100 protein-coding genes (2 of these 100 only partly in view) are annotated in these 115,343 nt (G+C 43.8%); 22 read left to right on the top strand and 78 right to left on the bottom strand.

Going from position 1 to position 115,343, the window contains the following annotated elements; translation table 11 throughout:
• The 4 genes from ASD24_RS01550 to ASD24_RS01535 all read right to left on the bottom strand — a co-directional run.
• Positions 1-1,381: the 5' portion of an AAA family ATPase gene (locus ASD24_RS01550; RefSeq protein WP_200956117.1), read on the bottom strand. 17 nt of this gene lie to the left of the window's left edge; the window shows 1,381 of its 1,398 coding nt (coding positions 1-1,381); the start codon lies at positions 1,379-1,381; its stop codon lies off the left edge, out of view.
• Between the two features lie 143 nt (positions 1,382-1,524).
• Complete coding sequence (locus ASD24_RS01545; protein WP_056690465.1) at positions 1,525-3,222, bottom strand: hypothetical protein; 1,698 nt, start codon at positions 3,220-3,222, stop codon at positions 1,525-1,527.
• Between the two features lie 72 nt (positions 3,223-3,294).
• Complete coding sequence (locus ASD24_RS01540; RefSeq protein ID WP_056690462.1) at positions 3,295-4,260, bottom strand: helix-turn-helix transcriptional regulator; 966 nt, start codon at positions 4,258-4,260, stop codon at positions 3,295-3,297.
• A 613-nt stretch (positions 4,261-4,873) separates the two neighbouring features.
• A complete protein-coding gene (locus tag ASD24_RS01535) occupies positions 4,874-6,052 on the bottom strand; it encodes an adenosylhomocysteinase (protein WP_056690459.1) in 1,179 nt (392 codons plus the stop codon).
• Between the two features lie 138 nt (positions 6,053-6,190).
• Here ASD24_RS01535 and ASD24_RS01530 point away from each other — a divergent pair, with 138 nt between their 5' ends.
• Positions 6,191-6,862, top strand: a complete 672-nt coding sequence (locus ASD24_RS01530) for a Crp/Fnr family transcriptional regulator (RefSeq protein WP_056690456.1) — start codon at positions 6,191-6,193, stop codon at positions 6,860-6,862.
• A 24-nt stretch (positions 6,863-6,886) separates the two neighbouring features.
• Here ASD24_RS01530 and ASD24_RS01525 read toward each other — a convergent pair whose 3' ends face one another.
• The 17 genes from ASD24_RS01525 to ASD24_RS01445 all read right to left on the bottom strand — a co-directional run bounded on the left by ASD24_RS01525 (position 6,887) and on the right by ASD24_RS01445 (position 22,726).
• Positions 6,887-7,312, bottom strand: coding sequence for a DUF3237 family protein (locus ASD24_RS01525; RefSeq protein WP_056690453.1), 426 nt, complete (start codon positions 7,310-7,312; stop codon positions 6,887-6,889).
• Between the two features lie 101 nt (positions 7,313-7,413).
• Positions 7,414-8,172 carry an SDR family NAD(P)-dependent oxidoreductase gene (locus tag ASD24_RS01520; protein WP_056690449.1) on the bottom strand — a complete coding sequence of 253 codons (759 nt, stop codon included), beginning with the start codon at positions 8,170-8,172 and terminating at the stop codon, positions 7,414-7,416.
• 74 nt (positions 8,173-8,246) lie between these two features.
• Positions 8,247-9,197 carry a transketolase family protein gene (locus ASD24_RS01515; protein WP_056690446.1) on the bottom strand — a complete coding sequence of 317 codons (951 nt, stop codon included), beginning with the start codon at positions 9,195-9,197 and terminating at the stop codon, positions 8,247-8,249.
• On the bottom strand, positions 9,194-10,027 hold the full coding sequence (locus ASD24_RS01510) for a transketolase (protein ID WP_056690443.1): 834 nt from the start codon (positions 10,025-10,027) through the stop codon (positions 9,194-9,196). The genes ASD24_RS01515 and ASD24_RS01510 overlap by 4 nt, the downstream gene beginning before the upstream one ends.
• A gap of 126 nt (positions 10,028-10,153) precedes the next feature.
• Complete coding sequence (locus tag ASD24_RS01505) at positions 10,154-11,500, bottom strand: MFS transporter (protein WP_056690440.1); 1,347 nt, start codon at positions 11,498-11,500, stop codon at positions 10,154-10,156.
• Positions 11,501-11,813: 313 nt separating this feature from the next.
• Positions 11,814-12,524 (bottom strand): FadR/GntR family transcriptional regulator, encoded by a 711-nt coding sequence (locus ASD24_RS01500; RefSeq protein WP_056690437.1) that lies wholly within the window; start codon positions 12,522-12,524, stop codon positions 11,814-11,816.
• Positions 12,525-12,785: 261 nt separating this feature from the next.
• Positions 12,786-13,334: a carboxymuconolactone decarboxylase family protein gene (locus ASD24_RS01495; protein ID WP_056690434.1), complete on the bottom strand. Its 549-nt coding sequence runs from the start codon at positions 13,332-13,334 to the stop codon at positions 12,786-12,788.
• A 67-nt stretch (positions 13,335-13,401) separates the two neighbouring features.
• Positions 13,402-14,184: an ABC transporter ATP-binding protein gene (locus ASD24_RS01490; protein WP_056690431.1), complete on the bottom strand. Its 783-nt coding sequence runs from the start codon at positions 14,182-14,184 to the stop codon at positions 13,402-13,404.
• The gene (locus ASD24_RS01485; protein WP_056690426.1) at positions 14,181-15,002 is read right to left on the bottom strand and encodes an ABC transporter ATP-binding protein; all 822 of its coding nucleotides are present in this window, start codon (positions 15,000-15,002) and stop codon (positions 14,181-14,183) included. The genes ASD24_RS01490 and ASD24_RS01485 overlap by 4 nt, the downstream gene beginning before the upstream one ends.
• A complete protein-coding gene (locus ASD24_RS01480; protein WP_056690423.1) occupies positions 15,002-16,009 on the bottom strand; it encodes an ornithine cyclodeaminase family protein in 1,008 nt (335 codons plus the stop codon). The genes ASD24_RS01485 and ASD24_RS01480 overlap by 1 nt, the downstream gene beginning before the upstream one ends.
• Before the next feature lie 79 nt (positions 16,010-16,088).
• The gene (locus tag ASD24_RS01475; protein ID WP_056690421.1) at positions 16,089-16,928 is read right to left on the bottom strand and encodes an ABC transporter permease; all 840 of its coding nucleotides are present in this window, start codon (positions 16,926-16,928) and stop codon (positions 16,089-16,091) included.
• A gap of 18 nt (positions 16,929-16,946) precedes the next feature.
• Positions 16,947-17,852, bottom strand: a complete 906-nt coding sequence (locus ASD24_RS01470; RefSeq protein ID WP_235540259.1) for an ABC transporter permease — start codon at positions 17,850-17,852, stop codon at positions 16,947-16,949.
• 64 nt (positions 17,853-17,916) lie between these two features.
• On the bottom strand, positions 17,917-19,467 hold the full coding sequence (locus tag ASD24_RS01465) for an ABC transporter substrate-binding protein (protein WP_235540257.1): 1,551 nt from the start codon (positions 19,465-19,467) through the stop codon (positions 17,917-17,919).
• A gap of 24 nt (positions 19,468-19,491) precedes the next feature.
• Positions 19,492-20,517, bottom strand: coding sequence for a succinylglutamate desuccinylase/aspartoacylase domain-containing protein (locus tag ASD24_RS01460; protein ID WP_056690415.1), 1,026 nt, complete (start codon positions 20,515-20,517; stop codon positions 19,492-19,494).
• Between the two features lie 249 nt (positions 20,518-20,766).
• Entirely contained in the window at positions 20,767-21,450 is a 684-nt protein-coding gene (locus ASD24_RS01455; RefSeq protein WP_056690412.1) for a metal-dependent hydrolase, read from the bottom strand.
• A 197-nt stretch (positions 21,451-21,647) separates the two neighbouring features.
• Positions 21,648-22,283 (bottom strand): FMN-dependent NADH-azoreductase, encoded by a 636-nt coding sequence (locus ASD24_RS01450; protein WP_056690408.1) that lies wholly within the window; start codon positions 22,281-22,283, stop codon positions 21,648-21,650.
• Between the two features lie 59 nt (positions 22,284-22,342).
• The gene (locus ASD24_RS01445) at positions 22,343-22,726 is read right to left on the bottom strand and encodes a tautomerase family protein (protein WP_056690405.1); all 384 of its coding nucleotides are present in this window, start codon (positions 22,724-22,726) and stop codon (positions 22,343-22,345) included.
• 67 nt (positions 22,727-22,793) lie between these two features.
• Between ASD24_RS01445 and ASD24_RS01440 the strand changes: the two genes are divergently transcribed.
• A complete protein-coding gene (locus tag ASD24_RS01440; RefSeq protein WP_235540255.1) occupies positions 22,794-25,394 on the top strand; it encodes a helix-turn-helix domain-containing protein in 2,601 nt (866 codons plus the stop codon).
• 219 nt (positions 25,395-25,613) lie between these two features.
• Here ASD24_RS01440 and ASD24_RS01435 read toward each other — a convergent pair whose 3' ends face one another.
• The 5 genes from ASD24_RS01435 to ASD24_RS01415 all read right to left on the bottom strand — a co-directional run bounded on the left by ASD24_RS01435 (position 25,614) and on the right by ASD24_RS01415 (position 30,076).
• Positions 25,614-26,588, bottom strand: coding sequence for a sensor domain-containing diguanylate cyclase (locus ASD24_RS01435; RefSeq protein WP_056690400.1), 975 nt, complete (start codon positions 26,586-26,588; stop codon positions 25,614-25,616).
• Positions 26,581-27,216: a hypothetical protein gene (locus ASD24_RS01430; RefSeq protein WP_056690397.1), complete on the bottom strand. Its 636-nt coding sequence runs from the start codon at positions 27,214-27,216 to the stop codon at positions 26,581-26,583. The genes ASD24_RS01435 and ASD24_RS01430 overlap by 8 nt, the downstream gene beginning before the upstream one ends.
• The gene (locus ASD24_RS01425; RefSeq protein WP_056690393.1) at positions 27,206-27,580 is read right to left on the bottom strand and encodes a response regulator transcription factor; all 375 of its coding nucleotides are present in this window, start codon (positions 27,578-27,580) and stop codon (positions 27,206-27,208) included. The genes ASD24_RS01430 and ASD24_RS01425 overlap by 11 nt, the downstream gene beginning before the upstream one ends.
• A gap of 379 nt (positions 27,581-27,959) precedes the next feature.
• Positions 27,960-28,727 (bottom strand): alpha/beta hydrolase, encoded by a 768-nt coding sequence (locus ASD24_RS01420; RefSeq protein ID WP_056690391.1) that lies wholly within the window; start codon positions 28,725-28,727, stop codon positions 27,960-27,962.
• A 65-nt stretch (positions 28,728-28,792) separates the two neighbouring features.
• On the bottom strand, positions 28,793-30,076 hold the full coding sequence (locus ASD24_RS01415; protein ID WP_056690388.1) for an SGNH/GDSL hydrolase family protein: 1,284 nt from the start codon (positions 30,074-30,076) through the stop codon (positions 28,793-28,795).
• Between the two features lie 234 nt (positions 30,077-30,310).
• On the opposite strand from ASD24_RS01415, the gene ASD24_RS01410 reads away from it, so the two are divergent.
• Positions 30,311-31,453: a glycosyl hydrolase family 8 gene (locus ASD24_RS01410; RefSeq protein ID WP_056690385.1), complete on the top strand. Its 1,143-nt coding sequence runs from the start codon at positions 30,311-30,313 to the stop codon at positions 31,451-31,453.
• A gap of 116 nt (positions 31,454-31,569) precedes the next feature.
• On the opposite strand, the gene ASD24_RS01405 is transcribed toward ASD24_RS01410, so the two are convergent.
• The 10 genes from ASD24_RS01405 to ASD24_RS01360 all read right to left on the bottom strand — a co-directional run bounded on the left by ASD24_RS01405 (position 31,570) and on the right by ASD24_RS01360 (position 44,770).
• Positions 31,570-31,923 carry a hypothetical protein gene (locus ASD24_RS01405; RefSeq protein WP_056690377.1) on the bottom strand — a complete coding sequence of 118 codons (354 nt, stop codon included), beginning with the start codon at positions 31,921-31,923 and terminating at the stop codon, positions 31,570-31,572.
• An 81-nt stretch (positions 31,924-32,004) separates the two neighbouring features.
• Positions 32,005-32,949, bottom strand: a complete 945-nt coding sequence (locus ASD24_RS01400; RefSeq protein ID WP_056690374.1) for a carbohydrate ABC transporter permease — start codon at positions 32,947-32,949, stop codon at positions 32,005-32,007.
• 17 nt (positions 32,950-32,966) lie between these two features.
• On the bottom strand, positions 32,967-33,812 hold the full coding sequence (locus ASD24_RS01395; RefSeq protein WP_082560226.1) for a carbohydrate ABC transporter permease: 846 nt from the start codon (positions 33,810-33,812) through the stop codon (positions 32,967-32,969).
• Positions 33,813-33,865: 53 nt separating this feature from the next.
• Positions 33,866-36,436 (bottom strand): DUF5696 domain-containing protein, encoded by a 2,571-nt coding sequence (locus tag ASD24_RS01390; RefSeq protein ID WP_056690368.1) that lies wholly within the window; start codon positions 36,434-36,436, stop codon positions 33,866-33,868.
• Between the two features lie 17 nt (positions 36,437-36,453).
• Positions 36,454-37,089, bottom strand: coding sequence for a YIP1 family protein (locus ASD24_RS01385; RefSeq protein WP_056690366.1), 636 nt, complete (start codon positions 37,087-37,089; stop codon positions 36,454-36,456).
• The gene (locus ASD24_RS01380; protein WP_442952574.1) at positions 37,073-38,536 is read right to left on the bottom strand and encodes a hypothetical protein; all 1,464 of its coding nucleotides are present in this window, start codon (positions 38,534-38,536) and stop codon (positions 37,073-37,075) included. The genes ASD24_RS01385 and ASD24_RS01380 overlap by 17 nt, the downstream gene beginning before the upstream one ends.
• A gap of 15 nt (positions 38,537-38,551) precedes the next feature.
• Positions 38,552-39,433: a carbohydrate ABC transporter permease gene (locus ASD24_RS01375; RefSeq protein WP_442952573.1), complete on the bottom strand. Its 882-nt coding sequence runs from the start codon at positions 39,431-39,433 to the stop codon at positions 38,552-38,554.
• Positions 39,430-40,347 carry a carbohydrate ABC transporter permease gene (locus tag ASD24_RS01370; RefSeq protein ID WP_235540363.1) on the bottom strand — a complete coding sequence of 306 codons (918 nt, stop codon included), beginning with the start codon at positions 40,345-40,347 and terminating at the stop codon, positions 39,430-39,432. The genes ASD24_RS01375 and ASD24_RS01370 overlap by 4 nt, the downstream gene beginning before the upstream one ends.
• A gap of 58 nt (positions 40,348-40,405) precedes the next feature.
• Complete coding sequence (locus ASD24_RS01365) at positions 40,406-43,303, bottom strand: extracellular solute-binding protein (protein ID WP_056690357.1); 2,898 nt, start codon at positions 43,301-43,303, stop codon at positions 40,406-40,408.
• 108 nt (positions 43,304-43,411) lie between these two features.
• Positions 43,412-44,770: an extracellular solute-binding protein gene (locus ASD24_RS01360; protein ID WP_056690354.1), complete on the bottom strand. Its 1,359-nt coding sequence runs from the start codon at positions 44,768-44,770 to the stop codon at positions 43,412-43,414.
• A 273-nt stretch (positions 44,771-45,043) separates the two neighbouring features.
• Here ASD24_RS01360 and ASD24_RS01355 point away from each other — a divergent pair, with 273 nt between their 5' ends.
• Positions 45,044-45,811: a helix-turn-helix transcriptional regulator gene (locus tag ASD24_RS01355; RefSeq protein WP_056690351.1), complete on the top strand. Its 768-nt coding sequence runs from the start codon at positions 45,044-45,046 to the stop codon at positions 45,809-45,811.
• 160 nt (positions 45,812-45,971) lie between these two features.
• Here ASD24_RS01355 and ASD24_RS01350 read toward each other — a convergent pair whose 3' ends face one another.
• From ASD24_RS01350 to ASD24_RS01330, 5 genes are all read right to left on the bottom strand, one after another.
• Positions 45,972-47,606: a response regulator gene (locus ASD24_RS01350; protein WP_056690348.1), complete on the bottom strand. Its 1,635-nt coding sequence runs from the start codon at positions 47,604-47,606 to the stop codon at positions 45,972-45,974.
• Positions 47,581-49,356, bottom strand: coding sequence for a sensor histidine kinase (locus tag ASD24_RS01345; RefSeq protein ID WP_327205212.1), 1,776 nt, complete (start codon positions 49,354-49,356; stop codon positions 47,581-47,583). The genes ASD24_RS01350 and ASD24_RS01345 overlap by 26 nt, the downstream gene beginning before the upstream one ends.
• Before the next feature lie 24 nt (positions 49,357-49,380).
• A complete protein-coding gene (locus ASD24_RS01340) occupies positions 49,381-51,090 on the bottom strand; it encodes an extracellular solute-binding protein (RefSeq protein WP_235540253.1) in 1,710 nt (569 codons plus the stop codon).
• Between the two features lie 148 nt (positions 51,091-51,238).
• The gene (locus ASD24_RS01335; RefSeq protein ID WP_056690342.1) at positions 51,239-52,771 is read right to left on the bottom strand and encodes a glycoside hydrolase family 43 protein; all 1,533 of its coding nucleotides are present in this window, start codon (positions 52,769-52,771) and stop codon (positions 51,239-51,241) included.
• Between the two features lie 58 nt (positions 52,772-52,829).
• Complete coding sequence (locus tag ASD24_RS01330) at positions 52,830-54,350, bottom strand: glycoside hydrolase family 43 protein (protein ID WP_056690339.1); 1,521 nt, start codon at positions 54,348-54,350, stop codon at positions 52,830-52,832.
• A gap of 198 nt (positions 54,351-54,548) precedes the next feature.
• Between ASD24_RS01330 and ASD24_RS01325 the strand changes: the two genes are divergently transcribed.
• Positions 54,549-55,433, top strand: coding sequence for a helix-turn-helix domain-containing protein (locus ASD24_RS01325; RefSeq protein ID WP_056690336.1), 885 nt, complete (start codon positions 54,549-54,551; stop codon positions 55,431-55,433).
• A 179-nt stretch (positions 55,434-55,612) separates the two neighbouring features.
• Here ASD24_RS01325 and ASD24_RS01320 read toward each other — a convergent pair whose 3' ends face one another.
• From ASD24_RS01320 to ASD24_RS01305, 4 genes are all read right to left on the bottom strand, one after another.
• Positions 55,613-57,307, bottom strand: a complete 1,695-nt coding sequence (locus tag ASD24_RS01320) for an ABC transporter substrate-binding protein (RefSeq protein ID WP_056690333.1) — start codon at positions 57,305-57,307, stop codon at positions 55,613-55,615.
• Positions 57,308-57,577: 270 nt separating this feature from the next.
• On the bottom strand, positions 57,578-57,850 hold the full coding sequence (locus ASD24_RS01315) for a barstar family protein (RefSeq protein WP_056690330.1): 273 nt from the start codon (positions 57,848-57,850) through the stop codon (positions 57,578-57,580).
• An 11-nt stretch (positions 57,851-57,861) separates the two neighbouring features.
• On the bottom strand, positions 57,862-58,296 hold the full coding sequence (locus ASD24_RS01310; RefSeq protein WP_056690327.1) for a ribonuclease domain-containing protein: 435 nt from the start codon (positions 58,294-58,296) through the stop codon (positions 57,862-57,864).
• A 211-nt stretch (positions 58,297-58,507) separates the two neighbouring features.
• Positions 58,508-59,422 (bottom strand): DsbA family protein, encoded by a 915-nt coding sequence (locus tag ASD24_RS01305; RefSeq protein WP_056690323.1) that lies wholly within the window; start codon positions 59,420-59,422, stop codon positions 58,508-58,510.
• Between the two features lie 145 nt (positions 59,423-59,567).
• On the opposite strand from ASD24_RS01305, the gene ASD24_RS01300 reads away from it, so the two are divergent.
• Entirely contained in the window at positions 59,568-59,924 is a 357-nt protein-coding gene (locus tag ASD24_RS01300; protein WP_056690320.1) for a winged helix-turn-helix transcriptional regulator, read from the top strand.
• A 106-nt stretch (positions 59,925-60,030) separates the two neighbouring features.
• Here ASD24_RS01300 and ASD24_RS01295 read toward each other — a convergent pair whose 3' ends face one another.
• Positions 60,031-60,549, bottom strand: coding sequence for a DUF3231 family protein (locus ASD24_RS01295; protein ID WP_056690316.1), 519 nt, complete (start codon positions 60,547-60,549; stop codon positions 60,031-60,033).
• A gap of 171 nt (positions 60,550-60,720) precedes the next feature.
• Here ASD24_RS01295 and ASD24_RS01290 point away from each other — a divergent pair, with 171 nt between their 5' ends.
• Positions 60,721-61,575 (top strand): manganese catalase family protein, encoded by an 855-nt coding sequence (locus tag ASD24_RS01290; protein WP_056690312.1) that lies wholly within the window; start codon positions 60,721-60,723, stop codon positions 61,573-61,575.
• A gap of 105 nt (positions 61,576-61,680) precedes the next feature.
• On the opposite strand, the gene ASD24_RS01285 is transcribed toward ASD24_RS01290, so the two are convergent.
• The gene (locus tag ASD24_RS01285; RefSeq protein WP_056690309.1) at positions 61,681-62,031 is read right to left on the bottom strand and encodes a hypothetical protein; all 351 of its coding nucleotides are present in this window, start codon (positions 62,029-62,031) and stop codon (positions 61,681-61,683) included.
• Positions 62,032-62,204: 173 nt separating this feature from the next.
• On the opposite strand from ASD24_RS01285, the gene ASD24_RS01280 reads away from it, so the two are divergent.
• The 3 genes from ASD24_RS01280 (at position 62,205) to ASD24_RS01270 (ending at position 65,314) form a co-directional block, all read left to right on the top strand.
• Positions 62,205-63,086: an AraC family transcriptional regulator gene (locus ASD24_RS01280; RefSeq protein WP_056690306.1), complete on the top strand. Its 882-nt coding sequence runs from the start codon at positions 62,205-62,207 to the stop codon at positions 63,084-63,086.
• Between the two features lie 108 nt (positions 63,087-63,194).
• Positions 63,195-64,472 (top strand): glycoside hydrolase family 27 protein, encoded by a 1,278-nt coding sequence (locus ASD24_RS01275; protein ID WP_056690304.1) that lies wholly within the window; start codon positions 63,195-63,197, stop codon positions 64,470-64,472.
• A 239-nt stretch (positions 64,473-64,711) separates the two neighbouring features.
• Positions 64,712-65,314 carry a DUF5412 family protein gene (locus ASD24_RS01270; RefSeq protein WP_056690301.1) on the top strand — a complete coding sequence of 201 codons (603 nt, stop codon included), beginning with the start codon at positions 64,712-64,714 and terminating at the stop codon, positions 65,312-65,314.
• 25 nt (positions 65,315-65,339) lie between these two features.
• Here ASD24_RS01270 and ASD24_RS01265 read toward each other — a convergent pair whose 3' ends face one another.
• The 5 genes from ASD24_RS01265 to ASD24_RS01245 form a co-directional block, all read right to left on the bottom strand.
• The gene (locus tag ASD24_RS01265; RefSeq protein ID WP_056690297.1) at positions 65,340-66,731 is read right to left on the bottom strand and encodes an MFS transporter; all 1,392 of its coding nucleotides are present in this window, start codon (positions 66,729-66,731) and stop codon (positions 65,340-65,342) included.
• Positions 66,732-66,851: 120 nt separating this feature from the next.
• Complete coding sequence (locus ASD24_RS01260) at positions 66,852-67,442, bottom strand: TetR/AcrR family transcriptional regulator (RefSeq protein ID WP_056690294.1); 591 nt, start codon at positions 67,440-67,442, stop codon at positions 66,852-66,854.
• 212 nt (positions 67,443-67,654) lie between these two features.
• Complete coding sequence (locus ASD24_RS01255) at positions 67,655-70,237, bottom strand: X2-like carbohydrate binding domain-containing protein (RefSeq protein ID WP_056690291.1); 2,583 nt, start codon at positions 70,235-70,237, stop codon at positions 67,655-67,657.
• Between the two features lie 324 nt (positions 70,238-70,561).
• On the bottom strand, positions 70,562-71,602 hold the full coding sequence (locus tag ASD24_RS01250) for an NAD(P)-dependent alcohol dehydrogenase (RefSeq protein WP_235540250.1): 1,041 nt from the start codon (positions 71,600-71,602) through the stop codon (positions 70,562-70,564).
• Between the two features lie 135 nt (positions 71,603-71,737).
• A complete protein-coding gene (locus ASD24_RS01245; protein ID WP_056690288.1) occupies positions 71,738-72,658 on the bottom strand; it encodes an ArsR/SmtB family transcription factor in 921 nt (306 codons plus the stop codon).
• 229 nt (positions 72,659-72,887) lie between these two features.
• Here ASD24_RS01245 and ASD24_RS01240 point away from each other — a divergent pair, with 229 nt between their 5' ends.
• On the top strand, positions 72,888-74,378 hold the full coding sequence (locus ASD24_RS01240; protein ID WP_056690285.1) for a glycoside hydrolase family 43 protein: 1,491 nt from the start codon (positions 72,888-72,890) through the stop codon (positions 74,376-74,378).
• 93 nt (positions 74,379-74,471) lie between these two features.
• On the opposite strand, the gene ASD24_RS01235 is transcribed toward ASD24_RS01240, so the two are convergent.
• Positions 74,472-74,843 (bottom strand): hypothetical protein, encoded by a 372-nt coding sequence (locus ASD24_RS01235; protein ID WP_056692453.1) that lies wholly within the window; start codon positions 74,841-74,843, stop codon positions 74,472-74,474.
• 235 nt (positions 74,844-75,078) lie between these two features.
• Entirely contained in the window at positions 75,079-77,025 is a 1,947-nt protein-coding gene (locus ASD24_RS01230) for a glycoside hydrolase family 127 protein (RefSeq protein WP_056690282.1), read from the bottom strand.
• Positions 77,026-77,167: 142 nt separating this feature from the next.
• Here ASD24_RS01230 and ASD24_RS01225 point away from each other — a divergent pair, with 142 nt between their 5' ends.
• A complete protein-coding gene (locus ASD24_RS01225; RefSeq protein WP_056690279.1) occupies positions 77,168-78,013 on the top strand; it encodes a helix-turn-helix transcriptional regulator in 846 nt (281 codons plus the stop codon).
• Between the two features lie 135 nt (positions 78,014-78,148).
• On the opposite strand, the gene ASD24_RS01220 is transcribed toward ASD24_RS01225, so the two are convergent.
• From ASD24_RS01220 to ASD24_RS01185, 8 genes are all read right to left on the bottom strand, one after another.
• Positions 78,149-80,248, bottom strand: coding sequence for a serine hydrolase domain-containing protein (locus ASD24_RS01220; protein WP_056690276.1), 2,100 nt, complete (start codon positions 80,246-80,248; stop codon positions 78,149-78,151).
• A 328-nt stretch (positions 80,249-80,576) separates the two neighbouring features.
• Positions 80,577-81,509: a ribose ABC transporter substrate-binding protein RbsB gene (rbsB, locus tag ASD24_RS01215; protein ID WP_056690273.1), complete on the bottom strand. Its 933-nt coding sequence runs from the start codon at positions 81,507-81,509 to the stop codon at positions 80,577-80,579.
• Positions 81,510-81,523: 14 nt separating this feature from the next.
• Entirely contained in the window at positions 81,524-82,492 is a 969-nt protein-coding gene (gene rbsC, locus ASD24_RS01210; protein ID WP_056690270.1) for a ribose ABC transporter permease RbsC, read from the bottom strand.
• Between the two features lies 1 nt (position 82,493).
• Positions 82,494-83,975: a sugar ABC transporter ATP-binding protein gene (locus ASD24_RS01205; protein WP_056690267.1), complete on the bottom strand. Its 1,482-nt coding sequence runs from the start codon at positions 83,973-83,975 to the stop codon at positions 82,494-82,496.
• A gap of 15 nt (positions 83,976-83,990) precedes the next feature.
• Positions 83,991-84,392: a D-ribose pyranase gene (rbsD, locus tag ASD24_RS01200; protein ID WP_056690266.1), complete on the bottom strand. Its 402-nt coding sequence runs from the start codon at positions 84,390-84,392 to the stop codon at positions 83,991-83,993.
• The gene (gene rbsK / locus ASD24_RS01195) at positions 84,392-85,270 is read right to left on the bottom strand and encodes a ribokinase (RefSeq protein ID WP_056690263.1); all 879 of its coding nucleotides are present in this window, start codon (positions 85,268-85,270) and stop codon (positions 84,392-84,394) included. The genes rbsD and rbsK overlap by 1 nt, the downstream gene beginning before the upstream one ends.
• A complete protein-coding gene (locus ASD24_RS01190) occupies positions 85,263-86,252 on the bottom strand; it encodes a LacI family DNA-binding transcriptional regulator (protein ID WP_056690260.1) in 990 nt (329 codons plus the stop codon). The genes rbsK and ASD24_RS01190 overlap by 8 nt, the downstream gene beginning before the upstream one ends.
• A 248-nt stretch (positions 86,253-86,500) precedes the next feature.
• The gene (locus ASD24_RS01185) at positions 86,501-86,941 is read right to left on the bottom strand and encodes a nuclear transport factor 2 family protein (RefSeq protein ID WP_056690257.1); all 441 of its coding nucleotides are present in this window, start codon (positions 86,939-86,941) and stop codon (positions 86,501-86,503) included.
• Positions 86,942-87,224: 283 nt separating this feature from the next.
• On the opposite strand from ASD24_RS01185, the gene ASD24_RS01180 reads away from it, so the two are divergent.
• The gene (locus ASD24_RS01180; RefSeq protein WP_082560224.1) at positions 87,225-87,794 is read left to right on the top strand and encodes a TetR/AcrR family transcriptional regulator; all 570 of its coding nucleotides are present in this window, start codon (positions 87,225-87,227) and stop codon (positions 87,792-87,794) included.
• A 111-nt stretch (positions 87,795-87,905) separates the two neighbouring features.
• Here the strand turns inward: ASD24_RS01180 and ASD24_RS01175 are convergent, their stop codons facing one another.
• Complete coding sequence (locus ASD24_RS01175) at positions 87,906-91,085, bottom strand: glycoside hydrolase family 2 (RefSeq protein ID WP_056690255.1); 3,180 nt, start codon at positions 91,083-91,085, stop codon at positions 87,906-87,908.
• Between the two features lie 98 nt (positions 91,086-91,183).
• Here ASD24_RS01175 and ASD24_RS01170 point away from each other — a divergent pair, with 98 nt between their 5' ends.
• On the top strand, positions 91,184-92,038 hold the full coding sequence (locus ASD24_RS01170) for a helix-turn-helix domain-containing protein (protein ID WP_056690252.1): 855 nt from the start codon (positions 91,184-91,186) through the stop codon (positions 92,036-92,038).
• Here ASD24_RS01170 and ASD24_RS01165 read toward each other — a convergent pair.
• Positions 92,022-92,540 (bottom strand): GNAT family N-acetyltransferase, encoded by a 519-nt coding sequence (locus ASD24_RS01165; protein ID WP_056690249.1) that lies wholly within the window; start codon positions 92,538-92,540, stop codon positions 92,022-92,024. The genes ASD24_RS01170 and ASD24_RS01165 overlap by 17 nt on opposite strands.
• Before the next feature lie 201 nt (positions 92,541-92,741).
• Here ASD24_RS01165 and ASD24_RS01160 point away from each other — a divergent pair, with 201 nt between their 5' ends.
• Entirely contained in the window at positions 92,742-93,374 is a 633-nt protein-coding gene (locus tag ASD24_RS01160; RefSeq protein ID WP_056690246.1) for a class I SAM-dependent methyltransferase, read from the top strand.
• 125 nt (positions 93,375-93,499) lie between these two features.
• Here ASD24_RS01160 and ppsA read toward each other — a convergent pair whose 3' ends face one another.
• The gene (gene ppsA, locus ASD24_RS01155) at positions 93,500-96,097 is read right to left on the bottom strand and encodes a phosphoenolpyruvate synthase (RefSeq protein WP_056690242.1); all 2,598 of its coding nucleotides are present in this window, start codon (positions 96,095-96,097) and stop codon (positions 93,500-93,502) included.
• 351 nt (positions 96,098-96,448) lie between these two features.
• Complete coding sequence (locus ASD24_RS01150) at positions 96,449-96,922, bottom strand: ASCH domain-containing protein (RefSeq protein WP_056690239.1); 474 nt, start codon at positions 96,920-96,922, stop codon at positions 96,449-96,451.
• 220 nt (positions 96,923-97,142) lie between these two features.
• On the opposite strand from ASD24_RS01150, the gene ASD24_RS01145 reads away from it, so the two are divergent.
• Positions 97,143-98,117 carry a DMT family transporter gene (locus ASD24_RS01145; RefSeq protein WP_200956116.1) on the top strand — a complete coding sequence of 325 codons (975 nt, stop codon included), beginning with the start codon at positions 97,143-97,145 and terminating at the stop codon, positions 98,115-98,117.
• A gap of 192 nt (positions 98,118-98,309) precedes the next feature.
• Here ASD24_RS01145 and ASD24_RS01140 read toward each other — a convergent pair whose 3' ends face one another.
• Positions 98,310-98,999, bottom strand: coding sequence for an SDR family NAD(P)-dependent oxidoreductase (locus tag ASD24_RS01140; protein WP_056690236.1), 690 nt, complete (start codon positions 98,997-98,999; stop codon positions 98,310-98,312).
• A 163-nt stretch (positions 99,000-99,162) separates the two neighbouring features.
• Here ASD24_RS01140 and ASD24_RS01135 point away from each other — a divergent pair, with 163 nt between their 5' ends.
• On the top strand, positions 99,163-99,753 hold the full coding sequence (locus tag ASD24_RS01135; RefSeq protein WP_156395291.1) for a TetR/AcrR family transcriptional regulator: 591 nt from the start codon (positions 99,163-99,165) through the stop codon (positions 99,751-99,753).
• A gap of 124 nt (positions 99,754-99,877) precedes the next feature.
• Here ASD24_RS01135 and ASD24_RS01130 read toward each other — a convergent pair whose 3' ends face one another.
• The 3 genes from ASD24_RS01130 to ASD24_RS01120 all read right to left on the bottom strand — a co-directional run bounded on the left by ASD24_RS01130 (position 99,878) and on the right by ASD24_RS01120 (position 102,989).
• Entirely contained in the window at positions 99,878-101,014 is a 1,137-nt protein-coding gene (locus ASD24_RS01130) for a serine hydrolase domain-containing protein (RefSeq protein WP_056690230.1), read from the bottom strand.
• Positions 101,015-101,240: 226 nt separating this feature from the next.
• The gene (locus ASD24_RS01125; protein ID WP_056690227.1) at positions 101,241-101,429 is read right to left on the bottom strand and encodes a hypothetical protein; all 189 of its coding nucleotides are present in this window, start codon (positions 101,427-101,429) and stop codon (positions 101,241-101,243) included.
• Between the two features lie 138 nt (positions 101,430-101,567).
• Positions 101,568-102,989, bottom strand: coding sequence for a glycoside hydrolase family 1 protein (locus ASD24_RS01120; RefSeq protein ID WP_056690224.1), 1,422 nt, complete (start codon positions 102,987-102,989; stop codon positions 101,568-101,570).
• A 284-nt stretch (positions 102,990-103,273) separates the two neighbouring features.
• Here ASD24_RS01120 and ASD24_RS01115 point away from each other — a divergent pair, with 284 nt between their 5' ends.
• On the top strand, positions 103,274-104,005 hold the full coding sequence (locus ASD24_RS01115) for a MurR/RpiR family transcriptional regulator (RefSeq protein WP_056690221.1): 732 nt from the start codon (positions 103,274-103,276) through the stop codon (positions 104,003-104,005).
• A gap of 35 nt (positions 104,006-104,040) precedes the next feature.
• Here the strand turns inward: ASD24_RS01115 and ASD24_RS01110 are convergent, their stop codons facing one another.
• Genes ASD24_RS01110 through ASD24_RS01100 form a run of 3 tightly spaced genes read right to left on the bottom strand, consistent with a single transcriptional unit; the run spans position 104,041 to position 105,847 of the window.
• Entirely contained in the window at positions 104,041-104,709 is a 669-nt protein-coding gene (locus ASD24_RS01110) for a hypothetical protein (RefSeq protein ID WP_056690218.1), read from the bottom strand.
• A 33-nt stretch (positions 104,710-104,742) separates the two neighbouring features.
• On the bottom strand, positions 104,743-105,231 hold the full coding sequence (locus ASD24_RS01105; protein ID WP_056690216.1) for a hypothetical protein: 489 nt from the start codon (positions 105,229-105,231) through the stop codon (positions 104,743-104,745).
• 1 nt (position 105,232) lies between these two features.
• Complete coding sequence (locus ASD24_RS01100) at positions 105,233-105,847, bottom strand: DUF1963 domain-containing protein (RefSeq protein ID WP_056690213.1); 615 nt, start codon at positions 105,845-105,847, stop codon at positions 105,233-105,235.
• Between the two features lie 253 nt (positions 105,848-106,100).
• Here ASD24_RS01100 and ASD24_RS01095 point away from each other — a divergent pair, with 253 nt between their 5' ends.
• The gene (locus tag ASD24_RS01095; RefSeq protein WP_056690210.1) at positions 106,101-106,772 is read left to right on the top strand and encodes a cyclase family protein; all 672 of its coding nucleotides are present in this window, start codon (positions 106,101-106,103) and stop codon (positions 106,770-106,772) included.
• 56 nt (positions 106,773-106,828) lie between these two features.
• Here ASD24_RS01095 and ASD24_RS01090 read toward each other — a convergent pair whose 3' ends face one another.
• Positions 106,829-107,701, bottom strand: a complete 873-nt coding sequence (locus ASD24_RS01090) for a YitT family protein (RefSeq protein WP_056690207.1) — start codon at positions 107,699-107,701, stop codon at positions 106,829-106,831.
• A 143-nt stretch (positions 107,702-107,844) separates the two neighbouring features.
• Positions 107,845-108,201: a MerR family transcriptional regulator gene (locus ASD24_RS01085; RefSeq protein WP_056690205.1), complete on the bottom strand. Its 357-nt coding sequence runs from the start codon at positions 108,199-108,201 to the stop codon at positions 107,845-107,847.
• A gap of 113 nt (positions 108,202-108,314) precedes the next feature.
• On the opposite strand from ASD24_RS01085, the gene ASD24_RS01080 reads away from it, so the two are divergent.
• Positions 108,315-109,097: an SDR family NAD(P)-dependent oxidoreductase gene (locus tag ASD24_RS01080; RefSeq protein ID WP_056690202.1), complete on the top strand. Its 783-nt coding sequence runs from the start codon at positions 108,315-108,317 to the stop codon at positions 109,095-109,097.
• Positions 109,098-109,219: 122 nt separating this feature from the next.
• On the opposite strand, the gene nspC is transcribed toward ASD24_RS01080, so the two are convergent.
• The 3 genes from nspC to ASD24_RS01065 form a co-directional block, all read right to left on the bottom strand.
• Complete coding sequence (gene nspC / locus ASD24_RS01075; RefSeq protein ID WP_056690200.1) at positions 109,220-110,347, bottom strand: carboxynorspermidine decarboxylase; 1,128 nt, start codon at positions 110,345-110,347, stop codon at positions 109,220-109,222.
• A 1-nt stretch (position 110,348) separates the two neighbouring features.
• A complete protein-coding gene (locus ASD24_RS01070) occupies positions 110,349-111,587 on the bottom strand; it encodes a saccharopine dehydrogenase family protein (RefSeq protein ID WP_056690197.1) in 1,239 nt (412 codons plus the stop codon).
• A 585-nt stretch (positions 111,588-112,172) separates the two neighbouring features.
• On the bottom strand, positions 112,173-112,631 hold the full coding sequence (locus ASD24_RS01065; RefSeq protein ID WP_056690195.1) for a nucleoside deaminase: 459 nt from the start codon (positions 112,629-112,631) through the stop codon (positions 112,173-112,175).
• Positions 112,632-113,274: 643 nt separating this feature from the next.
• Between ASD24_RS01065 and ASD24_RS01060 the strand changes: the two genes are divergently transcribed.
• On the top strand, positions 113,275-113,895 hold the full coding sequence (locus ASD24_RS01060; protein WP_056690191.1) for a TetR/AcrR family transcriptional regulator: 621 nt from the start codon (positions 113,275-113,277) through the stop codon (positions 113,893-113,895).
• Positions 113,896-113,943: 48 nt separating this feature from the next.
• Positions 113,944-115,343 carry the 5' portion of an MMPL family transporter gene (locus ASD24_RS01055; protein ID WP_056690187.1) on the top strand. The gene runs 931 nt beyond the window's last position, so only the first 1,400 of its 2,331 coding nucleotides appear in the window; its start codon is at positions 113,944-113,946; its stop codon lies off the right edge, out of view.

The following is a 115,343-nucleotide window of genomic DNA, read 5'->3' as shown; positions in this document are numbered from 1 at the left end:
ATTTAAAATGATTATTCTTGTATACATCTGCAAGTACTTTAAGTTTATCTTTAAACAATACAGACAAAGAAGCCGTATTCTCAATAGACTTAATAATATCTTGTGTTTTCACCTGACTTTCACCCGAGATAAATGCTATTTCAATACTTTCTTTAACGACACCTTCAATATCCGCACCGCTAAAACCCTCAGTTCTTTTGCTAAGTTCATTACAATCAATTGCAGGAAGATCCGTTTGTCGTCTTTTCATCAAGTGGATCTCAAAAATTTTCTGTCTCTCCAAAGGATCAGGCAAATCAACATAAAAAATCTCGTCAAATCTACCTTTTCTCATTAATTCTGGTGGAAGGTTAGAGACATCATTTGCCGTAGCTACAACAAAAGTAGGACTAGTTTTCTCCTGCATCCAAGTCAGAAAATTTCCAAATAATCTAGTAGCTACTTCAGCGTTTCCCGAATTACCAATGCCAGCAAACGCCTTTTCAATTTCATCCACCCATAAAACACATGGCGAAATTGCTTCTGCTAATTTAATTGCTTTCCGCATGTTAGCTTCAGATTCACCTACATACTTGCCCAGTAACTTCCCCATATCCAATCTTAAAAGTGGAATTCCAAATAAATTTGCAGTGGCTTTAGCATTTAACGACTTCCCGCAACCAGGCATGCCGACAACTAAAACACCTTTCGGTATATCAACGCCAAAATCTTTTGCTTTATTGAGATCTTTGAAAACTTTCGCCTTATTAGAAACCCATTCCTTTAGATTCTCCAACCCACCAATTTCATTAAAACTTTCATTAAATGGTATCATTTCTAGAATGCCTGACTTCTTCACCATTTGATATTTTTGCTCATATATTAAAGTTAAATCTCTTCTTTTGAGATTTCCTTCTTTGGCATAAGCCAGTGATAAAGTTGTTACAATTTCATATTCAGTTAATCCCTTAAAAGCAATCGTCAGTTCATTAAGTAATTCATCTGAAATTTCATCGAAGTTATTTTCTTTTATGAAAGCTTTAATAAGATTACTAATAGCATCCTCAGCCATATAATCAATTTCTACGATGGTGATATACTGCTCTAATTCCGTCGGAATTTTTAATATTGGGGATACTAATAAGATGATCGTCTCTAACCCGTTGTATATGTTTATAGCAATTTCTTTCAAGATCGACATAACATGAGGATCGTCCATAAAATGATGGACGTCCTTTATCACCAAAATTTTTCCATCCAATTCATTATCCCTTGATAGTAGCGATAACGACTGACTTAATCTATTAAAATCGTTTAGTAGTTGATTTTTGGTTTGAAAATGTACTAAACCCTTAGAAGCATTCCACTCTAAGATTTCTCTTCCATATGCAATTTTCTTCACAACTTCATCTATTTTTGTTTCCTCGAATGTATTTAGATATAATATTGGAAACCGAGCATCTACGAAGTGCAGTAGTTTATGACTAACCGAATTTATCTGCATTGAATTATTTTCATTCCTTTGTAGTAAAATGTTTTAGAGTCTTAACTGTAGATATATACCTTGTCTTGCACTAATACTGCTAGCTGATCCCCATGCAGATCTACATCAAACTTAAACGGCTTGTTGGAATCTAATAAAGGAACTTCGATTTCGCTTAACAACTCTAAAGTTTCAATATCCCAGAATTTCACCTCAGCGGCAAAACTCGAATATGTCAGTACCACATCATCATAAATTTTCAAGACATCAATTTCATCTTCATGTGCTTTAACTTTTCTAATCTCATTTCCACTTACCATATCAATCACAGTAAACTCACCAAGCTTTACCAAACTATCACTACATGCCTTATACATGCCTTGTCCGTATTTTCCCATATACTCCTTAGTAGCTCCCCTTCCATCCCTCGGGTGGCTACGTAATGCAAATAGCTTGTCATGCCTAATTTCAAAATGACCAATAGTTCCGGGGATAGTGATAATTTCTTTTTCGTTGTTCAATTCCATTAACTTAGTTTGAAAGGGAACAAAATAATACAATTTTCCATTGTTAAAATGGTAGGTAATTGGACTTTGCTCATATGTAGGGTCTCGATATTCGATCCTTTTCCCCTTCTTTAAACTTCCGTCATTTAGATTAACTTGGCATGATTGTATTACACCAAGACCAACACTATATAAATACAGGATATCATCGTGAACTCCTATCAATTCAACTCGCATATCCCTAAAATGTAACATGGGTCTAAAATTAACCATGGGTCTTTTCATTGGTTGCTGGGAATCGAGCGTGAGAAGTTTATAATAGCTTATTGCTCCCATATCTTTGTGGTTTAAGATCTCAATATCTAGACAGTAAGCATTGTTTCCGTCTTTGATTGTTTTAACAGAGTTTTCAAACTCATACGTACTGTAATGGCTCAACAGATTATTAGTACTTATTTCGTAAATTGCAATTTCATTCTCAATTTCAACCATTAGTACATTGTTAAAGATATGAATCTTTTCTATTGTTTCAAAACTCCTTTTCTGATTGGACTTATTTCTTAATTTATTCCCGTCAATTTGTATACTTTTCTCCAATTTGCTTATGGTAAAGTTATTCCTGATTTTGGTATTGTCATAATCAAAGGTTGAATTAACTGATGAGTTAATTTTTGTTTCTTGAATAGCAGTTAACCTAACATTCTTAAATACAATATTTTTTCCTTTTGCATCAAAGGTTCGATTTCCCATTAAACTCACAGTAGGATTGTTTATACCAACATAATTGATATTGGAATATTGATCGCTAATATTAAATATCTCTGTAGCATCATTTAACAAATAAATGGTTCTGTTAGGCTCCGTGATCTTCTCAATCAGCATATCAAGTTCACTCTGAGATAGAGCTACATATTCAGAATTATTGATAATGTCTGGGTTTGAGGTATATTTATTGAGTACTTCAATTTTTGCTCGTTCTTCCTTATAATGTTGATAATTAAACTCTATTTCTTCAATGTCAATCCCAAAAATATTCGCTATATCTAGAGGTACAGTTAGACTATCCTTGTTAACATCCTGTAATGAATGTAATTCTTTTATATAGTATCTTTGCTCTAACCAAGTAAACAATCTTCCATCTGAAAAATATCTAATTATGGTCTCTATTTCAAAATTCTCTTTCAATTCTTCTATTGTACGAACTTGATTGCCACTTTGCAGTACAATAGGAAATTTAATATTCCGCTTCAACAAAGCATGTACACCCTCTTATCATAATGTTTACTATCCTAGTATTAACTTCGATTTTAATGTATTTTTTATTTTTTACTCTGCGTACCTTCTCATCATGGATTGAATTGCTGCTTTTATTTCTTCTCTCAAACTCTTAGGCTCTATAACTTCAACATTACTACCTTGACTTAATAACCACATCATGCATCCTTTACCATAAACTTTTGCCTCAATTAACCATCCACGATCTAAATTTTCTAGTACTTGAGCATTGGGTAATCTATCTAAAACTGCTGCAAGAGAGGAACCATAAAAAATGAATTTCAAATGAATTAATTCTCCTGCATACATAAATTGAGATCTATTTCTGATTTCTCCTGCTTCAACTCGTTCCCTTTCTCTAATCGAGAAACGTTCATTTATCATTTTAAAATACTTAATACGATCGATTCTAAAATATGCTGGATATTGGTACTTGCTATCCTTTATATAGGCAACTAAATAGAAATAAAATTCTGAGAAAATGAGCGCCATTGGCTTCACCCATCTGAGCGATTGTGTGCCGTCCATACGTTCATAAATCACTTCAATTTGTTGCTGCTCTTTTATACACGTACTAATGTCCCAGAGAATTTTTAACAACGGCTTGCTATGAAATAGAGGTTTATAGTGATGGAGTTCGTTATTAATTGCTCCTTGTATTGCTTTTCTTTCTGCTTCTTCCGCCTGATTAACAATAGCGTTAATTAACCCCTTCATTTCGTCTTTTTGAAAAGCTCTACTTTCCAAGATTATCTTAGTGATTGCTATTATTTCTACTGTAGTTAAATTGCTTTCAGTAGTATCTGATTTCAGATAACCACTCTTTGAATGATCATAGGTAATATGTTCTCCTGAATGCCACTCAGCCAAATATCCCCTAATATCATCAATATCGCGTTGAATAGACCTTGCATGGACACCAAAATCACTAGCAAGAATATACTTATCTACCACCTCCCCTTTCCTAAGTTTGTCATACAATATCAAGATTCTTGAGACTTTTTTCTCTTTGTCCATTTCATCACCACTACTATCTTTTCCTACATTCTATCACATAAGTTAGACACATTCTGTCACTTAGACTACCGTATGTTTCTTTAAATAGATTAAGTTTCTGCTGCTCCATATCTTATTGAACCTCTACCTCTACAACACCCTGAGGACAGACTATAATATGCACTCTCAGTATTGTGAAACTTATTTTTGGCCATTCAAATGTTTTCTAGCTTAATTTACGAAACATTTGTAAAAATTATAAAAAAACTGATATTTGACCTTAGGATCAATCATCAGTTTAAAAAAGTGATTTTATGCAGAATGTAATATGTTTTACTCTTTATATTGGATGCTTTATTAAATAAAAACTCAACTTGTTTGAAGCATTATTCTTCGATATATATTATTTCCATCTTATCTCAAGAGAATTTGTAGAAATGATGTTGAAATTATTTATCTAGTTGACCTCCCAGCTTTAAAAAGTCATTACATATCAGGATTGGGAGTTGTCGAGGTTGTTTCATGCGAATACTTACTATACGTTTTAACAATTAGTAACTTCTAGTTCCTTTTTTAGTTCTCATCCAGATTTGAAAAGTTACATATCAATTTATGACTTCTAATTTGCACACCTCTACTGAAGCAGGTTCACAAACCTCTTGCTGATCGTATGATTGATATCTTCGGGCACAGGTTGTAATCCAGGTTGAAGGGATTCAACATTCGTCAGGATACGATATGCTGCTTGCGAGATCAGCCCAAAGCCCATATCCATAATTTCAATAGGATTACCATCAGCTCCTGCCAAGTTAAGCGGGTTAGCCTGATGCAGCAGATAGATGCTTTTCTCAGCATACGTTATTCGTTCAATACCTTCTTTGACGATCTCAACAGACTTCGAAGCCTTCTTCAATTCTTCCACATTGATTTCAAACCCATAATGTCCTGAGTTAGCAAGAATAGCTTTTTCTTTGAACAACGGAATATGCTGCTCAGTAATCACATCAAAGGTTCCCGTTACCGTGAGGATTACATCAGCTTCAGGAATTAATTCTTGCAATTCGCCAACCAGATGTCCGTCTGTTTTGGCATTCAACAGTTGAATCGGATTAACGTCATACACGAGTGTAGTAGCTCCCAATCCACGGAACTTCTTGGCTACACCGCTTCCACAATAACCATATCCAATAACCAGTACTTTTTTGCCGCCAACGAGAAGACTCGTAGTTCGCATGAAGCCATCGACAACAGATTGTCCAACCCCTAGTGCATTTTCGAAAATTTGCTTCAAGGGCGAATCATCAATCACGATGACAGGATATTCGGGTTGGACACCTTTTTTCTCGATTAATAGCTTACCTGTGCGCGTCTCTTCATTGGCACCAATCGGGTTCCATCCCGGCTGTAATTCATGATGAACAAGAATCAGACTTGCACCATTATCCAAGAAGAGATCAATCTGGTTAGCCATCACCATTTCAAGATAGCGTTTGTGATCGTCATATTGGTCTGCTTCCTTGGCTAGAACCGTCACATTGGGTAGAGAAGCTAAGTATGCTGCTGTATCCTTTTTAGTTGTACCCAGACAACCGACCAAGTAGATATGTGCGGCTCCACCAGCGAGAAGTCCTTCAATCCAGAATCCCGTTTTGGGTTCAATATGCATACTAATTGCAACCGTGATACCTTGGAGCACCTGTTTCTCTTTAAACCAATGATTAAGTTCTGCCACAATTGGCATCCTCTCTCTAAACCAATGCATCCGAGATGCCCCAGCACTAGCCAAACTTGGATCATCAATAATACTATTCATAACGAACCTCCTAGTTAATTACATGTTGTGTTGTAATTCGAGGTAAGTATAATATGATAAAAGGTCAACCAATAAGGACAAAAGTCCGCTTTTTGGGGGCTCTTTTTCTAAATCGTTGTGCAAAGGAGACTTAACTGTATGCCAACTAAGGTTAACCCGGATATCTCGGCCGCCGTTATGAAAGCAAACCTACACCAGATCATTACAGGTGAAGCTATAGCCAATTTGCAAGTAAGAACATACGCAAAAAACGAGACGGTTGTCGTCTCGGGTGATGAGCTAGCATTTTTCTACATTATTATTGAAGGCAGAGTGGCGATTCATAACTATTCCGAGAAGGGGAATGTCGCGGTTGTGGATTATGTAGAGCAAAACGGAGTATTAGGTGATATGGAATTCTTCAATCATTGCAACTATCTTCACACGGCTGTGGCTGTTGTACCAACAACCATATTACTCATTCCACTAGAAGTGGTGCAATCTCATTTAACAACATCAGTCCCGTTTCTCATGCGTATGTGTTCGGTTCTTACAGAGAAATTGATGAAGTCTTCAGTGAAAAATGCAAGATCATTGCTGTATCCAGCCAAAAATAAACTATGCAAAACCATTGTACAAACCTCAGAAAAATTCGAATCTGCAACAATTCCCTTTGTTATGAAGGACATGTCCAGCATGATGGGAATCTCCGACCGCCATATTAGAAGATTGCTCAGTGATCTAGTAGAAGAGAAGATTATCCTGAGACAGAACAAAACGATTCAGATTTTGGACATGAAGCAATTACAGCGATATTCCACCGATTTTTAAAAGATTCCCCAACTACAAGTCTTCTTACGAGGTAGACACTCTGTAGATGATAATATCCAATCCAGTGTCTGTGGCTTTTCCCTCACCAACGAGAATATCGCTATTCAGAAAGGATAATGCTGTACTATTAGTAATGATTGTAGGCGAAGTGCGAAACAATGAAGATTTCAACTTTTTATTGATATTTCCGTTATTCTCGATGTAAATCTCACAGCTTTGTCCGGTAAAATCCTCACCTTGGAGCATATATCTAGCCGACAGAGTATGTCGATCTCCGCCCTTCCCAATGACCTGTGTATCCACGCCACCATTAAGCACGATGCCTTCAAAATATTTACCCGTTACATCTCCTGTGAACGTAATCATAACGACAGAATCATCCTCGCTATTGCGTAGTTCGAACGTTTCTAAGATCTTCACATGAACCGTAAACACTTCTTCTAATTCCATAGTTTCACCCCTTTACTGCATCCTATCATACCATTCGCGGCAAAATAAAGGAAAGAGCCGCTATCTTGTAGCGGCTTCTTACGCTCTAAAGTTGTCAGTTATTAATCCATATGAGATCCGCCGTTGATATCAATTTCCTCCCCAGTAATGTAGGAGGCCTCACTTGAAGCTAAGAAAGCAATGGCTGAAGCAATCTCTTCGGTTTCACCCGGACGTCCCATTGGAATGCCTGCAATTACGCCATCCGCAGTTGGCTGGTCTAGAGATTTCCAGATATCCGTATTCACAAGCCCTGGTGCGATACAGTTAACCGTAATACCATCTGTCGCAACTTCTCGTGCGAGGTTTTTTGAGAAACCTAGTACAGCTGCTTTTGATGCAGAATAGTGTGCTCCACCAAAGACGCCGCCGCCCCGTTTAGCAGATACAGAGGATAGGCTAATGATCCGACCATAATTTTGTTTCTTCATCGGTTCAAGCACGGCTTGAGTACAGAGAAAGAGTCCGAACATGTTTACATTAAATACACGGGTTACGTCCTCTAATGTCATTTCTGCTACGGTTGCCTTCTGGGATATGCCTGCATTATTCACCAAGATATCAATTTTTCCGTACGCTTGCAGTACCTTCTCCACCATGGCCTGATTCGATTCTAGGGTGGTAACGTTAAGCTCAACTCCGATGGCTTCCCCGCCTTCTGCACGAATAGCCTCAACGGTCTCTTGAATTCCTTCTTGGTTGATATCAGCAATAACCAGCTTTGCCCCCTGCTTGGCTAATGTTAGTGCAATCGTTCGTCCAATTCCTCGTTTAGATCCACTTCCTGTGACAATGGCTACCCTGTTATTTAATTCAAACATGTTATACACTCCTTCAGATGGGGTTGATTGCGATCGTTAAGCAAAATTCTTCCTCAATACTTTCGGAAAAAAAGTTATTTTAATAGGGAATGTGCAGTCGCTACGATGTTATCTATCGTGATTCCGTTCATTTCTAGCAATTTTTCGTATGGAGCAGATTCTCCGAATTTGTCCTGAACACCAATTCTGCGGACGACAGCTCCGCCTTCCTCGGCTACAACTTCACTCACTGCACTGCCAAGACCATTCAGGATGTTATGATCCTCCACTGTGATGATTCGCCCTGTACTTAAGCAGTCCACAACAGCCTCGCGGTCTAGGGGTTTAATCGTATGGAAATCTAGTAATTTAACGGATACACCCTCGTTCTCCAACAGTTCCGATGCTTTCAGGGCAAGGTGTAAAGTGTCTCCATTGGCGATGATGGCAATATCTTTGCCGTCCTTCAACTTTTTGGCTTTACCAATCTCGAACTCTTCATCTTCTCCGTAAATGACCGGAACCGTATCACGAGTAAACCGAAGATATACTGGGCCATAATGTTCAGCGGCCTTGGCAACGAGCTTGCGCGTGGAAGCATAGTCAGCAGCCATAATAACCGTCATATTCGGAATCGTACGAAGCACGCCCATATCCTCGATGGCTTGATGGCTTCCGCCGTCATTAGCTGGAGTAAGTCCACCATGGGAGCAAGCAATTTTCACATTCAAGTGAGGATAGCAGACTTCTTGGCGAATCTGTTCAAGCATGCGTAGCGAACCAAAAACCGCATAGGTGCTGATAAAAGGTATTTTCCCCGTTGTTGCGAGTCCTGCGGCAAGTCCTGCGGCGTTCTGTTCGGCAATACCCACGTTGATATGCTGGTTCGGAAGCTGATTCGCAAACTCAGTCGTTTTACATGATTTACCGATATCAATATCAACGACATAGATGTTTTTATTCTTTTTGCCAAGCTCTACAATTTCGTGTCCAAAACCTTCGCGCGTCGCAATTTTTTTCTCCGTTACGTTATATGTGCTCATCATTTCAGACCTCCCGCAATTTCTTCCAAAGCCTGTAGATATTCCGCTTCCTTCGGAGCAACCCCATGCCAGTTACATACATCCTCCATGAATGAAACCCCTCTGCCCTTAACGGTATTGCATACGATGCAGATTGGTTTCCCGTGTTGAATATCACGAATTTCGTCCAATGTATCTACGATCTGTTGCATGTCATGACCGTCTATTCTTCGGGTATCGAAGCCAAAAGCCTTAAATTTCAGCTCCAAATCCAAGTTTGGCATAATCTCATCACAAGTCCCGTCAATCTGTAGGTTGTTATCATCAACAAACACAATTAGATTATCGAGTTGATATTTGTTTGCCGTTTGAGCAGCTTCCCAAATCTGACCTTCCTGGCATTCACCATCTCCCAGCATAGCGAATACTCGATATGACTTGTCGTCCCTTTTACCTGCAATCGCCATGCCTACGGCACAAGAGAGCCCTTGACCGAGTGAGCCTGTTGAGATGTCGATTCCCGGACACTTTTTCATATCAGGATGTCCCTGAAATGGAGAGCCGTACTGTCTGAGCGTGTGTACATTCTCCATTGGAACAAATCCCCGGTGAAGCAATGCAGCGTACTGGATTGGGCATACATGTCCTTTGGATAATACAAAGCGATCGCGGTCTTCCCATTTTGGATTAGCTGGGTCAATGTTCATTTCCTTGAAATACAATGCCGTAACAATATCAGCTGCGGATAGTGAACCACCTGGATGACCAGATTGTGCTTCATAAATCATCGTGATCGCGGTTTGTCTCAACTCGATTGCCTTTTGCTTGAGTTCTTCAATGCTGGACTTGGTCATTATGCTCACCTCATATGAATTTGGTAGTTAATTTTTGTCTTCTTGTTAACTTGTTAACTTGTATCCTAAGTTATTGTAAAAAAAACGAGCACTTTGCTCAGATTCTAATACTCGTTTCACGTGCGGTTACCCTGTTTTAGTTGAATTAGTCTGATCTAATGGTCTACCTGGACTTACTTTATAACTTTTACCGGATTGTTTGACAAGTAACACGATGATAGTCGCACTTATTATCATGCTGATTCCAAGTACTGTCAACCCGAGATTATGGCTACCTGTCATATCATTGATAAATCCTACGAAGTATGGCCCGAAGAATCCGCCGAGATTACCAATACTATTAATCAATGCTATCGCACCACCTGCGGCTGCTCCTGTCAGGAATGATGGCGGAATCGCCCAGAATGGAGAGTAAGCTCCAAATGCTCCACACAAACTAATCGTTAGAAGTGCGAACGCTCCTATCAAACTGAAATCTGCAACATATACACTTGCCATCATGGCAATCGCACTAACCGTCAAGCAACCAGCTACATGGAATTTACGTTCGTTTTGTTTATCTGAACTTTTGCCGACAAGATACATGACAACCATCGCACACAGATACATGAATCCAAGCAACCAGCCAATACTCTGTAAAGACCAACCTGTCGATTCAGTTAAACCTCTAGAAATGGTTGGCAGGAACATGTTAATTCCGTAATAACCAAACATCCAGAAGAAGTATCCCAGTGCCAAAATAAGTACATCCTTATCTCGCAATACTTCAAGGAAAGTAGGCTTTTTAACTTTTTGTTTCTCCAGTGCCTCTTTACGGGTTACATCCAACAGCCAAGTCTTCTCTGCGCCTGTCAACCACTTGGCATCTTCGATACGATCCGTTAAGTAGAAGTAACAGATAATACCGAGAATCACTGCTGGAATCGCTTCCAAAATAAACAGCCATTGCCAACCTGACAAACCGAGCCAATCAATTTGTAGCAAGAACGTTGATAACGGTGAACCGATGGCGTTGGCTGCTGGAATCGCAATCATAAATCCAGCAATCGCTTTTGCGTGATGCTTGGATTGGTAGAATCCACTTAAATAATGCACCATGCAAGGGTAAAAACTCGCTTCAGCCACACCCAGTAAGAAACGAACGATGTAGAATTGGATGGGCGTTTGAATAAATGCCATAATGACGGCGATAATACCCCAGGAAACCATAATGCGGCTAATCCATCGTCTTGCACCAATCTTAGACATCATCGCACTGCCGGGTACCTCAAGCAGGAAGTAACCTAGAAAGAAGATGCCTGCACCAAATCCATACACAGCCTCGGAGAATCCGAGGTCTTCATTCATTCGTAATGCCGCAAATCCAATATTTACGCGATCCAGAATTGAAATGGCAAAACACAAAAACAAGAATGGGATCAAACGTAATGTTACTTTGCGGACAGTCGACTTCTCCAATTGCTGCAGATCCATATGAAATCCTCCCGTGAAATAATTCATTCCGTGGTTATATTAAACGCTTACAATTTCATTTTCAAAAAAATAATGTCCTACATTATCGACACAACTCACTGAAATGAAGCGTTTCCAAATACTTGTGATGATATGCACCTCCTGTTAATTTGTAATCTTGTTAATTTGTAATCTTGTTAACTTGTATCCTAAGTTTTTCTGTTTTGAATATAACAATTAACTTTTTAATTGTCAATAAGTTATTTTTTCAATTTTTTATGTATTAAAAACAACAAATAATCCCTATGCTAGATGCGATGCATAGGGATTATGATTAATCTTTCCAATAACGATTAAAAAGATTCTGCATGTGCTGTTTCATGAGTTTGGAAGCCGTATCTGCCTGCTTATTTTCAATAGCATCAATGATTTCCTTATGCTCGCTAAAGTTAGTATCACGGTAGTCAGGGCGGGTTACCGTTCGATCGCGGATAAATCTCCACATTTCCTGCTGTTTCATCGCTTGAGTGATGACCGTCATGAACTGAATGAACAGATCATTGTGTGAAGCTCTAGCAATCTCCATATGCAAGCGTTCATCCGTCTCCGGTACATAGTGTCCACCTGCTGTCTCTGATTCCATCTGTTTGATGGTTTCTCGGAGAAGCTGAATCTCGTCTGCCGTAGCCCGTTGTGCTGCCATACTGGCGATAAGTGGTTCTATATTCATTCGTGCTTCAACAATATCCTCGGGGGATACGGAGTTGATGAAAGACTCGTCCGTTACCGCCTCATCCTGAGCGATCGTGCTTTTGACATAAACGCCTTCGCCCTGTCTGGAATAGATGTATCCCTTCATTTCCAGAGCGCTCAGTGCCTGTCTAATTGGAGCACGGCTTACCCCGAATTGTGCGCATAGTTCTCGTTCTGTTGGCAACTTGTCCCCAATCTCGAACGTACCTGATTGTATTTCAGAGAGAATCTGATCGTAAATTTGAATATACAGTTTATTGCTTGATACGCGATTAAATTGTATTGAAATCACTTCCCTCTGTTAGTTTCATTACATCTAATTACCAAAATGCTATATCAATAAACATTATATAAATTAGAACCTTGTTAGACAACATGATAATTAGACAAATCGCTGGAATTCTACAAAAGTACATGGTTTGGACAAGCTTTTCCATTATTTTTCACACGAGGGCTATTCAAACAACAACTTGGTGTTAAAAACCAACAAAAAAACATGACCGCCACAGAGCGATCATGTTTTCTTCCAATCCCACATCTCAATGCATAACCATTAAGACTTAGTAGGCAATATATTTTTGTCAAATTCGACTTCGAACAGATATTCGTCCAAATCAACCTTCATCGCTTCATTGAAGATGTTCGATGCAATCATCTTGCATCCGACCGTGGTGATTAGCACAATCTCTTCTGAGGAGAATTCGCTTCTTAATTTATCGTAGATAGACTCATCAATGGAGTTTGGATTGTTAACCAATCCACGACCATAATCAATCAATACTTTTTCGATTTCAGTGAATTCGAACTCATTGAAACTGATGTTCAGATCGCGGAGAAGCTTCGCATGATAGGTGGAGCAGACCAGACACTCATTCTCGGTCGAGATAGCATAACAGTAAAAATAGATAGCGCGACTGCCTATAATTTTTTGTAGCTCATTACGCACCGGATAAAACTCCATCGCATCAAAAGACGGCATGGAATACAACAATGTTTTAACCATATTCGTTACTCGATTGCCATTTTTGATTCGCTCATCCACAAAGTTCTTGGCTTCTTGAGACATGTCTTCATATTGTAATGCGGGTACCACACTGCTCATGTAAAATTCCTCCTCTTAAGTAAAGTTAATATAACATCTGGATGTAACCATTTATCGTTTTGAGAGCTTATTGAAATTGCGGAATATTAATTCTTGGAATAGCCTCAATCAATGACCGGGTATACTCATGCTGCGGATCGTGGAAAATTTGCTTGGTCTCCCCCGCCTCCACAACTTCGCCAGCTTTCATGACCATCACGCGATGCGAAATGCTATAGATCACCTCAAGGCCATGAGCGATAAATAGATAGGATACACCCTTCTGCTGTTGAAGCTTCTTCAGCAATTCGAGAATCTGTGCCTGAATGGTCATATCGAGTGCAGAGGTCGGTTCATCACAGACGATAACGGCAGGTTCTGCTGCAAGTGCTCTGGCAATGCCCACACGCTGACATTGTCCACCAGACAGTTCTCCGGGATATCGCGATTTGAACTCACGGGGTAAACCAACATCATCCAACAATTCGTCCACCCTGTTATCGATTGCTTTGGCGTTCATCTGAAAGTACAGCTTCAGTGGTTCAGCCACGATTTCTCTGATCTTCCATCTTGGATTCAGGGAAGAGACCGGATCTTGGAATACATATTGGATGCTGCGCTTGTCAGAGCGAATACGCTTCGTGCCACTTAAGGCTTTGTCGCCCAAGATGATCGAGCCTGATGTAAGTGGAATCATGCCAGCGACCATTTTTGCAACCGTCGTTTTGCCACTGCCGGATTCACCAACGATGCCTAATGTCTCCCCTTGCCCTAGATAAAACGAAACATCTTGTACCGCGGCAAAATCGGTGCCGTTCCTCGTCCGATATACCTTATGAAGTCCCTCAGCCTCCAACAGATGTTTGCTCATATGTCCACCCCCTCAAAATAAATACGGGGCATGCTGTTTAGCAGCTGCTTGGTGTATGGATGTTCCGGTCGCCCGAATATCGCTTCCTTCGTACCTTCTTCAACCAGATTGCCATGTCTCATCACGATAACACGGTCAGCAATCTCGTGAACCACACCAAGATCATGCGTAATGAACAGCACCGTCATGCCATATTGCTCTTTCAGCTTCAGGATTAACCGCAAAATCTGAGCTTGAACCGTCACATCCAATGCTGTTGTCGGCTCATCTGCAAGCAGCAATTCAGGTCGGGAAGACAAGGCCATCGCAATCATGACACGCTGCCTCATTCCACCAGACAACTGAAATGGATACTGCTTCACAACCTCATCCACATTGCGAATCTCAACTTGAGTTAACCAGGATTTCGCTTCTTCAAGCGCGGCTTTTTTGCTCATTCGCTTCGGCGCATGCAAACGAATGACATCCACCATTTGGGTTCCAATCGTGTAGACAGGGTTTAACGCACTCAGTGCATCTTGGAAGACCATGGCAATCCGTTTGCCACGAATACGTTGCATCTGTTTCTCATTTAAGGTCAGCAAATCCTGACCGTCGAACCAGATCTGCCCATGGGTATATTGTGCAGCAGGTCGTGGTAACAATTGCATAATTGATTTGGCGGCAACGCTCTTGCCGCTTCCCGACTCACCAACTAGGCACAATATTTCACCCTCACGGATATCCAAGGATATATGATGAAGCACGTCCGTATGTTGGTCACGCTTGGTGAAGCGAATGCCCAATTCATTGATGCGCAGGAGTGATGTGTCTGTCATTAGCTTCTCTCCTTGCTAAGGTCGAATTGCCCCACATTTGATTCCGGTTGCTTCAGAAGCCGCTGTAAGGCTTCATGGGCAAGCACAAGATCAAATATGGACAGACCGAACGCATTAAACATTATTTTACGATCAGAGTGCCGCTGGATTGCCGGATCAGGCTCAGCCAGAAGTGTTTCTAACAGGGTTACCTTACCGCCAATTTCCGGTGTCTTGCGTGCAAGACCGAATAACGACTGACTGCTAGATGGAACGCCGGCTTCATAATCATCACATACAATATGGTCAAATGATTCAATGGCTTCTGCATCAATATCACGCATGCCGATATGAAGATACAAATGACCTTGAACAAAATGGTCTGCATGTAGGTAAGGAGTGGAAGCGGATGTCGCCCCGACCACAACCTCAGCACAATCAAGTCGTTCCGGAAGAGAAGCATGGACACGGCTCCGAATACCCCGTTTTCCAAGGATATCTGCGTGATTTTCAAGCAACTTCTCTGCATGCTGCATCGTACGACTCCACACATGAACTTCCTTCAGTTCAGGCATGAACGGCACAATACTGCGAAGCTGGTGACTCGCCTGAAATCCAGATCCACAAAGGAATAATGATGATGCCTTTGATCTTTCCAACGTTTTGATCGCAGTCGCGGATACTGCGCCTGTACGGAGCCCGCTAATCAACTCTCCTTCCAAGAGTGCAAGCGGTCTGCCCGTTGCTAATTCATTGAGCACAACGACAGGATGCGTATAAGGTATCGAAGGATCGGAGTGTGGAACATGCGAAGTCCATTTCAGTCCAGCCACGCCTTCCTCTGCGAGGTACGCAGGCAAGGAATAGAAAGATCCTGCTTCCCTTGCTCCAGCAGCCATCGCTACCTCTTGTGCACCCACTGCTGTTCCCTCGGCCTTCTGCCTGAAGGTTCGTTCAATCAGATGTTGTGCAACCAATGGATCGGCTATCCTACTTTGCTTAATGCTTTCTCTTGATACGAAGTACATTCGCTCCATTCTCCTTCCTGCTGTGACATCATTTGTTGCTTTGTTTCTTCGAATCGCTTTCCTCCGAATCTCTTCATGTTCATCGGAACTCAGCTCGGTCTCTAAGCCAATCGCCGAACAGATTAATCGTCATAATGACCAGAGCAATAGCCAGACCCGGTATCGTAGACAACCACCATGCAGAACTGATATAACTCTTGCCGTCATTCACCATCCCACCCCAAGATGGTGTAGACACATCAATGCCAAGCCCAAGGAAGCTTAATGCTGCCGCGAGCAAGATCATGTGTGACATCTGTAAGGCAGCTTGCGTAGCGATCGTATACAGGGTATTCGGTAAAATATGCTTCGCCATGATACTGATGCTCGGCACACCCATGGCTTTGGCTGCTTCGACGTACTCCAACTCTTTCAGCGAGAGTACCTGGCTACGAACAACACGTGCAAAGGTCACCCAACCTGTAACTGCCAGCACAATAACAATATTTGTTAGACCTGACCCAAGCACAGCAACCATAACGATGGCGAGCAGCATGCTTGGGATGGACATCTGGATATCAGCTAGACGCATTAATACCGCGTCCGTCTTACCACCGAAGTATCCGGCTACGATTCCAATAATACTGCCCAGCACACCTGAAATGACAACGGCGACAATGCTGATCCAGAGCGAGAGTCTGCCCCCATATAACAATCTGCTGAGCACATCCCTGCCCAATTGATCAGTGCCAAGCAAGCTCATTGCGCCGTCTCCACTATACGTGCTCCCTGGTGGGATAAGGATATCCTGCAATGACTGCCTATACGGATCGAATGGCGCGAATAGCGGGGCAAAGACCGTCAGCACGAAGATGACGGTCAACGAACCTATGCTGGCAATGCCCTTGGCATTGGCACGAAGCAAAGATCGTTTTTTCATGATTATCCCTCTCTTCGTTTAGTGCACTTTGATTCTTGGATCAAGGCGATGGTAGATCAGATCCGTCACAAGTGTAATGGCGATGTAGATGATGCTGATCACAAGAATACTTGCCTGCACCAACGGGAAATCGCGGTTGCTGACACCCTGTATGATCAACTGTCCCACACCTGGCCATGAGAAAATCGTTTCAGTCACCACTGCGCCAGCGATCATGACTCCGAATTCCAGGCTAATGACGGTAATAACCGGCAGAAACGCGTTTTTGAGTCCGCGTTTCAAAATCCGGCTAGGTTTGGAGAATCCTTGAGCTTGACTTGTAATCATATACCCCTTGTCCATGACCTCAATAAGAGAGGCTCGCATCGTGCGGGCAATCGGAGCAATCGGGTATGCTGCTAGAGTCAGTGCTGGTAGTATAATTGACTCCAATCCGCGATTGCCTGACGTTGGCAACCAGTGGAGATTTACTGCAAAAATCATGATTAACACGATACCAATCCAGAATACTGGCAGTGATTGAGTTAAGAAAATCCAACCGTTGACCACATAGTCGATCCAGCTGTTCTTTTTGTATGCCGACACGATCCCTGCCAGCAAACCAACAGTGACCGCAATAATGATTGCAAACATGGCCAGATCTATGGTTGCTGGCATTCGTTCAAGCACCAGCTTCAGCGCGGATTCTTTGTAATACAGCGAGTTTCCCAAATCGCCGGTAAATAGGTTTTTTAGATAATCGATGTACTGCATCCAGAGAGGTTGATTGAACCCTAAGCTCTCTCGAAGCGCGGTCACCTGTTCTTCGCTCGCTTCAGGTGGAAGCATTAGGCGCGCCGGATCACCTGACAAGCGAATAATGAAAAATACAAGCGTTGCCGCACCGAGGACTGCAAGTACCGATTGTCCCAAACGTTTAAGCACGTAATGCTTCAATGGTTAACACTCCCATCCGGGCTTGGCCAAGTCACAAAAGACGCCTGCCGATTTACTCGTTACCTGCTGAAATAGTCGATACCGGAATCGAGCCATCCACACGGCCGTCCCATTTCAATCGATCAGATACGCCATAGTACTGGTTCTCCTGATACAGGAAAATGCGTGGTGCGTCTTTCAACACTTCATCTTGGATCTCTTGATAAAGCTGTTTACGTTTAGCCTCATCTGTAACTGATCTTGCCTCATCCAGCTTAGCATCTACGTCCTTATTCGCATAAGTGGAGTAAGACTCTCCTGAACGAAGAATGGCATAGATCGCTGCATCGGCATCAAGCGTGTTCGTACTGCTCCAACCAAGTACATACATATCCGATTGTTTGCCCGCAGGTACGAGTGTGCGATATACCGAACTTTCTACGTTATTAACTTTGATATTTACGCCAACGGCTTTGAGTTGCTCTGCAATGACTTGCGCAACATCCGTGTTTTTGATGTACCAGCTTACCGTATCAAGTGTTGCGGAGAATCCGTTCGGGTAACCTGCTTCTGCTAACAATTGCTTCGCTTTTTCCGGATCATAGCTATACCCTTCTGGTTCGCCAGCATATCCGAAGTCTTTTGGACCAATCAAGCTATTCGTTTCAACAGCAGCGCCTTGAAGCACTTTATCTACAATGGATTTAACATCGATTGCATAGTTCAGCGCTTGTCTTACTTTTGGATCATCGAATGGTTTTACATCGGTTTTGAAGCCGACATAAACAGTGTTGCCCGCACGTTCAACTGTGGAGAGACGTGCAGTAGACGATGATTCGATTTTCTCACGATCTTCTGGAGATACCGCTGTGATCAGATCAACCTCACCGTTCAACAGCGCGCTTACACGTGTCGAAGCTTCAGGAATAGAACGGAAAGTAACCTTCTTCACATCAGGTTCGCCGCCCCAGTAATTCGGGTTAGCTTCTAATACTACATTGCTGCCTTTATCCCAGCTTACGAACTGGTATGGGCCTGTGCCGATCGGTTTTTGAGCAAATTGCTCTTGTCCTACTTCTTCAGCATATTTGGGAGGTACAATTTCAGTCGGATAACGATTAAACCGTGTTGGTACAAGTGGGTCAGGTTTCTTCGTTACAACGTTAACCGTGTACTCATCAACAACGTTAACTTCTTGGATCGTAGATACATAACTAGCTGTCGGTGCATTGTTCGCTGGATCAAGCACACGATCAAGCGAGTACTTCACTGCATCGGCATTGAACGCCTCACCATTGGTGAAGGTTACACCCTCACGCAGTTTGAATTGCCATGTTGTATCATCGATTTGGCTCCAGCTTGTCGCTAGACCAGGTACGAGTTTTTCTTCTGCATCCCGTTTAACCAAGGTATCGAAGATATTGTCCACGACCTGTGCATTTTCGGTCAGAAAGCCCGGATCCAATCCGTTTACGTCAAATGCTCGGGCAATCGTGATTTCTAGTTTTTGATCTTGCCCTTCACCTGTTGCCTCTTCACCTGCTCCTGATTTGCTCGTTGTAGAGCAGCCTGCAGCGAACACAGCCAGCAGTGTCAGGATTAGAAGAAACTTACTCTTTTTCATGATGTACAACCCCCGATAATTAAATTATGCTAATTTGCCCAACATGACCGCGTAACCGTTCTGATGAACCGTCGATGCTGCATGAATGGATAAAATGACACCATGTTCGATGGGACAGGTTATGGACTGTTCATCAAGTCCCGGGTATGACAGTATGCGCATCAGCTCTTCCCCCAGCCGAGCATTCTCTCCCGCGTGCCTACTAAACGTTAACAAACCGCTCGTTTCAAATCGCATTTCAACGATGTCTGAGATCCGTGCAGGCTTTCGGTTCATGCTAAGTGCTTCTTCCGCCTGAGAAGACTGTTCATATGAATATACGCCAAGTTGATCAAGGATCATCTTAACGGCTTGTAGATGCGTATCCACGGCTGTGGAAGTCCAGTAATTGCCCCCTCCACTCTCCAGTAAGACGGCCGGGATCCCCTGTTGACACACTTCATTAATCAACATCCCCTTGGTGCCCGACTGGCAGACATACGTCGCTGTAAGCGGAATTTTATTTAGTGCCGCCATACTACGCTCGAATGCAGCTTCATGGTCGCTTGCTACCATCGCAAACGGACAGACATCCAACCAGCGACCGCCTCCATGCAGATCAATCAGAAAATCGGCATATGCAATGATATTGTTAGCCAGCCAGCGACCATAGCGACCGGAGTATGAAGCATCTGTTGCATTTTGACCAAAAACCCGGTTCAGGTTTATGCCATCCAGTGGACTGCCATTCGTTCCCGCAAGCATCGCGGTTGGGTTCGTGACAGGACACAATATCAGATTTCCAGACAAACGCTCAGGCACAATATCATTCATAAGTTTAGCGCAAGCGATAATACCATCATGCTCGTCTCCATGCAGCGCAGCTTGTACCCATATCGTTGGTCCCTCTTGGATCCCCTTGATCAGAAACAAAACGATTGTCTGCTCCTCATGAATCTCTTGAATTCGGGATACACTTGCCGAGGGTTGTTGTCCGAAAGCTTGTTCCAGACTTGCATAAACGGGATATGGTTTTGCAAAAATGGAAGTTGCCGATAGGGACTGATGCATGATGAAATGAACCGCCTTTCTATAACCGAGTATTCTTGTATGAATTATAAAATTTAGTTGATACTATCAAACGATGTGTCAATCTGTCAATGTCATAAATTGTATACAAATAGCGTTATATGTCGAAAAAACAGTGATAATATGCGGTTGATATCGATTACAAAAAAAATGAATTTTGAATTATATAATGAAGAAATTGTTTAAATATACGAAAAAAAGCCGCTCTAAAGCGACTCCGTATAACATTATCTACAGTTCAATCCCTTCTCCAGGTTCGAGCACCTTGCCTACCCCATTCGGCAAGAGTGAGACAAAGGCATGTGGATCCTGCTGGATAAAAGGAAATGTATTGAAGTGAATTGGCACAACCTGTTTAGCTTGAAGCCATTCTGCCGCTACTGAAGCATCTTCTGCACCCATCGTATGATTATCACCGATCGGTAGAAAAGCTAGATCAATATCATTGCGTTCTCCGATTACCTTCATATCATAAAACAGTCCCGTATCTCCTGCATGAAACACGGTTTTTCCCTCAGCAGTGAACAGTATTCCGGTAGGCATGCCCGTGTAGATGATTGTTCTTGTCTCTGGATCTATATAACTTGAACTATGAAAAGCTTGTGTTATCTTTACTTTTCCAAAGTCAAATGTATAAGAGCCGCCAATGCTCATCGCATGTGTATTTAGACCTTCCCAGCTGAGTAAATCAGCCAGTTCAGCCGACGCAATAACCAAGGCATTATTCCGCTTGGCGATTTCAACGGTATCCCCCACATGATCCCCATGTCCATGCGTTAACAGAATTACATCTGCTTTCACGTTCGACGCATCTAGATCCGAAGTTGTGTTACCTGTAATAAACGGATCAATCCAAATGATTTTTCCGTTCGTTTCTATTCTGACAACAGAATGCCCATGATAAGTTACTTTCACCTTTATTTCCTCCTTGTTCAGACAACTGAATTTGAAATGGATAATGCCATACCGGGCTTCCATTGGTATAACCAATTGTGCAATCCTGCATGCGCCTGCCCGTTCATAAGTAAACCCATCAAAACGCTGGCTAATGATCCGGCGAACGTTTGATGGGCATAATGTAAACAGGGTGCACCGCTTATGGTATAAAAATGTTAGAAATTTTGCGCTGCTTTACGTGCTTTTTCAATAGCTTCTGCTTTGATCTGTGGAGCACGTTCACCTGCTGTAGATACACCTTCAATAAATAGGTGGTCAACATCTGTTATACCAACAAAATTCAATACCGTTTGCAAGTGACGGTTGCCATTCTCACGATCAGCGACAGGGCCTGCAGAGTATACGCCCCCACTTGCTTGAATGTGGAATGCTTTCTTGTTTTCGAGCAGACCAACTGGACCATTCTCAGTATATTTGAACGTTTTGGCTCTAACACAGAAGGAATCAATGTATGCTTTCATTACTGGAGGGTATGAGAAGTTCCACATCGGTGTCACGAATACATACTTGTCTGCTGCCACGAACTCTTCAAGCAATTCATTTAACTGTGCTACTTTTTGTTGTTGTGCTGCACTCAATTCTTCAAATGTACCACCTGTTTGCAGCTTGCCCCACGCGTCCAACACGTCAGCATCGATATGAGGAATGTTACGTTGATACAGATCAACATGCACAACCTCGTCTGCTGGGTGATTCTCTTTATACGCTTGTACGAATTGTTCGCCAACTGAAAGGCTGTACGATGCTTCTGGGTTACCTGGGTGAGCTGTGATGTATAGTAGTGTTGACATAGTTATAACTTCCTCTCTTTTGCACGAATATGAGAAATTGATGTTTAAATATATGGACGTCAAACGATGAATGGAGCTTCTCCATTGCCATAAGACCAGTTTTCCTTGGTGACTTCAATCAGGTTGATGAACACATCTTCTTTACGGACGTCACGCTGTTGATGCAATTGTTCAGCTAATTCTGCATAGAATTCTTTCTTCACATCAGCGGAACGACCAGCGTTCAACGTGATCTGTATCAGGAGGAATCCTTCGCTTCTCTCAATATCCAGGCACGTCGGATCGAAGCTGAAATGTTCACGTTCCAGTTCTTCAATAATCAGAAAACGATCATTCGCAGGTACATGCAGTTTATCTACAATCGTTTGCAGAACAATCTCACCGATTTGTGCTTTCTCTTCACTGGAGCGACCCTTCAAAGTTACAATGCGAGTTAAAGGCATTTGCGCTACCTCCTTGGTTTGTTTTTGTTGATATGCTTTATTTTATCTGCTAAAATCCAGAACACGAATGTACATAAGTTCGTGTTTGTTCGTGTCGAACTTGCTTAGTCTACGGAATTCAGGTGATGATATGGAAGAAGGCAAATTATCGAAAGATTGGCCTCATGAGTGGATCAAAAGAATACGTTCCAGACCGATTAGACGAGGTCCTGCCAAACGAATGCGTCAGATCGATCTGGCCAAAAGGGTCGGTGTTGACCCTAGAACGGTTCAACAATGGGAGAATGGAGATCGCCTTCCCAGCGTTGGCAATCTCAAGCTCATCATCCAAGCATTCTGGGAAGAAGGTCTTTTTCTAGAAATAAATCCGTCTCAAGAAGCCGAGCAGCTATGGCTAGCCGTCAAACGATTCTCTGAAGCACGTTCGGCGACGGGGCGTGAGTTTCCGGATTTTGACGCCGCGTGGTTTGCAACGTTAGCTGTCACAGAGGTCATGGGAACGGATTCGACCAGAGAGGTGAAGACAGCCTCCTCCGCCTCAGTGTCCGCTACAATTCATTTACCAAGGCTCGCCTTCCACTTCGTTGGACGGAATCAAGCCAAAGTCGATTTGGTGGAACGGTTACGTGTTCACTCCCTAGTCTCGATCGTAGGGTCAGGAGGGATCGGTAAAACCTCACTTGCTGCTGAGGTCGCTTCATCGCTGATAGACATGTACCCCGATGGGGTGTGGATGTTTGAATTCGGCGTTATTCATGAATCACATGATTTGGGACAATTGCTTCTAGCTACGCTGGGGATACAAAATCAGGCGAGCCAAACGGATCTTCAGGCTGTAATGGACAGCATTGCCGACCGTAAGATGCTATTCATTTTTGATAATTGTGAGCATCTGATTGATGCCATTGCAGCTACCGCCGAATCCTTGTTGTCTGTTGCGCCCGAATTAACCATTCTCGCTACCAGTCGTGAACCTTTTAATATTGCAGGAGAATGGGTCTACCGTATTCCTCCCTTGTCCTACCCGGGTGATGATCGTTCACTGCAAGAACTCCATGAACAAGAACTATTGGCGTTTGAAGCGGTACAATTATTTTTGGAACGGGCACGCATTGCAGTCCCGCAGTTCCAACCAACGTTAACTGCTCTCAAGCGTATTGGAGCCATTTGCAAAAAGGTCGAGGGTATACCGTTAGCTATCGAGCTAGCCGTTGCTCGGATGAATATGCTGACCCTTGAACAGATCGAGGAGCGGTTAGCTAGCCTATTGAGCTTGTTGACCGCTGGGAAACGAACGGCTGCCCCCCGCCATCAAACGCTACGTTCAACGATTGATTGGAGTTATAACTTGTTATCTGGTAAGGAACGCCTTTTGCTAAGACGACTTAGTGTATTTGCAGGTGGATTTACGCTGGAGGCAGCCGAAGATGTGTGTATCTGTGAACCTGGAATGCCTGATCATGAAGATCGAATTATACGGGAAGATATGCTGGATCTGCTGTCTGGACTTGTTAACAAATCTCTCGTATCCACTGAAATCGGTGAAGATTACGGTAGGATCCGTTATTTCATGCTCCAAACCATTAAGGAATATGCAGGTGAGAAATTGCGGGAAGATTCCAACGAACGCAAACAATATGTTTTGTCTGAACGCCATGCTCTATTTTACATTCAATGCTTAGTACGTGAAGAACCGAAGTTCAGGACTCGTGACCGCGAAGCATGTATAGAAGCAGTTCGAAGAGACTACACCAATTTGCGCTCTGCCCTTCAGTGGTCTTATGCCAACCCTCAAGCTCATTCGCACGGGCTACATATGGTATCCAAGCTCTATTGGTTCTGGTTGCACGAAGGCAGGTTAACGGAAGGGCTGTTCTGGCTGAAACGTTTTCTAGACAGTAGCAACGATGTAAATCTCGCTGTGTTGAATGGTGCCAAGGCTCTGCATGGACAAGGTGTCATTCAATTTATTCAGGGCAATATTGAAGGTGCCATGAATGCGGCAACTCGAAGCGTAGAGCTCGCACGTCATCTGCAGGATAAGTCTCTACTGGCTTCTTGTCTCCGGCTGTCTGCTTTTCTTCATATCAAGATGCAACATATAGAAGAAGCCGAAATGCTGGTGCAGCAAAGTGTCGACATCGCTAGGTCGGCAGAGGATTCATGGAATCTAGCCTCTTCTTTACATGCATATGGAAGACTACGTATGGAGCAACAGAATTACGACGAGGCGACTATATTCCTGAAGGAAAGCGTTCAGCTCTTCGAATCCGTCCATGATCAGTGGGAAGTTTCTGGGCCATACGAGTGCCTAGGTTATGCTGCATTGAAGCTAGGGGATGTAGAGCTGTCAATTGCGTATTTCAAAAAAAGCATCGTCGCCAGCCAGATTTACAGTGGCTCTTGGGTTCTTTCGCGTGGGTTGGAAGGAATAGGCCTTGCGCTATATGCTAAGAATGCCCTCTTCGAAGCTACAGTTCTACTTGGAGCTGCGGCGAGAGGACGACAGAACTTTGACGCGGAGAACAAACCGAATTTCCCCGCAGAATATGAAGATGCTATATTCGCTCTTCAGCACACAGTGTCTGATCAGGAGTTCCGAGAATGGTGGACTAAAGGGAAAGACATGCCTCAGACACAAGCTCTTGCTTATGCTTTGGAGATATAATTCAAATTCGATATTCACCATCATGATTTTACATATATTTCCACGATAATGATCTTCAGCATATGGAATAAGCGGTGGATTTCTTCACAATTGAAGAGATCCACCGCTTACTTTAAGGAGCTATAGAGACGCAAGTTTTTCAACGCCAAAAAAAGTCGCTATATAAGCAACTTTCGTGATGGGTACCCGTATCAGTATAAATAGCTTCGTGCTGCAACCTTACCCGTATTGATCTCTTTGCGAATCATACATAGCGTAACCGCTCTTTCCATTTTTCTTAATTCGGTACATCGCCTGATCTGCATACCTTAGAAGCTCAGCCGGTTCCTCTCCATGCCGCGGATAGACGCTAATCCCAATACTGAGTGATAGATGAATGAAATTACCCGAGACTTCGATAGGAGCTACAAAGGCTGTTCCCAGCTTCTCGCACACCACCTCTGCGTCGTGGTCATCGTTCAATTGGTTTAAGATGATACTGAATTCATCTCCACTTAGCCGAGCCACACTATCTGTACTTCGGATGTTTTCCTTCAGCCGTTTCGCAGTCTCAACGAGTACCTGGTCACCCACTTCATGTCCGTACGTGTCATTGATCTGCTTGAATCCATCGGTATCTACGAATAGAACAGCCAATTTCCCCTCACTTCGCTCAGCATGGTTAATAGCCCAGATTAGACGTTCGTTGAAAGCACGGCGATTAGGCAATCCCGTAAGGGAGTCATGCATCGACAGATGTTTACTGATTTTTTCGGAAATTTTAACTTTGTTATATTCAACATCCAATTCCTTGATTAGGTTTTTCAGTTTATATACACGTGTGCTAGTGTTGGTCATATCACTGATCTGAATCATCGCGTAATTACGACCATTTTCGTATAAGGGTTCAACATGCATGTTTTGTTTAAAAAAGTGTTCATCTTCATTTTCTTTAGGCAGAATAAATGCCTTATGTAGAGCGCTTGAACAGAACCTGCTTTGCCCTTGATACAGCGCATTTTGCAGTATATTCTGGTACATGTTCAATTTAAATCTTGGGCATACCTCAAGCAAATTCCGCCCAATCACCTCTTCTTTACTTTTACCAGTGAATCGTTCCAACCAGCCATTCCAGAGGATCACTTTTAATTGCCTGTCAATGATGAAGATGCCCATATTGATTTTGCCTAGAGCTTGTATTACGAGATTATCCATGGTCATCCTCCAATAATGCATTCATTTTATCCAATAGGCTTGAGATAGAGTTCATGCTGAGCGCAATGAGTATGATCCCTTTCACATTGGTATCGGCAAGTAAGAATGACGTATGGAGAACCAGCACATATACTTCGTTCTGGAGCAGGATCTGTGGATCAGAGTGTGTCACATGCAGTAGCTCAATATCCGGCAATACGTATTCTAATTTCATTTCTAGAAAATTACCGAATTCTCCAATGATGGCATTAAGCAGAATATTACTAACTTCTTTGAGCACATCCAGATCCGTATCTAATAAGCGACATTCTTCCGGCTCAATTGTTTCGGTGAGTTCTCCAAGACACATATTCGCTAACACTTTAGCCTGCTCAGCAGGGAACATAAGGAATGCTTTTCCCTGAAAATCATATCCGAACTGCAAAGATGATCTGAACAGATGACCTTCGCTGAAAAAGAGTTTGTATCGTCGATCTCCTGGATCAACGTCAGATATGGAGATAAGCTCCACTTCAGGTATGCTCAGTACAATGTGCTTGTCGACAATCTCGGATAGCATATTGGCCGCTTGTCCAACGTAAACGTTCACAAGTTCAGTCAACATATCCTTCTGCAATTCAGTCAGCATGATGTGCCACCTGAATCATTTGAATCAATGTATTCGCTTTTTCTACAGTTAACGGCTTATTCAAAAATCCAGAGATCCCAAGGTTCTCTACTTCTTCACGAGTCACCTTCTGAATATCTGCAGATAAAATAATAATTCTGACTTCACGGTCGATCTCACGAATCATACGAAGCATCTCTTGACCACTAAGGTTAGGCATGAGCAGATCCGTCGTTATAAAATCAGGCTTGAATTCCAGGTACTGTTGATATCCTTCTTCTCCATTGTTCGCTGTCTGAATCTCAGATTCTGGAAAATGATCAGCAATCAGCTTGCGCATCATTTTCTGTACAAAAATAGAGTCTTCCACAATTAATACTTTCATTCGTTCCTCAGTCTCCTCGATAAAATTTTAAGGGCGCAGGATGAGCAAGCGCTGTGGACAGTTCTGAGAAGGAGATTTGCGCATAGTGGCACCCCTTACAAGTGACTGACTGGTTATTCAAGCAAAACAAATTATATTATAGTAACTTTAATTAAATTGTCAACGATATTATAGAATAAAATATATCTAGTTCCGCATTAATTCGCCCAAAATGAGTTGTATCGTTCTGAAACACAATGGTATTTTGCTTGTAGTTTATTGAATTTTACATGTTATTTATCGAATACGCACGTCAATACAGTGCATTAATAAAAAGTGCCACCTTAGCCTCTCTACACAAGGTTCAGCTTGTGCATTCAAGACTCCGGTGGCACTTAGATTATTTGAATAGACGTTGAGAAAATAAATAAAGGTCATTCCTCCATACCGGCCAGTCATGTCCTCCGCTCTCTTCATACCAGATATGAGCTACTCCCTGCTGCTGCAAATACTGATGAACCCCTACGTTAATATGGAGCAGATTGTCCTGATCGCCGCAGGAAAGCCATAACAGCAAGAGAAGTGACGACACCTCGGCTGGATCAGGCACAAGCTGTTCTGGCGTTTTGGTGTTAGGTGCTGCAGAAAAGGCTCCGACCCAGGCGAAGGAATCCAGGTTGCTAAGTCCGATGTTTAACGACTGACCTCCGCCCATGGATAAGCCTGCAATAGCTCGATTATCTCTGTTGCTGTTCGTGGGATAGTTGGAGTCAATGTAAGGGATGAGATCATCAATGAGATCCAATTCGAAGCGTTCAAAAGCTTTTATCTTCTCCGAATCAAACAGGTCTCCCTCCGCTCGATCATTTGGCATAGCACGACCATTGGGTAATACAACAATCATCGGTTCAAGCAGATTGTCTGCATAGAGATTGTCGAGAATAATCTGCGGAGCGCCATGGTTATACCACTCCTTTTCGTCTCCACCAATGCCATGCAACAGATAAAGAACAGGATACGCCTCTTCTGTTGAGAACTCGGGTGGTGTATACACCATTGCTTTACGCGTATTGCCTACTGTTGTAGAGTTATACTCTACAGTCTTGATTACGCCGCGAGGTATGTTCTCTCGATAATGGTCAAATCCTGCTGGTGCTACAAAGTTCATCTCCATGACTCCCTTCAACTCAACGTATACTTTCACCCTTAGAGCTACATCTAGGCCACCTTTTGTTAATCGACATATCCGAAACCTAGAATGGTAAACCTCTTGTCTTCATAACCTTCCGCCATTTCAATCTCAATCTTGTGCTCATCGACCTCATTTTCGTTAATTAGAAGCATCGCATGACAATGTGTCCAATTCACTTGGTGTGGATCGGCTTGTTTGATGTGTTCATCATCTACCCTAATATTGGCTGTACCGAATTCATCACTACCTGAATCCTTAAAGATCAAAATAAGATGTTTACAATTTAAATGTAATGTAAAACGATTCCGTTCTTGCGTGTCCTCCCTGATATACATCCAATTATGAGGGAACAAAGGCGTACCATAATCATGATCATGCATCTCAGCCATCTGTAGCTCTGTATCCGTATGCTGGAAAGCTCCTACTTCAATTTTCGCAATATGCTCAATGTTCTTTCGATCCAGCAATTTAACATTTACGAAATCGTTTCCAATTAAAGGTGTTCGATCAAAGCACTGTTCCACCTGATCGAGCGTTGAGTGTTCCGTAACGTCAAACAGATGAGAGAGTGCGTCAGCCATGATCCGGTGTCCCAAGTTTGTCGGATGATATATATCATGGAAATACTGTTCTTTGGTAATCACGTTTCCTTCGGCTGGCGTCTTCTGGAATTGCTCTACAAGAGCATCTTTCATACTCACCATAGGCAGATCATAATGCCATCCGATTGGAGCTAGACGATCTTGTAGATTCCAGTCGTTCTCGAACACGCTGAAAAGTAAGATCACCGCTGGCTTGTTGTCAGCAGCAAGTGCTTTAATCACCAAGCTTTCATAACAATTGCCCTTCGTCTCGTCATCCGCGTCATTAACGGCAAATTCAATGATCAGAATGTCCGGCTGAACCTGACCGTCCCGAAGCACATCACGGTCATAACGTATGATTCCAAGCTCAGAGGGTGTCCCACCTACACCGGCTTTGATCAGGTTAATCGAACTTCCGTCTGAGGGAGCATACCTATTCTTAAATTGCTCATAAGAACGATAAGCATAGCTTTGCAGATGAATAGGTATAGCACCTGCACCTTGCGTAATTGAACCTCCAATATAAGCAATATTAGTCGGTTCACCTTTTCTAGCCTTCCCAATAGCTCGCTTCAACCTAACATTGTTACCCTTGTTCAGAAGAGATCGTTCGATCAACTCGCGATATGCCTGAGATTCAAAGTCCACCTGCGTCTCATTCGCTGATTGTACAACGCCTTCAGGATCACGTGGTGCTGAATATTCTCGTTTATCATCTACACTTCTTTCATCGTCCAACATGCTGAGTCATCACGATCCTTTCTGTTCCCACCTAGCTCTATCCCTCCGAGTTTAGCGCTCATATCCTGTAACAACAACCTGACAAAGTATAGGACTTGACTCAATATATCACTTGGATTCGCTGTCTAATAGACGAGATACGGAAAACCTATAATTTCTGATGCAAACGCTTTAATTTATAAAGTCGAACCGGTGATACAATAGGATAAACGGATTCATTAAGGGAGGTAAATCATGCAAATTACAGGTCAGAATGCATATGATTCAGGTACGTATACCAATATGTTTCACAAGTTAGGGTATAGCGAACAAGAAATTAACACACGACTGGAGTTGACATGGAACGAATTGTTTTATGGAGATGAACAAACACGAATCTATTACCCTATGGGTGAAGACAAAGGCTATTTGCTGGACACAGGCAACCACGATGTACGCTCTGAGGGTATGTCTTACGGGATGATGATGGCTGTACAGATGAACAAAAAAGAAGAGTTTGATCGTCTTTGGAATTATGCCTACACATTCATGCAGCACACTGAAGGACGATATAAAGATTATTTTGCATGGCATTGTAAGCCTAACGGAACCCGAATCTCACAAGGACCTGCACCGGATGGTGAGGAGTTCTTTGCCATGGCTTTGTTGTTCGCCTCTAACCGCTGGGGAGATGGCGATACGCCATACAATTACCAAGAACAAGCTCGAAAAATTCTCCGTGCGTGCATTCATCAAGGTGAAAACGGTGAGGGCGATCCCATGTGGGACCCAGAGACTCGGCTCATTAAATTCGTGCCCGAATCGCCATTCAGTGATCCATCTTATCATATTCCCCACTTCTATGAACTGTTCGCTATCTACGCAGATGAGAGTGATCAGGTATTCTGGAAAGAGGCCGCGGCCGCAAGTCGGGCATATCTGCATACCGCTTGCCACCCTGTGACAGGACTTTCGCCAGAATATGCAAATTATGATGGCTCACCTGCTCCCATTCAGCCTCACGGTGACTATAGACACTTTTACAGTGATGCCTATCGAGTTGCAGCGAATGTTGCGCTGGACTGGGAGTGGTTCCGCAAGGATCACTGGCAAGTCGAACAATCCAATCGGATTCAGTCTTTCTTCAGCGACATTGACGTATCCGATTATCGTCGTTATACCATTGAAGGCGAAGCCTTTGACGAACCTTCCTTGCACCCCATAGGTTTGCTTGCTACCAATGCTATGGCTTCACTGGCAGCAGACGGCCCGCATGCAGAGTCATTTGTCCATCAATTTTGGAACACACCTCTGCGCCAGGGAGAACGCCGCTACTACGACAATTGTTTGTACTTCTTCAGTCTGCTTGCCTTAAGCGGCAGATATCGGATTTATTAATTTACAGCTGTAAACAGAAGACGCATAAAACCCTCTGGTTTCTTCGGAAGCCAAAGGGTTTTACGCGTCTTCTGAATTTTTACTCTTTCTAATTCTTGAATGTCAACTAAACTGTGTCATTCGAATATAAGAATCTCCTCTTCTCCACCCCAAGTTACAATTACACTTTCGATATCTCTCCAGTCTTCCACACTACTTCTTGTTGGCAGCTGAATGACTTCATTCGGCTTAATAGAAACATGAAGTGTGTTACTAGTAGAACTGTTATTAGGGTGTAGAATATTAATCTCTACCTTTTCATCAACCAGATCTTCTCCAATGTATTGTATGGAAGGAACCTCTTCGTACTCACCCTTCTTATAAACAAGGTCGATTGTCAAAATCCAATGATCTGATTTGGCTACGACACGCTCATCATTGACTGATGTAGTGCAGCCGCATAAACCCAGTAATGAAGCAAAAAGAATCAAAATCGCTAGTCGGCTAGAGATAAGGACATCTCCTCTTTTTTGCCCATATTATAGCATAATCCCCGCAACCATACAGTTGGTTTAGCCGACAATTCCAGTACGTTCCACACTCTCTACGAAGTATCTTTGTACAAACAAGTAAATTACGATTAACGGTAAGATCGCCAGCAAAACGCCTGTATCTTGAATCATGCTTAGGTAGAAAGGGTCTGCCTTCGAAGCACCATCGCTGACTTGCTGAGCCAGATTGTATGGAAGAGACGACAACTGGGTAGACATAACCTTGCTGGATGTCAGATATGTGGTCGTGTAGAAGCTGTCGTTCCACTGCCAAACAAAGGAGAACAGCATCACGGTCACCATCGAAGGGATGGCATTAGGTAGCATAATTCTTGTGAACGTCCGGCCAATCCCTGCTCCGTCCACGTACGCTGCCTCTTCCACCTCTTTAGGGATTCCCCTGAAGAACTGGCGAAAGATGAAAATATACAGCCCCGCTTTGAGTGAATTCGCCGTAATGGCAGTAAGAATGAACGGCCAGTACGTATTCAGCAGATTAATGGGTTTGCCTGTTATCAGCGTTATAATACCCATCAGATCAAAGCTTTTTAAATTAAGATAGACCGGAATCAGAATCGTTGTTGGTGGAACAAGAATCGTCAGAATTACGCCAGCAAACAACCAGTTACTGCCTTTGAATTTCAATCGGGCGAACCCATAGCCTGCAAGCGCGCAAGAAGCCGTCGTTAGTAGAGTCGTTGTAGCAGATAACGCAAATGTATTAAACAGCGTTACCCAGTAATCCATGACACGAATAGCTTCCTTGAAATTGTCCACAGAGAAGTTCTGGGGAATCCATACAACGACTGCTGAATACAGATCTCCCTTGTCCTTAATGGACGTTGACACTTTCTGAAATATAGGAAAGAGGATAACAAAAGAAAGTCCGGTAATTAGAACAAAACGGATGATGGACCACAGCCAGCCTTTCCAATGTTCTAATGATAATAATCGTGAAGTTGTCACACTAAACCTCCTCCTTTCTAATCTTGATAGAAGACCCGTTTCGAGAAAATAATAGATACAATGACCAGAATGATGGCGATCGCTAAGAAGTAGACCCACGCCATAGCAGAGCTTAGACCAAAATCAAATTTGACGAAGCCAGTATCCCGGATCAATTTTGTCATGGCGTTATTAGCAAACGAATCAATGATCGTATAGATTGCATTGACGAAAATAAGCGGACTCACCATCGGAAACGTGATCTTCCAAAACGCCTCGTAACCGGTTGCACCTTCCATCTTAGACGCCTCATATAGTTGAGGAGAGATCGTCTGAATACCGGCTAGAAAGATCAAAATCTGCACACCAGATTGACTAACAATCTGATAGATTCGATCTACGGCGCTGCTTAAATAGGTGACAACCCATTCACTTACTCCTGCATCAAGCATCAGGTTCTCCAATTCGAAAGTCCCCAGCGAGCTTCCACCTGTACTGCTTTGATTAACTGCATCAATTAGGCTTGTGCTCTCCAGTGTCATGATCACGCCTGATGCAAGAATAACCGGCAAGAAAAAGATCGAACGTGCTACCGCTCTACCTCTGAATTTCTGGTTCAGAATAACCGCAAGGAACAAACTAAAGATGACAATAAGCGGCACGTTCACAAGTACATCTGTCACCGATTCGATGAGTGCCCGGTTGAAGCTGGTATTCACGGTCAATGCCTGAATATAATTGGTGACCCCAGTGAATTGAATTGCGATCCCTTCTGCATTCGCCTGTATTGTGCTCAGGCTGTACCTTAGGGAAGCCAGCAACGGAACGAAGAAAAACAATACAAATCCAACAAGCCAGGGAAGCACGTAAATCATGCCCCACATGGCTTTCTGCTGAGCATACGTACGACTTCCCCATTTCCACTTCAGGAGCGTCTTCAGAGCTGCTCACCACCAGTCACATAACTTTGAGCTTCCACAGTATGGTTCTCAACTTCCACAGGAAAGTCGTTATAATTCACGATGACGAATCCGCCGCCCTCATACGTTGTCTGAAATACACCTTCGGATACGGATTGATGCGCGATCATCGAACGACCTATAAACGGCAGGTTTGCTTGATTAACCTCTCTATACATCTCAGCCGCCAGATCGATCCATTGCTCATAATTCGCCGCATAGAGATGATCAAAATCAGTCTCTTTCACGACGTGATTGGGTGCATTAAACCAAGCAAAATATGGACTTGCCCCATATTCAATCAACTTCAGCACATACTGTCTTGCGTTCGTATATGTCGATAGATTATAAGGGGAACCGGTATAGCTGATACTTCCGTGCATGACAAGCTGAAAGAATGGAATCTCTTCATCCTCCAACTTGAATCGGCTGCTGGTCATGGGAGCATCTGTCAGACTTGTAACATAAGGGAGTGCATAAGCGTTTCCTCCCTCAGCAACCACGGAGCCGACCTGCTGCTTGATTTGTTCGAGTGTAGTCGTCACCGTGCTTAATACCTCAGTTCGATCCAGCAGTTTCTTCGGATTCATATCGCTATTCAATTGTTCTGCCAGATCCGACAGGGAAAGCCCCTCCGTTTCAAGTGGCTTAAGCGCGCCAAGCATTTTATCCGCTACATTGCCCAGTAGATTCGGAGAGAGAATGTAGGAAGGCGATCGATCCCGGTCGGGACGTTGGATTGCACGATTCATCGGATAGCGCACCGCCGGTTGCTGGGTCAGCGTGCGGGATGCCTCTCTGGATGGTTTGAATCCACCTTTGGAATGCACATTCAATACCGCAACATCTGGATAAAATCCAATGCCGGCATCACGAGCAAACGTACTGAATTCACGCATTGCTTTTTGCCCGCCGATGGCTCCATCGACTTTAATTGAATCCGGTATTCGGTGATGAATTCCCCCGTTAAGCCATCCTGCATAACGAACCTGAATATTAGCAACATCCTTCTCCATTAACGTAGAGAGTATCTTCTCTGCTTCGTCGAAAGTGGTTAACGCCTGCGTGGAATCGTAAGGAATGCCCAGCATATGCTGCCTTGTTGTTATACCTCCAAATAGTTTGAGATAAAAAGGTATACTGTCCTGTTCCTTGCTGGCTTGTTCCTCAGGCACTCCGCCCGTTCGTTGCAGGTAACTACGATACACGGAGGCAAGACCCGAATAACTAGCCTCTTCTGCACCAACAAAAGCATAACGAACGACAAAGTCAGATACGGTCGGCTGATTCTGAAATTTGGGAAGTGTTCGTACCATATCGCTGGCCTGCAGTGTAATATCGCTCTTATTCACCACATAGAAGCTTGGGTATACGTTGTTGTAGCTATTAAGCTTGCCGCTGATATCTGCGTTGACAACTGCAACAGCATCCCCTTCCTCAATAATGCCTAGAAAAGCACCATCGGTTCGAATTAATCCAAAAACCGGCAATCTTGCTTTAGCTTCATTAGAACTTGCTTCCCGCATTTTCATCGTGAGGTCAGACCCATATATATCCTGCTGATAGGCAGGGTAGAGCGTCTTCCCATTGTTAAAATGAATCAATGCTCCTGAGCCGTCGGGAACCAGCATAGAGCCCTCTTCACTTGTACTACCTGCTCCGAAATATTCCAGCACAGATATGCTGTTAATTGGATATTCCTCTGGAAAATGAATGCCCGAGGCAGGTACCCGTACCAGCAGATCCTGTCCGTCCAGCTCATATTCCATCGTGAGCATAAAGAGTCGTGGCCCACTTCGTTCCTGCTCGATTCCATGTTCCGCGTGGTCTTGCACCAGATCCTCTTCCGTGTATCCGGCTTCATCAAAAGCTTTCAAGGCTCGGGATAGCTGCAACCCTTGCAGCGCCTTATCATTTCGAACATAGACGCCCTCGTCCTTGTCTTCTGCATAACCAATCTTCAGGGCTCGTTCCCCAACCTTGTCGAGCTGAGCGAGTATGTCTTGCTCGAAACGTTCTTTGCTAATCTTGACTGGCAAGTCTTCGATCGAACGCTCGGTACTTCCAAACTGATAGTGAACCCGTACACCATTTGGCAATGCTTCATAGCTTATCTGCTTATGTCTGACACTATCGGTGTAGGAGTTCACTGTACTGCTCTGGCCGAGACTATTAAAGAAGCTGAGCCTGGTTTGCGACGATAAAAGATCTTTGTTAATCCCTGCTACAATCGCATCCTGCTCTCGAGCTGTGGGATTGCTGCGCCAGATTTGCCCACTTTCCCTATGAATAACTGCAATTTCAGCAGTCTCCTCATGAATGAACAATTGCAACGCATTATTTTGGGCAATCCCGAGCATGCCTGGTAGGCGATCATCACGGAAGGAAGATTTTAGTTTTTCTCCGGGAGGCAGGGAAGGTATATCAGCCTGGTCAACGGCATTCGCACTCACTTGGGTTAATGGTGAGGGCGAGAACTGACAACCGCTGAGAAGCAGGCTGCTTATGAGCAGCATTCCAGTTATTTTTTTGACTACAGCGTGTTTCATTGCTTGTTCCCCCTCCCTTAGCCCCGAAGCACTAATTCCTGATAGATAGTCACTGCAAAAGACACAATCTGTTGTACGAGACTGAAGAATAACAGGCACAAAAATGCCATGAATGCCATAGCTACAAGTGTTAGGAACATGGTGAGTATCGTTTTGGCTGGGGTATACTGGTGAACCGTCATATTGCCGACGAATAATAGGTACACCGTCCAGCCAATAGCAATCGTATTAGAGAAATAATAGAAGGCGGTTTCCTGTACAGAGATTACAAGACTCAGCCAGATCCAAGGAAACTGAATCAACAACAATGGTACCAAGGCGAAGCATGTAGACATAAAAATTTCGGAAAACTTGCCTTCCCCATCCATCAGTGTTGTTAAGGACCAGTTCGCAACACACCAGAACAACACTGGAACGATGACATATACCATTTCAAGCAGACTATTTAGCCGTTTCGGATTGTTGAAATTGATTAGAAAACCACTGTACTGTGCATGCAAGATCTTAGTCATAATCAAAAGCAGCATGATCATACCTGCAATTAGCAAAGTCATTTTCTGATTTCGTTCATATTTCAGTTCCCAATATCCGTCAAACGGATGAAAAATGAGATGCATTGGATATTGGTATAATTGCTTACTTGACGCCAGCATTCGTTGTCCTCCTTTTCTGCCTACGAACGATCATGACGGTGACAAGCGAACCTACAGCTAGGAATAGTCCGGACATCATCCATGAGAAATGCTCACGCATCAGCTCTTTGCGGAACAACAGAAACGCTTTGGAATAACCAAGACGCTCCATGCTACGCTTGAAGTATTGCGCAGAATCTGCATATTCCTTCTGGCGAAGCAGAGCTTTACCGATCCCGGCATAGGCATATTCCAGATTGGCGTTCATCTCAGCAGCTTTGGCAAACAGCAACGACGAATGATCTTCGTCACCGTTATAATAACTGCGCACCGCATCGTGTAATGTACGCCCATACTCGGTCGTTTGAAAGACGGTAATTTCACCAAGTGCTTTGTCCAGTACAAGGATCCTCTCCCCAGCACGCTCAAGTGCAACAGGTGTATTAAATTGCCCCTGACGATTACCAATGCCACCAAAAATATGGAGCAGATAACCGTCACCATTGTAGGTGAAGACTCGCCCTGTATTCGCATCTAACACGGAGTACATGTCACTGTCCCCCACGTCAACATCAATCAGGCGCGATGGCCCTGTCTCAGTGGTGTACATCATATCTCCTTGAGGTGGCTGGTAGCCTTCTCTGCGCAAGATGTCCGTTCCTTGGGCGTTCAGCTTCTTAATTGGATCCTTACCACGATCTCCACTTGTGGCATAGATGAATCCCTCTTCATCCATATCCAGATTCGTGAACTCCGTTGGCGTGAACATGACCATCTGACTCCGCTGCTCACGAGTTGCAAATCGTTTCCACAGATACTCTACCGGGTCAACCTGAACTCGATTAGCTCCGATAAATGAGGAGAACGTGCCATCCGCGTTAAACTCCATGAATCCGTCAAAGACACCTTCAGCCATGACGTAAATGCGTTCTCCTTTGTCCATGACGACCCGTATAGGCTTAAATTGAAAGTCTGCTCGCAACAGATCTGATTGCGGCTCAGCTACAATTTTGACCAATTGCCCAAGTTCATCTAGGTGCACTACACGTTGATTATCTGAATCTGCCACTAGCAAATGTCCTTTATCCGTAACGTAAAGCCCTTGAGGGTTATTAAAATGGTCTGGCTGCCCTTCACGTTCAAATGAATCGATTACCCGAACGAGCTTGAAGTTACGATCCATCTCGATGATACGTCCATTGCCCGAATCCAGCAGGAAGACACGCTGATCGGCTGTAACATGCAGGTCGCTCGGTTCCTTGAACGCATCCGTGTTCAGCTTCCTGCCCGTAATGATTGCCGTTGCTTCATATGCGGCTGGAGCAGGAACCGCTTCGCCCCAATAGGAATAATGATATGCGTCTGACGTTCCGTCCGCGTTGACTAGGGGTGCCTCATGCCCGAACAACAGGAGGCAGACCATGCCTAAGATGATCCATTTTCGTTTGTTCCTTGTGCTTGCTCGCACCTAGCTGCCTCCTTTCTAGTCTTTCATTCCAGAAGTGGCCATCGTCTGCATAACACTGCTCTGGGAGATGATGAACAAGGTGATCGGTACAATCATGAGCAGCAAGGCGACAGCAGCACCAACCCCTGCCCTTGCGATCCCCCCCTGAACAATCTGACTGAGTGCATAATGCAGCGTCTTGAGATTCTCACTATAAATGAAGCTACCGCCATCTGTTCCCCAAAGTGCAGGAAACTGCAAAATCATGAGTGTAAGCCAAGCGGGCTTCACATTGGGCATCACGATGCTCCAGAAAATTCGGTATTCATTGGCTCCGTCGATTTTGGCTGCCTCTAGCAACGCATCGGGAATCTGCTCCATGAACTGTTTCATCAGGAACAATCCCAGCGAAAATGCAAGTGAAGGCACAATAATGGACGTGTGTGTGTTAATCCAGCCGAGCCATGACATCACCATGTAGTTGGGAATTGCAGTAACATGTGGTGAGAACATCAGTGACAAAATGACGATCGTGAACAACACTTTGGAGCCAGGAAAACGGTACTTGGCTAGCGGATAAGCTGCTGCAGAAGCAAGAAGGATATGCCCTGCGGTTCCGATCAGCGTAATGAGCAGTGTATTAGCAATGTACCGGGATAGCGGTACCCATGAGTTGCCCATGAGATTAATCAGATCTGCAAAGTTCTCCGTCGTCGGATTATTCACCCAGAAGCGAGGTGGGAAAATAAAAAGCTCATCCAATGGCTTGAAGGCATTGTTTACGGCATAGATAAGTGGAAGTACCATAAATGACCCGAACAGAGCAAGCAGTGCGAATAACATCAAGCTGACGGTAAATGACCGATTGAGTTTCTTCGGCATGCCAAAGATGGCCCGTACCTTGCTGGTCATTGTCATTCACCTATCTTTCTCAGCATTTTTTGCGTTAGAACGTTTGTTCCAAGCATCAGTGCAAATAAAACGGTGGCGATTGCCGAAGCGTATCCCATCTCGAAGCGAATCGTACCAAAGTCCATCAAATGAGTGACCACGGTATGCGCAGCATAGTTCACACTCGGGAAACCTGCTAACGCAATTGAGATCTCGGCTACAGCGAATGAAGCTGTGATCTGCATGACTGCCCCAAACATCAACTGCGGTCTCATCGAAGGCAGTGTAATGAACCAAAGTTCCTGCCATCGGTTCTTAATGCCGTCCACTGTACCAGCTTCCACCAAAGACCGATCGATGGTTTGAAGCCCTGCAATAAAGGCTAGAAAGCTGGTACCTAGGCTAAGCCATAGCTGTACAATGATGACGATGGCTAACACGTACTTCTCATTGGACAGCCATTGAACCGGCTCCAGTATGATGCCAAGACGCATCAAAAAGCCATTCATGTAACCGTAGCTGTCACCAGAGAAAATAATTAGCCAGATGAAAAAGACGTTGCCGGATATGGATGGTGCATAGAATACCAGCGTCATCACTGCCCGAACTTTGGGGGACAGCTCATTAATGATCCAGGCAAATAAGAAACAAGCAATATAACTGACTGGACCCGTGATAACAGCAAAAAGCAGCGTGTTTTTGAGTGCGATCAGAAATACATCGTCATTTAGGAAAAGCCGTGAGTAATTCTGCCAACCGATAAATCGCGGCAACTCCAACATATTGAAGTGAAAAAAGCTTAAGCCGAGCGAAATACCGACCGGAATGACCGTAAACATAAAAAAGATCAACATGAACGGTGCCATCAAAATATAATAGTGCCTGCTGAGATATAGATCCCGTTTAAGCAGGGTCCACCAGCCGACGTGGCGCGCTTGGATGGCAGGAGCGGCGGCTGTCTTGGTTGTTTTGGCTTGCAACCGTTACCCTCCCTTTCCTCTATTTCAGATTAAATTCCTTACGTTTCAACTCAATTTCATCATCGATATACAATACATAATCGGACAAGGCCTCACGTGGGTTCTCATTTGCGTTGACGACCTTACGGAAAGCATTATCTAGATGTCGACCTGTAAAATACCCTCCGGGAACTTGCGGAATGCCCTGCACCCACTCCCATTGCTTCTCCAGGTTTTGATAATCCTTCACAGGCCAAGGCAGTTGCTTCAGAGCCTCAATATTGGCTGTTGGATAACGAGCAGCTGCGCCCATTAGACCTTCCATTTCTCTTCCGTATTCAATCTGTGTCTGCTCATCCGTCCACCACTTCATAAACTTCCATGCTGCTTCTTTGTTGTTGGCATTTTCAAGCATCATCACGGCACTGGTCGAGCTAGCAACTTCATGTCGAATCGAACCATCCGGAAGCTCCGTGCCCGGAACAATTGTGAAATCCCAGAGGTTACGTATTTCCGGAGCCATGACCGTCAGCATGTTATACGTGGTGTAATCCGCAATACCAATTGGCATCTCTCCAGTACGGAAGCGGTTCGGAAAATCAGCCTTTAGCGGAAATTTGTAATTGGTATAAAATTGCGTCCATCGCTTGAACGCATCCATCGAAATCTCCGAATCCAGTGCACTCTTCTTCTGATCCTCGGCATAGAAGGTGCCATCGTTCTGGTATAGGAGCATAGCAAAGGTTGCATTTGGAACTAGATTGGCGTTATTCAGCGTGTCCTCAATAGGCAGGTAAAACTCCATGTTATGCTTCTGCAACACAGCAATAGCGTTGTATACGTCCTGCCACGTTTTTGGCGGCTCCAGCTCCAGCTCACTGAGGACATCTTTCCGGTAGAATAACATTGGAAATTGCTGTTGCTCCGGAAGTGCATAGACACCATCGTTGTAACGGTACGGCGTTAATCCACTTGCGCGGAATCGATCTGCAATTTCTTCAAAGTCTGGGAACGTACTCAGATCAGCTGCCGCATTCCTCATCGCATAGTTTACGGGAATATCTTCACCCATCTGCATAGCCACGTCAGGTCCTTCGCCAGCAAGTGTCGCGGGTAGCAAGATATTAGGAGGAACAAGGCGCAATTGTACGGAGACATCCGTTTCTGGTGTAAATGAATCGTCAATCAATCCTTTTAACACTTGAGCCTGATCTCGTCCGGTCGTAATCCATACGGTAATCGAATCCTGCTTCTGTTCCACGTTACCAATACTGTCGTAATCCTCCGTGTAGGAAGCAACGTAAGCGCCCATTTCGTGCTTCACTTGCTGGAATACGCTCGCTTCTGCTCTTGGCAATGCCTCATCTGGCGAAGACACAACCAAGTAATCCAATGTAATCGGTTGTTCACGAACCGAAAGAATCCACGTACCGAGTCCGCCTACATTAATCTTGAACGTATCCAGACGTTTGGGTACTGTCTCCGGCCTAGCTGCCATATCCTCTAGCTGAACGACCATCGCATGCAAGATAGCAACCTTATCACTCTGTTCTCCTGTTGCCTGTTCCAGATAATCAGCTACAGAACGAAGTGTGCTTGCCTGCCGCTCAAAGACCTCTGTCATTTCTGGAATACGGCGTTCCAATTGATAATCCCGAAGCGGATCAGGTGTTTTGGAGGTAATCATCAATATTTTGCGGTACATCTCATTCAGTTCCAGCACACTGGATTCCACGGTACGAAGGAGCGGCGCAATATCACCAAGTGTTACTGTCATTCGCAGTCGATGCGTGCCCTTTTCGAGATGGAATAAATAGGGCTTCTCTTCACTACTTCCCAATACCTGAGTTTGCCAAGCTGGGCTGTAATTAAATCGAAGGCGTTTCATCTCCTTGAATGGAACTTGGCCGTTGATTGTCAGACTACGGGTGGCATAGACGCCGCGCAGCTGATCCTGCTTCACTTTTAACGCGATCTGGTATAGTCCGTCTTCAGGTACCTCGACCTCCCACTCGATCCATTCGCCAGGCAACTTCCAATTGATGCCGCCAATGGCGTTGACTCGAATTTTGGATACGTCGTATGGCTCCAGCGAAGGGCTCGAACGATCTGATATTGGCGCAAGCGTAGGCGATGACTTACTCACTGCCTGTTCTCCTTGAACTTTCAGCATCAACGAGCTTGCTTCTGTTAGCCCGCGCGAGGCATAGACCTTCTCCACGTCTGCATAGGAAGGAATATCCTCTTCCTGGTACAACTCAATGTAATCAATCGCCATACTCTCTCTCAGCGAGATGAGCGATAACTGTTGATTTCCTTTTTCAAAATAAAACTGAAATGGTTCCTCGAAGTAGCCTGCGCTATCTTTGAACGAAGCGATCTGCCATTCAGGCTGTTCCACTTGCCTTGGTCTGAGGTCATTGCCGCGATCGTCCCTGCGAATGCTATCTTCACGATTGCCCCATACTCTGTCGAATAAGAGGACGTCTGCTCCCCTGAAAGGAACCTCCCCGTTCAGCTCAAGTCTCCGTTCGATGCCTGAACTTTTGCCTGTAACGGGATAATAGTGGATACGAAGATGGTACAGCCCACTCACCTGCACAGGAACATCCCACCGGATGCTTCCCGTTTCCGGCGTAATTACAGCACTCCCATCTAATCCGGCATAACCCTGTACGACCTCAAAACCGTCACCATCGGTCTGGGCATAAGCTTCGCCTTCAATTCGCACGGTTTGCTCGGGTTTGGCTGTATTCGAATGGGTAGTCAGGTAATATTCATAGCTGCGTGAATCCTCGGTACCCGATATCGCCTCAAAATCCTCAAGCGCATGCACTATTCCCGGACTCCGATCCCGCGATGGATATAAGGTCCATATGGAGAACACCAGAGCCACAACGAGCACAAGGATCAATCCCTTTTTCTTTCGTGACCGCATGTTCGAATGTATCCCCTTTCCTGTATTCGTAAGCGACAATGACATGATGAGCTAATCCAGGCAGACCGCGTCCTAGAGGCGATCTACCTGGGACTTTAATAGCATAGTTTATTGGTATACCTCATCAATTGCGGCTTGAAATGGTGCTTTGTATTTCTCGATCAGGGTCGATACCGATACGCCTTCCTTCAGCTCAGCGTCGAAATCCCAGAAAGGCAGGGAAGGGAACGTATTATGATCCAAAACTAACATGCCCTCTGCCACCGTTCTGGCATTGTTGATGTCGGCTTCATCCGCCAAATTTGTTTCTAACGAAGATTGTTCTGGATATTCGTAGACAGAATCAATTTCATTGATTTTTTCCCAGATATACATTAGTTGCTCGGGATTCTCTGCCGCTTTAGGAATCGTTAGTGCTTGGTAACGTGATTCACCGGAATGATAAGCTGACGCACTCGGTCCTTTCGGAAATGGCACAAAGCCGATGTCGTAATCCTGCATGTCTGTCATAATGCCGCTAACCTCGTACATTGCACCTGAATACATCAACGTATTACCTTGACGGAAAAACGTTGCTGGCTCCGTCCAATCGCCGCCTTCCGTCGCTCTGCCAACCTTCTCTGTGGCAAGTTTAGAGAGGAAGTTCAGTGCCTCTTTTGTTTTCGGATCTTCTAGGTTCTGTTTATCCTCTTTCGTCAAGGATGCTTCGTTCGAGTAGAGGATCGGTTCAAGCAGACCCGTCTGTGCTAATCCCCATGTATCCAGCTTACCGTCGTTATTGCGGTCCTGATTCGCCTGCTTAGCAACGCTAATGAACGTATCCCAGTTCCACTCATCGGCATCAACATAGTCCTGTAACGGCTTTAAGCCGAGCTCCTGCATTAATGTGCGGTTATAGAATATTCCATTGATGAACGAAGACTTATCTTCAGTAAATCCATAACCCTTACCTTCGTATTGCATATATTCCTTGGTCGTTTTCTGATTAAATACCTTGTCGTTTTTGATATAATCATCCACCGGCCATAACAGATCTTGTTTGGTCAACGCTGGAATCGCATAGTTTTTTCCTAACCTCACTAGATCACCAAGCGGTTCGCCCGCCATCAGAGAAGCGACCACTTTTTCTTGATATTCTCCAAAATCAATCGAGACGTATTCAATCTCGAAGTTATGCTTTTTCTTCAATGCTTCTAGATTTTCAATGCGCTGAATGTTATCCGGATTGCTATCTGTAATTTCCATGTCCCACCAGGCAACAACTTTGATCGTTCTGCCGCCCATGTCAAAATCCATCTCTGGTGTGGATAATTCATTCTTCGGCTCTGCTTCGCTTGTTTGTTCCTCTTGCTCTTGTGGTGCGGGTGTTTCCGGCTCAGGCTGAGCCGTAGGTGCGGAACTACATGCAGCAATCAGTAACATCAGTGCACATACCAAACTCAATAGCATAAACTTGTTTTTTCTCATCGTCTTCCCCCCTAATGTCGTTTGCTCTCAAAGTGTATCGCTCATATGAAAGCGTAAACAACCTGCCAAAATACAGGTATTTACCCCGATGGACTATAGAACACCTGACTTTTTAACGAATATCGAAGTGTTACACCTTCAATTGGTAAAGAAATGCACCATCTGCAAAAATATGGACATTGTATGCGCTTTCTTTTGTTCCCATAATGAAGGTAAGCCTTATTTCAGTGGAACTATCGGTTGAAAATTCAGGAGAAGGTGAGGTTTTGCTTCATGTACAACATATTACTTGTGGATTATAGTCGTCGTTTGTGCAGAGAGCTTCAACACCTGTTACAACACAACAAATCAGACTATACGATTGGGGATTGCGTCTTTGATTCAGCAGCTGCTCTGACCGCTATGTCCAAACAGGACTTTACTGTCGTTGTCATACATACAGAGCGGTATGATACCGCTGGGTTGTGGCTATGTCATCACATTCGAAAAATAAGCGAAATCCCTATCCTTCTTATTGGTGGGAGGGATCATTTCAAGCTTGTACGCAAGGCGTTAATATATCAGGTGAATGATTACTTGCCTTCTCCTATCAGTACCTGCGCTCTTCTCTGCAGTCTACATGAACTACGAATGAAGCTGGAACCAGAGCCGCCTATGAAGAAAACAGCTTCTCTCACGCCGCCCATTCAAATTAATGGCAAAGCGATGGATTCCAGTCATGTAATTCGAATTATCAAATCGTATGTAAGGGATCATCTGAGTGATGAGATCACGCTAAAAAAAATATCGGATATGCTGCATTTTAACTGTGCGTATCTTGGACAGAAGTTTAAGCTTGAAGAGAAGATGTCCTTCAATGATTACATGCTGCAGCAGCGGATGGAAAAAGCAAAACAGCTTCTCTTGTCCACGAATCTACGAATTTACGAGATTGCTGTTGGTGTAGGCTATAAGGATATCGACTGGTTCTACAAAAAGTTCAAGGCTTGTACGGGATCAAGCCCCAATGCGTATCGAAGGCAAAAAATCCACACCGCTTAGGCATGGATTGTCAGGATCTATATGCACATAATTGAAGTAAATAAATTGGCATCCCCCTACCCACGAGACGGTAGCTCTCTTCTCAGCCAGCGTCTCGTGGGTATTCTGTATCCCGCTGATTATAGATTAAAATTTGTATAGCAGTCATTCATTATCATATCTAGCGTACTAGCATTGACTCACGGTATTCTTGGGGCGTCATACCTGTCAGCTTCTTGAAGAGACGGGTAAAGGAATGAGCAGCTTCATAACCAACCTGTAGCGCCACCTCACGCACCATTAGATCCGTCTTATGCAATAACTCCTTTGCTTTACGGATACGGCAGTCATCGATATACTCTGACAAATTGACCCCCATCTCTTGCTTGAAAAGTCTGGACAGATAGGATGGGTTAAAATGATTCAGTTCTGCCAATCTCACCAGCGAGAGATCCTTCTCTAAATTGTCCTTGATATAACGACCCAACGATTGGATTACCAGGTTCGTTCGTTCCTCTTCTGATGATCGCTTGAAATGAACCAATTCATCCGCAGTGCGGTACAGAGACTGCACAGCATCTTTCATGCAGGCATAATCGCCGAGTTGCAGCAAGCTTCGCTGGTCAGCAGTACCCTGTTGAAGCCCCCACCGATTGCACGTCGAGTATAGCAGCAGCGCCAGATGATAGTAGGTCTCCATCGCTCGTTCCATCGTCATATCCTGAAGCATTAGCTCACCTACAAGCTCTTCAAATATGTCATAAAAGGATTGAAATCGTCCGGTTTCCAAATATCCTGACATGATGTCTATACGGCTTGATATTCGAACCGGGTCTTTCACAGCCCCAGCAGTAAAACCTTCGTAATTATCGGTCAACACCATGGATACCCCATCGCCAATCTTCATCCACTGCAGCAATCTTAGCCGTTCATATTGCCTAGAAATCTGTGACCAAGCACATGCGCGCCCACTTAATGTAAACGCGATGGACATTTCAAGAGAAGCGAGGCAAGCTTCCTGTACAAGCTCCAACGTACCCTCGATATAGCTAGTAAACGGAATGGGTTCGTACCCCTTCTCTCTTTTGGGCTGGAGCAGCCAGATGACATCACCGTAATGATCCGATACGCTAACATACGTTGCTTGTTCACTTAATAACGAAGAACCAATAATACGGACGGAATCCTGAACCTGTCTGAGATCCGATCCAGCATCTAGCGGTGTGTTAAATCGACCAAGCACCAGATATACCGGAGCATCCGCCTGCAAATCGATGTTTCTCTTAGTCAGTTCAGTCTGCATTTCAGACATCTCAGACAGAGAGAATGGAGCAAAGTTACAGTCCTGGAGTAATTGACGTACATACTCCTCCTGCTGGAACATAGTCAGCTGAATATGCAGTTCACGTGACCGTTCCAGCCCTTCAAGCATGTGGTGACTCTGCCTGATTTCTTCCATCACATGTTCCACGATTGTTAGCACTTTGTCGTAGCCTTCCGTTTTGAGCAAATAACGTACATTGGGCATTTGCAGCGCTTTGTACGCATAATCAAAATCGCTGTGTCCTGTCAGAAAAATAATGCGACATTGCGGCCATTGAGTCTGAATCTCTTGAGTGAGTTCCAGCCCGCTCATGCCTGGCATACGAATGTCTGTCAGCACAATATCGATTCTACTCCGCCGCATCCAGTTCAATGCTTCTAAGGCCGAATAGGCTTTGCATACGTCAAGTTGATCTGGTATATGCCTGGCAAATGTTTCATACAGACTGTCTGTAATGATCTCCTCATCATCCACAATCAGAAGTCGATACATTCCTTTTCCCCTCTTTCCATTGGATTCGAATCGTAACTTTCAAGCCCTGTAACTCGCTACGGGATAGAAACAGACCGCTTTCTTCCCCATAAGTCAGAACTAGACGTCTGTGAATATTCATTAATCCGGTCATTTCGTCCGTACCGGCCTCGTTGCGAATTCGTGCTTGAAGCAGCATGATATCTTTATGTTGCAACTCCCTGCCATTGTCCTCCACGATGATCTCGGCATACGTAGCTTCCATATGAAATCGAACGCGTAAGAGCCCCATACTTGTATTTCTCTCAAGACTATGTTCGTAAGCATTCTCAATAATCGGTTGTATGATCAGTCTGGGTACCTGTATATGTTCCATGCCAGATGGCACTTGCCCGAACTCCATCTTAATTCGTCTAGAGAATCGTAATTGCTGAATATCGGTATATATTCGTGAATGCTCGACCTCCTCTTTTAATGGTACATAATCAGTTCCGTTGCGGGTGATGAAGCGAAAGTATTCACCAAGCATATTCGTAAACTGCTCGATCCGCTCCGTTTCTCCTGTTCTGGCAAGTGAGTTTAGAATGAAGAAGCTATTGTACAGAAAATGAGGATTAATCTGAGATTGGAGTTGCTTCAATTCAGCACGCTGCATCATCATTGTTTTTTTGAAGTCACGGTCAATCAGTTGCTGTAGATTCTCAATCATGTGGTTGAAGCGGGCATACAAAAATCCAAATTCATCTGTGCGATGATGGATGATCGGAATATCGAGCACGCCTCCCTCCATTTTCTTGAACCTCTTGACCAATAACAGTAACGGGATGTGTATCAACCTATAGCTGGAGTAGAGAAAAGCTGCGACCGCAATAAAGGATGTTATTGCAAATATCCAGGCCCACTGATTGAACCTACTGAGTGGTTTGGTTACGATTTTCTCAGGCAGATACGTAGCCACGGATAACCCTAACTTATCGATGTGAAGCTGATTCACATGATACATAATGCCGTCCACCTTCTTGCGATAGTTACCCTGCAGGTTCTTCTGACTGTACTCACGGTAACTGGCAAGAATGACGTCTCGCTGGTGCTGATCTGAGATGGCGTGTCCTGTTCTATCCTCGATCAGCAGTGTGGCACTCTCTGGGTAGAGATTAAGCTCTGTTAATTCATGTTGAAATTGAGATGTATCTAGCTCCACCTGGATCACGAATAGAGGAGGCTCACCTCTTTTTCCCGTTAGCCTTACAGCACTTAGGTTCAAGGTATCGTCTTTTACAGTAAATCGAGAGTCCTCTTCAGGTAATGCTAAGCTAAAGTAATCAAAGGAATCCTTATCCAATTCATCAATGCCTTGTGTAGCCGAAATGCTCTTGTTGACTAATGGGATATGTACATAAACATTCTTAATATACGAACTGCTGTTTTTGAAGGCAGCCAGTCGTTCGGTTAAATAACCTAATGTTTCACGTCGATCGACCTGCTCCATCATGTCCCAGAGGATCGCAAGACGATTCAATTTACGATCCTCTGCGATATCAAACTGCTGCAATTCCAACCATTCAATCTCCCTGCTCAGCTCTGTTGCATATTGACTCAATCGCCTATCCGTGGACAGGGAGATTTCCTGGCTTGCTGTATCGTAGCTCCAGTGGTACAAATACACACCCAGAAGAATTAGTGGCAATACAAAGATCAGATACGTCATAATTAATCTTACAAAGATACTGTTGAGCCACGACTTGGCAGGTATCTTCAACAATACGTTCACCTCCTGATATGAAGGTTGAAGAAATCACCTGTTGGCGTGTGATAAGGTAGACGGCTGGTGATTCATTGCGGTATTCATTTTGAACCACGCATTCACCTCCGATGTAATTTCATCCCCACCCAGCTTGCGCCAATTCTGAACGAATTGATCGAACTCTTCTATGGGGGAGCCGAGAATAATATTCATATACGCCTCAAGTTGTAGATCACGAAGAATGGTTTGCCGATCAATCATCGTGTCGGTGATTCCGCCGGTGAATTCGTCATTTAACAGCTGTCCATTCTGATCATAGGTATCCGCAATGCTAAAGGCACCTGTCGGACCATACGTTTGTTTCCATCCCCATCCGCTCTTCAAGCCTTCTGATTCATATGAAACAATTCGTTTATGGATTGCGAGCGCTTCGTTCTCCAAGCTCGAGAAATCTCCGGTCTCTCTGGCGTCGCGAATCTGACGATAAGCATCCATATTTTTGGTGCCGGGAAAAGGTGTTACTGGGGATAGCATCCATACAGCCCGTGAATCGTCATTGTAGTACGTTTCATATTCGGCTTCCTCACCCCAATTTTTGTCCAGATGCATGTTCATAAGCTTTACGACAATCTCTGGATAAGCAAAGCCTTTCTTTACTGCAAAGTACTGTCCTGTATTGGAACGAAGTGGCACCAAAAGGGTACGGTTAGACTCAGCAACAATAGGATATGCCTGCCACTGTGCATCTGTATCTGTATCACGAGTAGTCTGTAGCATAAATGGAGCCCACTGTTCACCATAGAGCATGCCAATCTGCCCGTTCTGAACTAAGCGGTACGCCTTACTTCCGTTTTTGTAAGAAAAATCTGGATCAATCTGACCTTCGAGATACAACTTCTGCAATACCTCCAGCGCTGTTCTCACTTCAGGTTGTATGCCGCCATACGTAAGATCGCCATTCTCATCTTTGATCCATATACTAGGGTAAGCTCCGTAACCCGCCATGAATCCTGTAGCGCCCATTACGGGATCCCATAAATAGCTAGTTAATGCTAATCCATACGTATCCTGTACGCCATTTCCGTTAGGATCTTGCTCTGTAAACGCTTTCGATATTTGAAGCAGATCTTCCATCGTTTCAGGTGGCTGCAGACCTAGCTTTTCCAACCAATCCGTTCTGATCCATAGATATTGCGCTGTTTCAATGGAAGAAGAAGATTCCGGAATAGCCATTAGGTTACCGTCAATCGTGGCAGCATCGAACGCTCCCCTTCCCTCCGCTTCTAATATTTTTTTCGTTAAAGGAGAAGCGTGTGTCCGGTATACTTCGGTCAGATCTTCAATCAATCCAGCGTTGCTTAATTGCCTGAGCTGATATGGATTCACTTTGACTACATCTGGGAAACGACCTGCCGCAAGGGATACCCCCATTTTTTGATGATATACATCACCAGTAGCAATCCAATCATAGTGAATTTGAATGCCAAGTTCTTGTTCATATAAGCGAGTCCAACGATTGTTCGTAAGGGTTTCATCAGGCAACTGATCAATCATCCGCTGCAGGTCTTCTCCGGTTTCCCTTACAAAAGAGACTTTAATGGGTGGGTCATACTTCCCTAACACCGTTGAAGATCGTTGCTGTTGTCCGTCAGACGAGGAATGTAATTGCCCAGAATTCCCTTGTGTATGGCCAGCAGGAATACAGACAGCAAGAACGATGATAAAGGTCCACCTAGATCTGTACAGCCATCTTTTATTCACGACGACATGCCCCCAGTTCGATTGGAATGAACACATTTATTTTTCTATTATCTGGAATCTTCATCATTGTACAACATCTTGCATGGCAGGAGTAACGAAAAAGCCGCCATTTGGCGACTTTTATGCGTGTGCATCGTACATTGTTTGATTACTTGATATGATAATTGAAATTTGAAAAGTCGGCTGTGCCTCCAATCATTTCAGTGGAGTACAGAAACAGACCGATGCGGCAACCCATGAAATGATCTAGCTTATAGAACATTCGGTGAGTGATGCCTAGACTCTTCCAAGCTGTACCGTCCCAATAGCCAAAAGAACACTCATCCTGGTTATCTACAAAATTCCCTGTCGCTTGTAGTGTAATCAACGGGCCATCTATGGGAATCCGCGCATGCTCTGTCGCTGGCTCCTCATCAATCAGATTACCAAATATGCTCGAATCTTCGCTCTCTCTCGCCTGCATAACAAGGTAATACCGGCCTTCCTTTTTCGTGATTGCAATCAGACCATACGTGCCGATCAGGAAGCATAGACCTGCATAATCTCCATCATTCAAACCACTGCCATCTAGTGTAACCGTTGCTTCACAAGCCGGTCCCATCGAACGCTGAGTTAGTGTATTTACGGCGAAGGTCAGATTCGGACTAAGCTGACCCGTTCGGATTCGATAAACTCCCGGCACTTCTGTGACTGACCAGAGTTCGTCGTGCGGTGTGTGATTCCACTGCCAAAAGTCCTGAAGACGCACCTTGCCGTCTTCCTGTACGGTGTACTCAAAGCAGTCACTTCCAACAAGTGGTCTATACGCATACCCCGGCCTTGTGCTCGCAATATCGATGGATTTGGGGGCTTCATTCGCAAATACCGGAATACCTTGCTTGAATTGCAGAGGCACCAGCACAGGAATTCGCCCTACTGCTCCATGATCCTGAAATAACATGGCATACCAATCTCCGTTCGGCGTATCAACAATACCTCCTTGAGCTACACCTAAATTGAAATATCCCATGTCATCGTTAAACACTTCCCCGCCTACAAACTCACTATCCAAGGCGTCGGCCATATAAAATGCCTGTGTCCTCCGTCCTGCTGCCTTGGTCATATGAATGAGGAAAACGTAATACTTCCCCTGGATTTTGTAGAAATGGGCACCTTCATAACCGAGGTAGTGCGGTTGATTGTCTTTTACAATAATCCGCTGTATACCGCCGGGCTTTGGCCCAGAGAGGTCTGCGCTTAACTCGGTCAAATGAATCTCGGCATTACCATGCACTAGATAGACTCGTTCATCCTCATCAAAGAATAGGGAGCAATCATGATAAAATCCTTGCACAATTTGCTTCTTCCAAGGACCTGCTATCGTTCGTGATGTGTACAAATACGTCTTACGCGTATCATTAGCGACAAAGATAACATAAAACATGCCTTGATGATGCCGTAGAGACGCTGCCCACATGCCTTTACCATAAATCTGTTGACCATTCTCTAATCGCTGGGCAGGAGTGTTATCCAGCGCGTCGTACACATGCGTGGCTACTTCCCAATGAATCAGATCATACGACCGCAGGATAACGCAACCTGGCATCATATGCATGGTTGTGCTGACCATATAGTACGTATCCTCTACCCGGATGACATCAATATCTGGGTAATCAGCCCATATAATTGGATTAGAATACATGCTTTGTGTTCACCTCATTCTGATTCCTGCGTATATAAACACAGGTTACGTTCTATTCTTATTGAACTCTCTCGAACTTCCATTCTTGCAAGAGGATAGCACTCGAATGATCCGAAGATGCTTGAAGGACGATATACAGATCATGAGTACCTTGCGAACCAGTAATTGCAGTTGACTGCTCATTCCATCGATAGGCTTCACTCGTTGAAGGAATAGCAATCTTACCCACGATTGGCCCGTCTTCACGATCAAGTCGCAGTTCGAGCGTAGCTGCTTCTCCTTGGTTAGAGAGCAACGCTGTAAAACCACACGCACCATCTTCCCCAAAATTCACATTCGAGATCGCAATCCAGCTCCCCCCATACAGTTTACTTACAACCACATCAGATGCTGAAGCTAGCCCATGTTCGGCGCTAGTTAATTGCAACGTGTTCACCCCTGCGCTCCAGCCAATTGTCGCCCCACTAATGGCTTGATATGGATCGAAGGAGTGAAGCTGACTTACACCTTGATAATTCGCCTGGATTGCCTTCAATCTACCCGTCGTTTCTTCGTATTCGATATGATTGATATGCGTAGAGCGATAACCTTCTGGAATATCCATCGCTTGGCAGAGCGTCTGAGCATGGTAGGCGATGTACCATTGATCTGCTAATTGAAAAATGGCATGATGATTATTGCCGCCAATCCCGAAGAAATGACCTGGATTTTGAAGAATTGTGCCTTGATACGTCCAAGGCCCCATTGGCTGAGCACTCGTCATATAGGCAATCTCACCCGGCGGTGGATCACCCTCTGCACGATCAACTTCATGAAAATTAGAGCAATACGTATAGTAGTAGATATGTTCATGCTTATGTATCCCTGAATCCTCGAACATAAAAGGAGCTGGAATGACCTTAGCTTTACCAGTCACACTGATCATGTCATCTCCCAATCGCATTACACGGGCTGTATCAGGTCTTTCGGATTTCCCTTCAGGCACTCCGCCTCCAAAATATAGATACGCCTGATGATCTTCATCAACTAGCACAGCCGGATCGAAGAGCCAGGTGACGTCTTCTACCCCTGGGGTTTCTCTTGTCACGAGTGCTTTCCCTATAGGGTCTATCCAAGGCCCAACTGGTGTTGGTGCAGACAATACACCTATACCGCTGGCGTTATTAGCAAAATAAAGAAAGAAGCAATCTTGCCCGTCTAGTTTCCGATGGGCGGCCGCCGGAGCCCAAGACTGCGAAGCCCATGTTGCTGCGCCTTGAGGGCCTGCAACTCTGATCTCACCATGATCAGTCCAGTTGATCAGATCCTCTGACGAGATCACTGTAATCCGGTTAATCGAACTATAACTGTTTTTCTGAGGTATCCCGTCCGAATCATACTCGAGTTTATCACTAGTCATATATATATACACTCGATTATTGAACACCAGCGCATAAGGATCAGCTCCAAATTTATGCGCCATCAACGGATTAGCATTCGGACGAAGCTTGCCGATTTCCTTTGGTTGTAATTCAGGTTGGACAGGTTCAACCGTGCCTTGCTTCTGCTTGCCAGCATGTGGAGTAACATGATGATTCATTTCATTCATTCCCCCTCGGATGGTTTGATCATGGCAGCTCTAAGTCATTCGATATACATCAGGTTTGAATCAGTATATTAGTAAGCGTTTGCAATAAAAACATCTTCGTGATAGGATGATTACATTTTAAGGTAAGCTGAGTACAATTTCATTGCTTAATCTGCTCTATTTATTGCGTGAAATGACGGGAGGTGCGCTATGAACGGATCCTCTGAATATTTTTACGATCCCATTCAACCTGAGCTTCTGTATCAGCATCGAGTGACGACCTATAAACTGGAAACGATCTATCATCGACATAATGCCTATGAAATTTATCTTTTCCTTCGTGGCAATGTTCATTTTTATGTAGAAAATCGCTGTTACCATATGGAGCGGGGTGATCTACTCGTTATGTCACCTCAGGAGATGCACCGTGCTTTTATTTTGGATGAAACGGAGTATGAACGGATTACGATTAATCTTAAGAAAACGTATCTTCATCAGCTATCTACACCTTCAACTAATTTATCATCCTGCTTCGATTATCGACCCAAAGGAAAAGGCAACATGATTCATCTGGATGAAGATCGTCTGCAGCAGTTGTTACAATGGACAGAACAAATTGAAGAATTACGTGCTTCCGATGCCTATGGTACAGATATCAAACTGAATGCAGCAATCGCCCAATTGCTGATTATGCTGAATGTATGGTTTCACAACAATTCGTTTGTGCCTCACGACATCATGCCAGAACTGGTACGTAACACCATGGAGTACATTGAAGAGCATATCACGCAAGATATTACGCTTGGCAAACTTGCCGAAGAGTTCTATATGAACAGCACTTCCATCAGTCGCCAGTTTAAAAAGCACACCGGACTAACTCTCCGCTCCTACATTCTAGGTCGGCGTATTGAGCTTGCCAAATTCCACCTTTCTGAAGGGATGAGCATTACAGATACGTGCTTTCAATCGGGCTTTAGTGATTACGCCAATTTTATTCGGAGTTTTACCAAATTAGTTGGCATCTCTCCAGGTAAATATATCAAGAAACGACAAGATACGTTCAGGTCTGCTGTGAGTTCTTCATCCAATTCGTAAATGGCTGCAATCTTGTACGAAACGAGCTGTCGCCTGCGAGGTTTGCGAAGTGGTATGTAGAATAGCCCAAAAACATCGAGTCAAGGATATGAACTCGATGTTTTTGGGGGATTTAATCCATTAATACTATTCAACAATCATCAATCATCATTAGATGGATACATGCGATTTTATTTTTACTATTGAATTTCTTTTCCCGTCCACAATCGAACGCGGTCTTTAATCCACTCCGTATACTGCTGCTCCATCGCTACTGCTCCCGCATTGTCAATCTCAGTCAGCATATCATCATATATGCGGCTAAAGGCATCCGGTGAAGCGGTGATGGCTTCTGCAATTCGCTTCTGGACAATATCCTGCGTTTTTTGGTACGCAACCGTATAATCCGCACTGTCCGTAGGAATCGGCATATTGTAAGCCGCCCCCCATTCTTTTACCGGGAACTCTTCTTCGGAAGGAAATAGATCCTTCCACGTTGTGATCCCGTATCCTTTCAAAGCTTCTTTCTCCACTTCCGAATAGCCTTGTTGAATCTGTTCAGGATAATTGGTTGTGTAGTAGTTATCCGTTGAATCTTTCACACCATCGCCGTAATGTGCACCGAAAATATAATATAATCCAACGCCCGATTCTTTGGAGAACGTATTGTTATCTTTGTTCTTCTGTTCCTGTACGTCTGCTGGAATGTTACGAACACCATCTTCTACGACATAATGCTCGCCTTCAACGCCCCAGTTTCTGAGAATTTGCCCTTCTTCAGAAGACATCCAGTCCAAAAATTTGATGGCTCGAACCGGATCTTCACAATCCACTGTAATACCGATCCCATAGCCGTCAAAACCGATATCTTGAAAATCGTTGCGCTGGAAACTCTCGTCAAGCGTAACCGGATAATATCCATATGTCATATCGTCTTTGCCAGCACTTTTCAATGCATTCTCAGCATCGCTGAAACCCCAGTTCGGATCAAGCAATGACAAGACACGTCCACTGGCGATTTTGGATTTATATTGATCATCCTTTTGGACAAAACTGTCTTTATCCAACAAACCTTCATTATACATTTTGTTCAGCCATTCAAAATATTTTTTCTCCTCCGGTCGTTTATAGTGCAGAATCGCCTCATACGTATCCGGATTAATATAATACTCCCCATCGCCAGGGATACCCGTAGACATCGCCGCAGGATCAGTTACTGTAATCATCCTTCTCCAGCCATCTGCGCTAAGTGTCAACGGAATCGTTGGCTGACCGTCTTCTGTGGTAGGATGCTTTTCATAATATTGTCTTAGCACGTTCTCATAGTCTTCTAACGTTTTGATCTCAGGATATCCAAGTTCCTTCACCACGCGGTGCTGAATAGCCGCCCCGTTCGTTGCATCAAAATAGATCTGGTCAACCGCTCCATTGGTTGGAAGCCAATAGATTGAAGGGTCATCATTGCTGTATTTCAGTCGATTGAAATGCTCACCATATACTTTTTTCAAGTTAGGTGCGTGTTCTTCGATCAGATCCGTCAAATCAATCATTGCCCCAGCATCAACCAATCTGGACAAGTTGCCTTTGGGGAAGATAAGGTCTGGGTAATCGCCACTAGCAGCCATCAAGGAAATACGATCATTCCCGCCTCCGCTTGAAATATCGAAGTCAGCATCGATGGTTACTCCGGTCTCTTCAGTAATCTTTTTTCCTACCGCATCCTGCATATGGTTCCAGTTGGGACTTGCATCTGCTCCAAAGAAGCTAAACGTTATTGGGCTATCCAGATCGCTGCTGCTTGAATCGGATTGATCTGTAGAATCCCCACACCCCGTGGTAATCAGGATACAACTAGCGACAAGACATGCTCCCAATGTTTTTGAAACGGCTCTCATTTTTTTATGCCCCCTCCATAGAATATTGAAAACAACGGTCAGTCCATCATTGAGAATGCGCTTTCAAATTACGCACTTAAATTTATACTAAACGTCTACATTGTTCCAAACCTTGATTTTCAAGCCACAAGTCTAGCATGATCTAGACATTTCGCTCGAACTCACTCAACAGAACAAGCTACTGCTCACTCACTAAACATATAAAAAAGACGATGGTCGCCCATCGCCTTGTAACAATACATCTATATTGCTTAGCTGTGGAATGATACGCTACTTCAATTCCAATGTGAATCCTTCGATCTCCTCTTCTACCTCGCGCATCAGATCAATGACTTGGTCAGCGTATCCTCCTAGCACCTGTTTACTCTTCTCGAAATGAAACCACTGGATGGTGAGCGGCATGCTCACTTCCCCTGTTAAGCAGTCCCACAGCGCGTCTAAATTACGTCCGTAGTGTTCACCCAATTCAAGCTTCGCCTGAAGCATGGCATGCAGTTCATCTCTCGCAAGTAATTGCTCTCCATCAATCTGAATGATATTCATAATACCCTCCGCTATTTTAACTGCTCAAATGATTCATAATGGTCTGTTGTCTTATAGATTAGTCCGTCGTTTGAATATAAGATTCGATCACTTCCACGTCTTCCACCTGAATAATGGATGTCAGCTTCATACCACGTTCGGCCTTTCTTATTCGGTAACAAGCCTTCTCGATTTCTAAACACATCCCCGCCGATGCTTTTGCCTGGAGCAACTTCTTGCAAATTCCCTTCGCTTGGTTCCCAGCCCAATGCTCTGGCCTCTTTCTTCGTAATGTAGTTCGGCGGAAGCGCAGTGTGCTCCGATATATACTTGGCGACCTCATCAAATCCCATATCCTGTGAAGCCGTAGTCGTAGTCTGATCCAGAATCGACTGCGGGGTACAACCTGAGAACACCAGTGCAGCCAAGATAATTAACAACGTATAACCTATTTTTCTAAAAAACATGTTCATTTCTCCTTTGGGTAATCTTGCATTCTGTCGGCAATGACAATGAGTCTAATCTTACCCAGTTGTGTACGATAAATCAAATCCTTCAATTCATAGAATCAAAGGTATTGTGACGATGCATTTCATTCGCAGACAAAAAAATAAACCGACAACTAGACGTCGATTTATTTATAGTCGTTTTCATATGCAGAAGTGGATTCCTTCTATATTATCGTTGCACCACGTAGAGCTCATCCAGAATCAGTTGCGTTTCATAGGTATTCGGAGCCAGTTCAGATGTGATAAATGCCTCTACCGCATGTTGCTCCAGATCGTACATCACTTCAATCTCTTTGGAGAAGAGCATGTGTGTCTCTTTCAACTTGTTAGATAAGCTTGGAATGGCTCTAGGCGTAACTTCACGCGCTGTGATCTGCTGAAGCGCTTGTACATACGTGTCCAGAGAGCGTGCACCGACTACTTTGATGCCTTTGTTCTCTTCATTCACCATCACAATGGATGGAAAACCTCTAACACCCAGGCGCGCTACCATCTCAAAATCTTCTTCCAACAGATCCTGTGCGGACTGCTGACTGGCCTCTTCCACAATTTGTTTGCCATCTAAGCCGAGCTGGTTCACTATATCCATAAGCACTTGCTCATCACCAATATTCCGATTGAATACAAACACCTCTTCACGCGCTCGTCTTAAGAATTTCTCTTCCTTACCCTTATGTGTATGTTGAATGATCTTGAACACACGTGATGGAGGATAGGATGAAAGGATCGGATCGGTGTGCCACACTGAGCCATCAATCGGCATCCGAGAATGTTCACCCACTTCTCTCCAATGACCAGCAACATCAGAAGGCTTCTGAATTCCGTTCGCTCCATCTGAGAAACCTTGCCAGCTCGCCAGCAACCCTCCCATCATGATTCGTACATCAACGAACTGACCATACTGCTCTACAAAACGATTCAGTACAGGCTCAAGTGCCCAACAGTGCGAACAGATTGGATCTGTCGCGTAATATAAAGTAATCTTCTTCTCCGATGGATTAAGATCCACCTCTTGCATCATATCTTCATCACCAGGGCCACATACGCCTGTCGCTAAGTCACACATCATAGGTCTAACTGCCATTCGTAATCACACCTTTCGAATTCTCGGAGCTTGAAACATGATTTGATTGCTCTTTCTAGTATGATTATAATAGTTGCAGTCCTGACAACAAGTACTATTATTTTTCTTACTAAGTATAAAAAAGTATACTAATGGAGGTTATCAAGTGAAATATGACTTCAATCTGGATCAACTATGTCCAGCAACCTATGCATTTCAGGTAATTGGAGGCAAGTGGAATTTGCCAATACTAGCGATTCTTAGTGAGAATGAAACCATCCGTTACAATGAATTAAAAAGAAGACTGCACGGCATAACGGGTACAATGCTTACGAATTGTTTGAAAGACCTCATTGATTATGGCATTGTTCACAGAGAACAATATAATGAAGTTCCGCCTAGAGTTGAGTATTCACTAACATCCTCTGGGCAGCATTTGGTGCCATTAATTGAATCGATTGTGAAATGGGGCGAGCATCATATTCCTTCCAGTATCAAAAGTGCAGATTCTTCAACAGAGTAGTATATTGGACAAAATAAAATCAAGCTTCCGTAAATGATGAGCAGATGCAAATGCATACTATAAAAAAACAAAAAGCCGCTTCACAGCGACTTTTCGAAGGATTTACTTAAGCCTCGTCCGAATCGGGTCTTTTCACCTGAAGTGGTGGCGGAATGAGCCAGCCCTTCTCTTTGTTCATTTGCAGAATCCGCACACCTAGTGCTGTTTTTGTTACATGATATTTGGCAAACAAAGCTCCGATATCTTCCCGAATGGATTGACCTATCACTTGACTCGCCGCAACTAACCCCAAAGACGTATCTGCTGCCACTTTAGCGGCAATTTCAGGGTCTGTAAATCTAGCTCCAGCCGGAATATCTTCCAACTTAACGGGAGGTCTTTCCGGCAATGTTGGCGCAGGTGCAATACCATTCTCCGTAAGTAATGTATCGCATTCTTTAATTTCAAGTTTGGCTTGATCCAATAGATCATCCAGTATTTTTTTCAGATCCTTGTCACCCGCATGATTCAAATAAGCCTGATAACAGGACACTGCACCTTTTGCCATCATCGAACATTCCCACACACTGAAAATTTCTCCGTAGTGCATCGGCTCGTTTTTCGGATTACCACTCAAAATACCCATTTTTTATTTCCCCTCCAGATCATGTGATCGTTTTTTACCCGAGATATCGTCTGCCTTAGAGCAAAATAATATTCATAATCAAGTAACCAAACTTTGTTAGTGGATCCTTTCACATAAATTGAGAAGGAAGGAAGAGACTAACCCTGTCACTTACTTGATTGGAGGACAACCATGTTTTTCTATAGAGAAGACCTAATTAATATGATAGTTCCGGACAAACCCGACCCGGCTGCAGCAAAAGTGCTGCAAGAAACACTTGGCGGTCAATTCGGCGAAATGCGGACGATGATGCAGTTTTTTTTCCAGAGCAGTAATTTCCGTGGCCAAGCGACACAGTATAGAGATCTCCTTCGGGGTGTATTTCTGGAGGAATTAAGTCATATTGAATTGGTGCAACAAACGATTAATCAGTTGTTGACTGGTGCAGGTGCCGAAGGTGCCGGTCAAGCTGGCATCGACGGTGCTCCGCTGGACGAAGCAATCAAACATGCCAATCCTCATCATTACATTATGGGCGCACAGAGCTCACTGCCCGTAGATGCTGGAGGGAATCCGTGGCTTGGCAATTATGTATATGATCACGGCAACCTCGTTAGTAATTTGCTGGATAACGTTGTATTGGAGTTAACAGGTGTACTGCAAAAAACAAGAATCTACGAAATGAGCACTAACAAAGCGTTCCGTGAAACGTTAGGTTTCCTGATCGTTCGTGATAACGCTCATCAAAATGCATTTGCGAAGGCTCTTGAAACACTTGGCGTCAATTGGGGAAAATTGTTCCCTGTTCCCAACTACGATATTAACAAGTATCCGGAATGCCAGAAGTACGTTGATCTCGGTTACCATAATGCACAATTTAACTTCCGCTTAGACCAGACACGGATTGCTGAAATATACAGCGGACAATCCCCAAGTCGGAATGGCGGTGAGCTGCAAGTCACGGAGCCACCACAAGGTTTTCCATTGCCTTATATGCCAGAGCTTCCTAACGAGCATAGTCCTGGCTTGCATGATTTAAATGCTTAAGATGCTCGAGTAATTACTGACTTATCGAGCATGTAACACACTAAAAAGGAACCCACATTATGGGTTCCTTTTTTTGCTTCATTCCTTTTTGCTAATGCCAATATCCTACTGACGATTCTGGTTGCTGAAGTTTCCATAGGTTGAAGCAGGAGAACCAATCAGTGGATTGTTATAAGGTTGTTCTATGTGAGATACATTCTGAGTTGCTGTATGTGCAATTTGTTGTGCAATGTTTGCAATTTGTTGTAATTGTTGGATCGCCGTTTGATGTCCTTGAAGAGCTGTTTGAATGATATGAGCTGCTTGCTGCTCCCGCTGTGCGATTTGGTTCAATTGTTCAGCATTGCTCTGCTCTTGTCTCAAAAGCTGTTGATATTGCATGGATGCTTGTTGCGTTTGTTGAGTGAGCTGTTGAGCTAGCTGCGTGATTTGTTGAGTTTGTGAAAATTGATTCAAGGTAAAACCTCCTAAATGTCGTTTTTATTACCTGTGTAGTATGTAAAGTGGTCATTAAAAATATTCATTCGTTCGTTTGGTTGTTCCTTAAACTTGATACGATATAATAGAACGATCAATGAACCACTGTTCCGTAAACTCAATCATGACAGCTAAACGAGGAGGAAGTATTTATGAACATACCCAGGGGTACCTATGGCTTTCGGTTCGCTGAGGATACCGATCTACAACTTTGCGTTCTATTTGCAGTAGGGTCTGATTCAATAACCGATGCTTCTTACCACTGGGACGGATTGGAGCGTACAGATGGACCTTTGCTTCTATTCCAGTATACAATCTCCGGCGAAGGTATATTTGAGTCACAAGGTCGCGTTCATCGTGTCACCGCAGGACAAGCATTTTTAGCCGAAATCCCGAGTTCACATCGCTATTATTATCCTCCGGAATCGCAAGAACCGTGGGAATTCATATTTTTGTTGTTCAGACCTAATCTTGTACTGCCCCACTGGCGAAAATTCCTTCGTGAATCAGGAGAGATCCCCGATCTTCCTTATGAATGTGTTCCGATTCGCTTGTTGCGAATGATGGTAACCGATGCAGCAGCAGGCAGAATTACAGATCCGCTAATGGCGTCCTCGTGTGTCTATCAATTCATGACTGAATTGGTTAGGTTACAGAAAACAACTCTGCAGAACAGGGAAATCTGGTCAGAACCTATCCAACAAGCCGTTGATTTTATTGAAAACAACTATTCTAGGATGATCAGTATGGATCAACTGTCCGAGTTTGTTTCTCTCTCTAAATATCACTTCATTCGCCGCTTTTCCTCCACCACAGGTTTAACTCCTGGAGCTTATTTGACTCGCATCCGTACCGAGAAGGCGATGGAGTTGCTTCGTGGCACAAACTTAAGTGTTGAAACGATCGCAGAGCGTGTTGGATATTCCAGTGGAAGCTACTTTATCAAAGCATTTCGGAGTTTAACTGGCATTACACCCGGCGATTTTCGCAGTGGAGGAGAAAGTCTGGTTTATCGTAAATTGTTCTTCGACTGACCGCAATATATTGCTATTCGTTCATCTAGATTACTGTAGATTATTGATATTCTCCTATACTATGATAATTGTAAGAGAGCAATAAAGAATCAGTAAAGGAGCATGATGATGAATCATAAACTTGTAGCCCCAACTCCACCTCTCGGGTGGAATAGCTGGGATTGTTATGGCGCAGCCGTTACAGAAGACGAAATTCGCGGCAACGCCGAATACATGGCAGAGCATCTCAAAGACTTTGGCTGGAGCTATATTACGGTCGATATTCAGTGGTACGAACCTTTCGCTAACTCGTCTCAATACCGCGCTTTCGTTCCATTAGTTATGGACGAATACTCCCGTCTGATGCCTGCTGAGAATCGGTTTCCCTCTGCTGCGAATGGGCAAGGATTCAAACCATTAGCCGATTATGTACATAGCCTAGGGCTTCAATTTGGCATCCATATCATGCGCGGCATTCCAAGACAAGCTGCACACGCAGCTACACCGATCCTTGGCACAACTGCGACTGCGCGTGATATTGCACATCCGAACTCCATTTGTCCGTGGAATACAGATATGTACGGAGTAGATTCCACTAAGGAAGGTGCACAGGCGTATTACGACTCGCTCTTTGAATTGTATGCGCAATGGGGTGTTGATCTGGTAAAAGTAGATGATATTGCCGCTTCGAGACTTTATGATACACATCAGCCAGAGATTGAGATGATCGCCAAAGCGATTGAACGCTCTGGGCGCCCCATGGTTCTGAGCCTCTCTCCTGGGCCTGCTCCAGTAGAGTACGCTGAACATTTCGCTGAACATGCTAATATGTGGCGAGTCACGGATGACTTCTGGGATCTATGGCCGCTGCTGCTAGATATGTTTGACCGTTGCAGAACCTGGCAGGGTATTCCTAAGGAAGGTTGCTGGCCAGACTGTGATATGCTGCCACTGGGTCACATCGGCATCCGTTCTGTTGACGGTGGCGGAGCCGACCGTTGGACTCGATTCACGCAGGATGAACAGTTGACGATGATGTCGTTATGGAGTATTTTCCGCTCCCCACTCATCTTCGGCGGTGAACTACGAGACAACGATGAATGGACGCTCTCGCTACTAACCAACCGTGAAGTTCTGCGTATGCATCGCGACAGCTATGGTGCGAGAGAAGCGCTGCGCCGTGATGATCTGATCGTCTGGACTGCACAGAATGCTGAAGGCTCCTCCTATGCTGCAATTTTCAATGTTGGTGAGAAGCCTCTTTCATTAGATTTGAACCTTGAAGAGATCGACCTTTCTGGCATTACAGAAGGTACTGAGCTATGGAGTGGAACTTCAGCTGAGTTAAACGGGAACACTTTACGCACAACCATTCCAGTGCATGGTGTACGCCTCTATCGGTTTTAATTAATATTAATCTCTTCACTTCTAGAGAACGATCAAATGAATTACCTAAGATGATCTCTGTACGCAATGTACTACACAGGGATCATCTTTTTGTTATTGACAGATTGGAGCATGAGGAGTTCCTGCTGGAATATGCTCTAACTAGGAATGATGAAACTTAATAAAAGGTGATATCGTGGACATTTTTCCCAAACAACCCTTATAATACAAGGTGTATTAGAAAGAGATAGATACATAAAGTGAGTAAGCTGGCTCTGAAAAACTGTAATCTGAATCTAGCATGTGCGAAAGGAGACTTCATCATCGTTAAAAAAATAAGCTGGATTGCACTAGTTCTTATCCTTTTGTTGTACTCTATTTCGTTGTATACCTTGTATTCAAGTATCCATCATATGTGGATGATTGCTCCACCTGGTTATGTCATGGTGATTCTCTCTATTCTGACGTTCATCCTTTCCATCATAAGTTTTATGGACACATCAACTTTGTTCGCCAAGATCAGAAGCTGGATCTCGACGATCCTCTCATTCATATTAGTCTCCATCCTGCTTTTTGTCGTGACACTTACATCCATCTTCTCAGGAGCCAAAGTACTACTTACTACGACACAATCTCCTGACCAGCACTATACAATTAACTTTTATAAAACGGATGCGGGAGCCATGGGAAGCTTCGGTATTGTAGGGGAGTTACAAGGAGCACTGTGGTTCAGAAAAGCGGTGTATTGGGAGAGTAAGATGGATCAAGTAGAGCTACAATGGCACAACGACCATACGGTTATCGTGAATGGACATACCCTTGATATTGGAAGCGGTGAAACATGGGGGTTTCAGTCCGAATAATTCGAGACTGTCCCCCCCCATTCTGTTAACTGTTCTGTCTGACCTGGAGGTCTACGACGGGTTTACGTCCATATTGCAGCACATAAAACAGCAGCATCGCAGCGACACACAAGGCGAGCACGACAAAAATGTTACTATACACGAAAGCACTCTTCACTTCTATCCAAGGATTCAAATGAACAGAAGTTGCACCCCGATCAAGCACCTTGCCAAGAGCTGCGGTAGATACAGATGCCGCGATGAAATTGAACATAGATAACAATCCCATTCCGATGCCGATGTGCTCCTTGGGAAGTGTCTGTGCAATCGTATTGGACATCGCGATCTGCATGTACGATTGACCTAACACTGCTAAGATCAGAAATACAGCAATCCAAATCGGTGACGCACTGATAACAAAGGATAAGCAAATGAAACCGATGATGAGTAGTACAGAAGCCGTATATAACAGAAAAGGATTGCCTTTCTCATCGGCGAGCTTCCCGCCTTTACGTCCTAGAAGAGCAGCAACGAGCGCGGATGGAAGCATGATCATTCCAGTTAGAGCTGGTGAGAAGCCATGTACTTGTGCTAGTAATTGTGGCGTTATAAATGGAATGCCAAAACCAATGGCGACCAGCACGAATGCAATGCCCATTCCTATGGCATAAGGTTTGTTGTGGAATACGGCTGGCTTGACGAATGGTGCTTCAGCGTAACGAATTCGTAAGATGAACAAGATCAAGAACATGATGCCTGTCAATAAGAACCATAGGTTGGATTGAGTCAACGAGAGTAACCATGCAGCAACTGTCCCCGCTAATGTTAATCCCCCGATATAATCCATTTTTTCACTGACTCCTCTGTCGTCATCCAGGTACTTTCGATAAAAGGGTAGTGTTGCAAGCGAAAGCAACGGAATAGCAAATAGAAACTGCCAGCTTAAGACACTTGATATCAATCCGGCTACAATAGGCCCTAGCGCAGATCCAAGAGCAATACCAATGGCAGAGGTTCCCAGGGCTTGACCCCGCTTCTTAGGTGAGAAGTAACGAACCGGAATGATCATAGCAAGTGCAGGAATGACAGCAGCTCCAGCCGCTTGCACAATCCGTGCAACAATAATCATCCAATATTGAGTAGCTACAATGCCGATCACAGAACCTGCCGCGAGCAATAATAGACCAAACGTAATTAAGTGCTTCATGCTGTACCTATCGGTGAGCTTGCCATAAGTAACTGTTCCAATTGCATATACAATCAAATAACCTGTCACAATCCAGCTCGATTGAGAAGCCGTAAGCTGAAATTGTTTGCTAATTACCGGCAATACCACATTAAACATCATGCCATTCATGACAGAAATAATCAGGGTGAAGACAAGCACTCGGAGTAATAACGTCTCCTTGCTCTGTGAAGCAGAATGATTGGTAGTCATATATGTTCCTCATTTCTATAATCTAGATGTGTCACTCAGCTCGGAGTTGATGCTAAATAATTCATTAAACTTAAGTAAAAATGACTGTCAGTGCTTACTGACATATAAGAGCTAAAAAAACTAGGGGGTTAAAGCCCTAGTAAACGTCCATACACTTTCTGTAATAATGCTATCCAAAGAGAGCGATGGAAAACGAGCATCTTCATCCAAATTGTTAATAAACACACCGTAATTCAAAGCCATAAATGAAAAAGCTTGATGCTCAAAATTCGTTTGAACCAGCTTCCCTTTGTCATACATGATCCTAAAATACTCGGTTATAATCTCTAAGAGCTGTCTTGGATGTTTAATCGTGCGATCCCGAAGACCTGGTAGATGCTCCTCTTCCTTAAACCCAATCAGAAACAGCTTCCGATTGCGGTTCATGATCTCGTGATACGTTCTGCTAATCAAAAGCAAATCGGTGTGCAGATCCCAGACTAGCTTTTCATTGAAGATCCTCGTCATCTCTTCGGAGTAATAATATTGATCGAATGCCGATTCCAAAAGGTTCTGCTTGGTTCCAAATTGGCGAAACAGCGTTTTCTCACTTAAGCCAGCAGTAGTCGCGATTTCCATCGTTGTTACGCTTTTATAACCTTTTTTTGAGATCAAATCAATCGCAGTCATCATTAATCGTTCTTTGCTGCTATAGTCTGTACGACTAGACATTTCTCTGTCCTCTCTTCTATAGAATGTCAGTACTTACTGTCATACAAGAAATAGTAACGAATCATCACATAGATGTCAAGAAGCTCTCTGATCTGCGATTATCATTGCCGACTGCTGAGTGAACTGCCACTATTCCCTCTCGCCTCTTCACTTCAATTCAAAAAAAGAGCAGAGAAGGACGTGCTCCTTCCCCACCCTTTCGTTCTACCTAATTACGGTTCAATTCCCCATACAAGCTCATCGCCTACATAACCAGTAATCTGTTCATGGTTGGCAAACTGCGTGCCAGATGCCTTGAACGAGTAGTCATTAGACTGATTGTAATTCGACCAGTTATTTTTGGAGAAGCGCGCTTGAATCTCTGCACTCTGACCTGCGTTCAACGTTCCGGCTGCACTTGCGAAGCCAACTTCCAGATAATGATCGGCTCCGGCAACCGGAGTTGCCAATTTGACGAATTTGCTTGTTACATTCGCACTGCCAACACTTGCCCAATCGGACCAGAAGGTCTGCGCCTCTTCGCCATCAATCGTATAGTAATACCGAAGTTTCACATCACTTAACTCTATTGCCGAATTACCTGAGTTGATTAATTTGAACTTGGGCGAAATTCCGTTGGTCGAAGAACTGGTATTGCCGTTAAATGCTTGAATGGTCAAGTCTCCGGTAGGTGGTACAGTAACCGTACTGTCTACAACGTTAACGGTTAACACAGCGCTATTTCCGCTATTAAAGTGGAAAGTCAAAGTATTTTGACCTAATGGCAGGGTTGTGAGATAGGATTGTTTCAACACCACCGTCGAACCGGAAGCTGTATAATGTTGACCCGATTCGAGGGTAGCATTTCCATTGGTTATGCTTGTAAGCTGACGACCATTTAAGTTAAGGGTAACGGAAACATCCTGTGCTGTGTTCGTTGCTTTATCAAAGGAGGCATTTACTGGTGTAATAGTAGCATTGGAACTTGGCGTTGAATCCACAATTTTAACCTTTAACACCGGATCTTGCCCTTGATTAAAATCCAGTACAATGGAGTGCTCACCTACCGGTAGCGTGGCAAGGTATGCTTTATTTAGTAACAAGGTGTTTCCATTAAAGGTATAATCCGTTGTTGCGTTAAGCACAGTATTGCCTGCACGGACAGCAGTAAGCGTATTCCCATTGGCAGTCACCGTTACGGATTTGTCGTTTTGATTAGGCGTGTATTTGTCAAACTCGACGGTTCCCGGAGAGATCGATGCGCTCGGGTTAGGATTGGTGACCTTTAGATCCGGCAATTCATCCAAAGTGATAACATAATCACTCTGATAAAGTGTAGTTAAGGTCGCAGGGTAATTAAATGCCGTGCTCATGAGGTGCTCGCCATACCAAGGGCAGAAGTACAGCCATCCTGCTCTCTCCTCTTTCAGATTTTGCACACTTGGAATCGTGTCGTTCTCTGTCATGGCAACCATCTTGCTACCATTCGTCAGATCCACAAGCTGATAGAAAATCGAAGTAATAGCGTCCTCATTCGGGACTCCAGACAAGCCGTCATACCGGTTATAGATCGTATTATATTTATCGTATCCAACCAGATCCACTTGATGATCACCAGGATACCAAGCTGGAGATGTGCTATACACATAGCTGTTATAGGTCCAAATCAAGTTATGAAGATCGTACGTCTCCGTAAGCTCTGTGTAAATTAGATCCCACAGGTCTTTGTACACCTCTGCTCCTGCGGAAGCCCACCAGAACCATGCACCTTCCCCATTCAGACCACCGTTACCCTCAGCCTCATGATAAGGACGGAATATAACAGGCACATTGTTATCTTGGAGAATCAACAGTTGTTCTGCCAGATCTTCGATTGTCATCATTACATATTGATATTCTTTCGTCCCTGGAATAACAGCATTGGCTGTATTAAAATTGGTTTCTGTCGGCTTGTACGTGGCTTCCTTCCAATCCACAAAATCTCCAAGCTGATACGTATTGAAATTACGTGGTACATTGATATGCCATGAAGCTGTTGCAATTCCGCCTCGGTTATTAACCCAATCAATCATCCGATCCGTTGTGCCATCCTCCCAACCATAGAGCGGATTATAATTCATCAGATCGAAGCCGCGAATCGCTGGATATTTGCCAGTAAGATCATAAATCCATTCGAACTCTAGCTCTGTGTCTCCATCATTCCCTCCTCCATAAATCTCTTGTTGACCTGAAATAATCTGGTTTCCATATACCTCCGTTAAATAATTCATTAAAATTTGTGTTTCTGGTGTTGCCTCAGGATCGGTAAGAATTGGCTGTACATTCAATGGATCGAGATCCGCATGATCCACAGTAAAGGTGTCAAAATATGCAAATCCCCATCCAGACTTGATCTGGATTGTGTTGCTGCCTTTATTCAGTTTATGAAAACCAAAGTCAAAGTCCGACCATGTTGTCGTGTACGGCAGCATATACGAACCCTTAGTCACACCGTTCACGTTTAAGTATTGAACTCTGCCATCCGCACTAAGCTCCTGCATGTATCGAGTAGAGATCGCGTACATGCCGGTTTCGGGAGCATTCACTGTAAAAGTTAACGTCCCTGAATTCTGCATCCAGACGAATCCGCTACCTGAATATCCAGGCTTGGGTTGTCCGTAAATCTCGGTGACTACTTGAAGATCCGAAGTGAGCTGAGCGTCTTCTGCTTCGATGGTGAAAAGTGCATTGTTTGCATGAACGGGCGCTGTCATCAATCCTAGTAGTAGAGCAAATGCCAGCATCATTGCGGTTGCCTTTCTAAGCCAATTTTCCATTTTCATCTTCCCTTCCGTTTGAGATATGATAATGAAATTTGTCAATGAACCCATTCATGATGGCGCTTTCAAAGTAAACATAGCATGTGCATCAATTTTTGTAAATATATGGTCATTGTAAATTTTCTTTCCCATTCATTGAGAAACAAAAAAGCCGCTAACATAGCGACTACGAGTATATCTATTATTTTACTTATCACCGAAACACCTCCAAAAAAATATCACGCAGGAGAAGATCGGCACTTCTGTGATGACGAGCTATGCGCAGACCAATGGATGTATGTAAACTCAATAAAGCTTCGCTTCCATCGAAGTGTGAGCAGACTATTCTTTCATGATAATGATCGTTTTTCCTTTCACACGACCTGCTCCCATATCACGAAATGCCTGAGGTGCTTCACGTAATGGATACTGTTGATCGATGATCGGTATGACATGCCCGGATTCAACCAGCTCGATCCATTCACTCTGATCTTCGGCATTGGGTCTGTGCACAAGCACTGATATTTTCTTGTTTTCAAGCTTCGAAACGATTGGTGCCCACAATAGATTCAGCACAATTCGCCCCATCGGGCCTCCAATCATTACATACCGACCGCCGCTACGCAGTGCTCGTTTCAGAGCTGTCACCTTACGATTCCCTATCACATCAAGAATTACGTCATACGTTATTCCCTGCGCAGTATAGTCTTCATTCCGGTAATCTATGACGTGATCCGAACCCAAAGCCTGTAACATCTCCAGCTTCTCACCGTAATCAACACAGGTCACTTCTGCACCGTGTAACTTGGCATATTGGAGAGCAAATGTTCCAACTCCACCCCCAGCCCCATTAATGAGAATTCGTTGCCCCTGTTGCAAAGTCCCGCGATTACGCAAACCCTGTAATGCAAGAACTGCCGCTTGAGGGATAGCTGCGGCCTGTACATAAGTGATTCCGGCAGGTATAGGCGTCAATGCCGTTTCACTGGCACACACATACTCCGCAAATCCACCCCAGTTACAGGCTGAGAGATCGCCAAACACTCGATCACCAACTTGGAATTGTCCCGCTGCACCGCCAACCGCGACGAATGTCCCTGCTACGTCTGCACCAAGAATTGGATAACGGGGTTTGCGGACTGCGCCGATGCGTGTAACGAATGGTTGACCCAAAAGGAGATCCCAGTCCCAAGAATTGATCGACGTTGCATGAACCTCAATTAACACTTCATGTTCCTTCGGAGTCGGAACGGTTACATCTTCCAAGCGCAAGACTTCCGGTGTACCGTACGTGTCATAGACTAATGCTTTCATTAGGTCTGGTACTCGCTTGCTGGATACTCCAATACGGCTCATATCTTCGCCCATGGTATCATTCTCCATTCGACAGATGTATGTGTTTGGATCACACAAAGCCAACACTAGGATTAGAATGCCTCAACTCATCTAACCGAGTTAACCATGCTTCTCCTGAATAACGGATACGTTGAATATATAGCGTGGTTTCAGAAGGGTATATCAACCCTTATCTGCTCTAGGCTGTATCGTACGAATGATGATGTCTTGATTGTGGTTACCGAAGCCCGCTCCATACAGCGTCAAACCGCCCACATTTGTGGCATGCTCCTCCACGGAAAAACGAAGCGTCCAGAATAACTCCTCCAGCTTGATATCATTGATACCTACATCCGACAGCCATTCTCCATCTATTGTTGTGCCCTGATCATCCACTCGAATCGTCTTCAGTAGGCCATATTGGTTAACGTTTCTATGCCACCATGACGGCGTGTATTTTCCACGAGCAGCTCTCCCAAAGTCAGCAGGACTAGTCCATGTGCCAAGCTGCACGCCGTTAAATGAAAATGTGATATCCGAGGGCCAATCATCCCTTAAACCAGGCGCCTCCGAAGCAATTTCCATTGAGATCTCAATCGCACTGGGTGTATCCTCAGGCAGAAGATAATTAGGTGTTTTATATTCCACATACCCCCGACCAAACCACAGAATTGCTGCGTGAACACGCTCGGGATCAAGGAAATAGCGTGGATCATCCCATACGCCAATTTCTTTCTCATGCGTTCCCAGCCCACAGGTCGGATGTACTTCGAACGCTGTATAGTGACCCACTGAAATGCTTTGCTCTTTGATGTTTGCAAATGAACCCACCGAAGGCAATTCAATTTCAATTGCATCTTGTTTGAGAAAACACATTTTGTGTGTGCCTCCGTTCAGTCGTACTCTACGACTGCCGATCAACTCCGCTTGCTCCAATTTACGAACATGCATCGTAACAATGGAAGGACTAAGCTCCAGCACATCAGCTAGATCTTTCACATTCATCTCTCCTTCAGAGAGAAGGGTCATTATTCTCCAGCGTACTTCGCTAGCCAGTGCTTCATACAGTGGCATGTATTTGGAATCTCCATTAGCTCTAATCATTCAGAATTTCTCCCAGCTCCAATTATTGAAATGCTATTTATGTTAATTTAACGGATTTTCATTGTTCCATCAAGACCATAATCATTGTAAATATAATTGTTATGGTGTTTAATTTTTGATGTGGTGATTACTCAAATATTCTTTTTACACTGCAAATTATGCCGGTGAGCATTACCTATTGTAAGTTGAATTCTTATAAATATGAATTTATAACGAGGTGTACTAAAAAATGAAATATACTAATCCAGTCATCAAAGGTTTCTATCCTGATCCTAGCGTTTGCAAAGTTGCTGACACGTATTATCTCGTATGTAGCTCTTTTCAATATTTTCCTGGCGTTCCGCTTTTCGAAAGTAAAGATTTGATCAATTGGACACAGATCGGACATTGCTTAACACGGCCAAGCCAGATTCAATTAGAGACGGTTAACAGCTCCGGTGGCGTATTTGCGCCAACCATCCGTCATAACAATGGCCGATTCTATATGACCACAACGAATGACACTACGCATCAGAATTTCTACGTATGGACGGACGATATCTATGGTGAATGGTCTGATCCGATCTATGTTGATCAAGGTGGCATCGATCCAGATCTATACTTTGAGGATGGTAAAGCAATATTTATGAGTAATGGTACCGACGATAACGGCGTTGGAGGCATCATCCAATGTGAGATTGATATCGAAACTGGACGTAAACTAACTCCTGGGCTTATGATCTGGAATGGTACAGGCGGGCGCTATTTGGAGAGTCCCCATCTGTATAAAATAAACGGAACATACTATCTCATGGCTTCAGAAGGTGGAACCGAGTATGGACATATGGTTACCTATGCGAGAGGCGATTTTCCATCAGGTCCGTTTGATGCTTACCCATATAATCCTGTTCTGACCAATCGTAATTTGGGTGGTTATGAGCTTCAAGGCGCTGGGCATGGAGACCTTGTTGAGGATGAGAACGGCAATTGGTGGATGCTTCATCTTGGTTTCCGTCAAATCGGAAGATGGCAGACGTACCATCATCTTGGACGTGAAGTGTTTCTAACGCCGGTAACATTTAATGAAGATGGTTGGTTTACCGCGGGGTATAAAGGCACCGTGCTTACGAGTTTTGAAACCGATCGAATCTCTGAGGCAACCGTTCAACAGGAGCGCAACGTCTATACGTTTGAAAATACCGATTGGAATCTAGACTGGTGTTATTTACGTCACCCTGCTAAGCAGCAGTATGAATTAGCTCCGAACAAGGTGATTCTAAGAGGTACAGATGTCACATTGGACACTCCATTGTCCCCTACTTTTATCGGCATACGTCAGAGAGATTTCAATGCCATTATCTCTTGTGATGTCACATTAACTGAAGGGGAAGCGGGTATTACGCTCTATATGGATGAAAATCATCATTATGATCTGGCTCTTCGCCAACTCGATAACGGATATAGCGTTGTTAAACGTCTGAATGTTGGTGATATCAAGTCGATTGAACAGGAAGAGTATGTGGGGGTAAGCAATCAAGCTACGCTCACTATTCAATCCACTCCTGATCGTTATACTTTCATTTTGAACTATGATGGTAAGGATATTTCGCTTGGAACGGCACAGACCAGATATCTATCATCCGAGGTGGCTGGCGGGTTCACAGGTGTACTTATTGGTCTCTACGCTTCTAAGGTAGGATCTGTTGCTGAATTCACTAACTTTACATGCACGTATAATTAAGTAGGAATGGAATGAAGTAATCTACTGGGAAATAGAAATGTAGTAAGCCTTGATTACAACACATATCGCTTGAGGATTCGAGGGTGGCAGATGTTAGACGTCTGCTGCCTTTTTCGTTGACATGATTTGAATAGCTAGCTCAAAGGCTCTTATTCTTCTCTCTAACAATGTTTTTTGGGCACCGCCCACTTTGGCTTTAGCGTACTGGGTCTCCAGAGAAGGGAATAAACCAGTTATTACATGTTGAGCTTCTCGTATTTCCTCATCAGTGTATGAATGTGATTCGCCGTGCCACGTATGTTCAAGCATAGCTAATCCGATACGTAGCGCTGTGAGCCGTTTCTGTACTAAGGTTGTGTTTGTGCCCTTCTCCGTCATATTTATTAATGCATTTTCTGATTTATGAATGGTTGATTCAAATGCTCTGATCGCTCCAGTCCGCTCTTCACTAGATACGTTCTCCATACTCATACTGTACATACCTCCCTTGTCTAGTGGTATGTTAATCATGATTATCTAACATGGCAGTCATGCATTACCGCCAATAAGATTCCACTAGTTATTCTATGCATCTAATTATCTTATCATATGAACAACAACAAACAGAGACCCTTAGTCACCAAGACTAAGGATCTCTATGTGTTATTTATTCATGAGGTCATTTGTTCTATGCATAATCGCTAACTCCTATAACATCCTTCTATGAATTACGTAACCAGACACTCATTTCCCCAGCCTCGCGGTTACCCCACAAATAATAAGGAATCGCAGTAAATCGAACCTGCTTTGGCTCATCTGCCAGTGGCTTGTACAATTCATTGGCCAACCATCCAGAGGTGTTCTCCCTTCTTGCATCACCTTCAACGACGATACAGCCACCGAGTAAATCAGAAGCTTCGCGCTCAGTTAATGGAGTCCCATTTGCAATCGAAAGTGAGGATAACAATACACCGTTATCTGCCTCCTCCACGCAATAGACAAGTGGTCCACGCTGAATAGCTACTTTGCCTGCGTTGGCTCTAATCTGTGGGTTAGCGGCAATTAACTTCGTCTCCACAGGTATCGACCACTCTACCACATCACTATCGTTCCAGATTCGACTGATTTGAGCATAGCCGTTCTTCACATCGTATACCTGCACCTCGCCGTTAATGCGAAGGACAGGCTGACCGCTCTGATGCCAGTTAGGAATTCTTAGCAACAGTGCAAAAGCAGTTCCACCCGCATGATTCTCATTCAGTGATACATTAAACTCCACCTTGCCCTGCCAAGGCAGCTCCGATCTCTGGCGAAGGGAAACATCACACCCGTCTGCTGATGTGAATTGCAGATGACTACCAATGTATAAATGGACGTGAATCTCATTCTCTTCTGTAGATACATCGTAAATGTAATCATTCAGCGAGCTGAGCAAGCGTGCTACGTTGGGTGGACAGCAAGAGCAGCCAAACCATGCCTGACGAACGGGCTTAACATGCTGTTTATCCGGATTGCGCTTATTCGCCTCAGGCCATACTTCAAGTGGATTAACATAGAAAAAGTGCTTGCCATCCCGGGACATGCTGCCAAGTACATTGTTATACAACGCCCGTTCCATAATATCCGCATACTCACCTTTTGCTTCAAGCTGAAGCATCCGCCGTGCCCAGAATATAAGCCCGATGGAAGCACAGGTCTCTGCATACACCGTATCATTCGGCAAGTCATAGTCAAAGGTAAAGGCTTCTCCCCGATGGGTTGAACCGACTCCACCCGTAATGTACATCTGCTTGCGTGTTGTATTCTCCCATAGCCGCTCACAAGCTGCTTTCAAGCTAGCGTCTTGAGTCAATCGAGCAAGATCAGCCATTGCTGTGTACATATAAACTGCACGCACGGAATGTCCAACTGCGGTTGACTGCTCGCGCACAGGCAGATGGGATTGGTACATTTCGAGATTAGGTTTACCATCTGACCAGTGACCTGTTCTGCCGCGCCGCTCCCATTCCTCCTCAAAATAACTTGGAAGACTGCCACGTTGATCAATGAAATAACGACTGAGGTTCAAATACCGTTGCTCTCCCGTTGCATGATACAACTTGACCAGCGCAAGTTCAATTTCCTGATGTCCGCAATATCCCTGCTTCTGACCAGCATCCAGCCCAAACAAACGATCAATTAGATCAGCGAAGCGGCATGCAATATCCAGCAATCTACGTTTGCCCGTTGCCTCAGCATAGGCTACAGCAGCTTCGATTAGGTGTCCTGCACAATACAGTTCGTGGGCTTCATATAGATTCGTCCATTCTCTGCCCGGTTCCTTAATCGTGAAATACGTATTCACATATCCATCTTCTCGTTGGGCTTGGCCGATTAGTTCAATTGCTTCATCCGCAATCTTCTCCAGCTTCGGATCAGGCTGAGAGCGAAGTGTGTAAGCAACCGCTTCCAGCCATTTATATAGATCACTATCTTGGAACACCCATCCTCCGAATTCTCCCTCTTCAAGTCCAGCGGCGATGCGGAAATTGCGAATAGAATAACTGGGTTCCGCTCCTTCTACACGGTCGTTTAATGCTTGCCACTGATACGGGATGACCGTATCGCGTACTAATGCAGAATAATTTTCCCAGAAGTTGTCCTCAATGCGTACATTTGTTGTATTCACTTCGTCATGCCTCCTATAGTAATTGACTCTCTATGTTCTCCATTATATGCTTGATAGAACCAGCTTAATAGGAAAGGAATGAACCTTTTTCTATAAAAAATAACACAACATAAGGAGCGTGTTTCATCTGAGCGATAACACCATGATCGAGCTTGAATTGCCACCATTACCTTATTTTCTCGGCGCAGGTCGTACGGCATATAGTACCGGAGATCATCATCCCCATCGAAGCAAGCTTGGCATCTACGATCTACTCATCGTTGCTGAAGGTGGCTTATTCATGGGCGAGGATGGTTCAGAGTGGCGCTTGTTGAGTGGGGATATGCTGCTGCTCTTGCCAGATGGCGAACATTATTCGTTTCAACCCTGCGCAGAAGATACGTTATTTTACTGGATTCATTTTGAGCACGAAACAAGGCAGCGCACCCTGGCAACGGATGACACAAGACTTAGTCCTGCGCTCAATGCGTCACGCCCTTTCGAAAATCCCTACATGCTTCAACTGCCTAAGTACCTACGCCTCCCAGATCCTCAGGCTGTGTACGACATTGTCGAGCAACTGCTGACTTTGCCGACGAACGCTACATTTTGGAGAGAGCAGCAACTGCTAGGCAACCTACTGAGCATACTTGAAGAGAGTGGCTCAAGAGAAACCGAATCGGTTGCAACCCGTTTAGCAGAACGCGCAGCTACCTACATTCAGGCTCATTACCGGAACAAAGTTACCAATGAAATGCTCGCAGAAGCCTTACATTTTCACCCCAATTATATTGTACGATGCATGAAATCCAGATACGGTTGCACCCCCTCGGACTATTTGCAGGAGATACGGCTCGATCGTGCTAGACGTTTGCTAGTGACCACCGATTGGTCCATTGACCGTGTTGCCGAAGAGGTAGGTTTTCGCTACTCCCCTTACTTCTCCGCGTGTTTCAAACGTAAGATGGGAATCTCTCCACTGCAATTCCGTAAGCAATATCTGAGATGACGGCAACCCTTACTTGAGATCATGAAATACGGATGTGACAAAGTTCCAGATTGGGCAGCCATGCAGCAAAAAAAGCCGCGTTTCCGCGACTTTCTGTAGGTTCAGATTGATTGATCACATACCTGAAACCAGGCGCTATTTTTTTAATGAGATTTCAAACGTCGAACCCGGCTCACCGGCAAACACAATGCTACCGTTGTCAGGCAACACAATTTCATTCTGACCGCTAACCACCGTGTGATTCACAGCTATACCTGCCTGGTTGTATACAGCAAATGCACCATTTGAAGGCATTTGGACCTTCATCATTTTACCAGCAGCTGAGGCTGGAACCGTAAACCAACTGGAATATCCATTGGCTTGAATGGTTGTCTTCGATTGATTTCCCGAATAGATCGGTCTCACAACCTCTTGACTGGCATAGACGTTTCCTCCTGCCGTAACATATTCAACCCCATCTTCGATATAGAATTCAAAATTCATCGTGTCACGACCAGCTAAGCCAGGAATTTGGAGTTGATTCACAGCTTGGTTCGCTCCAATGATTTTGTTCGTATAGATATATCCTGGCCATTCGTTAAAGGTGTGAATGGGGATAACCGGAAGAGCAATGTTATACAGTGTTGATGTATGCTTCTCATTTACCAAGTAATATGTGTTGCCTTCTCGCTTCTGCCAAGCAGCTGCCACATCGTTAGGTAATTCATTTGTCTCTAACTTTTCAGCCTTGTATTCGGAAGAAGCAATCTGACCAAGACCAGGTACGGACTTATATGAGCGTGACCATAGATAAACTTTTCCATTGTCCTCATTAACGAATTGCAGCTTCTCCGTTCCCTCGTCATTAACAAAAGAACCATCCGCAGTGTACGTATATCTCTGATCTGAATTGGTTGGAGCAGATGGAGTGGACACTGTTAATTGTCCGTTATCCTTCACATCCAACTTCATTACCAAATTGGCTCCGCCGCCATATATACCTGTATGACTCAACAACTCCTTCGGCATCGCTGCTGTTACAGGTGTGGAGAACGATTTCTCGGGCTTTCGCTCTGGAATGATATTTTTCTCTTCCAGCGCGCCCAGTAACAGTTCAGTTGCAAGTAGTTGATCTGTTGTGCTCGTGCCCCCCGAGGACGTTACAGCTGCTGCCATATTGAATTCGGGAAGCACAATTAACGATGAATGGTACGTTATGGTATTACCGCCTTTGGTAACTGCCTTGATCCCATAATCGTTGAACGGAAACAGATTAACACTGTCCCAACCTAGTCCATAGGCAATGGACGAATCGCTTTCTTCTGGCCATATACCCTTCTTGTATTCTTCTTGTTCCATCGCATCTACAGATTCACGTGAGAGAATACCTTCGACTTGTCCTGTGAAAATTCTCGAAAATTTCACTAGATCCTCCGCAGTCGAGTAGATACCTCCTGAAGCGATCATATTCGTGGTCTCTAATGGAAGTTGTTGTTTCGCATTCGTGGCAGAATAGGTTGCTGCCATTTGACTCAGATCCACCTGATCTTGAGGCGTCCGAGTATTATTCATATCCAGTGGCTCGGTGATGTAACGATGCATGAAAGTAGTAAAACTCATACCGCTAACCCTCTCCACCAGAATTTCAGCTAGTGTAAAACCATCGTTACTATACACGGAATAGGCGCCAGGATCTGCCTTCAGGTTTTGGTTAGCTAGTTGTTCCAGTAAAGTGTCATGTGCATACGTATCGTTGTCTCCAAATAAGATGGCACTATTGCTCGACGTCCCAAGAAGCCCGGAAGAATGATTCAATAACATACGTGGTGTAATTTGCTGATAACGCTTGTCCTTCATTTTGAAATCCGGGATATAGTTCACGATAGGTGTATCCAGATTCACCTTACCTTCATCGACGAGCTTCATTACAGCAGTCGTAAGCATCATTTTACTCGTCGACCCAATACCATACATCGTATCTGCCGTAAGAGGAATCTCTCCCTTGGGGTCGTTTACCCCAACTTGTCCAGAGAGTACGATCTTTCCCTCATCCATAAGCGCATACTGCACACTTGTTGTGCCATATGACTGGGTTAAAAGGTTAGCTTTCTCAATGACGGCTCTCTCCGTCGATCTGAAAGTAAGATTAGCGCTATTCCCCGTGTCCGAACTAGCTAAGGCATACGTGGGAGACAACATGGCAAGTACTAAGGTAATTGCCGTTATCGAAGTTCGTTTCTTACGTGACAATCTCATCATCTCCTGTTTTTCTGTGTCTAAGGATCATTGTGTTGGTACTGAATAAAGTGTAATGGGAGAAGATGTACTGATCGTGACGGCGATATGAACTGAACATGAATAAATCTGCACATTGGCTCTGTTGCAACGACTTCATGGTGTTCACTAAGGGTATTTTAGAATATTGCTTGTTGGAGAGTCTGTTGGGTTGGTTCAACTTGAAGTACCACTAAGTAATAAAATAAAGAAAAAAAGTCGCAATTATGCGACTTTTAATCGATGGGTGAATCTATCTACATCTCAATACTAATTATGATTTCAATTTCAATATAGAGAATAGAACTGTTTATTCATTTACATTTTCTTTCGTTACCAGCTTCAGTTCAGCTGGGATGGATTGCTTTACCTGTTTGCCGTCCAGCACATCCAGCGCTGCTTGCACCGCCAGACCACCAATCAACACAGGCTGCTGAGCAACCGTAGCTGTCAACTTACCGTCTTGAATGGATTTGATCGCATCATCATTACCGTCGAATCCAATAACCGGGATGTCTTTACCTGAACTTTGAATTGCTTCAATCGCTCCAAGTGCCATCTCATCGTTATGGGCAAATACCGCTTGTACATCTGGATTACCTTGCAGCAGATTCTCCATAACATTCAACCCTTTGGAACGGTCAAAGTCCGCTGATTGCTTCGCCACCACGTCGAGTTTCTCGTCAGCCACTTCATGGAAACCTTTGCCCCGCTCTCGTGTTGCGGAAGCACCTGGTACACCCTCAAGCTCAATTACTTTCGCGCCCTCACCAAGCTGTTCAACAAAGTATTCCGCTGCCATGCGTCCACCTTTGACATTATCCGAAGCCACCAAGGCTGCCACTTCACCTTTATCTGCGGAACGGTCGAGTGTAATCACTGGAACACCTACACTGTTCGCCGACTGAACCGCTGTAGAGATTGCCGCAGAATCGGCAGGGTTAATGAGCAATGCATCTACGCCTTGTTGAAGCAGATCGTCCACATCATTCGTTTGTTTCGCCGAATCGTTTTGTGCATCAACGACGATCACTTGGATCCCCTGTTTTTGAGCTTCAGCCACGACCCCATCCTTCAGGGATACAAAGAATGGATTATTTAATGTGGAAATGGATAACCCAATTTTCTTTTGTCCTTTATTTCCGGCTGCGTCAGGCTTTGCCCAACCCGGAGGCTCCAAGGAGCAACCTGCCAGAACAATAATCATTAGCATGCTTATGAGTGTCAAAGTTATTTTTTTCATAGTCGCATCTCTCCTTATGCTGTTTTCTTGCGGTCTAGCAGGACTGCAATGGCAATGACAACGCCCTTCACGACCATTTGGTAGAAGGAGTTAACTCCGAGCAAGTTCAATCCATTATTCAGCACACCGATAATCAGAACACCAATCAACGTACCAACAATGCGCCCTCTACCTCCAGATAGGCTCGTACCACCGAGCACAACGGCTGCAATCGCATCCAACTCGTAGGATGTACCTGCTGTTGGTTGTGCTGAATTCAAGCGTGATGTCAAAATTGCCCCTGCCAGTGCTGCAAGCATACCGGCCAAGGAATAAATCATCACTTTAACACGTGTAACTTTGATACCTGAGATAATGGAGGCTTTCTCATTACCACCAATCGCATACGTTTTGCGACCAAAAGCTGTTTTATGCAGAACAATCCATAGAATCATAAACGTAATCAACATGGTGATGGCTGGTACCGGAATTCCCAACAAGTAACCACGTCCAAACAATTGGAACAGCAGGCTGTCACCAAGACCGGTAATTGGATTACCGTTCGTGTAGACCAGCGTTAATCCTCTGAATATCGTCATCGTTGCCAATGTCGCGATAAACGGTGCCATCTTGCCTTTGGTTATCATGAGACCATTGACCATCCCCATGACACCGCCAAGTGCTACCCCGATAATGATGGACAAGATCGGATCCAAACCAGATAACATCATATTGGCAACAAAAGCACTGGATAAAGCGAGGATCGAGCCAACCGATAGATCAATTCCGCCGGTGAGAATAACAAATGTCATCCCAAAAGCAATCAGCGCATTAATCGAAACTTGACGCAGTAGATTCAAGATATTAAGCGGTTCCAAGAAGCTAGGATTTAAGATTGAAACGATAAGAATGAGAATGATTAAGCCGAGTAACGGTCCTAATTTTTGTGTTACGTTCGAGAAACGGAAGCCGCTTTTGGCAGTTTTGTTGTCCATTGTTGTCATATCACTGTCCCCCTGTAGCCAATGTCATAATATTTTCCTGAGTGGCTTCTTCCTTAGACAGCACGCCACTAATGTGCCCTTCATGCACAACTGCAATTCGATCACTCATCCCGAGCACTTCGGGTAGCTCTGACGATACCATGATAATGGCGACGCCCCGGTCTGTCAGTTCATTCATGAGCTGATAGATCTCGCGCTTCGCTCCAACATCGACGCCTCGTGTAGGTTCATCCAGGATAAGTACACTTGGACCGATGCCGACCCATTTAGCGATAACCACTTTTTGCTGATTACCACCAGATAGGTTGCGAGCGGCAGTTTCTGAAGATTGTGTTTTGATCTGCAATCGTTTGATCAGTGTATCCACGAATTCCTGTTCTTTTGCAGTCGAGATGAAGCCTTTGCTGGAGAAGCTGAACAGGTTCGGCAGTGCCATGTTTTCACGAATAGAGAAGTCGAGCACGAGACCCTCGTCCTTGCGATCTTCCGTAATAAAACCAATACCATGTCTGACCGCATCTACAGGTTTACGAATGTTCACTTTTTTGCCGCGTATGATCACTTCACCATGATCCATCGTGTCGAGACCAAAGATCGTTCTCATAATTTCCGTTCGCCCAGAGCCCATAAGTCCTGAAAAGCCTAGAATTTCACCTGCTCTAACATGAAAGCTCACATCGTGAAATAATCCTTTGCTGCTCGCGTTTCTGACCTCCAGAACAACCTCACCATACGAGGGATTCCGAGATGGGTAACGTTCCGTTAATTCTCGGCCGACCATTTTTCGAACGACTTCGTCAAAACTGGTCTGCGGAATCGATTGGGTATCTACGGTTCTACCATCACGCATAATCGTAATTCGGTCGCAGATTGTGAATATTTCCTCCATGCGGTGAGAGATATAGACGATGGATACCCCATTTTTCTTCAGTGACGTTATGACTCCGAACAACTTCTGAATCTCCCGCTCTGTGAGTGCCGCTGTTGGTTCGTCCATAATGATGACCTTCGCATCTGTCATAAGCGCCTTCGCAATTTCGATCATCTGTTGTTGTCCAACAGAGCATTCGCCCGCCGGACGTTCGAGTGGAATGTCCACAGATAACTTGCTAAACTGCTCTTTGGCAAGCGCTTTCATTTGTCTTGTATTTAGCAACCCGAACGAGGAAGTGACCTCCTTACCGATAAAAAGGTTATCGAGCACCGTCATTTCAGGCCAGACGTTTAGCTCCTGGTGAATAAATGTGATGCCTAGTTTCTCTGCTTCCTTCGGAGTAGCGAAATACGTTTCCTTATCGTCTATCGTAATCGTGCCTTGATCCCGCTGATGAAGACCAATCAGAATATTCATGAGTGTAGATTTACCTGCTCCGTTCTCCCCCATTAGGGCGTGAACCTCACCTTCTTGCAGTTCAAAATCCACTCCGCTTAGCACCTGATTGGTGCCAAACGCTTTGTGAATGTTGTGCATCTGAATATGCATAACGCAACCTCCTTTTTAACCAAAATGGACTCCTGCTTGTAAAATGCAATTAGCATAAGGCGTAGCTTCACCAGTGCGAATGACTGCTTTTACCTGCCCGGTTAACACCTTAAATTGTTCATGACTGACGGAAACAGCCACGTTGTCCTCTCCGAATCTGTCTATCATAAATTGCAGCGCCGTGGGGTTTCCCTCCCGAATCTCTTCAGCCACAATAACCTTTTCAATGACCATATCATCCGCAATCGTCTCTACGACTTCACGAAAACTGGGTGTTCCCAGCTTCAGAGCTAGATCAATCTTGCGGACTCCTTCCGGTACGGGAAGCCCGGCATCCGCAATCGCAATCAGATCCGTGTGACCGAGATCCGAGAGTATTTTGGAAATGTGACTATTGAGTATGCCATGTCTTTTCATTACAGACTCTCCTCCACTTCCGCTCGCGTTGGCATTCCGCCTTGCGCTCCGAACTTGGTCACAGACAATGAGGCCGCTCGATTAGCGAAGCGAATGCTATCTTGTAACGGCTTGCCTTCAGCCAGAGCGACTGCAAATGCGGCATTGAATGTGTCTCCCGCGCCAGTTGTATCAACGGCCTTCACTTGGTACGTTGGCACAAGGACTTCCTTTTCACCATCATAATAACGGACTCCCTTGCTGCCTTCTGTAATAAACAATTTATTGGGATACTGCCGCAGCGACTCTGCCGGGCTGACACCTTGGAACAATATTTCCGCCTCATGTTCGTTCGGCGTAATGTAGGAGGCATTGTCAATGACCTCTTGCGATATCGTTCTTGCGGGTGCTGGATTCAATAACAGCGGAGTTCCAAACTTCGCGCACAGTGCACTAACGTGAACCACCGTTTCCTCAGGAATTTCTTGTTGGATCAATACGATATCAGCATTACGGATAACATCTACCGCCTCATCGACATATGCGGGAGTGACTTCACGATTGGCCGCCTCAACAACGACAATACTATTATCACCTTCCGCAAGAATGATATGAGCCGTTCCACTTTCTAAATGTGTAACCGGTTTCACATTTTGCGTATTAACACCATTTACTTCAAAGTTGTTCAAAATGTCTGTACCGAAAGTATCTTCACCTACCCGCCCGATCATATACACCTCTGCTCCTAATCTGGCAGCAGCAACAGCTTGATTCGCTCCTTTGCCGCCAGGGACTGTTTTGAAGCTCTCGCCAAGAACGGTTTCACCCGCTCCTGGTCTTCTTGAAGAAGTAACGACTAAATCCATAGAACTGCTACCAATCACGCAAATTTTAGCCATCTGTTCTCACCTTTCTCGTTGTCCCCCGCTCAATGAATCCAACAGGCAACTGTATGTTTTTATTCTCGATCGCATTTTGTTCCACAAGCTTGATAAGTAATCCCGCCGCTTCTCTACCCATCTCATATGCCGGTTGCCGAATGGTGGACAACGCTGGCGACAATAGACCACTCATCGGAATATCGTCAAACCCAATGACTTGTACATCATCAGGAACTTTCCTTCCAATTCGCGCCGCCTCATGTAGCACGGCCATCGCAGCAATGTCATTACTGGCGATTATTCCATCCGTGTCGGCATATTTCTTGAATAACTCTTCAGCCCACACCCCTGCCTCGTTAAACGAAAATGAGGTTGTCTGGATAACCCGGTAATCAAGCCCCGCCGCACGAATGGTTTCAATTGCACCTTCGAAACGATCTTGGGCTGGGCGAATATGTGTTGGTCCCTGCATAACCGTTATCTTGCAGCTCCCCCGTCTGATGATCTCCTTAGCTGCTAGCCTTCCCCCTTCTCTACCGTCCGCATACACAGAAGGTCGATCTAATGAGGTTCTATCGAGAAACACCACAGGAATCTTCAGATTTTCATATATTGAAGAATGAGGGTAGTTCGTTGAAGAGATTACACCAACCACGTTATTCTGAATGAACGTCTGGATGTAATCCTGCTCCTTCCGTTCATCCTCATCACTATTTCCGAATATCAGTCTGTAATCCTGCTCCTGCATCCGATCCTCTACACCGCGAGCAAGTTGTGGAAAGTAAGGGTTTGCAATATCGGGCAGCAACAGGCCAATCAGTTTGGACTTACGTTTATATAATGAGCGAGCTACTTCATTCGGGGAGAAGTTAAGCGCCTTCACGGCATCTTCCACTTTCTTGCGAGTATCCGCATGAACATAACCCCTGTCATTAATGACTCTTGATACGGTGGCTACTGATACGCCAGCCAGATTCGCTACGTCTTTGATCGTTTTCATCATCTGTTCTCCTTATGTGTAACCGGTTACAGACATAAATTATCATATTTTTTTTCATTTGACAAGCATTTTAACATTAGAAATTAATCCCAGTTAGTCGAGTGAGTGTCTTAAACCATGCTTACTGCGAATGACTAGATCATTATCTGTTTACTCAAAACTAAGCCACATACCGCTGCGAATTTAAAGCCAAAATGACAAGCTCGCGCTTAACACGACCCTGCCATTTTGGAATTTCCCCTTATCCTTTACCCTTGTAATGCTCTTGCTTCCGCAATGATATAATGCGACTTCCGTTCCTGAATGAACCACTTCTCGTCTTGGCGAATATATACATCATGATATTGCACACTATAATCCGTTAACACTTCTTGTCCCTCCTCATCCCTCACCATCTTCACTTGTGAAAATACAACCCCTGTTGCTGAGTCCCCATCTACTCGCACAACATGCTGTGCATTAGCGGTAAAGTAACGTTTAACCAGTGCAACGTGACCGTTGAACTCTTCCTCTAATTGTTTGGTGCCAGTCACATCAGATACCAACTGATCTCCGAAGTACACTTTAAATCGAGCATTTGTCGTAAATAATAACATCTGTTCCGAGACCTTTTTGGCATCAGTTAATGTTGCGTAAGAATCAATGAGATCTCTCAGGTCTGACTTTGCTTGTAGTATTTCCAGTGACATGTTGTTTTCCCCCTCGGATAGGTTATAAGTTCTATAATTCGTTGTTATCTGACCCTTATATCCAATTCATTTCGCTCGATATTACAAGGGTATCTTTACCGGTCATCCTTTCTATTCTCGTCATTGTTCGCTTATTATTTAATCCAACATTTGTTGAATAACTAACGCTTATTGACTATTATATGAGCTATACGAATCTATTCAATCGTTAATCTAGTCCAATATGTTGGATATCCAACGTAATGGGCTGACATGTTAGATATCTTATCTGGAGGTTGGTCTGATGGAGGTCAAAATGGACAGAAGAGTTGCAAAAACAAAGGCAGCAATCTTTCAATCCTTTGTTTCTTTAATTGCTGAGAAGAACTTTGAGGTTATTACAATCAACGAAATTGCTGATCGAGCAAATATTAACCGAGGGACCGTTTACTTTCACTACAGTGATAAGTACGATCTGTTGAACAAGTGCATTGAAGAAAACTTGAATCAGATGATCGCAGTAACAACGACAACGAATACCAATGGAGAAACCATCGATCTCATTGAATCTTCATTTCTTCCCGTCATTCGCTATTTTGAAGAGAACCACACATTTTACTTCTCCATGCTCTCGAATAAAGGGATTCCCGCATTCCGCGACCGTATGCTGGAGCTTGCGACAACTCATATTAGCATACAAATCCATATGGAAGGAGTTAATCTAAATTATAACAAAGAACTGATTACTCAATTCATGGCCTCGGCTTTTGTCGGTATTATTGAATGGTGGATTCTGAATCATATGCCGATATCAGCGGATGATGTTGCACAGCAATTATGGGGGTTACTGAAGCGGAACGAAGTTATTAACTAAGGTTATCCTCTTCGTTATTTTGCCGTCTCATTACGGTGCTACTGTCATTTTAAGAGAAAAAGAACGACACCCTAGCGTGACGTTCTTTCTTGGAATTCATGTTCTCGCTAACTACCTTCCATATACTTCGAATGCGCGGTGTCCCGCTCTAACCCCGCCGGGCAATCCGTTATACACGATTCTTACATACCTTCCCTTCGCCTCAAAGCGGTCTACACGCGTCATTGCAGTCGATGTCTGACCGGTCTGATTCGAAACAACGCTCCATTGTTGACCATCACTTGAAACCTGAATCACATACAGGAAGTTACCTTCCTGATGAAACTCCACCTTCGTTCGTGTAATAGAGTGTTCATGTAGCAGGTCAACCTGCCACCAGTGACCTGGCGCATCATCTTCTGCCTGCCAATAGGTCTGACTGTTACCGTCGTTTCCGTACATTGCTTCATGACGATCGCCTTCGCTATCACTGGATGCGACCTTCATATGTGCAAGCTCATCATCTAGAATCATAGAATCGGTTGCTGCCTCGGCAGATTGCTCACTCTCAGCAAGTAATTGACGAAGCTGATGCAGTTCAATCCCTACTGTGGGTTCAAACGACTCCCCTGACACATAATTGATTAAACTTGTACGAAGTTGGGCTGCAACAGGTCGATGCTGCAGATCATCTTCAATGTTGATGCCGCAGATCAATACCTTGCCTTGACCGACGTTATATTCAGCAAGATTCATCAGCTTGCGATTGTGATAGAAGTTGGGAATGACCTGAACAATTGGGTTGAATGGAATCCCTTCGTTCACTACAAGTGATACGGATTGATCCAACAAGTCTTGCCATGGATGCTCCGCATACTCTCGGATCGGTAATCCGTTCAATGCAGGGTGATCCGTGTGAGCGATAATACCGCACGGTGCCTCCGTTGCAAAATGAGCCGGACTCCAGAACACGGGATAGAACTTCCCCGGGCTCGCATGTTGCAGCTTCTCTTTTTGCGCCAGAAACAGGACATGCCCTCCTGCTGTAAGATACTGTTCCATCTCTTCATCCAGACTTCGTTTCACCATGATCGACTGCGGCAATTCACGATGCTTCTCTGGGGATTCGTAAACCCAAAATGGCCATTCATTTCGCACATCGCCACCTAAAATTTCTAGTGAAATCGTTAATCTGTCACTCTTCTTGATGTACTGTGGTGCCAACGATACTATACCTCCTAGTGGTTGGCCTGACCCATTCGGGATGGTATCTGTTTGTAATAAGCCTTGGTCAAGAATGTGCCCATCACCATTCTTAATGACCCATTGGATGGAGGATGGCGGGATATCTGTTGCGGCAAAATGAGAAATATTGATCTCCGCATGGAATGGTTCCGTTTCAGTATAGATACGCTTCGGCATACGAAGCAGCAACACTGTTGGTGCACAGAATTCACGAAATTGATGCGGCTCGGTCAAGCCTTTCGATTCCCAAAATGCATTTAGAATTCCAACCGTAGCCGTGCTTTGTCCTGGAAAATCATGCAAGTCTAACAACTGGAACCCTCCAAGATACGGTGTGCGCAATGCAGCCTCGATCTCATCACGATATAATTGCAGGGCAAACATCCACGTACCATGTACAAAGGAGCGAATATCCTCTGCTAATCCTCGTGTCTCCATGTCTGCGTGGATTGCCTCCAGGTTTACCGGACGTAGCGCACCCGTGTATTTCGGTATTTCTTGCACGTCTGGATATACCGCGTACTGTCCCACTTCATGGGAGATGACCGGAACAGACCGTGCCGCTACGGCTTCTCGAAAATCAAGGTCTGTCGAAAAGGCTAGCTTTTCAGGAAAATATTGTCCTCGAACACCAATCCCATCAACCGATTGGGCAATAAAAATGTCATCTGCGGGATCAAGCGGTCGATCCCAATTCGTGGTAAGCGTGTACAATCGTCGATCATCGTTCACTTTCAGCTCTTCAACCATCTGATGCAACAGCTCAAAATCACCATTCAGTTCATTGCCATTACTGTATATGCAGAACGAAGGGTGGTTGCCGTACACTTCCACAATTCTACGAGCTTCTTGCGGTAAGTAGGTATAATGCTCTGGATGCGTACCAACGGCCATATTCCACGTATCCATCCACATCGGTGATTCAATCTGTAAGTATATTCCCAATTGATCCGCTGCTTCAAATGCCACCTCCGGCGGGCACCAAGAGTGAAACCGAATGTGGTTTAACCCGTACTCCTTAGCGGTCTGAAAGATCTTCTGCCATGGTCCAATGTCCATTGGAGGATGACCCGTATGTGGGAAAATGCAGCATTCCAAGGTTCCTCGCAAGAAGACTGCCCGACCATTCATTTTTAATATTCTGCCTTCACGATTGAAGTAGCGTAAACCAAAGGTTTGATGTGCTACGATGCGAACCGGGGTATGTTCATCTAATAAAATGCTTCCTTCTACCTTCATCTCATACAAGTTGGGCGTGAATTCGTCCCATAACAAAGGATCTTCACCCATAGGGTATTCATATTCAAAGTTCTGAGCGGATGAAGCAAGGACATTCAATTCCTCTTTAGTCTCATCCCCTACATGCGGAGCCGTTCCCTGTTTAATCGAAGCCCTTAAGTTTAATCGAAACTGAACCTTAGTATCTGTTGCATTATGACAGGTGCCCTTTACGATAACAGAGCGCAGATCGGGACGAGGATGTATATGCACATTGTTGATCCAGTAAGCCTTTAACGCGTGTAGCTCGATACGTCCAACGACGCCATTCCATATCGTTTGCGTTTCTTCCGTATAGGCACTCGAATGGGTACCCAAATTCTGAACATCCCGATTGTCGATCCGAAGCGTAAACCGGTTTACTGTTCCAGGTTGTATAAGCATACTCACATCATATTCATGAGGTGCTGACAGACTATCCTGCTGCCCAGCCAATTCTCCATTTACCCATAAGGTAGATTGAAACATTACGCGTTCAAGAAAAATAAAGAAGCGTCGATCTATCCAATCCGCAGGAATGTCGATTTCAGTTTCGTACCACGCTGCTCCGATGTAACGATATCGCTGACGTAGAGATCGGATCGACTCCCGATCCATTGTATCTCCCCATTTCTCAGCTTCACCTATTCCGTTAATGGTCAGTGTGCCTGGGAGTGATACGGTCTCGCCTGAACCTGGAATATACGAATCGTACCACTGTTCTGATTCTCCGATATCCTCTGGGTCAAGCGCATATCTCCACGCTCCTGCAAGTTGAAGTATTCTCTTGTCCTTATGTTGCTCTGACATGCAGTTCACTCCTATTCCACATCTTAGTCAACGCTTTTATTCTAAGTAACTCTCGTATATTATTTTAGAATAAGGGCTACTCAGAAAGGAATGAGGATATGGCTAATAACCCTAACGATCCTGCTATGTTATTGACGAGGCAGCAGTATACACACCCTCCGGGAATTCTCGTATCCGATCATTACATCCAGCCCTATGGCTACGCTTGTTATCGAGAACAAGGAACCAAAGACTGGTTAATTATTTATACTCTATCAGGTCAAGGATGGATTAATAATGGAGGCAAAGGGTACTTAAGCTGTACACCGGGGACGTTAACCATGGTATCTCCTGGCACAATCCAGGATTACTTTACGGAAGAAGGGGAAGTCTGGGAGAAACTATGGGCTCACTTTATTCCCCGCCTAAGCTGGGCCGACTGGATGCCGACTAGCAATACAGACGGGCCTTTAATTCAACTTGATCTACTTAACGAGCATTCCCGACAAGCGATTGAATCAGCCTTGTGGAGAGTGATCTCCTATCGATTACACGGAGATGCTGCGTTGAGAGATGAGCTCACCTTAAATGCGCTTGAAGAAGTCATTTTGTTAGTCGCCAGCCAGAATCAGTCGCAGAAGACGTTAGACGCACGCGTACAGGAAGTACTCAACATCATAACTCAGGAATACACAGGACAACTCCTTATTGAGGATCTAGGTAAGCGCGTGTGTCTATCTCCTTCGCGATTATCTCATTTGTTCAAGGAACAAGTCGGCGATACCATTATGGGCACACTGATGAAGCATCGTTTGAAACAAGCCGAGAAGCTGTTAAAGTACACGCTTCGTCCCGTCACTGAGATTGCTCTATCTGTTGGTTTTCATTCACCCGATTATTTCTCGCGGCAATTTGCCACTCATTTTGGCGTCACTCCATCCAACTATCGGAAGGCGTCTAGGAATGTGTTTTGACCATAATAAAGTCCGTCTGCTTCTCATCCCCCATATAGAATGAATGGGATCCCTGTTGCACAAATCCCATTCTCTTGTAGAATGCGATCGCATTCTCATTTTTCTCCCATACACCAAGCCAGATGTTGTGTTTGTTTTGTTCGTTCGCAATTTCAATCGCTTTGTTGAGCAAATGTTTGCCTAGCCCATGCTTCTGGAATGCTTTTTTTACATAAATTCGTTCAATCTCCATCGCTTCTTCGCCCATACTTTCGGATTGAGCATCGTTCATATTAACTTTCAAGTATCCGGCAAGCTCTTCATGGAAATAGATGAAGTAGAACTGTGAAGAGCGGATAGACAGCTCCTTTTCTAATTGGTCTATATGAAACGCTCGCTCCAAATACTCCCTCATATTCTCATCTGAATTCTGATCTTTAAACGTATCATGGAACGTTTCGATACTGATTGCTTGAAATTGAAGCACTTCGTTAGGAGTGCACTTTGTAATTTTCACGCTCATGGATGAATCGCTCCTTACCAAAATAATGAAATTAAATAAAACCTATGAAAGTTGTATCATCAATTTAAATCAATTTTGTTGTAAATGCAACATAATTAAGTATAGAATTTGCTATTTACAAAAAACGATAGATATATTAGAGTTATTAAGGATTTCAAATGTCTTTTATATACTTATAATAGAAAAGGAGCTGGTTGTACCGTGGAATTCTGGGAATCCAGTTTTGCGGACAAACAAACGATGTGGGGATTCGAACCTACAGAATCGAGCATTCTAACCAAGGCGTTTTTCCTCGAAAATAACGTTAAAGACATCCTCATCCCAGGTGTTGGCTATGGCCGAAATGCCAAAACCTTCATTGATGCCGGAATCCAGGTCACCGGAATTGAAATTTCCGAAACCGCCATCCACTTAGCAAGGCAACAGGGACTTGATTTCCCGATTGCTCATGGCTCTGTAACCGACATGCCATTTGATGAGCATCTGTACGACGGTATATTTTGCTATGCGCTGATTCATCTATTGAACAGACAGGAACGAGAACAGTTTATTCGAAATTGTTACAAGCAATTAAAACCTAATGGATACATGGTATTTACAACCGTTTCCCCAAAAGCTCCGATGTATGGTCAAGGACAACAACTCGATCACAATTATTATGAGATCATGGAAGGGCTTAAGATGTTTTTCTATGATGATGAAGCCATTCAAGAAGAATTCGGAGCATATGGACAAATTGAAATCTATGAAATTGAAGAGCCTAATAAAATCATGAAAAACAAACCTTCGATCCCATTTTTGCTTATTCGATGCAAGAAAGATGAATTAGCCTAATCATATATAGAAAAGTGATAGTTAAAAGGACGAACAACGTATGAACATACGTATCCGCCCTTTGTATCTTAACAATAACTCAAAGCTTACGTAGCAGCTAGCCTCACTTCATTACCTGCTCGTGGTTAAGAAAGTATTTCGATGTAGCCTTCTGTTCCATTCACACGAATTCGTTGCCCGTCTTTGATCAATTGGGTTGCATTCTCTACACCAACAACTGCGGGTAACCCATATTCACGTGCAATGACTGCACCATGCGTCATCAGTCCGCCTACTTCTGTCACTAGACCTTGTATAGAAACAAATAAAGGCGTCCAGCCAGGATCAGTAAACGAAGTCACTAAGATATCCCCAGCCTCCAGATCGACATCATTCATGTCCAAAATGACTCGTGCTCTTCCTTCGATTACACCTGAAGAAACAGGTAGACCTGCAATCGAACCCACGGGTAGATGTTCACGATTGTACTCCCCTGTAATGATCTCACCATCAGATGTCATCACACGCGGAGGCGTAAGCTTTTCATATAATCGGTAGTCCTCTTTCCGTTGATCAATCATCTGCTGATCCAATTGGTTTGTGCGAACAACTTCGTGCAGCTCTTCATAAGCAAGATAATATATATCCTCTGCGTTCTGAATAAGTCCAGCATGAACGAGTCGTTCAGCATCTCTCAATAGAGCCTGCTTATAAATATAATAGCGACTGACAATGCCGTACTTGGGATATTCGCGGTAACCGATGAACTTGCGGACGAGGTCGATCTTTTGCTTTGTTTCATGAGCTTTTTGCTCCCCGTCAGGTAATTGCTTCAAGCGATTTATTAACTCTTGTTCCTTCTCTAAAGCTTCCTTCAGCCCTTGCTCAAATTTATGCTTACCCGCCTGCGGCTCAAAGTTCTTGATGTTACCCAGAATCATGGGAATCAGTGTTAATGGCTTTTCACTCCAACGAGGTCTTGTAATATCAATTTCCCCAGCACATCGCATGCCGTACTTGCTCAGAAACTGCTCGATTGCATCCAGGCTTTCCTGTCCTCCATCCAGCTTAACGAGTTCATCTAGAAAGTTATCATCTTCTGTTTGCTGCAAATAATGAATCACATCTGGATAAGGACGAATCACATCCGCGACATCCAACAACGCCAGACCCATCTCAGATGTAATATTGCCCTCTACCGATTGCGTGAGCGTATCCGCTACGTTCTTCTCACCTAGCCATTCATTGATGTTCTCATTAATCCATGCTGTCGCATTAATAGCAGCCATAAATACAGCCGTACTTTGCGGATCAAATAAATGCTTCTTCAGATCCTGCACATCTTCCAAAATAAAATCCAACAACTCTACTCCTGATTTATCTTGAATATTATGCTGTAGATTATCGATCGAAGTCTGACTTCGCCCTATCAATTCAGACACGATATTGGAATCTGGCTCGAATGGCGGCAGTGTATCTGTGTTACGTCTAGCAGGCGGTGTTGCTGCATGGTCTTTGGGTAGCACGGTTATAAAATCTCGCTCGATGATTGTCTTGAGCGCACCTACAATAAGTGGATCGGAGCTTAAATTATTCAATAAAGTCTGCCTGCCAGCTGTTGAAGACAGCATCGGTGCAATATCCACAAATAATCGCCCTCCGGCTTTACGCATCAGCGCAGGTGTAATCAACAGGTAAAAGGATAGGCCTAATGGTTTGATGGCATCGGTCATCATCTGCTGATGACCCACAGATAGATAGACGTGATTGTCCGCATCATCGACCTTAGGGATTGGGAACAACGTCGTGATGGGGCGACTCTGTACAATATAGAAGGTATCCTCAGCCAGACACCATTCAATATCTTGTGGGCAACCAAAATAAGTCTCGATTTGTCTGCCGATGTGTGCCAGTTGTATCATTTGTTGATCCGTAAGAGTTTGGTATCTCTGCTGATCAGGCTCGATCTGCCGTGTTTCCGTTCCTCCAGCTTCTAGGCCATAGATCGCCAGCTTTTTCGTGCTGATCATTTTATCGACAATGTGGTCTCCTTGGACTTTGTAATTGTCAGCGGAGACTATACCTGAGACCAGCGCTTCTCCTAGCCCAAAACTAGCGTCGATGGATATTACATTGCGATTGGATGTGACCGGATCAGCCGTGAACATAATTCCAGAAGCCTGTGGAGATATCATTCTCTGTACGACAACAGAGCAATACACATGCGTGTGATTATATCCATTTTGTATACGATAAAAGACTGCACGTTCGGTAAACAGTGACGCCCAGCATTTCCGAATGTGATGAAGGATTGCGTCTTGTCCAATGATGTTTAAGTACGTATCTTGTTGCCCAGCAAATGAAGCATGAGGTAAATCCTCAGCAGTAGCACTAGAACGTACCGCATAAGCTTGTTCCATGCCCTGCTTAGACAGGTGGCTTATAACTTCCTGCGTTACATCGGAAGGTATTGCTGTATCCATAATCGTTTGATGAAGCTTCAGACTTACTTCACCGATCTCTGTGCGATCCTGTAGAGTTAGCATCGCCAGTTGCTTCAGCAAAGTAGGATACGTATCGTTTTGTTCAAGCGCTAGTTGGAATGCACGTGTAGTCACACAAAATCCATCAGGAACATGAACTCCCTCTACTGTGGATAGCTTCCCTAGATTTAGCCCTTTACCGCCAACAAGTATAAGCTGTGTTGTGTGCATTTCCTGAAAATCGAGAACGAACAAACTCATTCAGCCTCACTCCAATCCGCCTATTTTGAAAAAAATATTTGACAAGAGTTAATCAGCATGATAAATTAATAATAGAAGATAGGTTCATTATGCAGATTAACTCATTGCAGAAATTTGTATTCCGATTATATCACCGGATTTATTTACATACAATAACCAAAAAGAACCTGATGGATTCCATCAGGTTCTTTTTTTTGTGCTTATCATAGAATATCTTATTATAGAACATCTTTATGATTGCAAACACACTGAACGCTAGCTATATACTATTGCACGCCTCAATGCTCGATATGTATACAGACTCATACCAATTAAGCTAACAACGCTGTCATTCGCATACTCACTTCGTAACTAATCCCCTGCACGATACACGTCCACAACCTTAAATGTCTGACAAACCAACAGTATCTCTGGAGTAAACGTAAGCCCATACTGGCTCAATTGCCAGGTGAAAAATTTAACATGCTCCTGATACCAATACGCATAACTCAGATCACCCTCTCCTTCAGATCGAGCAAATTCATGAGTAACTTCATTCATTTTCACGACTTCAATCTGAGTCATTTGGATAATCGCCAACGGATTGTTATCTCCGTCTAATACAATATCGTACCGACCTACCTTTGGAATTTCCTCGTTTTCTAGCTCATATGCACAATGAGCAGAACACGTTCCCGTTTTCATGCCACTAACAACTAATCCACCTAACTCATCTCCCATTGCTTTTGATCCGTCTCCAAACATCCAAGCACTTGGCGTGTCCATGTTTAACTCGTTTTGCTTGGCGAACCTCTGCCAATATTCATTAATTGGGTTTGCTGACATTATACGTCCCTCCTATAACTATAAACTCCATAGAATTCATCTTATCTTATCACATTGTTCTGTGTTGATGATTTCACGCCATCAATCTTGATCTCCTGATTCGGATATAGTTCTTAACTTACATTTAGCAATACAAGTCGTGCGAATTATGATATGGTCAGTGATGGATATGAGATTAGTACAACCATATGTGCATGAAACTGCGAGGAGAAGATGGAACGTGATCGAGAGAGAGATAACAGAGAAACGAAGTAAATTTCAAGACCCATTGTTTGTCATGCTCATAGCAAGCCTATGCTGCTTGTTATGGGGGAGTGCTTACCCATCCATTAAACTTGGATATGTCGCTTTTAACATCTTGCCGGAGGACATCGCCTCCAAATACGTATTTGCTGGATATCGCTTTACATTAGCCGGTTTATTGCTTCTAGTCCTGTTTAGAACGGTGAGAAAACAGAGATTGAAGCTGACCGGGCGTGAGTGGGCTAGCTTAAGTGCACTCGGAGTCTTGCAAACCGGCCTACAATATATGTTTTTCTACGTTGGGGTAGCCAATACAACTGGCGTAAAAGGCTCCATTATGAACGCAACAACAACGTTCTTCAGTGTTGTTCTGGCTCATTTTATCTATAAAAATGATAAGTTAAGTCAAAATAAAATCGTCGGCTGCGTGCTTGGTTTCGTCGGCGTAATTATTGTAAATTTTCATGCAGATCTGCTCACATTCTCCTTCTCACTTACAGGCGAAGGTTTCGTGATCATAGCTGCTCTAGTCTTCTCGGTGACCGCGATTTACGCGAAACGATTGACGGCTACTATTGATGTCATGATCATTACAGGAATTAGTCTGTTCGTTGGAGGCGTTGTGCTGACTTTGCTTGGTCTATCACTTGGCGGCAGTGTTACCCACTTTACTCTAGCATCTACAGCGAATCTAATCTATCTGGCCTTATTATCTTCCGTGGCATTCTGTCTATGGAATCTGCTTCTTAAATACAACAAAGTTGGAAAAGTATCTGTGTATAACTTCCTCATTCCTGTATTTGGTGCATTACTATCCGCACTGTTCCTGGGGGAATCGGTTCTGGAACTGAAAAATCTGGTTGCATTACTGTTTGTATCACTCGGAATATACATGGTCAATCGGGTAGTCTCTCATCGTTCCACATTAAACCATTCCCACAACTCTAAGTAATATGTAGCTTTATCATTTGCACAGCATACATCATATTAGTAATACACCACGTTTTTTTGTTCGCAGCTTTAGGACAAGAACAAAAAAACGTGGTGTATTTGTTATCCCAAAAAAGCTGCTAATACAGCACTTTTTCCGGATAAATCCTCGGGTTAAATGGAAGGTCAGTTGTATTCAGTAAAATTTATGATCTTAAAAAACTATGGATTCAGGCGTGATTCCTTTGGGATACACATCTTCCCATACATTTTGATCTACATAAGCTCGATACCACATATCGGCAATAATATCCGGATCATCAAATGTACCAGTCCCCCGTTCTTTAATGAACACACCTAAAGATCGGTGACCTACAAAGATGCCCTCGGACGACAGTTCCGTATGAAGATTCGAAATATAGCTGCGCAAGCCCGAAAATCCAACACCAATGTTTCCCATCATAGGAATTGGATATATTGCAGACAAACCCGAAGTAAATAGTAATGCCCCTTTCTTGGAAGCTAACATATTCGGTAGAACGGTATTAACAACATGGATGGCACTAACAACATAAGCTTCAAATGTATCTCTTACGTTTTCTGCTGTTAAATTCAGTACAGAGGTTGGAGGATAATTGCCTGCTGTGGGGCTAAATTCTAACACATCAATATACCCATATTTCTCTTTTATTTCGATCATAGCCTGCTCAATCTGGTCTTTGTTATAGATATCCGCAGTGTAATAAGAAGCCTCGATCCCCTCAGCTTTTAACTCATCTACCATTTCCTGAAGTTTTGCAGCATTACGCGCGACTAAAGCAACCTGAAAATTTTCCTGACCAAAACGTTTGGCCAGAGATAACCCTAGTCCTTTACCTGCACCAATAATCGCCAATGTCTTCATAATCTTTGTATCTCCTTTTGAAAGAAAGAATTTTTTTGTATTTGACGATTTTTATTTTAAAACTTAGTATTAAACCATTCAATGGTCGATATTGATTAATGTGATAAATAAACATCACATGTACTCTATTTGACTATTAACTCTGAATATGGAGGGTCAAGCATTGGCTAAAGGCAAGGTAGATTTACGGGTTATCAAAACTAGAAAAGCGATTAAAGAATCATTTTTGACTCTGGTACAAGCCAAAGGGTATGATCGTATCACCGTTCAGGATATTGCCGACGAAGCGTTAATCAATCGAAATACGTTTTATTTGCATTATGTAGACAAGCCTGACTTATTGGAAAAGTTATATCTGGAGAATCTAGAGAAATTAAATGTGTGCCTAGACATAGCCGTTGACAGGATTGATGATCTGACTAAAGATATACTCGCATCTGTTCTAAAAAATTTATTGGAAGCAATCCACTCTAATCTCACATTTTTTAAAACAATGCTCTCTCAGAATGGTCAATCTAACTTATCCAATTATCTTAAAGAAACGTTAAAGACAATTATTCTCACAGGAGTTGAAACTGCTCCTTCTCATAACCTCAGAACGAGAATTGCTTTAGAGTACCTGACTTCAGGGTTGGCTGGTGTAATCTGTCTCTGGATTACTGACTCCCAACAAATCTCGATAGATGAGTTTATTGAACATGTAATTGAACTTCATTTCACTAATGTAGTGGAGTTGTTAAAAAGTTGGCAGTAAATTTACGATCGAGCTACACAGTCAACATATATCCTCAAAAAAATAGGCATGGAATCCTGTCGGATGCGAGTCGAAAGCCATAACATAAGAGCCGCGAAATTAAATTTCGCGGCTCTTGCATCATTTATGACAAACAAGAATATACAACATTCCGTAATCGCCGCTGAACGTATGGCTCCTGACTGTTCAACAGATGCTGTGCATACATCACGGTCAGCTCAGAATCCGGATCAATAATCGCCATACAGCCCGCAGCACCGCTCCATCCAAATTCACCAATTGCACTGAGTGATCCACTGCCTGCTTTGGAGATGTGCGTACGTACACCTAGTCCATAACCATATCCATCCATATGATCCCATGAGTAGTCCCCTCGGGTCATTTCATTCAGATGATCTGTCCGCATAAGCTCTACCGAAGCCTGGGAGAGAATTCGCACACCTTCCGGACTCGTGCCTCGACCCGTCAATGCATTCAAGAACCGAGCATAGTCGCTAACCGTGGACATCAGCCCGGCTCCACCGCTCTCCAGCTCTGTACCTACACGGAATCCATTCCCATCCATACGTACCGCTTGTCCAAGCTCATCATTGTAAGCATATTGCGGGATCAATCGAAGCTGTTGTTCTTCATTCAGATCGAACGCCGTGTCTTTCATGCCGAGTGGTTCGGTAATCGCATCTCGCAAATACGTACCAAACTTCTTACCACTAACAACCTCCACCAGAGCTCCCAGCACATCGTGACACATACTGTAGTTCCAATGCGTTCCAGGCTCAAATAACAATGGTTCTTTGGCAAGCGCTTTCGCAAATTCACGTGTGCTTACGGTTCCGTTGCTACTCTGTACGATCTCCTGAATACTTGGGCAACCCACATCATATGAGAATCCAGCAGTCATGGTAAACAAGTCGCGTACCGTTATCGCTCTGGTCGCTTGTTCCAGCCGAACTTCTCCATTCGCCATCGTTTTCTTCACTTTCATGTCTGCATACTCTGGCAAGTACTCTGATAGCGGATCACTTAACAGCATATCGCCTCTCTCCACCAGTTGCAGCCCCGCAACACAGGTCATGATTTTGGTCATGGAATACAGATTAAAGATCGCTCCATCCCCGATTGGTGTTTTCTCCTCTAGATTGGCATACCCATTCCGATAACGGAAAACGGGTTCATTTCGATGCAAAACAAGCACCTCTGCCCACGGCACTCTCCAGGATGTGATGCGATCAATAAATGAAGCAAGCGGTTTAAAGTCCATATTTTCCCCGTCCTTGTATGTAGAATCTATGATCATTATAGATGATCCATTGCCGATGTGGTTTACGTGCACCCACATTCCACGCACTCTATTAATATACGACTCCAGCAAAAGCAAAACAACCATTTTCAGCACAATACCAAGAACGGTTATCCTTGGACTTAACTCAATAACACAACAAATAAGCCAATCCCGAAGGATCAGCTTATTTGTTAGCTTTTTGGGCTTATGTGCGTCTGTTCTCAACAGATTTCATGCGGTTCTGGTCGTCAGACACTCGGTCATGACTGAATTCTTGACCTGCTTCCATCTCGCCATGTCCTGAAATGTTACGGGAGAATTGGGTGAACTGTCGTTTATGTTCATCCTGTTCATGCTTTTGCTGCAGAAGCTGTTGTGGATCCTGATTAGTCATGAGGTTACCTCCCCTAAATAAAATCATGTTTATTTCAACGCACTACATAAGTTTTCCATAAGGACGCAGAGCTTATGCATGAAGATTTGCATTTAACGATTGCATTCAACAATTCTACTCAACACACTTGTTAACGTATTATTCGAACAAACTACCGCCATTGGTCTGGATCACATCTTGGTACCAGTAAAATGACTTCTTACGATAACGTTCTAAAGTGCCTGAGCCGTCATCATGACGATCTACATAGATGAATCCATAGCGTTTCTTCAACTGAGCCGTTGTTGCACTGACTAGATCAATACATCCCCATGTTGCATAGCCCATTAGTTCAACACCGTCTTGAATTGCCTCAGCGACTTGAATCAAGTGCTGCTTGAGATAATCAATTCGATAATCATCTTCCACTGTTTTTTCACCGTTCGCATATGTGATCAAGTCATCTAAGGCGCCTAATCCATTCTCTACGATAAACAACGGTTTCTGATAACGATCATAGAACGCATTCATAATGTATCGCAATCCTTGAGGGTCGATCTGCCAGCCCCAATCGCTTGCTTTTAAGTGTGGATTGGGCACACCGCCAATCAGGTTACCTTCACCTTTAATTTGTTTGGCTGGATCAGCAGTTTCACAACTACTCTGATAATAACTAAACGATATAAAGTCGACAGTGTGTGTCAGAATTTCTTCGTCTCCAGGTTCAAAATGAATCGTAATGCCATTCTCTCTCAGATAACGTTTCATATAACCCGGATAATGCCCACGGACATGAACATCGGCAAAAAATGCATTCTGGTGGTCAGCCTCCATCACTCGAATGACATCATCAGGATCTGGAGTCAGTGGATATATCGGCATGGCGATAACCATACAACCAATTTTGAAATTTGAATTAATTTCATGGCCAATCTTCACTGCCAGTGCACTTGCAACAAATTCGTGGTGAACCGCTTGATACAACTCCTGTTTCGTCAGTTGATCCTTAGGCGTGCTGATCCCTCCACTAATAAATGGATGCTCCAGAATAGAATTAATCTCATTGAATGTTAACCAGTATTTCACCTTGTCTTTATATCTTGTAAATATAGTTCGCACATATCGCTCATAGAAACCAACCATTTTACGATTAATCCAACCATCATATTCTCTTGACAGGTGAAGAGGAGTTTCATAATGAGAAATGGTAACTAAAGGCTCAATGCCGTATTTGCGGCACTCATCAAAGAGATCATCATAAAATTGCAGCCCTTTTTCATTTGGCTCAAGTTCATCGCCCTTCGGGAAAATTCTAGACCACGCGATCGACGTTCGGAACACTTTAAAACCCATCTCGGCGAGCAATTTAATATCGTCTTTGTATCGGTGATAGAAGTCAATTCCAATCAGCTTCATATTGTCATCCGTCGGTTCTGCTGTGGGAGGCGTCATGATCCCATTGGGCATAACATCTTGAATGGATAACCCTTTTCCGTCTTCTAGATAAGCACCTTCTAATTGGTTAGCCGATACAGACCCTCCCCACAGAAAATCAGCGGGAAATGTAAATGTTTGTTTCACTAATGTTCCACCCTTTCATGTTTAACCTGTTTGACCCTTAAAACCCCACTACTTCAATGAAGGCTCTTTGTTCGGTCAGTGTATAATCGTATATCTTGCTCTTAACTCATGTTACTTATAATAAGGATCAAAATATATACTTTGTGGCATTTAGTTCGAGTTAACAAAGATTCGCATTTTGTTACATTGATGTAACACCTTGTTTTTCTAACTTCGTTATATTACATTTAGAAAGGTGGCTTGCATTTTTGTACGTGCTTCAGAATCAAAGGAGGGTTTATTTCATGTTTTCTAACGAGCAGATCTCTTCATATAATGACTTGGAATTATCAATATATAACTACATATCACAGAACATGGAGAAGGTTGCTTACATGCGCATTAGAGAGTTGGCAGATGAGACGCATGTTTCTACTGCAACGATTCTGCGATTTTGTAGAAAAAACCAATGTGAGGGCTTTTCGGAGTTTAAAGTGAAGTTGAAAATGTTACTGGCTCAGCACAAAAGAAAATCAACAAAAACCTTGAAAAGTCCTCATCATGCTGTGTATGAATTTTTCGAACGTTCCCAGAATCCTGAATTGGAAGAGAAGATTAGAACAGCAGCACAATTGGTCTCCACAGCCAGCAGTGTCATTTTTATCGGTACGGGGAGTTCAGGGATTATGGCGGAATATGGCGCTAGATATTTCTCAAGCCTTGGCACGTTCTCGATGTATATTAATGATCCTCAGTTCCCTGTGCATGCCAAAATACGAGAGAACAGTGTTACGATTGCATTATCAACCTCAGGTGAAAATCCATTCATCCTACCCCATCTAACGCAAATTAAGCAGGAGAAAAATAAAATTGTGAGTATTACGAATAATCGCCAATCCACTATAGCTAAAATCTCCGATATTAATATTCCCTATTATGTAAATGAGGAGTACTATGAATCAGCAAATATAACCACCCAATTCCCCGTACTCTTTCTATTGGAATGGATGGCTCGAGAGGTTTCCAAACATGAATGAGTCATAAATTTTACTCAAGCAAGACTTTGTTCTACCTAATTTGCCCAGAGTTCTTCGATGCGCTCTACCAAGTTATTTAGTGTTTTCCCATCTGTTTGCTTCGTAAAATTTATCATCTCTTCCGTGTTCCCTTGGAACGCAGATAGTACATAGTTATCGTCTATAACGTAATACGTCGCATATCTAGTAAAAGAATAACTCCCCTTTTGTTCAAAGGCAGTCCCTTCTTTGATAGAAGTCACTATTTTCATACCAGGTTTCAGATCGGGTTCTACCCCAACGAAGTCAGCATTATAAAATAAGTTAATGTTCTCGTTAACCTCTTCTCCCACGATCACCTGGTGTACCTTAACCTCATATGAAACAAACGTTGGTTGATACGGCTCTATGCCTTGAGCCTTATCCTTCTCAGCAAGATCCCCCTCTGGTGTCCCCGGTTCTGTAGATAAAGCAGCTTGGAAATTCTCATTTTGTTTCAACACTTCAGCTATAATTACTGCATCGGATATCTCTAGAATTTGATCAAAGGAGACATCTATCGTCTGTACATATGCAGGACTACCTGCTGAAAGTGGATATTCTTCACGTAGTTCTTTTATTCTGTCATCGGTAAGGTTTGAGGCGAATTGTTGATCCGTTGAGCAGCCCAATACAACAATTGTTAAGCTGCACAACAATGCCGCCATTAATGTGTTCGTTTTCATTATCCTTTTTCTCCATTTCAGTTTAGAAAATGTTCATGATCTGTTTTGCAGTATCCGCTCCATTATCCAGCCTATGAATATAGAGAACGACAATCCGAAAAGCAGGATTGGAAAGTTATAATACAGCGTATTGGTATACTGGTTCACCCAGCCAAAGCGGTAGACTGCCGAATCGGGATCATTCGTGTAACCGTTCAGCTGTTCGCCTAAATTGTGAATGAATTGAACTTCCATGAAGATAAAGAGACCACACAACAAAATAGCTACAATAGGTATCAGAGCATACATCGGACCCGAGCGATCACGATGATCATTAAGCCACCTTCTGGTTAACGTCATCGTCCATATACACAGGATAATAAATGTCAGTATGGATGGAAATAGAACGAGAAGACCCAGATTCCCGTTACCAGAAACTCCTCTACCCGGTTCATGCTGAATAGTTGAAATATGTACACCTCCGACCATCAGCACGTTCCAGAGCAGAAAAAAAAGATACGGTTTATGAATTCGTTTCATCATCTTAGGTATCCTCCACTATAATATAACCTTCATGTTTAGTTTCCTTGAGGTAAACAAACATGGTTGGTGCTCCACCAGCATTGATATAGAAAGGCAACCAATTCGTATGCAGTTGAAGTAATAGATGATCATGTTCTTCTATTGGAGACCCTTGAATACATGCGGGAATACCTCCGAATTTGTCGATGTCTATTTCTTCAAAGCTTGATGTATGTCCCTCTGTTACCTGCTTAACCTGGGGCATCCAGACACACAGTTCATCAGTGGTTGGGCCGGTTACATGCTCTCGAATAGATATGCAGCTCGGAATACTCCCCTCAGCCTGAATAATAACTGCATTCTCGCCCTCATACGGATATATAATATCCGGATCAAAAAATGTGTCTTGTCGGTCTTCAGGCTGTGTCATAAAAATATATGCCATCCTGATGGAACACACCTCATCATACCATTCGTCTAAACGAATCTGCCCTATAAATTTCATAGGTCGATCATTCCATGAAGCACTGACAGGCCACTCTGGAGAGGTTAGCCAATCTGGCTGCCCACCGAATCTCGTCTGAAACGGTTCATATTCAGATATGGAAACAAAATGAGTAATTTTATATGCATTCATCAATAGAATCAACTCCACATCATATAGTAAGTTCTTACTATTTTAACAGTAGTTTAAATAAGAGAATAAGCACAAATGTACCGATGAAACATTTACGATGCAACCTTACTGTGTAATATCATTCATGAAATAAAGCCTCATCGCATAAAACGATAAATGGTGTAGCATATCAGACATGGTTCCGGTTGCATGTCCCTCTTCAGCCATTGCAATTTAGATCATATTATGTGGTTCATAAAGGAGCGATTGGAAGATGACACGAATGCTCTTGTCCTATCCTCTTAGCACGCATACTCCCATATATAACGGTAATCCTCCGGTAGAGATCCAGCAGCAGTCGAGTATAGATCAAGGTAATCTGTATAATCAGTTCATTATTACTTCCCTTAACCACAACGGTACGCATATTGACGGACCATGGCATTTTAATCCTCAGGGCAAAAAGTTAACGGAGATCCCGTTAGATAACTTCATCTTCAACCATCCTGTCGTGCTTGATATTCCCAAACAAGATGATGAGCTTATTACCAAAGCAGATCTTGAACCTTATGAACATCAAATTGCTGGTTCGGATCTAGTGTTGATTCGCACTGGTTTTGGCAATATTCGGTCAACAGACCCTACCCGATACAGCAATCATAACCCGGGTCTTGCAGCATCTGCTGCCCGTTACCTAATGGTCTTCGACTCGTTGCGGGCAGTTGGATTGGACGCGATCTCAGCTGGCGCGGCTAATCATCCAGATGAAGCCGTTGCTTTTCACCAAACGATATTAGGGAAAGACAGGATAGATGGCAAGTATATTCTCGTCATTGAGGACATGAATCTCAATCATGATCTGTCTAATATTAGCAAGGTATACGCTATCCCATTGTATATTGAAGGTGTGGACAGCAGTTTTGCAACGGTGTTTACCGAAACCTAATTGTATAAAAAAACGCGCTGAGAGAACTCTTCTCTCTAGCGCGTTTTTGATTCTTTCTAGTGAATATCCTTCTTCTTGAAATTCCCGCCTTTAACCTCGGCTACATCGTATACGACTACAAAAGCCGTAGGATCAATTTCATGAATGATATCTTTAATTTTACTCTCTTCCATCCGGTTGATGACACACGTAATTTCTTTGAATTGCTCATTAGAGTATCCACCATATGCGTCCGTATATGTTGCTCCACGTCCTAGACGATCACGAATGGTTTCGACCATAATCTCTGGTTGATTCGTAATAATTTTGAATGTCTTGGAACCGCTCAAGCCTTCTTCAACGATATGTATAACTTTAGAAGCAATAAAGTACGCAAGCCCTGACAGAATCGCCCCTTGCAGACCGAATACGGTAGACACGACGATAAACACAAACATGTTGAGGAACAGGATTAGGTCACTCGTTCCAAATGGGACTTTACGGGATAACAACACAGCCAACATGTCTATTCCATCTAATGCTCCGCCATTACGCAGTGCAAGACCCATACCAAAACCGATAATAATACCGCCAACAACGGTAACCAGCAAAGTATCGCCTTGAATAATCGTTGGCACATGGTGCATCATACTGGTGCTAACTGCAAGTGAAGCAATACCGATGACCGAATATAAAGCAAAACTCTTACCGATCTGCTTATAACCGAGCCATACAAAAGGAATGTTAATAAGCCCGATTAACATCCCGAGTGGTAGTCCGAACAATTGTGATCCTACGATGCTAAGACCGGTTACCCCACCGTCCGAGACATTGTTCGGAATCAATATGGCTTCCAAGCCATATGCCGTGATAAATCCCCCGATAATGATTAACAATACTTTGGAGAGGATCTTCAGCTTGTTCGATTTTTGTATTCTGTTTTGATTCATTCCATTTCCCCCTTGATGAACAATGCACAACGTAAATTTTAGCAAACATAAAAAATAGTCTATAACAAAAATCACACTCTTGGCAATAGAAGGTCATTTAAAAAAAGCATGTTACGCTATCTATTGAATCCAAGCTCATTACATTATTTCCCGATAAATGATCGATATGCCACAATTTTAAGTTCCAGCATTTCGTTCGCGGCATGAAGGTTGTTCATCTGATCTTCAACGGCTCTCTTATGATTCTCCAGCAGCTTCAAACGTTCTGGAGCTGTGTGCTCACCTTCTTGAAATAACGAAGCATATTTTTTGATGACAGCGATCGGCATTTGTGTTTCTTTTAACTTGATGACGAATTGCAGCCACTTCACATGAGATTCATTATATCGCCTATCTCCACCGGCATCACGAAGTGGGATGATGATCTGCTCCTTTTCGTAATACCGCAACGTATGCGCACTAATCCCGAGCAATTCAGCGACTTCACCAATGGTATGCATGGTTGAACTCCTTTCCATTTTCTTGCTTGACTTAGAGTAAGCTCTAATCAGTATAATCAACTCGTAGTCACATCACAATCATAAATACTGAAATTAGATTCGGAGGAATTCTCATGAAATACACCGTAATTACGGGAGCAAGTTCAGGCATTGGATATGAAGCAGCTTTGGCATTTGCCGCACGTGGTAAACATCTGATTCTAGCTGCACGCAGAACCGCTGAGTTGGAACAGTTAAAATCCAAAATTGCTGAAATCGATAACACGTTAGACGTTGTCATTCGCACCGTAGATCTATCCATTGCCTCGGATGTACATGCTTTCTATGAAAGCTTGAACGGTTATTCCATCGAAACATGGATCAACAATGCTGGCTTTGGCAATTTTGCCTCCGTTGGTGAGCAACACTTGCCTAAAATTGAACAAATGCTTCATCTCAATATTGAAGCACTTACGATCCTCTCCACTCTCTATGTTCGGGATTATGCCGAGACTCCAGGCACACAGATTATCAACATCTCTTCCGGAGGCGGCTATACGATTGTACCCGATGCGGTAACGTATTGTGCAACCAAGTTTTATGTCAGCGCCTTTACCGAAGGTTTGACACAAGAGCTCAAAAGTAAACATGTGCCCATGCAAGCCAAAGTGCTCGCACCTGCTGCTACAGAGACCGAGTTTGCTGAACGTGCCTTTGATCTAGATCAGTTCCAGTATGAAGGGCGTGTACCTAAGTTCCATACAGCCGAGCAGATGGTCGGATTTTTACTAGACCTGTACGACAGCGAATATGTCGTAGGTATCGTTAATGGACTAACGTATGAATTTGAACTGAAAGACCCCATGTTTCCTTATGCCACCCGAGCAGCAAGTAAACCCGTTGATTCAAACAAGTAACACAAAAAAGAGCAGTTCCAAGTCACAAGAGTGTGATTTAGGAACTGCTCTTTTTACTTATATAATTGCAATATACATCGCTAGAGTAATAACGGTGATAACTTAGGATATATAATAACGTATTAAGCCAATCTTGTTTTGAAATCTTGGTATCCGAATTCACGTACGATTTCACAATCGCCATCTTTTCGTTTGACTGCAATGGCTGGCAACGGCATGCCGTTGAAGGTATTGGTTTTTACCATGGAGTAGATCGCCATGTCCTCGAATACGAGGCGGTCACCTTCTTGCAAAGGTTGATCGAATGAGTAATCTCCAATGACGTCACCAGATAGGCAGGTTTGTCCACCCAGACGATACAGATGCGCCTTCTCGCCTACTTCTCCTGAACCGATCAGCGGCGGACGATACGGCATTTCCAGTACATCTGGCATATGACATGTAGCTGAAGTATCCAGAATAGCAATATCCATGCCGTTTTTGTGGAAGTCCAGCACGGAAGTCACCAGATATCCTGCATTTAGAGCAACAGCTTCTCCCGGCTCCAGATAAACTTCTAGACCATAGTCGTTCTGCATACGCTTAATGCAAGCTTCCAATCTTGGAATGTCATAGTCTTCACGTGTGATGTGATGTCCACCACCGAAGTTAATCCATTCCATCTGTGGCAGCCATTGACCGAACTTCTCTACAACTGCGTTCAGCGTTGTCTCCAGATCATCGGAGTTTTGCTGACACAATGTGTGGAAATGCAGTCCTGATACCCCTTCGAGCAGTTCTGCTCGGAAATCCTCTTGTTTAGCTCCAAAACGAGAACCCGGAGAACACGGATCATAGATCTCGTGTCCTTCTTGGGTTGAACATTCCGGGTTAATACGCAAACCAACCTTGCGGCCAGCCTGAAGCGCCTTATCCTTAAATTTCGCAAGCTGCGAAAATGAGTTGAAAATGATGTGGTCACAGATCGAAATAATCTCGTCGATCTCTTCTGCACGGTAAGCTGGAGCAAAAACATGGTTTTCCTTGCCCATTTCTTCGTGACCCAAACGTGCTTCATACAGTCCACTTGCCGTCGCACCACTCAGGTATTCTCCAATGAGAGGATACATCGCAGTCATGGAGAACGCCTTTTGTGCAAGCACAATTTTGGCACCTGTACGCTGCATTACCCCGTTCAGGATTTTTAGATTTTTCTCAATTAGGCTCTCGTCAACAACAAAGCACGGCGTCGGTAATTGCTCAAACCGCATTTTAACGAACAAGCTCCGATTCTTTTGCTTCTTCTGGCAGTTCATCAACCAATACCGGGTTGAAGTCTTCTACCCATGGGAGACCCCATTTGTTCAGTTCTTCCATGAACGGATCTGGGTTGAACTCTTCGACGTTGTATACGCCTGGTTTATTCCATTTACCTGTCATAACCATTGCCGCACCGATCATTGCTGGAACGCCTGTTGTGTAAGAGATCGCTTGGGAACCAACTTCTTTGAAGCACTCTTGGTGATCACAGATGTTGTATACATAGTACGTTTTATCTTGACCATCTTTTTTACCTTTGAAAATGCAACCGATGTTCGTTTTACCCACTGTACGTGGTCCAAGGGATGCTGGATCAGGCAATACTGCTTTCAAGAATTGCAATGGAATGATTTGTTTGCCTTCATATTCAATCGGTTCGATGGAAGTCATACCTACGTTTTCCAATGCTTTCAAGTGAGTCAGATAACTTTGACCAAATGTCATGAAGAAACGGATACGTTTCAGACCAGGCATGTTTTTCGCCAAGGACTCCAATTCTTCATGGTACAACAGGTACATATCTTTTTCGCCAACTTCTTTGAAGTCGTAGACACGTTTGATTTCCATTGGCTTCGTTTCGATCCATTCACCATTTTCCCAGTATCTTCCGTTAGCTGAAACTTCACGGATGTTGATCTCAGGGTTAAAGTTTGTTGCGAACGGGTAACCGTGGTCACCGCCATTGCAGTCAAGGATGTCGATATATTCGATTTCATCGAAATAGTGTTTCAGGGCATATGCTGAGAATACGCCAGTTACGCCAGGGTCAAATCCGCTTCCGAGCAATGCAGTGATGCCTGCTTTTTCAAAGCGCTCTTTGTAATCCCATTGCCAGCTGTATTCGAATTTCGCTGTATCTTCTGGCTCATAGTTCGCTGTATCCATGTAGTTTGTTTTCGTTGCAAGACAAGCATCCATGATCGTCAGATCCTGATATGGCAAAGCCAGATTCATCACGATATCCGGTTTGACTTCGTTGATCAGCGCGATCAACTCGTCAACATTGTCAGCATCCACTTGTGCTGTCGTAATTTTTGTTTTGCCGCCGTCCAGCTTCGCTTTAAGTTCGTCACATTTTGATTTTGTACGACTCGCGATGCAGATCTCCTCAAAAACTTCGCTATTTTGAACGCATTTGTGTACTGCCACAGAAGCAACGCCGCCGGCGCCGATGATTAGTGCTTTTCCCATTTTTCATTCTCCTATCCCCATATGTAGGTTCGTTTTTTTTTGTACGATTCCATGCCATCACAGATTGTATTGTTTCATTATGCAACGTTCACCCGCTACTGATACAATAAAAAAAGCAAGGTGAAAAATGCCGCATATTTGCGCATCATCACACTTGCTTGTTGATATACATCATAAATAAGACGTGAAGACTCCTTGACCAAAAAAATTCACAAGAACTCCTTTGGCGGAAAGCTCCTTCATGTATATCAATATTGGATCAGAGTCTATATAGCAAATAATTCGCCTTTACCACTCTTATTGACCGTTTCACAAGTTGATGTGCAATTGCACTGGTTGTAAAGTAACCAACTTATAAAATTTGAGTTTTGAACTCAATCAATAAGGCAACATAAGTTGCCAATCGGCGTTTGACCCGGCTGTCCGTATGGCCTTAACTTCCTGGTGGAAGTGGTCAAATTTATCTGCTGGAAAGCTCTAATTCATATTGATAAATCAACTTTCCAAAATCACAGGTATTACACTATCAGACGTTTCCGAAAAAATCAAGGCATATTTAAAAATAAATTATGAGAGTCTATTAAACTATACGTCGAATTGATAACCCTCGAATACTTTCAGCCCTTCTCGATTGAGTAATTCCTTTACAACCTCAGGGTGTTGCGGACTTTTCGCAAACACTTCTTCACATGAGATCATAATATTACTTCCAGCAATTTCAGCCAATTGATCATGGGATACACTATATACAAGTTTGCCGAGATTAGACCACACCATCGCTCCGGAGCACATTACGCATGGCTCACAACTCGTATACAAAGTGTATTCGCTTAAGTCAAATACGTGATGCTCTGAACAAAATTTTCTTATAAGTCCAATTTCGGCGTGATGAGTCGGATCACACAACGTATTAATTTTATTTTCACCAATCATCACGACCTCTTCATTCTTAACCAGAATTGCACCAAAAGGTTCGTTTCCTTCTTGGCGCGCTTGTTGTGCAATTTCAATAGCTTTATGCATAAAATATTCATCTGTTCTCATCTGTCTAACCCTCCATGAACATTAATAATCCCACAACAACTAAGCTTATGTAGCATCTAATTCGATAACATCTACCGAATACCTCTATTCTAGCATGATTACTAATATAAGTTTGATAAACCCCTGCAAATGCAATTGAGACTGCTGCGTCCGAAGGGTTAAATTGAAACTCCCCCTATTTCGATTCATTGACTTAATGCCAATATCAACATATTGTTCGCTCTGCTCTCTCTCATATTAGCCAGCCCTATCTTCCAATTGCACAGCAACTGAAATTCAAACTGTAATTAAATGAAGCGAATATTAATGAGGTAATAATGGATATTCATTCATCTCTGTCGAGTGATCCTCGTTACTTCAATTTTGCTCTGACATAATGAAATGCATATATAAATTACGAAAACATCACAGAAAGTGGATATTCATATCATCTCTCACACCATACAAACTTGCTCATTGAGTAAATTTGCACATTGTGCAAGTTGTTGTTATGATAATTTCACAGCATTATTTGCTCACCTATATTCTCACGATTCTAAATTTTATTAGACATAAGGGGGAATTCTATTTACACGTTAAAAGATAAATAAGCTAATTCCGCCAGCTTCGCTGGAGATGGAGATGAACGCATAAGCGACCGATTATGATTAAACGAACTTTAAGACATCTAAAAAAAGAAGCGACCGAAAAGTCGCTTGCCAGCATTGCGTTCGAACTCACCCTGGAACATGGGCTCGACGGTTTTACGGTCGAAGATATTGTGCAAAAAGCAGGTTATTCTCGCCGAACGTTTGCCAATTACTTCACTTGTAAGGAAGAAGCTGTTGCCAGAGGAGCTACATCGGTTCAGAATACGGCTGAACTAGAGCATTTGCTCACCGAGCTGCCCGAGCACGCGTCTCTACTCGATCTCCTCTACCAATTAATTAAAATGCAGCTTACTACAGAACTAATCGGAAGATTGCATCAGCTCTTATTGTTATCTAAGACGTATCCCGTGCTGGAGCCACATTACCTCGGGGCAATGCACCAGATGCAGACGCAAGCGCAAGAAACGCTGCTGGATCTGTCTGATGGAAAGTACGATGAAATTTACACTTATCTTCTACTCAACTCGATCTATGGGACAATTCTTCCATTAATTGATGGAAGACTCAATGTGTTATTGCCAGGTCAGGCTGTGACGGATGATACCAAAGAAGGTGCAGTCACATTTGACCAGTTTTTAGAAACCGTTTTTGATCATTTGCGAAAAGGCTTCTAGCCTCCCATCATTCATATGCATCTATTCAAAGGAGTGTAAAAGAGAGAAATGTCTACGTTATTATACAAATTGGGAAAAACCGCTTTTCGCAAACCGTTATACTTCATTATTGGCTGGGTACTGATTCTGGGCATTGTCATTTCGATGATCAGCATCAATGGTGTACATATCAGCTCTGAGATGAAGATTGAAGGTACAGAGTCACAGAAAGTGTTGGATCAGTTAGCAAAAGAACTGCCAGCCGCTTCAGGCGGCCAAGGAAGTGTCGTTTTCAAAGCACCCGATAACGAACGTTTGGATACTCCTGAACGCCTTAGTGCGATTATGAAGGGTGTCAGTGAAGTGTACGGGTTAGAGCAGGTCATTAATCCTGCGGATTATGCAGCAGAAGCTAGCAGTGCCGGTGCATCTGCAGATATGTCTCAAATGTCTCAAGCTGCTGGTGCAGCAGCACAATCCGGGAACACAACACCACCTCCGTACGGACCATTAATGGTAGAAGGTGTTCCCGTTCCTGGTGTATTAATCTCTTCGGACGGCAGCACCGCTCTATTCCAGTTCCAATTCACAATTGAACAATCTGCCATTACACAGGATATATTCGATGCCGTTATTCAATCCGTTATGACGGTAGAGCAAGGAACCAATATCACCGTACTCCCGGGTGAAACGCTTAAAGCCGTATCCATTGGTGTCGGTTCGGCTGAGATCGTTGGATTGGTTATCGCTATTATTGTTCTATTAATCACGCTGGGTTCCGTTGTTGCAGCAGGGTTGCCTCTGATTACAGCTCTTCTTGGGGTAGCGATCGGAGTAGGCGGAGCGTTCTCAATCTCCAAATTCATTGAAATGCCTAGTGTCACTTCCGTTCTAGCTCTTATGGTAGGTCTGGCAGTCGGCATCGATTATGCTCTATTCATCGTCAATCGCCAGCGGCGAATGATTATCGATCAGCGTTTGAGTGCACAAGAAGCGACGGCAAGAGCAATCGGTACATCAGGCAGCGCCGTATTCTTTGCTGGTTTAACGGTTATCATTGCACTATGCGGTATGCTCGTGATCGGACTTGCCTTCTTATCTACAATGGCTCTTGTTGCGGCTGCGACTGTGCTAATTAACGTATTTGTTGCGTTGACCTTGTTGCCGGCTCTGCTGGGGCTTGTCGGGGAACGCATCTGTTCGACTAAAGCTCGCGAGAAAGGTGCGCAGCCATCAAAAGCGGCTAATCATGGAATTGCTGACAGATGGGTTAAATTCGTTATCAAAAATCGTTGGGCTACTATTATTGCCATCGTCGTTATCCTTGGCTTTGCTGCTACACCAATCACCAAAATGGAAATGGGCATCCCTGGGGCATCCTCGGCGAACCTGGACACAACAGCAAGACAAAGTTATGATGCGATCTCCGAAGGATTCGGAGAAGGATTCAACGGTCCGCTTATTTTGGT

Source organism: Paenibacillus sp. Root52, from assembly GCF_001426865.1.
Taxonomy (GTDB): domain Bacteria; phylum Bacillota; class Bacilli; order Paenibacillales; family Paenibacillaceae; genus Paenibacillus.
Note: the sequence above shows the minus strand (reverse complement) of the source record. Positions and strands in the feature narration are given on the sequence as shown.

Bases quoted from the DNA above. Each gene is read 5' to 3' on its own strand.
- ASD24_RS01240 (WP_056690285.1), top strand. From the start codon at position 72,888: ATGAAATATACTAATCCAGTCATCAAAGGTTTCTATCCTGATCCTAGC.
- ASD24_RS01515 (WP_056690446.1), bottom strand. From the start codon at position 9,197: ATGATGAGCACATATAACGTAACGGAGAAAAAAATTGCGACGCGCGAA.
- ASD24_RS01140 (WP_056690236.1), bottom strand. From the start codon at position 98,999: ATGAAGACATTGGCGATTATTGGTGCAGGTAAAGGACTAGGGTTATCT.
- ASD24_RS01460 (WP_056690415.1), bottom strand. From the start codon at position 20,517: ATGCATCAGTCCCTATCGGCAACTTCCATTTTTGCAAAACCATATCCC.
- ASD24_RS01080 (WP_056690202.1), top strand. From the start codon at position 108,315: ATGAAATACACCGTAATTACGGGAGCAAGTTCAGGCATTGGATATGAA.
- ASD24_RS01280 (WP_056690306.1), top strand. From the start codon at position 62,205: ATGAACATACCCAGGGGTACCTATGGCTTTCGGTTCGCTGAGGATACC.
- ASD24_RS01435 (WP_056690400.1), bottom strand. From the start codon at position 26,588: ATGGATAATCTCGTAATACAAGCTCTAGGCAAAATCAATATGGGCATC.
- ASD24_RS01520 (WP_056690449.1), bottom strand. From the start codon at position 8,172: ATGTTTGAATTAAATAACAGGGTAGCCATTGTCACAGGAAGTGGATCT.
- ASD24_RS01480 (WP_056690423.1), bottom strand. From the start codon at position 16,009: ATGTACTTCGTATCAAGAGAAAGCATTAAGCAAAGTAGGATAGCCGAT.
- ASD24_RS01245 (WP_056690288.1), bottom strand. From the start codon at position 72,658: ATGATTAGAGCTAATGGAGATTCCAAATACATGCCACTGTATGAAGCA.
- ASD24_RS01130 (WP_056690230.1), bottom strand. From the start codon at position 101,014: ATGGACTTTAAACCGCTTGCTTCATTTATTGATCGCATCACATCCTGG.
- ASD24_RS01390 (WP_056690368.1), bottom strand. From the start codon at position 36,436: ATGAAACACGCTGTAGTCAAAAAAATAACTGGAATGCTGCTCATAAGC.
- ASD24_RS01445 (WP_056690405.1), bottom strand. From the start codon at position 22,726: ATGCCTTTAACTCGCATTGTAACTTTGAAGGGTCGCTCCAGTGAAGAG.
- rbsK (WP_056690263.1), bottom strand. From the start codon at position 85,270: ATGGCTAAAATTTGCGTGATTGGTAGCAGTTCTATGGATTTAGTCGTT.
- ASD24_RS01530 (WP_056690456.1), top strand. From the start codon at position 6,191: ATGCCAACTAAGGTTAACCCGGATATCTCGGCCGCCGTTATGAAAGCA.
- rbsB (WP_056690273.1), bottom strand. From the start codon at position 81,509: ATGAAAAAAATAACTTTGACACTCATAAGCATGCTAATGATTATTGTT.
- nspC (WP_056690200.1), bottom strand. From the start codon at position 110,347: ATGCGGTTTGAGCAATTACCGACGCCGTGCTTTGTTGTTGACGAGAGC.
- ASD24_RS01315 (WP_056690330.1), bottom strand. From the start codon at position 57,850: ATGAATATCATTCAGATTGATGGAGAGCAATTACTTGCGAGAGATGAA.
- ASD24_RS01355 (WP_056690351.1), top strand. From the start codon at position 45,044: ATGTACAACATATTACTTGTGGATTATAGTCGTCGTTTGTGCAGAGAG.
- ASD24_RS01495 (WP_056690434.1), bottom strand. From the start codon at position 13,334: ATGAGCAGTGTGGTACCCGCATTACAATATGAAGACATGTCTCAAGAA.
- ASD24_RS01065 (WP_056690195.1), bottom strand. From the start codon at position 112,631: ATGAGAACAGATGAATATTTTATGCATAAAGCTATTGAAATTGCACAA.
- ASD24_RS01220 (WP_056690276.1), bottom strand. From the start codon at position 80,248: ATGAGATTGTCACGTAAGAAACGAACTTCGATAACGGCAATTACCTTA.
- ASD24_RS01105 (WP_056690216.1), bottom strand. From the start codon at position 105,231: ATGATGAAACGAATTCATAAACCGTATCTTTTTTTTCTGCTCTGGAAC.
- ASD24_RS01505 (WP_056690440.1), bottom strand. From the start codon at position 11,500: ATGGATCTGCAGCAATTGGAGAAGTCGACTGTCCGCAAAGTAACATTA.
- ASD24_RS01205 (WP_056690267.1), bottom strand. From the start codon at position 83,975: ATGCATATTCAGATGCACAACATTCACAAAGCGTTTGGCACCAATCAG.
- ASD24_RS01375 (WP_442952573.1), bottom strand. From the start codon at position 39,433: ATGACAATGACCAGCAAGGTACGGGCCATCTTTGGCATGCCGAAGAAA.
- rbsC (WP_056690270.1), bottom strand. From the start codon at position 82,492: ATGACAACAATGGACAACAAAACTGCCAAAAGCGGCTTCCGTTTCTCG.
- ASD24_RS01150 (WP_056690239.1), bottom strand. From the start codon at position 96,922: ATGTCAGCAAACCCAATTAATGAATATTGGCAGAGGTTCGCCAAGCAA.
- ASD24_RS01320 (WP_056690333.1), bottom strand. From the start codon at position 57,307: ATGAGAGCCGTTTCAAAAACATTGGGAGCATGTCTTGTCGCTAGTTGT.
- ASD24_RS01125 (WP_056690227.1), bottom strand. From the start codon at position 101,429: ATGACTAATCAGGATCCACAACAGCTTCTGCAGCAAAAGCATGAACAG.
- ASD24_RS01360 (WP_056690354.1), bottom strand. From the start codon at position 44,770: ATGAGAAAAAACAAGTTTATGCTATTGAGTTTGGTATGTGCACTGATG.
- ASD24_RS01415 (WP_056690388.1), bottom strand. From the start codon at position 30,076: ATGTTGGACGATGAAAGAAGTGTAGATGATAAACGAGAATATTCAGCA.
- ASD24_RS01335 (WP_056690342.1), bottom strand. From the start codon at position 52,771: ATGTATTCTAATCCAATTATATGGGCTGATTACCCAGATATTGATGTC.
- ASD24_RS01185 (WP_056690257.1), bottom strand. From the start codon at position 86,941: ATGTCACTGGAAATACTACAAGCAAAGTCAGACCTGAGAGATCTCATT.
- ASD24_RS01420 (WP_056690391.1), bottom strand. From the start codon at position 28,727: ATGAACTTTGTAGCACCAGCAGGATTTGACCATTATCGAGAGAACATA.
- ASD24_RS01310 (WP_056690327.1), bottom strand. From the start codon at position 58,296: ATGTTTTTTAGAAAAATAGGTTATACGTTGTTAATTATCTTGGCTGCA.
- ASD24_RS01265 (WP_056690297.1), bottom strand. From the start codon at position 66,731: ATGACTACCAATCATTCTGCTTCACAGAGCAAGGAGACGTTATTACTC.
- ASD24_RS01175 (WP_056690255.1), bottom strand. From the start codon at position 91,085: ATGTCAGAGCAACATAAGGACAAGAGAATACTTCAACTTGCAGGAGCG.
- ASD24_RS01440 (WP_235540255.1), top strand. From the start codon at position 22,794: ATGTACATAAGTTCGTGTTTGTTCGTGTCGAACTTGCTTAGTCTACGG.
- rbsD (WP_056690266.1), bottom strand. From the start codon at position 84,392: ATGAAAAGACATGGCATACTCAATAGTCACATTTCCAAAATACTCTCG.
- ASD24_RS01475 (WP_056690421.1), bottom strand. From the start codon at position 16,928: ATGAAAAAACGATCTTTGCTTCGTGCCAATGCCAAGGGCATTGCCAGC.
- ASD24_RS01255 (WP_056690291.1), bottom strand. From the start codon at position 70,237: ATGGAAAATTGGCTTAGAAAGGCAACCGCAATGATGCTGGCATTTGCT.
- ASD24_RS01540 (WP_056690462.1), bottom strand. From the start codon at position 4,260: ATGGACAAAGAGAAAAAAGTCTCAAGAATCTTGATATTGTATGACAAA.
- ASD24_RS01510 (WP_056690443.1), bottom strand. From the start codon at position 10,027: ATGACCAAGTCCAGCATTGAAGAACTCAAGCAAAAGGCAATCGAGTTG.
- ASD24_RS01305 (WP_056690323.1), bottom strand. From the start codon at position 59,422: ATGGCAGTTAGACCTATGATGTGTGACTTAGCGACAGGCGTATGTGGC.
- ASD24_RS01490 (WP_056690431.1), bottom strand. From the start codon at position 14,184: ATGAGCAAACATCTGTTGGAGGCTGAGGGACTTCATAAGGTATATCGG.
- ASD24_RS01095 (WP_056690210.1), top strand. From the start codon at position 106,101: ATGACACGAATGCTCTTGTCCTATCCTCTTAGCACGCATACTCCCATA.
- ASD24_RS01165 (WP_056690249.1), bottom strand. From the start codon at position 92,540: ATGAGCGTGAAAATTACAAAGTGCACTCCTAACGAAGTGCTTCAATTT.
- ASD24_RS01235 (WP_056692453.1), bottom strand. From the start codon at position 74,843: ATGGAGAACGTATCTAGTGAAGAGCGGACTGGAGCGATCAGAGCATTT.
- ASD24_RS01330 (WP_056690339.1), bottom strand. From the start codon at position 54,350: ATGAATCATCATGTTACTCCACATGCTGGCAAGCAGAAGCAAGGCACG.
- ASD24_RS01325 (WP_056690336.1), top strand. From the start codon at position 54,549: ATGAACGGATCCTCTGAATATTTTTACGATCCCATTCAACCTGAGCTT.
- ASD24_RS01410 (WP_056690385.1), top strand. From the start codon at position 30,311: ATGCAAATTACAGGTCAGAATGCATATGATTCAGGTACGTATACCAAT.
- ASD24_RS01225 (WP_056690279.1), top strand. From the start codon at position 77,168: ATGATCGAGCTTGAATTGCCACCATTACCTTATTTTCTCGGCGCAGGT.
- ASD24_RS01290 (WP_056690312.1), top strand. From the start codon at position 60,721: ATGTTTTTCTATAGAGAAGACCTAATTAATATGATAGTTCCGGACAAA.
- ASD24_RS01170 (WP_056690252.1), top strand. From the start codon at position 91,184: ATGGCTAATAACCCTAACGATCCTGCTATGTTATTGACGAGGCAGCAG.
- ASD24_RS01190 (WP_056690260.1), bottom strand. From the start codon at position 86,252: ATGAAAACGATCAAAGACGTAGCGAATCTGGCTGGCGTATCAGTAGCC.
- ASD24_RS01385 (WP_056690366.1), bottom strand. From the start codon at position 37,089: ATGCTGGCGTCAAGTAAGCAATTATACCAATATCCAATGCATCTCATT.
- ASD24_RS01465 (WP_235540257.1), bottom strand. From the start codon at position 19,467: ATGAAAAAGAGTAAGTTTCTTCTAATCCTGACACTGCTGGCTGTGTTC.
- ASD24_RS01115 (WP_056690221.1), top strand. From the start codon at position 103,274: ATGTTTTCTAACGAGCAGATCTCTTCATATAATGACTTGGAATTATCA.
- ASD24_RS01485 (WP_056690426.1), bottom strand. From the start codon at position 15,002: ATGACAGACACATCACTCCTGCGCATCAATGAATTGGGCATTCGCTTC.
- ASD24_RS01260 (WP_056690294.1), bottom strand. From the start codon at position 67,442: ATGTCTAGTCGTACAGACTATAGCAGCAAAGAACGATTAATGATGACT.
- ASD24_RS01070 (WP_056690197.1), bottom strand. From the start codon at position 111,587: ATGGGAAAAGCACTAATCATCGGCGCCGGCGGCGTTGCTTCTGTGGCA.
- ASD24_RS01350 (WP_056690348.1), bottom strand. From the start codon at position 47,606: ATGTATCGACTTCTGATTGTGGATGATGAGGAGATCATTACAGACAGT.
- ASD24_RS01365 (WP_056690357.1), bottom strand. From the start codon at position 43,303: ATGCGGTCACGAAAGAAAAAGGGATTGATCCTTGTGCTCGTTGTGGCT.
- ASD24_RS01250 (WP_235540250.1), bottom strand. From the start codon at position 71,602: ATGGAGAATGATACCATGGGCGAAGATATGAGCCGTATTGGAGTATCC.
- ASD24_RS01295 (WP_056690316.1), bottom strand. From the start codon at position 60,549: ATGGGTATTTTGAGTGGTAATCCGAAAAACGAGCCGATGCACTACGGA.
- ASD24_RS01090 (WP_056690207.1), bottom strand. From the start codon at position 107,701: ATGAATCAAAACAGAATACAAAAATCGAACAAGCTGAAGATCCTCTCC.
- ASD24_RS01100 (WP_056690213.1), bottom strand. From the start codon at position 105,847: ATGAATGCATATAAAATTACTCATTTTGTTTCCATATCTGAATATGAA.
- ASD24_RS01425 (WP_056690393.1), bottom strand. From the start codon at position 27,580: ATGAAAGTATTAATTGTGGAAGACTCTATTTTTGTACAGAAAATGATG.
- ASD24_RS01085 (WP_056690205.1), bottom strand. From the start codon at position 108,201: ATGCATACCATTGGTGAAGTCGCTGAATTGCTCGGGATTAGTGCGCAT.
- ASD24_RS01535 (WP_056690459.1), bottom strand. From the start codon at position 6,052: ATGAATAGTATTATTGATGATCCAAGTTTGGCTAGTGCTGGGGCATCT.
- ASD24_RS01395 (WP_082560226.1), bottom strand. From the start codon at position 33,812: ATGTGGGGCATGATTTACGTGCTTCCCTGGCTTGTTGGATTTGTATTG.
- ASD24_RS01110 (WP_056690218.1), bottom strand. From the start codon at position 104,709: ATGAAAACGAACACATTAATGGCGGCATTGTTGTGCAGCTTAACAATT.
- ASD24_RS01525 (WP_056690453.1), bottom strand. From the start codon at position 7,312: ATGGAATTAGAAGAAGTGTTTACGGTTCATGTGAAGATCTTAGAAACG.
- ASD24_RS01180 (WP_082560224.1), top strand. From the start codon at position 87,225: ATGGAGGTCAAAATGGACAGAAGAGTTGCAAAAACAAAGGCAGCAATC.
- ASD24_RS01060 (WP_056690191.1), top strand. From the start codon at position 113,275: ATGATTAAACGAACTTTAAGACATCTAAAAAAAGAAGCGACCGAAAAG.
- ASD24_RS01275 (WP_056690304.1), top strand. From the start codon at position 63,195: ATGAATCATAAACTTGTAGCCCCAACTCCACCTCTCGGGTGGAATAGC.
- ppsA (WP_056690242.1), bottom strand. From the start codon at position 96,097: ATGAGTTTGTTCGTTCTCGATTTTCAGGAAATGCACACAACACAGCTT.
- ASD24_RS01450 (WP_056690408.1), bottom strand. From the start codon at position 22,283: ATGTCAACACTACTATACATCACAGCTCACCCAGGTAACCCAGAAGCA.
- ASD24_RS01430 (WP_056690397.1), bottom strand. From the start codon at position 27,216: ATGCTGACTGAATTGCAGAAGGATATGTTGACTGAACTTGTGAACGTT.